The organism is Pseudomonas moorei, from assembly GCF_008801475.1.
GTDB classification, from domain to species: domain Bacteria; phylum Pseudomonadota; class Gammaproteobacteria; order Pseudomonadales; family Pseudomonadaceae; genus Aquipseudomonas; species Aquipseudomonas moorei.
In genome coordinates this window covers 227,230-339,024 of the sequence record NZ_VZPP01000002.1, presented here as the reverse complement: position 1 = coordinate 339,024, position 111,795 = coordinate 227,230, and the positions used below count along the sequence as shown (strand labels likewise).

Genomic DNA, 111,795 nt, shown 5'->3' with positions numbered 1-111,795 from the left:
GCAGCAATGCCGCCGCCGACGCCCAGAACAATGCGTTTCCGATACAGCCGCTGCATAGGCCTGCCTTTCAATTCGTTGATGACTGCTGGGCGATACCCCCTCCCCAGGAGTGAAATCGCCCGCAAAAAAGATGGGCTACGATATCACAGCGACCGCTATGGAACAGCGGCGCCCACAGACAGGGAGGTGCTATGAGTATTCGCAATTGGCCGGCGGCGGAACGGCCGCGGGAGAGATTACTGACGCTGGGAGCGGCGAGTCTTTCAGACGCCGAGTTGCTGGCGATTTTTTTACGAACTGGCGTATCCGGCAAAAGCGCGGTGGATCTGGCGCGGCATCTGCTGAGCCAGTTTGGCAGCTTGCGTGCATTGCTCGAGGCCGATCTGGTCACGTTCAGCCTGCATTTGGGACTTGGGCCCGCGAAATTCGCTCAGTTGCAGGCAGCGCAGGAAATGAGCAGGCGCCATTTGGCCGAGCGTGCGCGGCAAAAACCGGCACTGGAAAGCCCGCACGCCGTTCGCGAATATCTGAAATCGATGTTGCGCCACGAGCCGCACGAGGTGTTCGGCTGCCTGTTTCTGGATTCCAAACATCAGGTGCTGAGTTTCGAAGCGCTGTTTCGCGGTTCCATCGACAATACCAGTGTGCATCCGCGGGAGGTGGTCAAGCGTGCGCTGGCAAACAACGCCGCGGCGTTGATCCTGCACAACCACCCGTCGGGCAATAGCGACCCCAGTCAGGCTGACCGGGTGCTGACCAGGCGCCTGCAAAAGGCGCTGGAGTTGATCGATGTACGAGTGCTTGATCACTTCATCATCGGTGATGGCGATCCACTGTCCATGGCCGAGTACGGTTGGATGTAAATGAGTGCGTAACACTGTAGGAGCGAGCTTGCTCGCGATGAACCCGTGAACGTCGCGGGGGTGTCAGGTTGCCCGCTTTATCCTTGACGATCATCGCGAGCAAGCTTGCTCCTACAATTTGACCTTCGAAAAGTCCTGACGCCCAAACGGGCTGACCGAATAACCCTCAACCTCTTTGCGCGTCAGTGCGAACGCGGTCGGGTGGGCCAGCGGCAGCCAGAGTGCCTGTTGCTGGATCTGCGTCTGGGCCTGTTCATAGAGTTTGCTGCGTACACCTTGCTCGCCGGTGGTTTTGCCGGCACTGATCAGCTTGTCCAGATCCGCATTGCAATAGCGGGAGAAATTGGTGCCGGACTTCACCGCAGCGCAGGAAAACTGAGGTGTGAGGAAGTTGTCCGGGTCGCCGTTGTCGCCAGCCCAACCCATGAACAGCAGGTCGTGCTCACCGGCCTTGGCGCGGCGGATCAGTTCGCCCCATTCGATCACGCGGATCTCGGCCTGAATGCCGATTTCCGCGAGGTCAGATTGCAGCAGCTGAGCGCCGAGGCTCGGGTTCGGGTTCAGCAGGCTGCCGGTAGGGCGGGTCCAGATGGTGGTCTGGAAACCGTCCTTGAGCCCGGCCTTGGCCATCAATGCCTTGGCTTTCTCGACGTCATGCGGGTAGCCCGGCAGGTTTTTCGCGTAGCTCCAGGTATTGGGTGGGTACGGGCCGTTGGCTGCTTCGGCGGTGTCCTCGAACACGGCTTTGACGTAGTTGGCCTTGTCGAACACAAGGTTGATCGCCTGGCGTACTTCCGGCTTGTCCAGCGGTGGATGTTGGCTGTTGATGCCGACGAATGCGGTCATGAACGCGTCAGTCTTTTCCACCTTCAGGGTCGGCTCTTTCAGCGCGGCCTGCACGTCCAGAGGTTTGGGCGACAGGGCGATCTGGCACTCATTGCGTCGCAGCTTCTGCAAGCGCACGTTCGCGTCCGGGGTAATGGCGAAGATCAACGGGTCCACTGACGGCTTGCCGCCAAAGTAGTCCGGGTTGGCTTTGTAGCGAACCGAAGCATCCTTCTGGAAGCGTGTGAAAACGAACGGGCCGGTGCCGATTGGCTGGCTGTTGAGCTTGTCTGTGGTGCCGGCCTTCAACAATTTGTCGGCGTATTCGGCCGAGTAAATCGAGGCGAAACCCATGCTCAGGGTCGCGAGGAACGTCGAGTCCGGATGGTCCAGGGTGAAGCGCACGGTCAGCGGATCGAGGGCATCGATCTTCTTGATCAGTGCTGGCAATTGCATCGATTGCGCATGAGGAAAGCCACTCTGGGCAACCTGGTGCCAAGGGTTGGCCGGGTCGAGCATGCGGTCGAAGCTGAATTTCACGTCTTCGGCGGTCAGCTCGCGGGTCGGGCTGAAATAGTCGGTGCGGTGGAATTTCACCTGTGGGTGCAGCTTGAAGACGTAGATCAGGCCATCGGGGCTGACTTCCCAGCTGTCCGCCAGGCTGGCGACCACTTTGCCGCTGGCGGTATCGAAGTCCACCAGCCGGTTCATCAGTACGTCGGCCGAGGCATTGGTGGTGGTCAGCGAGTTGTATTGCACCACGTCGAACCCTTCCGGGCTGGCCTCGGTGCAGACGCTCAGGGCGGCGGCGAAGGCCTGTGGGCTCAGCAAAAACGGGGCGAGCAACAACGGTAGGGCAGCGAGGCGCATGGTCGGATTCCTTTACAGATCGAAGGCCCATCTGCAAGTGCAGTCTGGAAAAGGCTTACCCTAGTGGGCTCGATTGCAAATGACTATCCCCTTTTTGATTTTGAGGGGACCATAGGCGATTGATTTTGGTGGGCATCGGGCGCCAAACGGCAAGATGGGTGGGTTGGGCGGATTCTCTGCGACGAGTGGTCAAAATCGACGACAGCCTTTATCCAAGGCGGCTGGCGCCGGAAAAATGGGGTTTTTATCAACTCATCGCACACCGAATGTTGTTGCTCTCCAGTCTTTCTGGTATAAAGCAGCGCTCTTTTCTAGGGGCCCGGTTCCTTCGTTTGTAGGTGTAGCCGGTAAGACCCCTAAAGAAACGCGGCGCCTGGCGCCAAATGACTGAGAGATTAAGCGGCCAACCCATGCCGGGTTGGGCATGTGGTTTTAGAGGGCTGAGGCATGTCTAGAGTCTGTCAAGTTACCGGTAAGGGTCCGGTGACTGGGAATAACATTTCCCACGCAAACAACAAAACCCGTCGTCGTTTCCTGCCGAACCTGCAGCATCACCGCTTCTGGGTTGAAGAAGAGAAACGTTTCGTGCGTCTGCGCGTATCTGCCAAAGGCATGCGTATCATCGACAAGCGTGGCATCACTGCCGTGCTGGCCGAAATCCGCAAAGCTGGCAAGATCTAAGGGAGCTAATCATGCGTGAATTGATTCGTTTGATTTCGAGCGCCGGTACTGGTCACTTCTACACTACCGACAAGAACAAGCGTACTACTCCGGACAAAATCGAGATCAAGAAATTTGATCCGGTTGTTCGCAAGCACGTGATCTACAAAGAAGGCAAAATCAAGTAATTGATTTTCTCCTCTTACGAAAAAGGCCCGTATCGCGAGATACGGGCCTTTTTTGTTGCCTGAGTTTTGTGGTGCTTGTCAGGGCCTTCGTACGGAGCAAGTCCGCTTCCACAGGTTCTGCGAATGACGCAGATCTCTGTGGGAGCGTGGCTTGCCCGCGATAAGGTCGGTCCAGACTATGGACGTCTTCAGGCCTTCTGTTCAAACGCCACATAAATCTTGCGGCACGGCTCCAGCACTTCCCAGGTGCCCCGGAACCCGGCCGGGATCACGAAGCGATCACCCGCGCGGACGGTTTTGCTGTTGCCATCGTTATCGCGCAGCACGGAAACGCCCTGAATGATTTCGCAGTATTCATGCTCGGTGAAGTTCACCAGCCACTGGCCGACGGCACCTTCCCACACGCCAGCATTCAATTGACCGCAAGGGCTGTTGTAGTGGTTGTAGACCGTTTGCTCGGGGTCGCCCTTGAGCACTCTGGCCGGGTCTGGTCGATAGCGCTCGGGCTCGGTGGTGGCCTGGCCAAAGTCGACGATGTTCTGGACGCTCATTGTTGTATTCCCCAGTTATTGTTGGTATCGCTAAAGTCTATGTTTATTAAAATGAACATCGCAAGGCCGTTTGCCGGTGTTATGTCAAATATATTGAAACTTCACCTGCCGCTGGTTTAGGGTGGCGGTTGCCTTGGGCCGAAAGCAGGCTGGCCGGGCAGAATTCCTGACAGCGCCCGCGAAGATCGCGGGTGTCGTATTCAATAAGAGGAGGACACTCGCATGACCACCCTGACTCGTGCCGATTGGGAGCAGCGGGCTCGCGATCTGAAGATCGAAGGCCGCGCCTACATCAATGGTGAATACACCGATGCCGTCTCCGGCGAGACCTTCGAGTGCATCAGCCCGGTCGATGGCCGTCTGCTGGGCAAGATTGCCAGCTGTGATGCCGCCGATGCCCAGCGCGCCGTTGAAAACGCCCGTGCCACCTTCAATTCCGGTGTCTGGTCGCGCCTGGCGCCGACCAAACGCAAAGCCACCATGATCCGTTTTGCCGGCCTGCTGAAACAGCACGCCGAAGAGCTGGCCTTGCTTGAAACCCTGGACATGGGCAAGCCGATCAGCGACTCCCTGTACATCGACGTTCCCGGCGCGGCGCAAGCCCTGAGCTGGAGCGGCGAAGCCATCGACAAGATCTACGACGAAGTCGCGGCGACCCCGCACGATCAACTGGGCCTGGTGACTCGCGAGCCTGTCGGTGTTGTCGGCGCCATCGTGCCGTGGAACTTCCCGCTGATGATGGCGTGCTGGAAACTCGGTCCGGCGCTGTCCACCGGTAACTCGGTGATCCTCAAACCGTCGGAAAAATCGCCGCTGACCGCCATCCGCATCGCTGCTTTGGCCGTCGAAGCCGGGATTCCGAAAGGCGTGCTCAACGTCCTGCCGGGTTACGGTCATACCGTCGGCAAGGCCCTGGCCCTGCATAACGACGTAGATACTCTGGTGTTCACCGGTTCGACCAAGATCGCCAAGCAACTGCTGATCTACTCCGGCGAATCGAATATGAAGCGCGTCTGGCTCGAAGCCGGCGGCAAGAGCCCGAACATCGTGTTCGCCGACGCGCCAAACCTGCAGGAGGCTGCTGAAGCCGCTGCGGGTGCTATCGCCTTCAACCAGGGCGAAGTCTGCACCGCCGGTTCGCGCCTGCTGGTGGAGCGTTCGATCAAGGACAAATTCCTGCCACTGGTGATCGAAGCCCTGAAAACCTGGAAGCCGGGCAACCCGCTGGATCCGGCGACCAACGTCGGTGCATTGGTGGATACCCAGCAGATGAACACCGTGTTGTCCTACATCGAGTCCGGTCATACCGACGGCGCCAAACTGGTGGCCGGTGGTAAACGTATCCTCCAGGAAACCGGTGGTACCTACGTTGAGCCGACGATTTTCGACGGCGTGAGCAACGCGATGAAAATCGCCCAGGAAGAAATCTTCGGCCCGGTACTGTCAGTCATCACCTTCGACAGCGCCGAAGAAGCCGTCGCGATCGCCAACGACACCCCGTACGGTCTGGCCGCTGCCGTGTGGACTTCCGACATCTCCAAGGCGCACCTGACCGCCCGTGCACTGCGTGCCGGTAGTGTGTGGGTCAACCAGTACGATGGCGGCGACATGACCGCACCGTTCGGTGGCTTCAAGCAGTCCGGCAACGGTCGCGACAAGTCGCTGCACGCGTTCGACAAGTACACCGAGCTGAAGGCGACCTGGATCAAGTTGTAAGTCGTTACAGGCGGCCTGTTGCAGAGCAGGCCTCCTGAACGAAGCAGATCCCTTGTGGGAGCGAGCCTGCTCGCGATTAGCGGTGTGACAGTCGACGAACAAGTTGAATGTTGCTCCGTCATCGCGAGCAGGCTCGCTCCCACAGTGTTTTGTGCCGTACATAAAAATTATCCACAGGAGCGTGGAACATGCGTTGGGCGACGTATTTCGCCGTGTTGGCGTCTGTCTTGAGTGTCGGTCTGGCCCTGGGGGTCAGCATGCCGCTGGTGTCGTTTCGCCTGGAAAGCTGGGGTTACGGCTCGTTTGCCATTGGTGTGATGGCGGCGATGCCGGCCATCGGTGTACTGGTCGGGGCGAAGATTTCCAGTCGTCTGGCGGCGCGTTTCGGCACCGCCAACCTGATGCGCCTGTGCCTGTGGGCCGGAGCGGTTTCCATCGGCTTGTTGGCACTGTTGCCGAGTTACCCGATCTGGCTGGTGCTGCGGCTGATGATCGGGGTGATCCTGACCCTCGTGTTCATCATCGGTGAAAGCTGGATCAACCAACTGGTGGTCGAGCAATGGCGTGGGCGTTTGGTCGCGCTGTATGGCAGCAGTTATGCGCTGAGTCAGCTGGCCGGACCGGTGTTGTTGGGCTTTATTGGCACCGAGCACGATTATGGTTTTTGGGTTGGCGTCAGTCTGCTGATGGCGGCACCGTTCCTGTTGTTGGGCCGCAGCGGTGCTCCGAGCAGTGAGTCCAGCAGCGTGACTCTGAGAGATTTGCTCGAGTTCTGTCGGGGTCTGCCGGCGATTGCCTGGGCGGTGTCGCTGTTTGCTGCGTTCGAAGCAATGATCCTGACGCTGCTGCCGGTCTACTGCTTGCGCCAGGGCTTCACCACGGAAATCGCCCTGGCGATGGTCAGTACGGTGGTGGTCGGTGATGCCGTGCTGCAATTACCGATTGGCGCATTGGCCGATCGCCTGTCGCGGCGCGCCTTGTTTACCGGGTGCGCGGTGGTGCTGCTGGGGTCGAGTCTGGCCATCCCGTTGCTGATCGACACGTTGCTGATCTGGCCGCTGTGGGTGTTGTTCGGTGCCAGCGCGGGCGGCTTGTTCACCTTGTCGCTGATTCTGATCGGCGAGCGTTATCGCGACGACGCGCTGGTCAGGGCCAATGCGCATATCGCGCAGTTATGGGGGATCGGCTGCCTGATCGGACCATTGTTGGCCGGTGCCGGCAGCCAGTGGATCAGCGGGCACGCCTTGCCGTTGCTGATGGCGGTGGGGGCGTTGGGCGTTTTGATCGTCGTTTCGCGCCAAGGGGCATTTGGCTCGGTTGCCGAGCCGGCCTAAGCCCTGTGGGAGCAAGCTCCCGCAGGGTTACAACATCCGTTCCAGGCCAACCGTATTACTGAGCCAGGCATTGAAGTGTCGCCACCAACTGCCCGGCTCCCTGGTCAGGGTGTGCAGTTTGCCATTGTCTTCGGTGACCCAGACGAGCTGGTTTTTTTCCAGTTCCACTTTGTAGCTCAGGGGCGGCGCCATGCCTTGCAGCGCCAGTTCGCGCGCGTGTGCCGCGAGTTCCGGGCTGTCCACCAGAACGCCGACTTCGGTGTTCCACAGCACCGAGCGCGGATCGAAGTTGAACGAGCCGATGAAGGCTTTCTGCTGGTCGAAAATGATCGCTTTGCTGTGCAGGCTGGAATCGGAGCCGCGATAGGATCGGCTGTAGAATAGTTTGGGGCCGCTGCCGCCTTCGCCCGGCTGGCGGCGCAACTCGAACAATTGCACGCCATGTTCCAGCAACGCCTTGCGATACGGTGCATAACCGCCATGCACCGCCGGTACGTCCGTCGCTTCCAGGGAGTTGGTCAGCAGTCGTACTGAAACCCCGGCATCGGCGCGCCCGGTCAAGTAGACCAGCCCTGGCTGACCTGGCACGAAATAAGCCGAGACCATGATCAACTCTTTGCTGACGCCATTGAGTTCGGGCGCCAATTGCGTGGTCAGCAGCAATTGAGGGTCTGGTTCGCCATCGGCCAGCACCTTGCTTGGTGCATCCCACAACGCCTGGTTCCAGGCCCATACCAACTCTTTGCGCCAAATGTCCAGGCGCGGTTTGGTGGCGTAAGTCATCAGATGTTTATAGAGGGCGTGGTTCTCCTTTCGGGTTGCCTCCAGGGATTCTTCGAGCCGGGTCCGGGTGTTTTCCAGGTCCTTGGCGGTCGGTTTGCTGTATAGAAACCCATCGATCGGCTTGCTCAGGGCGCTGTTCCAGTACTGGTCGAAACTGTGGCCCAACTGCTCGGCGACCGGGCCCACGCCGAGCATGTCGATGTCGGTGAAGTTCAGGTTGGGTTCGGCATCGAAATACTCGTCACCCAGATTGCGGCCACCCACGATGGCCATGCTGTTGTCGGCCAGCCACAGTTTGTTATGCATGCGCCGATGTTGCTGCGACAGGTTGAACAAGCGGCCCATGGTTCGCGTCACGCCAGTGCTGCGGCCCAGATTCAGCGGGTTGAACACGCGAATCTGGATCTGTGGATGCGCCGCCAGCGTGGCGATGGTGAAGTCCAGGCCGTCACTGGTGGTATCGTCGATCAGAATACGCACGCGCACGCCACGGTCAGCGGCCTTGAGCAGTTCATTGGCCAGCATTCGTGTACTGATGCCGTCGTGAACGATGTAGTACTGCAAATCGAGACTGCGTTGCGCGTTGCGGATCAGCTCGGCGCGCGCAGTGAAGGCTTCGGTGCTGTCGGAAAGCAGGCGAAAACCGGACTGCCCTTGATGGGGCGCTGCCTGGGCCAGGACCGAGCGACCGAATGCCGAGTCACTCGCTGGCAGCGCCTGGCTCGGTTCGCGCTGTACGTCGAGGCTGGCGCAACCACCGAGAAACGAGGCCAATACAAGAGCAAGCAGGGGCTTTGTGACTCTCACGTGGGATCGTTCCGATTGGCGGCAGGTCTTGGCATATGGACGTTGGTATCCGCAGAAAGGTCAGTCGTTGAGATTGCTGGTTTCGGCCAGCAATTGGATGGCCGCCGCACCGACCTTGCGTACCGCGTCTTCGATCTGTGCTGTTGGTTTGGCAGCGTAGTTCATCCGCAGGCAATTGCGGTATTTGCCAGAGGCGGAAAAGATGCTGCCGACGGCAATCTGTACGCCCTGGTCGTGTAAGGCGCGATTCAGTTTCAGGGTGTCGAACCCTTCCGGCAGTTCAACCCACAGCATGAAGCTGCCTTGCGGACGACTGGCGCGCGTACCGGCTGGGAAGTAGCGGGTGACCCAGTCGATCATGGCGTCGCGATTGCGCTGGTATTGCGTCCGCATCCTTCGCAAATGCGGTTCGAAATGGCCGCCCTTGAGGAATTCGGCGATGGCAATCTGTGGCTGTGGCGCCGTGGAGCCAGTGCTGATGTATTTCATGTGCAGCACCCGTTCCAGGTAACGACCGGGTGCCACCCAGCCGATGCGCAGGCCAGGTGCCAACGTCTTGGAAAATGAACTGCACAGTAAGACGCGACCGTCCTCGTCGAAGGATTTGATCGTACGCGGACGCGGATAGGTGTAGGACAGTTCGCCATACACATCATCCTCGATGATCGCCACGTCGAAACGCTGTGCGAGCGTCAACAGCCCGCGTTTTCGCGACTCCGGCATGATGTAGCCCAGCGGGTTGTTGCAGTTGGGGGTCAACTGTATGGCCTTGATCGGCCATTGTTCCAATGCCAGTTCCAGCGCTTCCAGGCTGATGCCGGTGAGCGGGTCAGTGGGGATTTCCAGGGCTTTCATGCCCAGGCCCTTGAGGGTCTGCATGGCGCCGTGGAAGCTGGGTGAGTCGACCGCCACGATGTCGCCCGGCTCGCAGATCGCCCGAATGCTGGTAGACAGCGCTTCATGGCAACCGGTTGTGACCACCAGATCGCCCGGGCTCAATTGGCAGCCGGAATCGAGCATCAGGCGTGCAATCTGTTCGCGCAGCTCGATATTGCCGTGGATGTTGTCGTAATACAGGCCGGGCATGTCCTGCCGCCGACTGATCCGCGCCAGATCACGCAACAACGGTTTCATGGTCGGGCTGGTGATGTCCGGCATGCCGCGACCCAGTTGCACCACATCCTTTCGCGGTACCGCGCGGATCAGTTCCAGCACCTGATCCCATTGGGAGATATCCACAGGGCGTTGAGCCGGGCGACCAATCGCCGGCAGTTCCGGCAACTCGCGACTGACCGGCACGAAATACCCGGATTTGGGTTTTGGCGTGGCCAGTCCGTTGTCTTCCAGCATGCGATAGGCCTGCTGCACCGTGCTCAGGCTGACCCCGTGCTCAATGCTCAGTGCCCGCACCGATGGCAGCCGGTCACCCGGGCGATAGAAGCCCTGTTCGATACGCGTGCCGAGCAATTCGGCGAGGTTCACATAAAGGGTCATGGCACTGCCTCGGTGCGGGTGATTCGGTAGACCAGTACAGATGCGGTAAAAATCGACAATTCAGTGCTTCGAACGGCAATTCTGTATGGAAATAATACATCAGTGTTGAATCTGTAATGCTTTTGCTCGCCCACGCATCATGGAATCTCTGGCTACCCAAGTAAACAGGAGCAATGAAAATGAACGGCTTGAGCGATGTGCGGCTGACGTTACACAGTCAGGAACTGGCGGCAGGGCAGAATAACGGTGCGCACAGGTCAGTCATGCGCAATGCACCGATGGGCCTGAGTCGCTGGGCTCTGTTCTGGCAGCGTCTGCACACGCGCCAGGCGCTGCTGAGGCTGACACCCGAGCAGCTCAAGGATGTCGGGCTGACGCGTGAACAGGCGCGGGAGGAGGGGCTCAAGCCTTTCTGGCGGATCTGAGTTTTGCAGCGTTTTCTCCGGGCCTCTTCGCTGGCTTGCCAGCGAAGGCGTCAGAGATGACACCAAAGCCATATCAGACCCACTCTTTGAGCCGATGCCACAACATCCCCAGCGCCAGTAACGGCGAACGCAGATGCTTGCCGCCGGGGAAGGTGATGTGTGGCACCTTGGCGAACAGATCGAACCCACCGCTGTGCTGGCCGCTGATCGCTTCGGCCAGCAACTTGCCCGCCAGGTGCGTGGCATTCACGCCATGGCCGGAATAGGCCTGGGCGTAATACACATTCGGTTGGTCGTTGAGTCGACCGATTTGCGGCAAGCGGTTGGCGCCGATACCGATCATGCCGCCCCATTGGTAATCGATTTTCACGTCGGCCAGCTGCGGGAATACATCCAGCATCTTTGGCCGCATGTAGGCGGCGATGTCTTTCGGGTCTCGACCTGAGTAATGGCAGGCGCCGCCGAACAGCAAGCGTCGATCTGCCGAGAGCCGGTAGTAATCCAGCGCCACTCGCTGATCACAGACCGCCATGTTCTGCGGTAGCAGGGCGTGCGCCTGCTCCTCGCTCAACGGTTCGGTGGCGATGATGTAACTGCCGGCGGGCAGCACTTTGCCGCTGAGGTGCGGGTTTAGTTCATTGAGGTAAGCGTTGCAGCCCAGCACCAATGTCCTGGCGCGGACCGAGCCTTGGGCGGAATGAACCTTGATCTCGGGGCCGTAATCGATTCGGGTAACCGCGGACTGTTCGAATAGTTTGACGCCCAATCGCAGGGCGGCAGCCGCTTCGCCCAGTGCCAGGTTCAACGGGTGCAGGTGCCCGGAACCCATGTCGACAAGACCGCCGACGTAGCGGTCGGAGCCCACCACCGTGTGCATCTCATGGGGTTGCAGCAGGCGGGTTTCGTAGCGATAACCGAGGCTGCGCAGTTCTTCGGCGTCTTCGGCGAAGCCTTCGAGGTCGCGGGGTTTGTTGGCCAGGTCGCAGTAACCCCAGGTCAGGTCGCAGGGGATCTGAAATCGCTCGATGCGCTGTCGGACGATTTCCACCGCTTCCAGGCCCATGAGTTTCATCTGACGCACACCGTCCGCACCGATCACATTGGCGAATTGATCGAGGCCGTGCCCGACGCCGCGAATCAACTGCCCGCCATTGCGTCCGCTGGCGCCCCAGCCGATCTTGTGCGCTTCGAGCAACACCACGCTGAGGCCGCGTTCGGCCAGTTCAAGCGCCGTATTCAATCCCGAGAACCCGCCACCGACCACGCACACGTCGGCCAGCACTTCGCCCTTGAGCAGCGGATACTCCGGCTGCGGCAAGCTGCTGGCGGCATAGTAGGAGGCGGTGTGCTGGTGGTTCGAGACAGGTTGCCGAGCACGAGCAGTCATCTACGTGATCCTGATACTTGTGTTTATAAAATTTGACGGAGCATAAGCCGGACCTTCGCAGACGGGCAACATTGGTCGGTTGCTGCTGTCTGGATCTGGGCTTTTGCGTCAGAATCCCGCTCTATTCCGATATCGGTCACCGCTTCGATGAGCTGCAACAGTCAGAAAATCCGCACCCTTCGCCAGCAGATTCCCTCATTCGAGTGCGTCCCCGGCTGCCATGACTGCTGTGGCCCGGTGACAACCTCCCCGGAAGAAATGTCGCGCCTGCCGCGCAAGACCCGGGCCGAGCAGGACGCGGCGATGGAGGAACTCAACTGTGTGCACCTGGGACCGAACGGTTGCACGGTGTATGACGAGCGGCCACTGATCTGCCGATTGTTCGGCACGACCAAGAGCTTGCCGTGCCCCAACGGGCGAGGGCCGGTGGAGCTGATTCATCCGCGGGTGGAGAAGCAGGTGTTCGAATACATGGCCAGTACACGGCAGGTGTTGGTTTAAACGGCGGTGTACTTCAGCGGAACTGAGCCGACCCTGTCGCGGGCAGACCCGCTTCCACAGGTCAGCGCAACACCTGTGGGAGCGGGCTTGAACAAACTGTAAGTTTCAATCCGGAATTGGCAAACTCAAGCTCTCTTTCACCTCTTCCATCACGATGTAACTCTTGGATTCGCGCACATGGGGCAGCTTGAGCAGGATGTCGCCCAGCAGCTTGCGGTACGAGGCCATCTCGGAAATCCGCGCTTTCACCAGATAGTCGAAGTCCCCTGACACCAGATGGCATTCCAGCACGTGGGGCAGCTTCAGCACTGCGCGTCGGAACTCTTCGAAAGTGTCGCCGGATTTGTAGTCGAGACTGATCTCTACGAACACCAGAAGACTACCCTTGAGGTGTTGCGGATTGAGCCGCGCGTTGTAGCCCATGATGATCCCTTCGCGCTCCAGGCGCCGCACCCGTTCGGTACAGGGCGTGGTCGAGAGCCCGACCTTCTCCCCCAGCTCGGTGAAGGAAATACGTCCGTCCGCTTGCAGGATCCGCAGAATGTTGCGGTCGATCTTATCCAGCTCACGTTTGGTTTGAGTGTTGGTACGCATAGGGGATGCGCCTCCGTGAAAAGGGTTTTTGCCGAGAATTGTCGCCAAATATAGGCGCTTATATAGTGAAAATCACTGGCTATTCTTTTTTACACTGCGCACATCTAAAGCTCTGAACAACAAACGTCAGCGGTTAGCCGCGATGAGGGATATGAAAATGCGCGTTATGGTCTTGGGTAGCGGCGTCATCGGCACCACCAGTGCTTACTATCTGGCCCGTGCCGGGTTTGAAGTGGTGGTCGTCGACCGGCAGCCAGCTGCCGCGATGGAGACCAGTTTCGCCAACGCCGGCCAGGTTTCGCCCGGTTATGCCTCGCCGTGGGCCGCACCGGGCGTGCCGCTCAAAGCCATCAAGTGGCTGTTGCAGCGCCACGCGCCGCTGGCGATCAAAGCCACTGGCGACATCGACCAATACCTGTGGATGGCGCAAATGCTGCGCAACTGCACCGCCAGCCGTTACGCGGTGAACAAGGAGCGCATGGTCCGTCTGTCCGAGTACAGCCGTGACTGCCTCGACGAACTGCGCGCCGAAACCGGCATTGCCTACGAAGGCCGCAGCCTCGGTACGACTCAATTATTCCGCACCCAGGCCCAGCTCGACGGCGCAGCGAAAGACATCGCCGTGTTGAAAGAGTCTGGCGTGCCGTTCGAACTGCTCGACCGCGCAGGCATTGCCCGCGTTGAGCCGGCCCTGGCGAGTGTCACCGACATCCTCGCCGGTGCCTTGCGCCTGCCGAACGACCAGACCGGCGACTGCCAGATGTTCACCACCAAGCTTGCAGAGATGGCCGCGAACCTCGGCGTGCAATTCCGTTTCGGTCAGGACATCCAGCGCCTGGACTTCGCCGGCGATCGCATCAACGGTGTATGGATCGACGGCAAGCTGGAAACCGCTGACCGCTACGTCCTTGCACTCGGCAGCTACTCGCCGCAATTGCTCAAGCCTCTGGGCATCAAGGCCCCGGTGTATCCGCTCAAGGGTTACTCCCTGACCGTGCCGATCACCAACCCGGCCATGGCCCCGACCTCGACCATTCTCGACGAGACCTACAAGGTTGCGATCACCCGTTTCGACAACCGCATCCGCGTCGGCGGCATGGCTGAAATCGCCGGTTTTGACCTGTCGCTGAACCCGCGTCGGCGCGAAACCCTGGAGATGATCGTCAACGACCTCTATCCTCAGGGCGGCAATCTGGCCGAGGCCAGCTTCTGGACCGGCCTGCGTCCGACCACTCCGGATGGCACGCCAATTGTTGGTGCCACGCCGTTCAAGAATCTGTTCCTGAACACCGGTCACGGCACCCTGGGCTGGACCATGGCTTGTGGCTCCGGCCGCTTGCTGGCTGATCTGATGGCGAAGAAAAAGCCACAAATCAGTGCCGAAGGCCTCGATATTTCCCGTTATGGCAACAAAACCCAGGAGTCCGCAAAGCATGTCAATCCAGCGCCAGCTCACCAATGAGCGCATGAGTCAGATCGTCACCCACAACGGCACGGTGTATCTGGCCGGACAGGTTGGCGACGACATGAACGCCGGGATTGAACAGCAGACCCGTGAAGCCCTCGCCAACATCGAGCGTTTGCTCGATCTGGCCGGGACCGACAAAAACCGTCTGCTGTCGGTGACGATTTACCTGAAAGACATCGATGCACACTTCGCCGGCATGAATGCCGTCTGGGACCAGTGGTTGCCCAAAGGCGTCGCACCGGCCCGCGCCACCGTTGAAGCGAAGCTGTGCGAACCGGAAATCCTGGTAGAGCTGTCGGTTGTAGCCGCTCTGCCATAAGCAACTCAGAAAGATCCCTCTCCCGGCGCGACTGGCGGCTAACGTCATCAGCCTGCGCCGGTTTTTCTTCCAAACGACCGACCAGAAGTCTGCCGCCATGCGCCCTGCCCGTGCCCTGATCGACCTTCAAGCCCTGCGTCACAACTACCAAATCGCCCGTGAAGTCACGGGTGCCAAGGCCCTCGCGGTCATCAAGGCCGATGCTTACGGCCATGGCGCGGTGCGTTGCGCCCAGGCGCTGGAAGCCGAGGCAGATGGTTTTGCCGTGGCCTGCATTGAAGAAGCCCTGGAGCTTCGGGCCGCAGGCATTCGTGCGCCGGTGTTGTTGCTGGAAGGTTTTTTTGAGGCGGATGAGCTTTCGCTGATCGTCGAGCATGATTTCTGGTGCGTGGTGCATTCGCTGTGGCAACTCGAGGCGATCGAGAAGGCCGCTTTGAGCAAACCGATTGTGGTCTGGCTCAAACTCGATTCGGGCATGCATCGGGTGGGCCTGCATCCGAAGGATTACCAAGCGGCCTACCAGCGTCTGCTGGCCACTGGCAAGGTCGCGAAGATCGTGCTGATGAGCCACTTCGCCCGAGCCGATGAGTTGCACAGTCAAGCGAGCGTCGAGCAAGTCGCTGTGTTTGAAGCGGCGCGTCAGGGACTGTCGGCCGAGGTCAGCCTTCGCAACTCGCCGGCGGTGCTCGGCTGGCCGCAGGTACCGAGTGACTGGGTGCGTCCAGGCATCATGCTCTACGGTGCCACACCGTTTGAAGAAGCCAATGCCGTGGCTGCACGCCTGCAGCCGGTGATGACCCTTGAATCGAAAGTGATCAGCGTGCGTGAACTGCCGGCCGGCGAGCCGATTGGTTATGGCGCCAAATTCATTACCCAGAAACCGATGCGCGTGGGCGTGGTGGCCATGGGGTACGCCGACGGCTACCCGCGCCTGGCACCGACCGGCACCCCAGTGTTGGTCGCGGGGCAGCGTAGCCAGTTGATCGGCCGTGTGTCGATGGACATGCTGTGCATCGACCTGACCGATGTGCCGCAAGCGGGACTGGGTTCGACCGTGGAGTTGTGGGGCAAGAACATCCTGGCCAGCGACGTGGCCATCGCAGCAGGCACGATTCCTTACCAGATCTTCTGCAACCTGCGCCGGGTGCCACTGCTCTATTCCGGGAGCTAGGGCCAGACAGGCCGGACCGGAAGTTGTCTCGCCGAACAGGATTCAGGTCAAAGTGTTGTAAATACTGAACGCTGTCGCCATGATAACGCTCATTATTCCAACAACCTGAATTCCTGGAGGCTCCAGCATTGGACGTCGGTGAGCGACTGCAATCAATCCGTAAGCTCAAAGGACTTTCCCAGCGTGAGCTCGCCAAACGTGCGGGCGTCACCAACAGCACCATTTCGATGATCGAGAAGAACAGTGTCAGCCCCTCGATCAGCTCGCTGCGCAAAGTGTTGGGCGGGATTCCCATGTCCATGGTCGAGTTCTTTTCCGAAGAAATCCTGCAGGAAAAACCGGCTCAGATCGTATACAAAGCTAACGAACTGATCGATATTTCCGATGGTGCAGTGACCATGAAACTGGTTGGCCGGGCACACCCGAGTCGGGCTATCACGTTCCTCACTGAAATCTACCCGCCCGGCGCCGATACCGGTGAAGAGATGCTCACCCATGAGGGCGAGGAAACCGGCATTTTGGTGGAAGGGCGTCTGGAACTGGTGGTCGGACTCGAAACATTTGTGCTCGAAGCGGGCGATAGCTACTACTTTGAAAGTACCAAGCCGCATCGTTTCCGTAATCCGTTCGATGCGCCGGCGCGACTAATCAGCGCAGCTACACCGGCGAATTTTTAAGCAAAGAGGCGCCCTGCCAGCACGGCCGAGGCACCCGAGCTGTTTTACCGTTGCGCAACAAGACCCCTTCGACTTTGGGGTTGTTTCAGTGTCGCGGGCTTACCGCTATACTTGCGCCCGCCTGCGAACCGTGGCCGTAGGCGTGACTAGCCACCATTGAGGGTGAACGCGTGAATCTAATTATGAAAATGCTGGCCGTACCAGCAACCGTATTGGCCCTCTGGGCTGTCAGCGCTCAAGCTGCGACCAACGACGAAATTGCCAAGCGCCTTGAGCCAGTCGGCCAGGTTTGCGTACAGGGTAAAGAGTGCAAGGGCATGGAAGTCGCCGCCTCTGCCGGCGGCGGTGGCGGTGCCAAGACGCCTGATGAAGTGATTGCAAAACATTGCAACGCTTGCCACGGTACCGGCCTGCTGGGCTCACCAAAAATCGGTGATACCGCCGCCTGGAAAGACCGTGCCGATCACCAGGGCGGCCTGGACGGCATCCTGGCCAAAGCCATTACCGGTATCAACTCGATGCCGCCTAAAGGCACCTGCGCCGATTGCTCCGACGCCGAGCTCAAAGGCGCGATCCAGAAGATGTCCGGCCTGAAATAAGGCGCCGCATCTTTCGCAAAAAACCGTCTCAGGACGGTTTTTTTGTGCCTGCTGATCGCCGCCACCCCCTGTAGGAGCGAGCTTGCTCGCGATGGTTTCGAAGGCGCCGAGGCGTGTCAGGTTCACCAGGTTATCGTTGACGACCATCGCGAGCTCGCTCCTACAGGGTTTTGTGTTTCTAGCGGGCTGTTCTTTGCAGCCAAGACCCGGCAAGCTCAGTCCAACCCCACGTCATGGAATGTAAGGGAGGTTCGGATGGTTCAGCTGTGTTCTATCGAGCAAGCGGTTGATGACGTGTTGGCGCGGTTGCCGGCGCATATTCACATGGGCCTGCCTTTGGGCCTGGGCAAGCCCAATCACTTCGTTAACGCGTTGTACCAACGTGTCGCGCAAATGCCGGAGCGGCGACTGACGATCTACACCGCGCTGTGCCTGGGACGCCCTGCGTTGGGCGATGGATTGCAAAAGCGCTTCCTCGAACCTTTCACCGAACGGGTTTTCGGCGACTATCCGGAACTGGATTTTCTTGCCGATCTGCGTCGCGACAGCCTGCCGGGAAACATCCATATCCAGCAGTTCTTCATGCAGCCCGGCAGCCTGCTACACAGTGCGTGCGCGCAACAGGACTATGTCAGCAGCAACTACAGCCATGCCGCGCGGGACATCAACGCCGCCGGGTTGAACCTGGTTGCACAGTTGGTGGCCAGTCATGCCGAGCACCCGGACCGTTTGAGCCTGAGCTGCAACCCGGACATCACCCTCGACCTGTTGCCGATGATCGCCAAGCGCCGGGCTGCCGGGGAAACGATCCTGATGCTCGGCCAGGTGCACAACGATTTGCCCTACATGCCCGGTGATGCCGAAGTCGCCATCGATACGTTTGACCTGTTGATCGACGCGAAGGACAGCACCACGCTGTTCTCCACGCCGAACATGCCAGTGGGGTTCCAGGATCACTTCATCGGTTTGCACGCCAGCACGCTGGTCCGCGATGGCGGCACCTTGCAGATCGGCATCGGCGCCATGGGCGATGCGCTGACCGCTGCGTTGCTGGCGCGGCAGGCCGATAACAGCGGCTACAAGGCGCTGTTGGCGGATCTGAATCTGAGCCAGTGGGCACAATTGATCGAGCGCGAAGGCGGCACCGAGCCGTTCGCCAAAGGCCTTTACGGTTGCAGCGAAATGTTCGTCAACGGCCTGCTGGTGCTGGCGGATGCCGGGATCGTGCGGCGCAAGGTCTACCCGGATGTGCCGACTCAGCAACAGGCGAATGCCGGCACTCTGGACGAAGCGACACAGACTGACGGCATTTCGGTGCATGGCGGCTTCTTTCTCGGGCCGCGCAGTTTCTATGAGCGCTTGCGTGAATTGCCACAAGGCAAGCGACTCGAATTCAACATGACCCGCATCAGCTACATCAACGAACTCTACGGCCAGGAAGAATTGAAGCGCTTGCAGCGCCTCGATGCACGGTTCATCAACACCGCATTCACCATGACCTTGCTTGGTGCAGGCGTGGCGGATCAACTGGAGGACGGACGTGTGCTCAGCGGAGTGGGCGGGCAATACAACTTCGTTGCCCAGGGTCATGCGCTGCAGGGTGCGCGCTCGATACTGTTGCTGCGCAGCTGGCGCGAGTCGGGTGGCGAGGTCAGTTCCAACATGGTTTGGGAGTATGGTCACTGCACGATTCCACGGCATTTGCGCGACATCGTCGTCACCGAGTACGGCATCGCCGATCTGCGGGGCAAGACCGATGCGGCAGTGATTGAAGCGTTGTTGAATATCAGCGACTCACGTTTCCAGCCGGGGCTGATCGAGCAAGCGCAGAAGGTCGGCAAATTACCGAAGGATTTCCGCCTTGATCCGCGTTTCACCGACAACCGTCCGCAACGTTTGCAGGCGATTCAGGCGCGGCATCCGCATTTGTTTCCGGAGTATCCGTTGGGCTGTGATTTCACTGGCGTGGAGCGGGATGTGTTGCGGGCGCTGAATTGGCTCAAGAGCAAATTCAAACTGAGCGAGATTCTGGAACTGGGCAAGGCTGCGCTGGATGCGCCGGAGCCAGCGGCGTTTCCTGAGCATCTGGAGCGCATGCAGCTGACCAAACCTGAAGGATTGAAAGAGGATTTGTATCAGCGGTTGTTGCTTGCGGGCCTCAAGGCCACCGCTCCCTGACGGATAGCCGAAAACCACTGTGGGAGTAAGCTCGCTCCCACAGGTATTGCAGTGTTCGGACGTTACTCGATGAAGGTCACGACGCCGCCGGCGAGGGATTTCACGCGAGCCAGGGACTCGACGCGATAACCCTGTGCATCCAGTTCTGCACGACCGCCCTGGAACGATTTCTCGATCACGATCCCCAGGCCTGCGACGGTGGCGCCGGCCTGCTTGATGATCGAAATCAGCGCCTGGGACGCCTTACCGTTGGCCAGGAAGTCGTCGATGATCAGTACGCGGTCGCTGCTGGTCAGGTGGCGCGGGGAGATCGCCACGGTGCTTTCGGTCTGCTTGGTGAACGAGTACACGGTCGCCGACAGCAGGTTTTCGGTCAGGGTCAGGGACTGGTGCTTGCGGGCGAAAATCACCGGTACGCCAAGGTTCAGGCCCGTCATGATCGCCGGGGCGATGCCCGAGGCTTCGATGGTGACGATCTTGGTAATGCCCGAGTCCTTGAACAGCGTGGCGAATTCGTCGCCGATCAGCTTCATCAGGGCGGGGTCGATCTGGTGGTTCAGAAAGGCGTCGACCTTCAGAACCTGGTCGGAAAGCACGATGCCTTGTTCGCGAATTTTCTGGTGCAGTGCTTCCATGAAGCTGTCCTCTATTGGCGTCTTTTGCGCCGAAGGTCTAATTAAAGGGGTCAATTCTAGCGCTTTAACATGGCGCGTATATCCGCCAGTGCGCTATTGCCGCGAACGGCTTTGACTTCGGTCGGGGTGTCGTCGTTGCCTTCCCAGGCCAGGTCGTCCGGCGGCAGTTCATCGAGGAAGCGGCTCGGTGCGCAGTCGATGATCTCGCCGTATTGCTTGCGCTTGGCGGCGAAAGTGAAGGCCAGGGTCTGACGTGCGCGGGTAATCCCCACGTAGGCCAGGCGACGTTCTTCTTCGATGGTGTCGGCTTCGATGCTGGAGCGGTGCGGGAGGATTTCCTCTTCCATACCCATGATGAACACGTAGGGGAATTCCAGGCCCTTGGAGGCGTGCAGGGTCATCATCTGAACACCTTCGGCACCGTCTTCCTCTTCCTGCTGACGCTCCAGCATGTCGCGCAGCACCAGCTTGCCGATGGCGTCTTCGACGGTCATTTCGCCGTCTTCGTCTTTTTCCAGGGTGTTCTTCAGCGCCTCGATCAGGAACCAGACGTTACCCATGCGGTAATCAGCGGCCTTGTCGCTGGAGCTGTTGGTGCGCAGCCAGTTCTCGTAGTCGATGTCCATGACCATGCTGCGCAGGGCCGAGATCGGGTCTTCGCCGGCGCATTGCTCGCGCACCTTGTCCATGAAGCGCTTGAAGCGCGACAGGCGATCGGTGAAGCGCGAATCCAGGTGCTCGCCCAGGCCGATTTCGTCGGTGGCGGCGTACATCGAGATTTTTCGCTCGGTGGCGTAGTTGCCCAGCTTCTCCAACGTCGTCGAACCGATTTCCCGACGTGGAACGTTGATCACCCGCAGGAAGGCGTTGTCGTCGTCCGGGTTCACGATCAGGCGGAAGTAGGCCATCAGGTCTTTCACTTCCTGGCGTCCGAAAAAACTGTTGCCGCCAGACAGGCGATACGGCACCTGGTGGTGCTGCAACTTCAGCTCGATCAGCTTGGCCTGGTAGTTACCGCGATACAGGATGGCGAAATCGCTGTAAGGGCGGTCGGTGCGCAAGTGCAGGCTGAGGATTTCCACGGCCACGCGCTCGGCTTCGGCGTCTTCGTTGCGGCAGCGGATCACGCGGATCTCGTCGCCGTGGCCCATTTCACTCCACAGCTGCTTTTCGAATTCGTGGGGGTTGTTGGAAATCAGCACGTTGGCGCAGCGCAAGATGCGGCTGGTGGAGCGATAGTTCTGCTCCAGCATCACCACTTTCAACGATGGGTAGTCGTCCTTGAGCAGCATCAGGTTTTCCGGGCGCGCGCCGCGCCAGGCATAGATCGACTGGTCGTCGTCACCTACCACGGTGAACTGGTTGCGCTTGCCGATGAGCATTTTCACCAGCAGGTACTGGCTGGCGTTGGTGTCCTGGTATTCGTCCACCAGTAGGTAGCGCACCTTGTTCTGCCACTTTTCCAGGATGTCGGCGTGTTCTTCGAACAGCTTCACCGGCAGCAGGATCAAATCGTCGAAATCCACCGCGTTGAACGCCTTGAGCGTGCGCTGGTAGTGGGTGTAGACGATAGCGGCGGTCTGTTCCTTGGGGTTGCGCGCGTTTTCCAGGGCCTGGGGCGGCAGGATCAGGTCGTTCTTCCAGGCACCGATCATGTTCTTGATCTCGTCGACGCCGTCGTCGCCCGAGTATTCCTTCTGCATGATGTCGGTCATCAGGGCCTTGACGTCGGCCTCGTCGAAGATCGAGAAGCCCGGTTTATAGCCCAGCCGCACGTGTTCCTTGCGGATGATGTTCAGGCCCAGGTTGTGGAAGGTACAGACCGTCAGGCCGCGGCCTTCACCAGCGCGCAGCAGCGTGCCGACCCGTTCCTTCATCTCGCGCGCCGCCTTGTTGGTAAAGGTCATGGCGACGATGTACTGGGCGCGGATGCCACAGTTCTGGATCAAGTGTGCGATCTTGCGCGTGATCACACTGGTCTTGCCGGACCCAGCGCCGGCGAGCACCAAAAGAGGGCCGCCGACGTAGCTCACGGCTTCTTGCTGCCGGGGATTGAGTCGGGACATACGTAAATTCAGGAGTCAGGACGAAATGGGCCGGCATTTTAACAGGCTCAGCGATTTGTGCTGCTCTCTCCGACTTGTGACGTATAACGCGATCTCTATTTGCCGGTTTTGTTACTTTCACGCAGGATGCGCGAGGAAATTGCGTCTAATGTTCGTAATTCCGGATACAAAGGCCTCGTTTTGATAACTGATGTCATTGGTCATTAGTTATCGGCACGGCATAATGCCCATCGCCTACATCTTTGCAGAGTCTAGGGAGCTAGCTTGTCTACGCCTGTCGAACCCTTGCGTTTGCTGCTACTGGCCGAAGAGCCGGCGTGGGCAGCGTTGTTGCGCGAGTGTCTGGCTCCGATGGGGAGCTCGGCCGTGCTCATCAGCGCGCCGAGTTGGGAGTCGGTCAGCAGTCTGTTCGACGACAACCGCAGCGCGGTGTTGTTGACGATCCCGGCTCTTCAGCCGGCGCCTGGCCGTTGCTGTCTGCCGACGGTTTTGCTGCTTGAGCATGAACCGCTGACGCCACCCGACGGTGTGAGTGACTGGCTGGTACGCGACCATCTCGACCCGGGCATGCTGCGCCGGTGCCTGCGGCATGTGCGCGAGCGCGGGGTACTGGAAAACACCCTGCAGCGTCTCGCCGAACAAGACCCTTTGACCGGCATTGCCAATCGTCAGGGCTTCCAGACATTGTTGACGGCCCGATTGGCCGAAAACGAAGGGCGTGGCCTGGCGCTGGGCCACCTCGATCTCGACAACTTCCGTCACGCCAATGATGCCCTTGGCCACCAGGCCGGTGACCGGTTGATTCTGCAAGTGGTCGCGCGGCTCAAAAGCCAGCTTGAGGCCGGCGATCAACTGGCACGGCTGGGCAGTGATGAATTCGCCTTGCTGATCGACACCCGCCGCGCCCCTCAGCGCGCCGAGTGGATGGCCGAGCGCATCACCGAAGCGCTGGCCGAGCCGTATTGGGTCGATGGCGAAAGCCTGTTGATCGGCTCCAGCCTGGGTATCGCCCACGCTCGGGCCCAGGCCGGTGCCGACCCGTTGATGTGGCACGCACACATCGCCATGCAGCAGGCCAAGAGCACACAGGGCTGTACCTTTCATATCTTCAACGAGCGCATCAACCGCAATGCCCGCAGCATCGCCGACCTCGAAAGCGAACTGCGCCGGGCATTGCGCCGCGATGAGCTGGAACTGCATTACCAGCCACGCCTGAACCTTGAGGACGGGCAGATCGTCGGCCTCGAGGCATTGGTGCGCTGGCGTCATGGCGAGCGTGGCTTGCTGCCGCCGAGTGAATTCGTGCCGCTGGCCGAGCAAAGCGGCTTGATCGTGCCACTGGGCTACTGGGTGATTTCCCGGGCCTTGCGCGACATGCAGGCCCTGCGTGAGCGCGGCTTGCCGCCGTTGCACATGGCGATCAATCTGTCGTTCAGGCAGTTTCAGGACAGCCAGTTGCTCTCGACCCTTAGCCGGCTGATTGCCGAACGTGGCGTCGAGGCGCAGTGGCTGGAGTTCGAATTGACCGAAACCGCGGTCATGCGCCGCAGTGATCTGGTCAAGCAGACCATGGACGCCCTGGGGCGCCTGGGGGTGCGTTTCTCCCTCGACGATTTCGGTACCGGGTTCTCGTCGTTCGTACACCTCAACAGCCTGCCGATTACCTTGCTCAAGATCGACAAGAGCTTCGTCGGCGGCATGGAGCAGCGGGAAGAGAATCGCAAACTGGTCCACGCCATGATCAACCTGGCGCACAACCTCAACCTCGAAGTCGTCGCCGAAGGGGTGGAAACCCCGGAGCAACTGGAGCTGTTGCGCGGGTTTGATTGCGATCAGGTGCAGGGTTATCTGATCAGCAAGCCGTTGGCCCTGGCGGATCTGGTGGACTACCTGACGTTTGATTCCAGCCAGCAGGCGATGCTGGAAGTGGTGAGCTGACCGCGAATAATAGGCTGCCACGGAGCCCTGCAGGAGCGAGCTTGCTCGCGATGAACGACAACGATAATGCCGGTTGGCAGGTGCCCCGCGGCGTTTTCAGGTTTATCGCGAGCAAGCTCACTCCTACAAGGGATCTCAGTCAGTCTGAGCAAACCCGAAGCGCTGCTCTGATGTCGTGTCCTGCCGAATCATTCGCTTCATCTTCCACTCGAACGCCAGCGTCAAACTCACCGCCGAGCACGCCAGGCCCAGCGCCAGGCCCCACCAGACGCCCGTCGGCCCCCATTGCAAGTCGAACGCCATCCACCACGCCGCAGGCGCGCCGATCAGCCAATAGCAAGCCAGACCGACCAGGAATGTGGTCTTGGCGTCCTTGAGTCCACGAATGCAGCCCATGGCGATGGTTTGCGTACCGTCGAACAGTTCGAACCACGCTGCGACCGCCAACAGGCTCACCGCCAAGTGGATGACGTCGCGAAACGCCGGGTCGTTGTGGTCAAGAAACAGGCCCACCAACTGGTTCGGCAACAGCCAGAACACCATCGCGAAACACAGCATCGCCGCGGCACCGAAAGCGAGGCCGACCCGGCCAGCCAGTCGTGCATCGAGCAGTTGCCCGGCACCGTAGTGCTGGCCGATGCGCATGGTGATCGCGTAGGAAATCCCCGCCGGTACCATGAACGCCACCGAGACGATCTGCAGGGCGATCTGGTGTGCGCCCAATTGCGTGCTGCCCATGGTGCCCATGCACAGCGCCGCGAAGGCAAACAGCCCGACCTCCACCGCGTAAGTGCCGCCAATCGGCAGGCCCAGGCGCCATAGCTCTTTCAGGTACTGTCGGTTGAGCCGCAGCAGGCCCTGACGCAGCGGATAGGCGTCGTAAGCCGGGTGCCGGCGAATATGCAGCGCCAATACCAGGGCCATGAGGTTGGCGACAATCGCCGTGACCAGGCCAATACCCATCAGCCCCAGTTTAGGCAGGCCAAACATGCCGGTAATCAAGGCGTAGTTGAGCAGGAAGTTCGCCACCGTACCGCCCAGGCTGATCACCATCACTGGCGTCGCACGGCCGATGGCGCTGGTGAAGCCACGCAGGGCCATGAAGCTCAGATAGCCGGGGAGGGCGAACGGCAGAAAGATCAGGAACTGCCCGGCCGACTGGACGTTGCTTTCAGTCTGGCCGAACAGCAGCAGCACCGGTTTCAGATTCCACAACAGCAGTCCGGCGACCAGCGCCATCAGCCACGCCAGCCACAACCCGGCCTGGGTCAACCGGGTCGCGCCGAGGATGTCGCCGGCACCCTGACGGATCGCCACCAGGGTGCCGACTGCCGCAATGACGCCAATGCAGAAAATGGACACGAACGAATAGGTCGCCGCGCCGAGCCCGCCGCCGGCCAGTGCCTCGGGGCTCAGGCGCGCCATCATCAAGGTGTCGGTGAGGACCATCAACATGTGCGCCAACTGCGAGGCAATCAACGGCCCCGCCAGCCGCAGGATGGCCCAGAGTTCAATACGCGCTGGATGCTGCATGGTCATCACGCTCGTTTATCAAAGAGGACAGGAAAGCGTCGATTCTCGGCGCTCTGGACGGAATGCACAAAGGGATAAAAAGGATGGGTGGCATGATTCAAACTCATGCTAGAGAGTTTCTGCTAGGGTGGCCAAATCCCGCTGTAGGAGCTTTCCCAATGTCACGTCGTCTCCCTCCCTTGTATGCCTTGCGCGCATTCGAAGCTGCGGCGCGGCACAGTTCGTTCACACGAGCGGCCGAAGAACTGTCGATCACGCAGAGTGCGGTCAGCCGGCACATTCGTACGCTCGAAGAGCACTTTGCCTGTCGCCTGTTTCATCGCAGTGGCCGTCATCTGCAACTGACCGAGTCGGCGCGCTTGCTATTACCGGGCATCCGCGAGGGCTTCACCGCCCTGGAGCGCGCCTGTAACACCCTGCGCGCCGAAGACGACATCCTGCGCATGAAAGCCCCGTCGACCCTGACCATGCGCTGGTTGCTGGCGCGCCTGAGTCGCTTCCGCCATTTGCAACCGGGCAACGAGGTGCAATTGACCAGCGCCTGGATGGATGTCGATTCTGTGGATTTCAACGAGGAGCCGTTCGACTGCGCGGTATTGCTGAGCAACGGGCACTTCCCGCCGGATTGGGAGGCGAGTTACCTGTTTCCCGAGGAACTGATTCCAGTGGGCGCGCCCAACCTGCCGAATGATCAGCCTTGGGATGCGGCGCGGCTGGCAAACACCGAGTTGCTGCACCCGACACCGGACCGCCGCGACTGGCGTAACTGGCTGGAGCGCATGGGCCTGGCCGATCAAGTGTCGCTCAAGGGTGGCCAGGTGTTCGATACGCTGGAACTGGGCATGATCGCGGCCGCCCGCGGCTACGGCGTGTCCATGGGCGATCTGCTGATGGTGGCGGAAGATGTGGCACAGGGACGCTTGAGCCTGCCATGGCCAACCGCTGTCGCAAGCGGCGAGCGTTATTACCTGGTCTGGCCGAAAACCCGCCCCGGTGGCGAGCGCATGCGTCGGCTCAGCGACTTCTTGCAAAGTGAGGTCCGGGCGATGGAGTTGCCGGATGTCGAGCACTTGAGCTGAATCGATAGAGCCTCAACGGCGACGGGCTTGAGCTATATCCGGGTCAAACGCTCAAGTATTCCCGTTCACCGCCGAATAGCTGCACATGGGACCTTCGTGCAGGTTCGACGCTTTCCCATCATCAGAAACTTTTGCTGAGTGCGCCGTGATCAGGATGATCCGCTCGCTCGGCCAGGAGCCGTCATGCCTCAACCTCGTGCCCGGATCGCCTCACAGCTGGGTCTTGCGCTCGCCTTGATTCTGGTGACAGTCATCAGCGCAAGCACCTTGTTCGCCCTGCGTTCGCTAGATGCCGCCAACCTGGCCACCCGCGAAGAGCACCTGACCAGCGAGGCCCGGTTGCTGGCCGATCAGTTGAGCACCTTCCACGGCACGTTGCGTGAAAGCACCCAGCGCCTGGCGGGTTTGTTCGAGAAGCGTTTCAGTGCCGGCTTGAGCGTGCACCCGGATGAGCCGGTGACGGTGGCGGGCACGCAGACCCCAGGCCTGCACCTGGGCAGCGAAGTGCTGAACAACGACTTCAAGGAAGTGGACGAGTTCAAGCAGATGACTGCCGGTGCGGCCACGGTGTTCGTGCGCAGCGGCGAAGACTTTATCCGGGTCAGTACGTCCCTGAGCAAACAGGACGGCAGCCGGGCCATCGGCACGATGCTTGATCACGCCCACCCGGCCTACGCACGCCTGATGGCGGGGCAGAGCTATGTCGGGCGTGCCTTGCTGTTCGAACGCTCCTACATGACGCAATACACCCCGGTACGGGACAGCAGCGGCAAGGTGATTGCCGTGTTGTTCGTGGGCTTCGATTACACCGACGCGCAAAATGCTCAGTTCGAAAACCTCAAGCGTTTCCGCATCGGCCAGACCGGTTCCCTGGCACTGCTGGACGAGCAGAATAAATGGCTGGTGCCGATTGCCGGTGTGCAAGCGCTGGATCAGGCCGTCCCGGCGGTCATGGCGCTGGTCAAGACGCCAGGCAAAGGCCAGTTCTGGAGCGACAAGTCCGAAGACTTCTACAGCATTGCCGTACCGTTTGAAGGCGGGCCGTGGTCGGTGGTGGCAAGCATGCCGAAAACCGAAATCAGCGCTGTGACCTGGAGCGTCGGTATCCAGTTGGCCATCGGCAGTCTGTTGGCGATGTTGCTGGCGGTCGGCGCAGCGGTCTGGCTGTTGCGCAGCAAACTGGCGCCGCTGGGTGATCTGGTGCGTCAGGCCGAAGCCTTGGGTGCCGGTGATTTGAGCGTGCGTCTGAGCGTGTCGAGCAACGATGAAATCGGCCAGTTGGCTTGCGCCTTCAACCAGATGAGTCAGGCGTTGTCGACCATGGTCGAGCACATCCGCAACGCCTCGATGGAGGTCAACAGCCGCGCCCAGGCCTTGTCCGGGTTGTCCGGCGGTGCCTATGAAGGGATGGAGCAGCAATCGGGCGAGATCACCAGCATGGCCGGGGCCGTGGAAGAGTTCAGTGCCACCTCCCTGAACATTGCCGACAACATGGGCAGCACCCAGCGTCTGGCACAGGAAAACGCTCGGCAAACGCAAATCGGTCGTACGTCGATGGACGAAGCGTCCTCGTCGCTTGAGCAAATTGCCGGCGCATTGAACAGCACGGCGACGGTGATCAATACCTTGGGACAGCGCTCCCAGGAAATCGGCGGCATCGTTGGCGTCATCACCTCGATTGCCGAACAAACCAACTTATTGGCGCTCAACGCCGCGATCGAAGCGGCGCGTGCCGGTGAGCAGGGGCGTGGCTTTGCCGTGGTGGCCGACGAAGTGCGTAACCTCGCCTCGCGCACCCGTCAGGCCACGGACGAAATTTCCGTGATGATCCAGAGCATTCAGCAGGAAACCGGCAACGCCATCAGCACCATGGAGCAGGGTAATGTGCTGATGCAGGAAGGCTTGTCGCGCAACGCCAACGTGGCTTCTGCACTTGCACATATCGATGAGCAAAGCCGTTCAGCCGGCCAGCAATTCGCCGCGATTACCACGGCGACCCAGGAACAGAGCAGTACGGCGACGTTGCTCAGCAGTAACTTGCAAAGCATTGCGCTGGCCAACAGCGAGCAGCGGGAAGTGGTGTCGAACCTGGCGGTCACTGCTAAAGAGCTGGAGAAGCTGGCGGCGGATTTGCGGTCGGAGGTCGACCGGTTTCGCTGATGTGCCTTTGAAATAGTCATCGCGAGCAGGCACTCATTGCGTTGCAGGCCGATACTGCAATGCCTCCGCCAGATGCTCCCGCTTGATCCCGTCGACCTGTTCCAGATCCGCCAGGGTTCGCGCCACCTTCAGCAACCGATGCGCCGAGCGAAGCGACAGGGTCAGCCGTTCACAGGCCGTTTCCAGCCAGTTCTCATCGACTGTGGATAACTTGCAGTGCCGGCGCAGCCCCGGCAAATCGAGAAAGGCGTTGGCGCACCCCTGACGCTTTTGCTGGCGTTCGCGGGCATCAGCGACCAGCACCGCCGCGCTGGCGCTGTCCTCTCCGGGTTTCACCGTCGGATTCAACGCCGTGGCCTCCCGCGCCACCGTCAGGTGCAAATCGATCCGATCCAGCAAGGGCCCGGACAGTTTGTTGCGATAGCGCTGAACCATGTCCGGCGTGCAGGAGCAGCGGCCAGTGGGTTCGCCAAGATATCCACAAGGGCATGGATTCATTGCCGCCACCAACTGAAAACGTGCCGGAAACCGCACGCGATCCTTGGCCCGGGAAATCACGATATGGCCTGACTCCAGTGGCTCTCTCAAAACCTCGAGCACTTTGCGGTCGAACTCTGGAAGCTCATCGAGAAACAAAACACCGTGGTGGGCGAGGGTGATTTCACCGGGCTGTGGTTTCGAGCCGCCACCGACCAGCGCCGGGCCAGAAGCCGAGTGGTGCGGTTGTCTGAAGGGGCGCTGCGGCCAATGGCTCAACGGGACGCAACTGGTGACGGACTGAATGGCGGCCACTTCCAGTGCTTCGCACTCTGCCAGTGGGGGCAGCAGCCCTGGCAGGCGACTCGCCAGAAGCGTCTTGCCCGTTCCGGGAGGTCCGCTGAAGAGGAGGTTATGCGCACCCGCCGCTGCAATCAGCAACGCCCGTTTGGCTGCTTGCTGACCCTGCACTTCGTTCAGGTCGGGGTAGGGTTTGCTGGCGTGGATCAATCCATCGGACACATAGGGCTCCACCGGCGTGTGCCCGTTGAAATGCGCCACGGCCTGCAGCAGATGATCCACCGCAATCACCTTCAACCCCGACGCCAGGCACGCTTCTTCGGCATTCGCACGCGGCACCATCAACGAGCGTCCGGCCTTGCGCGCGGCCAACGCCGCCGGCAACACGCCCCGCACCGCACGCACTGCGCCTGACAGGGCCAACTCGCCCAGACACTCCACATCATCGAGCGTCAATGTCGGCACCTGCACACTGGCCGAAAGAATCCCCAAGGCAATCGCCAGATCGAACCGTCCGCCATCCTTGGGCAAATCCGCCGGGGCCAGATTCAAGGTGATCCGTCGCGCCGGAAACTGGAGCCCCGAATTGATGATCGCGCTACGTACTCGATCTTTGCTCTCTTTCACCGCCGCCTCGGGCAGGCCGACCATGGTCAGCGACGGCAAGCCATTGGCCAGATGAACTTCGACAGTGACGGAGGGGGCATCCACGCCAATCTGGGCGCGGCTGTGGACGATGGAGAGGGACATGGTCGTTCCTTGAGTTGTACGGGGGCCGCTTCCTGCGGGTTTTTGCAAGGGTAGACGGCAGTGCTGTTTCCGCGGTGCATGGCAGGCAAGGAATTTTCGCAAGATGTTGCGCGGCTTCACGGGCAGCGCATTGATTCTGTGGCGAGGGGGAGGGCTCCCCCGCCGCAAACGATTCCAGTCTTTAATCTCTTTGAAGAGCGATTAAAGTGCGATGCGCCAGTGTTAGTGGAAAGTGATCAGTTATTGCATTACTGCGTGTGGAAAAATATGGGTGGCCAACTAAGTTGGCTCAGGATCGCTCGCTCGGTTGAGGCGGCTTAGAGGAAGACTGTTCGTAGTCAGGCAGGTTGCTATCACTATTTGGAATTTTTAGTATAAAGCTTTCTATGTCGACCTTCTCTTTGCCTTCTGCGACATGCGTCAAATAGTTAAAATCTAAAGCTATCAATTCATTAAGTCTGGATTCGTAGTTGCTCGGGTAATCTGCTTGTTCTATTCGAGGTAAGCCTTTGTAGTGGTCAAGGACGCTTTGGAAGAATTTGGTCAGTTTTCCTGTGGTGTTGTATTCATGCTCTGCCTCGGCAACGACTTTTTGCCTCCATGCGAATTCTTGTTTATCTGACTCTTCCAGCGCTGCCCGTCTTTCATTAACGGTAAACGTGCCGCTGTCATCGTATGTAATTAAGGCCAGTTGATCCGCCGACATTCCAGAAAATGGATTGCTGGCCAGTCCTCTCGTATATAAAGTTGCTTTTTCGGCGCGTGCTAATAACGTGGGATCGTCTGTGTCAGGAACTTCAGTGTCGTGCTTCAATTTGTTTGCAGTGTAGTATGGGCTCAGTAGCTCATTAACTGTTTTTCTAGCCAGCGACTCCAGCTCCACTCTGGTCAGGCTCGCATCTCGGGCCTGTGCACGTAATGAGGCTTCGCTTAATTGATTTGCCATCGTGGAAACTGTAGTGCTGCCAAATGAGCCAGTCGGGGCTTGGGGCGGGCTCTGGCTGATGCCTGTATTTCCACCAGGATTGGTTGTCATCGTTTTTGATCCAGTCAGAGCCAGACCGCTTTCAACTACAGGATTGCTTGTTGAATTAATCATCATTGCTGCTCCCTTTGTTTTTATAAGTTAGATAGGATCTGCCGCTTTATCTCATCGTGATTTCTACCGACCAAGCATAGGTAGTAGGGTTTGTTCTGGTTGCTCTTATAGTGCAGGTAGCACCACCACTGGGAGTGGCTGTATGACTCCACTTGGGGATTTTGCTGCCGCCTGAGCCGGAGGTAGTCACAAACGTAGATAGATATACACAGTTTTTTGTGCCGATTTTATATCGTAAATTAGCATGGTTGTAGTCAGGGGATGTCTGGCTTTGTATCGTGTAAGTCTCCGAGCTATTTGCATTTATGGTGGTTTTTGGAGTGGGCTCTGCGTTTGTTTTTGTAATGAATTCGTTATTGGTTGTGGGTGTATACGTAGCGGTCTGTGTTCCAAGATTTTTGAATGTAACTGTAACGGGTGGTCCGGCGAGAGCTGGGTTTATGTGAAGTGCCGTCAATGTAAAAACAGTAATTAAAGACATGTATGTTTTCATAGGCGTTACTCCTTGTGATGTTAGGAATATTCCATTGGTATCAATAACTAATATTCACTGCGAGCTAGATTTTTTTCGTGCTGATGCAGTGCTCGCGTTCAAATGACTCATTTGAGAGGAGAGCTTAGAAAGGGGGGATTTGCGGCGCAATCAGACGGCGGATGAGAGTTTCGTAGGATGTTGCCGGGACTCTTGCGGGCTTGAAGTCCGCAGTCTCGGCAATTCCTACAGATAAATCTGACAGTCGTTACGACCTTGTCGCGAGCAGGCTCGCGTACACGGTGGTATGGGGCTAACCATTAGGGATTGGGGCGTTATTCTGCAGGCGGATTGAGCCTCGCTTCCATCTCCGCGACCTTCGTTTCAAGTGCTTCCAACCGTGCTCGCGTCCGCGCCAGCACGACCATCTGGCTATCAAACTCTTCCCGGCTCACCAGATCCAGCTTGCTGAAGCCACTCTGCAGCAGGGCCTTGAACTGGCTTTCGATTTCGCTTTTCGGCAATGGGGTGTCGCCGCTGAAGAGACGGGAGGCGGTGCCAGTCAGGGCGTCGAGGAAGTCTTTGGGCGCGAGCATGGGAAAGGTCCTGATAACAATGGAAGGCAGTGTATCACGCAGTGTCTATAGTCATTTCGCGGGCAGTCGATGCACGCTTTTCGCGCATGGGGACGGACGGCATCGCACCGTTGTTGTGCGTAACGCATGGAGTGTTGTTGCGAAGTTGCTGGCATCTACTGGTAAAGGCTTGAAAACAGTAGGTTTTGTGGAGATGGCAAGCTTTCTGCTTAGTCCATGGTGACCCATGCACTGATGCAGTCGCTGTGACGAATGCAGTGCGCCAAGCGAAACGCGGGGAGTGTTTCGTGAGGAGCGGGTAGCTGGCGTCGGACGGGCAGGTAAGGCCGACGATGCGTTACAAAGCCAGGCACTGCGCTTAGACTTGAGACGGGTTTGTTTTCCTGGGGCAAGTCCACCAATTCGGGAGAGAGTTTTCATGAAGCTAGTCACTGCCATCATCAAGCCGTTCAAGTTGGACGACGTGCGCGAATCGTTGTCCGAGATCGGCGTGCAGGGCATTACCGTCACCGAAGTCAAAGGCTTCGGTCGGCAGAAGGGGCACACCGAGCTGTATCGCGGCGCGGAATACGTGGTCGATTTCCTGCCAAAGGTGAAGATTGATGTCGCCATTGACGACAAGGATCTCGACCGGGTTATCGAGGCGATAACCAAGGCCGCCAACACCGGCAAGATCGGTGATGGCAAGATCTTCGTGGTCAATCTGGAACAGGCGATTCGCATCCGTACCGGCGAAACCGATACCGACGCAATCTAAGCCGCCACAAACCCAACGCCCCAGGAGAAAACAATATGACTCTGCGTAAATTCGCAGGGCTAGGAGCCCTGCTGTCCATCGTAATGCCCGGCCTGGCCATGGCGGCAGATCCGGTGGCGACTCCAGTCCTCAACTCCGGCGATACCGCCTGGATGTTGACCTCGACTGCCCTCGTGCTGTTCATGACCATTCCCGGTCTCGCGCTGTTCTACGGCGGCATGGTTCGTTCGAAAAACATTCTTTCCGTGATGATGCAGTGCTTCGCCATTACGGGGCTGGTTACCATCCTGTGGTTCATTTATGGCTACAGCATGGCGTTTGACACGACGGGCATGGAAGCAGGCGTGGTCAACTACAATTCCTTTGTTGGCAGCCTTGCCAAGGCCTTCCTCGCCGGCATCACACCGGCCAGCATTACCGGCCCTGCGGCGCTGTTCCCTGAAGCGGTATTTGTTACCTATCAGATGACTTTCGCCATCATTACTCCAGCGCTGATCGTCGGTGCGTTCGCTGAGCGGATGAAGTTCTCTGCAATGCTGGTCTTCATGGGCGTGTGGTTCACTCTGGTATATGCGCCGATTGCGCACATGGTCTGGAGCGGTCCGGGTTCTCTGTTGGGCGACTGGGGCGTACTGGATTTCGCCGGTGGCACCGTGGTGCACATCAACGCCGGTATTGCAGGTCTTGTAGCCTGCCTGGTGCTGGGCAAGCGAAAAGGCTTCCCTACGACTCCAATGGCTCCGCATAACCTTGGTTACACCCTGGTAGGCGCGGCCATGCTGTGGGTCGGCTGGTTTGGTTTCAACGCCGGTTCCGCAGCTGCGGCCAACGGTACTGCCGGCATGGCGATGCTGGTGACCCAGATCGCAACCGCCGCCGCCGCGCTGGGCTGGATGTTCGCCGAGTGGATCACCCACGGCAAACCTAGCGCACTGGGTATCGCATCGGGTGTGGTTGCCGGCCTGGTCGCCATTACCCCGGCCGCCGGTACTGTAGGCCCAATGGGCTCACTGATAATCGGCCTGGCCGCGGGCGTCGTGTGCTTCTTCTGCGCCACCACCCTGAAACGCAAGCTCGGCTATGACGACTCCCTGGATGCCTTCGGCGTGCACGGTATCGGCGGTATCCTCGGCGCGATCCTGACCGGTGTATTCGCTGCACCTTCCCTGGGTGGTTTCGGCACCGTCACCGACATCGCCGCGCAAGTCTGGATTCAGTGCAAAGGCGTGGGCTTCACGGTGATCTACACCGCGATCGTCACCTTCATCATTCTCAAGGTGCTGGACGCCATCATGGGTCTGCGTATCACCGAAGAAGAAGAAGCCGTCGGTATCGACCTGGCGCTTCACAACGAACGCGGCTACAACTTGTAAGCACGCGCATGAGAAAACTTGCCCGGCTCGCCGGGCATTTTTTTGTCCGGAATTTGTCATCGGGGGCTGCGCTGAAAGGTTTTTTCTTACAGCTTTTGCGACGTTTACGACGCGGGTTTTTGTGCCGCTGATGGCTTACAGGAATGAAGGAATATTAGGGCCTTTGTTTTTTCCCAGAGCGCGCTAGAATGCGCCCCGAACGTGCGGAGAACTGTATGTGGCAGCAGACTCTGATTACCCTGCGGGCGAGGCCCCGGGGCTTTCATCTGGTAACGGACGAGTTACTCGCCGGCTTGCCTGAACTCAGGGCGTGTCGGGTTGGTCTGCTGCATTTGTGGCTACAGCATACCTCGGCGTCGTTGACCATCAACGAGAACGCCGATCCGGCGGTACGACGCGACTTCGAACGATTTTTCAATCGTCTGATCCCACAAGGAACAGACGGCTATGAGCATAACGACGAAGGCCTGGACGACCTCCCGGCGCACTTCAAGGCCAGCGTGCTTGGCTGTCAGCTCAGTTTGCCGGTTACGGCGGGCCGACTGGCGCTAGGGACCTGGCAAGGCGTTTATCTGGGCGAGCACCGTGATCATGGCGGTGCCCGTAAAGTCCTCGCCACCTTGCACGGTGAAGGGGCATAACCGCTGGTCAGCAGCGGCTGTTGATTTTTTTCCGGCAGCCTTCGACAGAGGGCAAAGCTGGGCTATAACTAATCTGCTTTTCGCAAGTCATGAGGTAGAACATGAGCGACGATGATCTGGAAAACGACGACCTCGAAGTAGGCGACGACGACGAAACCGAAGAAGGTCTGGAAGCAGCGGCGGAAGACGTCGCTGAAGATGACGGCGGTGATGCGCCGGTTCCGACCGCCAAAGGCAAAGCCAAGGCAGCGGTATCAATCGATGAGCTGCCGAGTGTCGAAGCCAAGAACAAGGAGCGCGACGCCCTGGCCAAGGCCATGGAAGAGTTCCTGGCTCGTGGCGGCAAGGTGCAGGAAGTGGAGGCCAATGTGGTCGCCGATCCGCCCAAGAAGCCTGATAACAAGTACGGCAGCCGGCCTATCTAAGCCTGTTTCCTTGCTTGCTGAAAAAGCCCGCCGTCGCTGCGGGCTTTTTCATGCCTGAAACAAAAATATGAAAACTGTGGTGATCTCTGTGGGAGCGAGCTTGTCAGTTCGAGGCCTTGTTCCAACTCGCCAACAACGCCGGCAACTCGGTCAGGCTACGGATCTCGGCATCCGGCAATCGCTCGGCTTCCCAGTCCTTGCCGGCCGGGTTGAACCAGATCGCCCGCAGTCCCGCTTGCTGGGCGCCGGCAATGTCGTCGCCCGGGTGATCACCGATGTGCACCGCTGTCTCGGCCGTGGCACCGCCACGCTGCAGCGCCTCATGGAACAATCGAGAATCAGGTTTGGCGATGCCGATGTCTTCGGCGCATAACGCAAACTTGAAGTAGTCCGCGAGCCCCAGGCGTCGTACGTCGGCATTGCCGTTGGTCACCACGCCGAGGGTGTAATGGTTGGCCAGCACTTCCAGGGTCGGTTGTACTTCAGGGAAGATTTCCAGCTGATGCCGGGCATGCAGAAACACTTCGAAGCTCTGATCGGCCAGGTCGGACGCTTCTGTATGGGCGTAACCGGCTTCTTCCAGCGCCTGGAACAGCACCCGGCGGCGCAGGGCGCTGATGCGGTGCTTGAGGTTCGGCTCGATGCTCAGGATGCGCTCTCGAATGGCCCACAAGTGCTCCACCGGCACCGCGCCCAGATTCGGTGCGTGTTCAGCCAGCCATTCACGGAGGATGGCTTCGGCGCTGACGATCACCGGAGCGGTGTCCCACAGAGTGTCGTCGAGGTCGAAGGTGATCAGTTGGAGAGTCATGAATCATCGCCTTTAATGCGTTTGGCCCGTGGATGAGCACTGTCATAGACCGTGGCCAGGTGCTGGAAGTCCAGGTGGGTATAAATCTGCGTGGTCTTGATGTCCGAATGGCCGAGCAGCTCCTGCACCGCCCGCAGGTCCTGGGAGGACTCCAGCAAGTGGCTGGCGAAGGAGTGGCGCAACATGTGCGGGTGCAGATTTTGCCCGAGCTCACGTTCGCCAGCGGCTTTTACCCGTAGCTGAATCGCCCGTGGGCCGAGCCGCCGGCCTTGCTGGCTGACAAATACCGCGTCGTCCGCCGGATTGGCCAATGCCCGCAATGGCAACCAGAGTTCCAAGGCTTCGCGCGCCATTTTGCCCACCGGCAGCAGACGGGTTTTGCTGCCCTTGCCGAGCACCTGGACCATGCCATCCGCCAAATCAAGCTGATCAAGATTCAGTCCGGTCAGCTCCGACAGGCGCAGCCCGGAAGAGTAGAACAGCTCAAGTATCGCCTGATCGCGACGTGCCAGAAAATCATCCTCCACACCGCCTTCAAGCAGTTGCAGCGCGCGGTCAGTGTCGAGGGTTTTCGGCAGGCGGCGTTCGCCCTTGGGTGGCGCCAGGCCGTTGGCCGGATCGTGGTCGCACAGGCCTTCACGGTTCAGGTAGTGATAGAGCCCGCGCACCGCCGACAAGAGTCGCGCCAGGCTGCGGGAGGACTGGCCTTGTGCATGCAGGCGAGCGATCAGGCTGCGCAGGCGCTGGATGTCCAGCGCTGCCCAACTGCCGATGTTCTGTTTGACGCACCAGCCCAGCACCTTGTCGAGGTCGCGACGATAGGCCGAAAGCGTGTGCGGTGACACCTGCCGCTCACTGCGCAGGTGTTCGCAGTAAGCGTCCAGTTGCCGTTCCATGTTCAGCGTACCGAGCGCAGGGAGTTGTTGACCCGTGGCAGCACGCGGCCCATGACTTCGGCGATGTAGCTCAGGAACAAGGTGCCCACCGAGCTTTTGTAGTGCTGCGGATCACGGCTGGCGATGGCCAGGATGCCGTGGATGCCCTGGTGGCTGATGGCGACGACGGCGGTGGAACCGATCTGCTTGCGCTGCTCTTCGCCGAACAGGAAGTCCAGCTCGTGCTCGCGCAGGCTGCCGCTGACGCTTTTGTCTTCCTGCAACAAGCCGCCTATGGCCACTTGTGCCTCGGCGTGGGTCACCCAGCGGCCGACCGGCATGGCGTTGTCGCCAAGCAGAATGAGGCTGACAAAAGGCACCTGGAAGTCCTGGCGCAGGCTGTCTTCGACAGACATCACCACGTCTTCCAGGCTGGCGGCGTCCATCAGCGCGAGGATCAGGCGGCGGGTCTTGTCGAACAACCGGTCGTTGTCGCGGGCCACGTCCATCAAGTGCGAGAGACGGTGCCGCAACTCGATGTTGCGATCACGCAGGATGGTCATCTGGCGTTCCACCAGCGACACGGTGTCGCCACGCCGGTGGGGAATGCGCAAGGCCGGCAGCAATTCTTCGTGCTGGGCGAAGAAGTCCGGATGAGCCTCCAGGTACGCGGCAATTGCCGCCGCCTCCAGGCTCTCGGACGGGGATTCGTCGGACTGTCGGGCGGGTACCTGAGGCTTATCGGTCATGGCTTTGGCTCACTCAAAGACGCACTTGTCCTTCATATACACGGACTGCCGGGCCGGTCATCAATACCGGGTGGCCAGGGCCTGCCCATTCAATGGACAGACGCCCGCCAGGCAGGTCGATCAATAGCGGCGAGTCCATCCACCCCTGGCTGATCGCGGCCACTGCGGCGGCACAGGCGCCGGTACCGCAAGCCTGGGTTTCCCCGGCCCCGCGTTCCCAGACGCGCAATTGTGCGCGGCCCCGGTCGATGACCTGGAGAAAACCGACATTGACCCGTGCCGGGAAGCGCGGGTGATGTTCGATTTTCGGCCCCAGTTCATGTACCGGCGCATTGTTGATATCGCTGACCCGCAGAACCGCATGGGGATTGCCCATGGACACGGCGGCCAGTTCCACGGGTGTGCCATCGACGTCGACCTGATAGCTCAGGGCCTGCTCGGGTGCCAGGAACGGGATGTCGGCCGGTACCAGGCGCGGGGCGCCCATGTTTACGCCGATCTGCCCGTCGCTGCGCACGTCCAGCTCGATGATGCCACTTTTGGTTTCGACGCGGATCTGCCGTTTTGCGGTCAGGCGCTTGTCGAGCACGAAGCGGGCGAAACAGCGCGCACCATTGCCGCACTGTTCCACTTCAGAGCCGTCGGAGTTGAAGATCCGATAACGGAAGTCCACGTCCGGGTTGCTGGGCGCTTCGACGATCAGCAGCTGGTCGAAACCGATGCCGGTGTGCCGGTCACCCCAAAGCTTGGCGTGCTTGGGCAGAATATGCGCGTGCTGGCTGACCAGGTCGAGGACCATGAAGTCGTTGCCCAGGCCGTGCATTTTGGTAAAACGCAGCAGCATGGTTTTACTCCGGCAGCAGGCTTTCGCCAGCAAACAACTCGGCTACCGTTTCACGGCGACGCACTTCAAATGCCTGATCACCGTCCACCAACACTTCAGCGGCGCGGCCACGGGTGTTGTAGTTGGAGCTCATGACAAACCCATAGGCGCCAGCCGAATGCACGGCCAGCAGATCGCCTTCTTCCAGGGCCAATTCACGATCCTTGGCCAGGAAGTCGCCGGTCTCGCAGATCGGGCCGACGATGTCGTAGGCGCGACCGGCCGTGTTGCGCGGGCGCACGGCAGTGACGTCCATCCAGGCTTGGTACAGCGCCGGGCGGATCAGGTCGTTCATGGCCGCGTCGACGATGGCGAAATCCTTGTGTTCGGTGTGCTTGAGGTACTCGACCTGAGTCAGCAGCACGCCGGCATTGGCCACGATGAAGCGGCCCGGCTCGAACACCAGCGCCAGGTCGCGACCGTCAAGACGTTCGCGCACGGCCTTGATGTAGTCGGCAGCCAATGGCGGCTCTTCGTCGCGATAACGCACGCCCAGGCCGCCACCGAGATCGATGTGGCGCAGGTAAATGCCGCAATCGCCGAGACGGTCGACCAGGCCCAGCAGGCGGTCGAGGGCGTCGATGAAGGGCGGCAGGGTGGTCAGTTGCGAGCCGATATGGCAGTCGACGCCGACCACTTCCAGGTTCGGCAGCTGCGCGGCGCGCACGTACACGTCCTCGGCGTCGGCAATGGCGATGCCGAACTTGTTCTCTTTGAGACCGGTGGAAATGTACGGGTGAGTGCCGGCATCGACATCCGGATTCACGCGCAGCGAGATCGGCGCGCGAACACCCAGTTCGGCGGCAACCACTTGCAGGCGCTCCAGCTCGTCGGTGGATTCGACGTTGAAGCAGTGCACGCCGACTTCCAGGGCGCGACGCATGTCGTCACGGGTCTTGCCGACACCGGAGAACACGATCTTGTCGGCGCTGCCGCCGGCGGCGAGTACGCGTTCCAGCTCGCCACGGGAGACGATGTCGAAACCGGCGCCCAGGCGCGCCAGGACATTCAGTACACCCAGGTTGGAGTTGGCCTTGACCGCGAAGCAGACCAGATGTGGCATGCCCGCCAGTGCATCGGCGTAAGCCAGGTATTGGGCTTCGATGTGGGCACGGGAGTAAACGTAAGTCGGTGTACCAAAGCGATCGGCGATGGCAGACAGGGCAACACCTTCCGCGAACAGTTCACCGTCACGGTAGTTAAAAGCGTCCATGAGGTTCCCTTATTGGTAGACGTCGTGCTTGTGTGCCTTGGAGGCAGGCTTTTGCGAGGACTGGGCTTGCGCCGCAGGATCCTGGTTGTCGTCAGGCAGGTACAGCGGGCCTTTTTGACCGCAGGCCGACACAAGGCAGGCAACCGCGAGGAGCGCAGCAAGGGAGGAGATCAGGCGCTTCATGGCGAAATCCTTGAAAATGCATTAATTGCGCCGGAGTATACCGGCCACCCGGCAGCTTGCCTATGCGACGGGGCTCCCGTCTGGCGGGCCTTGGACCGATGCCGGTCGGTATCATGCAATCCTTGTGGGAGCGAGACTGCTCGCGATAGCGGTGTTTCCGTTGACCATAATGTTAAATGTGCCGGCGTCATCGCGAGCAGGCTCGCACACAGATTGGGGTTGCTGGGCGTTATCCTTTGCAATCGGGAGGCCTCGGTCGTATCTTGCGGCGCTTGAGCCTGATCAGACACTTTTTGAGGTTGCCGTAATGAGTTTGTCCGAAGCGCGTTTCCATGACCTGGTCGATGCCACCCAGCAGACGTTGGAGGACATCTTTGACGACAGCGACCTGGATATCGATCTGGAAAGCTCGGCCGGTGTGCTCACCGTCAAGTTCGAAAACGGAACCCAGTTGATTTTCAGTCGGCAAGAGCCATTGCGTCAGTTGTGGCTGGCGGCAGTGTCCGGTGGCTTCCACTTCGATTACGACGAAGAGAGCGAGCGCTGGATGTGCGACAAGAGCGAAGAGCAACTGGGCGAGATGCTTGAGCGCATCGTCAAGGCGCAAGCTGACGTCGAACTCGATTTCGAAGGTCTGTAACGCCGTGACACAGTCAGCGCCCGTGCGTCCGCCCAAGCCGCTCTACAGCAACGTCAGCCCGGCAGTGCCATCGCCGTGCAGCGGCGTGTGTCGGCTGGACGCGCAAAAAGTCTGCCTGGGCTGTTTTCGCCACGTCGAAGACATCCGCGAATGGCGCTCGGCGGATGACGAACGTCGCCGGGTGATTTGCGAGCAGGCTCTGCAACGCCGATCCCTGTAGGGAGGGCGATGACCGCCGGGTGGCGACTTGTATATTTTTTGAGCTGTGTTAGTGTCCGGATACGCCTCAACTCATCGAGGCTCGTGAAAACCCCGCCTTTTTCTGGCGGGGTTTTGCTTTTTTCGTGCAGAAGAAAGGAGTCTGCCCTGATCATGACCGCACCTTCCATCACCCTTACCCGTCTGGACGTACAGCGTCTGGAGCGTCTGATCGACAGCCTGGATGAAACGCTGCCGGGCGTTATCGCGTTGCAAACCGAACTGGACCGCGCCGATACATTGGTCAGTCACGAAGACGTGCCGGCCGATGTCGTGACCATGAATTCGCGCGTGCACTGCCGTGAAGAGAGCAGTGGCAAGGATTACCACCTGACCCTGGTTTATCCAAAGGATGCCAATGCCGACGAAGGTCGGATCTCCATCCTGGCCCCCGTGGGCAGCGCGTTGCTCGGCCTGAAGGTTGGCCAGCACATCGACTGGCCGGCGCCGGGTGGCAAGACGCTGAAACTGACCCTGCTGGAAGTCGAATCGCAGCCTGCCAATGGCGGCGCCTTCCCCGAGTGACAACCTGTCAGACCTGTTCGAGCGCCTCGTTCAGTGCGTGCTCCAGGTCGGCCTTGTAGCGCAGGTACAAATTGCTTGAACTCTGCCCATCACCGAGCAGGCCTGTCAGGTCAAGGTCGGTGATGTAGCAGCGATAGCGCTCGGTTTCCCGGCGCTGTTCGATGATTTCCCGGGCGACCACGCTGAATAGTTGGTCGCCATGCTCCAGCTCTGAAAACTCCCGCTGATTGCAATACAGGGTGACCTGTACCTTGCCCGGTGCCGCTTTGCCGATGATCGCCTGCACGTCATAGAACGGTTTGTTGGTCGGTGTTTGCGGTGCCGGCCGGGCTTCGACGTGACGCGCGCGCCCCGCCCCCGAGGGCAGAAGCTGATAAAACAACGTGTCCAGGCTCAGGGGGTGGGCCGCGTCCATGGGCAGCAAGGCGTCGCGCCGGTACTGGATCGACTGCAGGAACCGTTGCAGCGGCACCAGCAGGCTTTGCTCGTCATGCCACGGCAAGCGCTGCTGCCACAAGGCATTGAATTCATCGAGTACGTACAGCTCGGCCTGGTCTTCCTTGACCCGGTAAAACACCTGAAGGCAGTCGGGCTGCCCCATGGGCAGGAGCAGTGCCAGGTCGTGGTTTTCCAGTGCCTTGTGATCAAGGTGCAGCGGGCTGTAACGGGTCAGGTCTTCGCTCAGGTAATCGAACAGCGCAGGCAGTGTGGTCAGGACGATGTGATTGACCCGGCCGGGTACCAGTTCAAGTACGTGGTAATGCTGCTGGACCTGAATCAGGTAGCGGTAATTGAGTTTGCTCAGCAGCAGGTTCTGCGCCGTGTCGAGGATCTCTTCGACGCGCTGGGCAATGAATTGCGCACGGTTGTGGCAGAAGCACCGCACCCGCAGCCTGGGCTGCTGCGGTCCGTTGGGCAGATTGTTGAGGTAGTCGCGCAGGCAGTCGAGCAGGGCGTGGGGGCCGTCGAAGCGATTGACCAATACTTCGTTCCAGCTATTGAGCGTGACTTGATCCAGGGTCAGCACCAGGTTTTCCCTGACGCCGGCATAGCTCAGGGAGTCGGTGCGCTCGGTGGTCATCAGGATGTTCAGGTCGCGATGGTGCTTGAGCGGGTCGATGCCGACGTTCACCAGGATCAGCACTTCGCTGGGCACGCTGGCGCGCAACAACGGTTCTTCGGCGACGGTCTGCAGCGGCAGGCGAATGCTCTGTTGCAGACTGCCCAGCAAGTTGAACAGTTCGAATTCGCTCAGGTCGCTGCTTCCGGGGTGCAGGGCCAGGCGGGTGCTGCTGTCGATCACGCCGTTGCGGTGGCACCAGGTCAGCAGTTCAAGCAACTGACGGCTGCGCTTGATCGGGGCGAAGTGCTCCCACTCAAGGGCGGTCAGGCTGCCGTTGTACAAAGCCCACTGGCTCGGTTCCGATTCCTTTTTGCTCGAAGCATGTACCAGTGTCAGGGTGTCTTCGGCCAGGTCCGGCGCGATGCCCGGGTTGATGAATTCGACCTTGTCCGCCTTGCGCTCGAAGGCGGCATACAGGCGTCGGCCCAGCACACTCAGGTCGCGTTTGTTGATCAGACTGGCAGTTTGGTCGTTACGGGCAAATTGGGTCAGGAAGCGGTAGCTGTAGTTCAGCTCGTTAACCAGGGCTCGGCGCTCCGAGCTGACCTGGCGGACTTTCCACTGACTGCGGCTGTCGAGCAGCGCCAATTGCCGTGGGTCCCATTGCCATTCGTGGGCCAGCCGTTCCAGTAACGAACGTTGCCAGCCCTGGGTTCGAGCGCTGCTGCCGGTGAGCTTGCGATTGACCTTCAGGTACAGCGCGCGACGCACCAGTTCCAGGCGCTCTGGCTCGTTGCGAGCAATGAGGTATTCCTCGATGCGCCGGTAGACCACGACGTACGGGTCCAGCTCATCGAGGTCGAGACGGTTGGCGAACACGGCTTGCTTGAAACGCAGGCTCAGGCACTGGACCTTGGGGTGCTCGCTGGCATAAACCTCGGTCAGTAGCAGTTTGAGCACCGATTTGTAAGGCGACTCGATGCCTTTGAACAGTTGCCAGAGCCCAGCACCGATAAATTCACCGGGTGGAATGTAGGCCAGGTGTCCCAGGTCGAGGGTTTCGTCAGCGCGGATGAAACGCTTGGAAATCAGCGTGTGGGTGTAGCGGTCGTAACTCGCTTCTTCATAGACGGGCACCAGCCACCAGATCGGCGTGCGCCCGGCCAGCCAGATCGCGGTACGGTAAAACTCGTCCAGCAGCAAGTAGTGCTGGGTGGTACCGCAGTCTTCCGAACTCAATTGGCTATCGCGCTCGCCGCGCACGAAGCGAACCGGGTCGATCAGGAAAAAGTGCGCTTCGGCTCCCTGGCTGTCGGCCCAGGCTTCGAGCAATTGGCATTTCTTGCGCAGTTCGGCGAGTTCCTGCTCGGTCAAATCCGGGCTGTGGCAGACCCACACGTCCATATCGCTCTGATCGGCCTGGGCCAGCGTGCCGAGGCTGCCCATCAGGAACAGGCCGTGAATCGGCCGCGGCGGATTGCTGCCGTGGCGCGGCTTATAGGAAAACGAGCGGGTCAGGCGTTGAGCTTCGGCCAAGGCGTTGGCATCCGGCTCGAAATTCGACAGCCCGGCCGGTGTGCTGCCGGAAACGTAACCCGGCAACAGCGGATGATTGACGTGAAAAAACAATGGCAGAAGGTTCAGCACCCCTTGCTGGCGGGTCGACAAACCCTCCATGGCGCGAGCCATGCGGCCCTCATTGAGCTTCAGAAAGCGTGCGCGCAGTTGGCTGAGAACCTTGCGGTCGATTCCCTCGTCCAGATCGGGGCGGATTTCATGGGTGCGGGTCATGTCAGCTCAAACCGGCTCACAGGGCTCGGATGTGGGGCTCTCGGTTGAGGGGCAGTTTAGCGCCTTGGCGCGGAGGCATTTAAGCTGATTTTGTTTTTCTGACGTCAGATTTTTATCGCGTGGCGATTACAGGTCGCAGAGTTTGCCCGCGGAAATCCCGTGGTGGAGGTTTCCGTGGGCAATGCGATGGAATTCAGGCTGTTTCTTTTACGCTCAGAATGGTCAGCAGGGTTTGCACATTTTGCGCGGCGTCACGACCCAGGCTGGTCAGGTAGCCGCCATCGGGTTGGTCAATCAGTTCTTTTTCATACAGGCGACGGGCAGCGGCAATGGCTTTGGGGGCAGCGGTCTGATGAATTTTCAAACCTTCCTGGGAACTGTCCAGGTTGAAGAGTGCGAGGATTTCCAGTTCGGCAACCAACTCAGGGGTAAGCGACATAGGGACTCCAGACTTTCTAGGAATTAGACGACAGCGCCCCTAAGGTGATCCCACTCGTGCGGCATGTCCAGCCCTCGCGACAGGGTTTTTTCATCATGGTGAGCTTTCCCCGTTTCCGGGGCTCGCAGGAGCGGGCTCGCTCCTGCAGGGGGAAGGGGTTATTTCTTTTCCGGGGGCAACTCGGGCAGCGCGCGCAATGCCGCTTCGTACCATTCGGTGTCGAACGCGCGGTCTTCTTCGAGGATTGCGTCGATTTCTACGGCCAAAACATGGGCCATCAGGTTGAGGATTTCTTCCTTCTCGTAGCCCACCAGTGTCAGCTTGTTGAAGGTCGCCTTGGCGGCCGGCGGATTTTCGCTTTCGATCTGGTTTTCGATGGCTTCGATCAGGGTGTTTTCAGTGAATTCTTCTTCGTCGCTATCGATGTCTGTAGGCTCGCTCATGGCAGGCTCCTCAAGTTAAGGCGGCCAGTTTACCCGCATTCAGCAGCGTGATGCTGCTGGCAAGAAAGCCTCGAGCGATCTATAAACAGGCACTGCCCACCCCGCACGGCCTGGAGGCTCTGTGATGATCAAGCTTTATGGATTTTCCGTCAGCAACTACTACAACATGGTCAAACTGGCGTTGCTGGAAAAAGGCCTGGCCTTCGAGGAAGTGCCGTTTTACGGCGGCACCAGCGCCGAGGCGCTGGCCATCAGTCCGCGCGGCAAGGTGCCGGTGTTGCAGGTCGAGCAGGGCTTCATCAACGAAACCAGCGTGATTCTCGAGTACATCGAGCAGAGCCAGCAAGGCAGGCCCCTGCTGCCAAGCGATCCATTCCAGCGCGCGCAAGTGTTGGCGCTGGCCAGGGAAATCGAGTTGTACATCGAACTGCCGGCGCGCGCCTGTTACGGCGAAGCGTTTTTCGGCATGAAGGTGCCCGATGCGATCAAGGAAAAGACCAGGGCCGAGTTGCTTCTGGGAGTGGCGGCCCTGGGCCGGCACGGCAAGTTCGCCCCCTATGTAGCGGGCGACAGCTTGAGCGTGGCGGATCTGTATTTCCTGTACAGCGTGCCGCTGGCGTGTGGCGTGGCGCACAAACTGTTCGGGATGGATCTGTTGGCTGAAGTGCCGCAGGCCAAGGCGCTGCTGGAACGATTGGGAGAAACCCCGAACGTGCAGCGAGTGGCGGCGGATCGGGAAGCGGCGATGCCGGCGTTTATGGCAATGGTTGCGGCGAAGAAGTAGGAATCTTCAGCGCTCTTGCGAATGCCATCGCGGGCAAGCCCGCTCCCACAGGTTTTGTGTCGTGCCGCCATCGGGCGAACGCCACAAAACCTGTGACAGCAAGCGGGTGACGTGCCGCCTGCTCGCGAAGCTCTTTAGCGACTGGCGAGCAACGCCTGACCGCGAACCACGGCGGCCTTCACCTGCGCCGGCGCTGTGCCGCCGATGTGATTACGGGCGTTGACCGAGCCTTCCAGGGTCAGTACTGCGAAAACGTCCTGATCGATCTGGTCGCTGAACTTGCGCAGTTCTTCCAGGCTCATCTCCGCCAGGTCCTTGCCGCTTTCCACGCCGTACTTCACCGCATGGCCAACGATTTCATGGCAGTCACGGAACGGCAGACCACGGCGGACCAGGTAGTCAGCCAGGTCAGTGGCGGTAGAGAAGCCGCGCAGGGCCGCTTCGCGCATCATCGCGTGCTTGGGCTTGATCGCCGGGATCATGTCGGCGAAGGCCCGTAGCGAGTCGCGCAGGGTATCGGCGGCGTCGAACAGCGGTTCCTTGTCTTCCTGGTTGTCCTTGTTGTAAGCCAGAGGCTGGCCTTTCATCAGGGTCAGCAGGCCCATCAAGGCGCCGAACACGCGGCCGCTCTTGCCGCGCACCAGTTCCGGCACGTCCGGGTTTTTCTTTTGCGGCATGATCGAACTGCCGGTGCAGAAACGGTCTGGCAGATCGATGAACTGGAATTGCGCACTGGTCCACAGCACCAGTTCTTCGGAGAAGCGTGACAGGTGCATCATCGCGATGCTGGCGGCCGAGCAAAATTCGATAGCGAAGTCACGATCGGACACGTTGTCCAGCGAGTTGCCACCCACTGCGTCGAAACCCAGCAATTGGGCGGTGTATTCACGGTCGATCGGGTACGTGGTCCCGGCCAGGGCGGCGCTGCCCAGAGGCATACGGTTGGTGCGCTTGCGGCAGTCGACAAGACGCTCGTAGTCGCGGCTGAGCATTTCGAACCAGGCCAGCATGTGGTGCCCGAAGGTGACGGGCTGTGCGGTCTGCAGGTGGGTGAAGCCTGGCATGATGCTGCCCGCTTCGCGTTCGGCCTGTTCCAGCAAGCCTTTTTGCAGGCGGGTGATTTCGCCCAGAATCAGGTCGATTTCGTCACGCAGCCACAGGCGGATATCGGTAGCGACCTGGTCGTTACGACTGCGTCCGGTGTGCAACTTCTTGCCGGTCACGCCGATGCGGTCGGTCAGGCGCGCCTCGATGTTCATGTGTACGTCTTCGAGGTCGATGCGCCAGTCGAACTGGCCGGCCTCGATTTCACCCTGGATGGTCTTCAGGCCATCGATGATGCTGTCGCGCTCGGCATCGGTGAGCACGCCGACCTTGGCCAGCATGGTGGCGTGGGCGATCGAGCCCATGATGTCGTGGCGATACAGGCGCTGGTCGAAGGTGACGGAGGCGGTGAAGCGGGCGACGAAGGCGTCGACGGGTTCACTGAAGCGGCCGCCCCAGGACTGATTGGTCTTGTCAGTGCTCATGAATTCGCTCGTATCGGCTGAAGAAAGATGGCGTTGAAAGCTGCCGCGGATAATAACAGGGTTGCCATTGCTGTCGCTGACACTGGTCGCCTGGTTTTTTCGTGGCCAGCGCCTGTCCCAGGCAAGTCCTGTGCAATTGGCTCAACGATATTTTTCATTTGAGCAATATCGTCCCGGCAACCGTCTACAGTTGGACAGTAGGATCAGTGCACTTCTCGGTGCGCAAGCGGACTATAAGAAGAGGGGGTGTTCAGATTGCGTATCAGCAAACCCTGTGGCGCTGTGTCGCCAATGCGAGCCTGGGCCGCCAATTGCCCGGCGGATGAAAATTTAGCCGTCGGTCTCGCGGCACTTTTTGACGCTCGCGCTAGTCTTAGCGTGGATCGCGGTGACGGACGTCACTTACCCTGTCTACGCTATCCTTGTGCGAGACTCACGCAGGAATCCAGCGCAATATGAATGTCCTGATCGTTGATGACGACCCCCTAGCCCGCGAGCGCCTGAGCCGAATGGTTGGCGAACTCGAGGGATACAGTGTCCTGGAGCCCAGCGCCACGAACGGCGAAGAAGCGTTGGCACTGATCGACAGCCACAAGCCGGATATCGTGCTACTCGATATCCGCATGCCAGGCCTTGATGGCCTGCAAGTGGCCGCGCGATTGTGCGAACGCGAAACCCCGCCCGCCGTGGTGTTCTGCACAGGGCCCGATGAATTTGCCGTGGAAGCCTTACAGGCCAGCGCCGTAGGCTATCTGGTGAAACCTGTGCGAACCGAACATTTACATGACGCATTAAAGAAAGCCGAGCGACCCAATCGTGTTCAACTCTCGGCCCTGACCCGCCCGGCCGCCGAAAGCGGCAATGGCCCACGCAGCCACATCAGCGCCCGAACCCGAAAGGGAATCGAGCTGATCCCGCTGGATCAGGTGGTCTACTTCATTGCCGATCACAAATACGTGACCTTGCGCCACGAGAGCGGCGAAGTGCTTCTGGATGAGCCGCTCAAGGCCCTCGAGGACGAGTTTGGTGACCGCTTTGTGCGGATCCACCGCAACGCACTGGTCGCTCGTGATCGCATCGAACGGCTGCAACGAACGCCACTCGGGCACTTCCAGCTGTTCCTCAAAGGCCTGAACGGTGACGCCTTGATCGTCAGTCGACGCCACGTGGCGGGCGTTAGGAAAATGATGCAACAGCTTTAATTCGCCGGTTACAGGCGTATTTCACACCCGAATGCCGGAAATCCGGGGCCAGGGAGGCCGAGTAGTATCTGATACAAGTCAAAGTGGATTTGGCTGAGCTGTTATTATCCGCCGTATCTATTCAGTACGGATTGATCCATGTCCTCTCGCGAAATCCGCATCGCCACGCGTAAAAGTGCTCTCGCCCTGTGGCAGGCCGAATATGTCAAAGCCCGTCTTGAAGAGGCCCATCCCGGTCTGCTCGTGACGCTGGTCCCGATGGTCAGTCGTGGCGACAAGCTGCTTGACTCGCCGCTGTCGAAAATCGGTGGCAAGGGGCTGTTCGTCAAAGAGCTGGAAACCGCGTTGCTGGAAAACGAAGCCGACATCGCCGTGCATTCCATGAAAGACGTGCCGATGGACTTCCCCGAAGGCCTGGGGCTGTTCTGTATCTGCGAGCGCGAAGACCCGCGCGATGCATTCGTCTCCAATACCTATGCCAGCCTGGATGAGTTGCCCGAAGGTAGCATCGTCGGCACGTCGAGCCTGCGTCGCCAGGCCCAATTGCTGACCCGTCGTCCGGACCTGGAAATCCGCTTCCTGCGCGGCAACGTCAATACTCGTCTGGCCAAGCTCGATGCCGGTGAATACGACGCCATCATCCTTGCATCCGCCGGTTTGATTCGCCTGGGCTTCGAAGATCGCATTACATCGGCCATCAGTGTTGACGACAGCCTGCCCGCCGGTGGCCAGGGTGCCGTCGGCATCGAATGCCGCAGTGCAGACAGTGAAATTCACGCGCTGCTGGCGCCGCTGCATCACCGGGACACCGCCACCCGCGTGACGGCCGAACGTTCCCTCAATAAACACCTCAATGGAGGCTGCCAGGTGCCGATTGCCTGCTATGCCGTGCTTGAAGGCGAGCAGATCTGGTTGCGTGGCCTGGTGGGGGATCCGAGCGGCGGTCTGCTGCTGAATGCCGAAGCTCGCGCGCCGCGTGATCAGGCCGAGGCCTTGGGTGTGCAAGTGGCCGAAGACCTTTTGAGCCAGGGCGCCAACGAGATTCTCAAAGCGGTCTATGGCGAGGCAGGTCACGAGTGACGGGCTGGCGCCTGCTGCTGACGCGTCCGGCGGATGAGTCGGCGGCGCTGAGCGATCTGCTGGCCGAACAGGGGATTTTCAGCAGTAGCTTGCCGCTTTTGGACATAGCGCCGATCCCTGCCTCTGACACAATGCGCCAGGTGATGCAGGAACTGGATCGTTACAGCGCCGTGATCGTGGTCAGCAAGCCAGCCGCCCGGATTGCCCTTGAGTTGCTTGACCGGTTTTGTTCGTCAGCGCCCCGTGTGCAGTGGTTCAGTGTCGGCGCGGCGACGGCGCAGATCCTTGCCGATCATGGCCTGGACGTGAGCTTTCCGGCGCAGGGCGACGACAGCGAAGCCTTGCTTGAACTCGCGTCGTTGCGCGAGGCTATCGCCGGGCCTGATCCGCGCGTGCTGATCCTGCGTGGAGAGGGCGGTCGCGAGTTGCTGGCAGAGCGCCTGCGCGAGCGAGGTGCTAGTGTCGAGTATCTGGAGCTGTACCGTCGTGAACTGCCGCACTACCTGCCGGCAGCGTTGCCACGGCAGATCGAAGCGGAACGCCTGAACGGGCTGGTGGTCAGCAGTGGGCAGGGTTTTGAGCACCTGCATCAATTGGCCGCAGATGCCTGGCCACGGTTGGCGCAGTTGCCGTTGTTTGTACCAAGTCCCAGGGTCGCCGAGCTGGCACGTGCCGCCGGGGCCCTGACAGTTGTGGATTGCCGCGGCGCCAGTGCCGCGGCTTTGCTGACGGCGTTACGGGAGCACCCCGTGCCCGTTCTCTAATGCAAAGGATGGATACGTGAGCGAAACAGCCTTGCCTAAAGAAGACGTCCGGCCAGTGCTCGATGCACCGGTTGAAAATCCACCACCCGCTGCAGAGCAGCGTCGAGGCAATGGGCTGGCAATCGTCGCGCTGCTGTTGGGCGCTGCCGGTGTCGCGGTGGGGGGCTGGGGAGTCTGGCAGGTGCGTCACCTGCAAGCGACTAACCAGCAACAGCTGAGTCAGGTGCAGGCGTTGAGTGATGAGTCGCAAAGCCTGAAGCTCAATGAGCAGCGCCTGAGTGCACGCCTTGAGCAACTTCCCGGCGCCGATGTGCTGGAAGAGCGCAGCCGCCTGGTGATTCAGTTGCAGGGCGATCAGCAACGCCTGAACCAGCGTCTGGAAACCGTTCTCGGCGCCAGCCGCAAGGACTGGCGTCTGGCCGAGGCCGAGCACCTGCTGCGTCTGGCCAGCCTGCGTCTTTCCGCCTTGCAGGACATCAGCAGTGCCCAGGCCCTGGTGCAGGGCGCCGATGAAATTCTGCGCGAACAAAATGATCCCGGTGCCTTCGCCGCTCGCGAGCAAGTGGCCAAAACCCTGGTGGCCTTGCGCAGCACCGAGCAACCGGATCGCACCGGACTGTTCCTGCGATTGGGGGCATTGCGTGAGCAGGTGATCGGCCTGACCGAGCTGGCGCCCGAGTACAAGGATCGTGGCGAATCGTTGCTCGGCCTGACCGCTGATGGTGATGGCGCCAGCCGTTGGTCTCAGTGGTGGGATCAGATTTCGCGCTACATCCGCATCGATTTCAATGCCGATAAAAATGTTCGCCCGTTACTGGCCGGGCAGAGCCTGAGCCAGGTGCGACTGGCCCTGAGCCTGACGCTCGAGCAAGCGCAATGGGCCGCGCTCAATGGGCAGGCCGCAGTGTACTCCCAGGCACTGGACGAAGCGCGCGATGTGCTCAAGGGCAATTTCAACCCGGACAATCCGCAGAGCAAAGTGATGCTTGAACAGGTGGCCGAGTTGGGCAAGCAGCCTGTCACCGTGGTCACTCCGGATCTGACCGGCACGCTGAGTGCGGTTCAGGCTTATCTGGAGCGGCGTAACGTGAATGCGGAAGACTCGGTCAAGCCCATGGCCAAACCTGCCGCGAACACGGCGCAGGAGGCCACGCCATGAAGCGCCTGTATGTGATCGTGTTCCTGGTCATCGCCGCGACCGCCGCGCTGGGCTTGGCGATAGCGGAGCACTCCGGCTACGTGCTGATCGCCTACAAGACCTTTCGCTACGAATCGAGCCTGTGGGCAACGTTGGCCCTGGTGGCTGTCCTTTGGCTGATGCTCTGGGGAATCAAGGCGTTGGTCGAGTTGGTGACGACTTCCAGTGGCGTGGTCAACCCATGGTCACGGCGCAATCGCAGTCGTCGGGTGCAGGTTGCCATCGAGCATGGTCAGCTGGATCTGGCTGAAGGTCGCTGGGCCAGTGCGCAGCGTCATCTGGCCCGGGCGGCGGAAGCCGAACGCCAGCCGCTGCTGTATTACCTCGGTGCTGCCCGTGCCGCGAACGAACAAGGCCATTACGAGGAAAGCGACAACTTGCTGGAGCGTGCGTTGGAGCGTCAGCCCCAGGCTGAGCTGGCAATCGCCTTGAGCCACGCGCAATTGCAGACCGATCGCGGTGACACCGATGGCGCCCTCGCGACCCTGCAAGCAATGCACGAGCGCCACCCTCATAACGTCCAGGCCCTTCGCCAGTTGCAGCGCCTGCATCAGCAGCGGGGCGACTGGCCGGCGTTGATCCGGTTGCTGCCGGAGTTGCGCAAGGACAAGGTTTTGCCCGCGTCTGAACTGGCCGAGCTGGAGAGCCGTGCCTGGGGAGAGAACTTGTCCCTGGCGGCACATCAGGAAGCAGGCGGAACCGTCGGCTTGCAGACGCTCAATCGTGCCTGGCAGCAGCTGAGTTCGGCCCAGCGTCAGGAGCCTCAACTGGTGCTCGCCTATGCCGAACAACTGCGCCAGCTGGGGGCTCAGGTCGAGGCCGAAGAAGTCTTGAGGACAGCGCTCAAGCGCAGCTACGACAGTCACCTGGCGCGGCTCTACGGTTTGGTTCGTGGCAGTGATCCGGCGCGTCAGCTGCAACTGGCTGAAGGTTGGCTCAAGGAGCATCCAGCCGACCCGAGCCTGCTTTTGACCCTGGGGCGCCTTTGCCTGCAAAGCAGCCTGTGGGGCAAGGCGCGGGATTATCTGGAAAGCAGTCTGCGCGTGCAGCGCAACCCGGAAGCCTGTGCCGAACTGGCTCGGTTGCTGGCGCAGATGGGGGACACCGAGCGCAGTAATCAGCTGTTCCAGGAAGGTCTGGGCTTGCTGGACGAGCGTTTGTTGGCAGCACCACTGCCGGTGCCGGCTCACGCTTGAGAGTGAGTGAAGGGTCGCCCGAAGGGGCGATCCGATGGTGCAAATTTTTGTCGGAATTTTCCTTTCGTGATGGGGCTTCAGCAGAATCCTACAAGCGACTACATCTGATCCTCTGTTTTCTGTCGGGAATTCCCTACACTCTTGCTGAAGTGTCCCTGCCAACCTGCCTTGAAAGGCTGTCGCGCTTTCCTCTACCGTAGCCGTCGGTCCTCACTGTTACGGAAAAGCCATGCCTATGGCCTGCTCACGTTCTCTGTTTTTCATGGTCTTCATTGCGGGCAGCCTGGGCCTGTCCTATTACCTTGAATACGTCGTCGGCCTAAAGCCATGTGGCTTGTGCTTGTTGCAACGGTTTTGCTTGGCGCTGCTGACAGGCTTCTGCCTGATGGCTTCAGTGCATGGTCCCGGTCGCTTCGGTTCTTTCCTGTATTGGCTGCTCGGACTGATCAGTAGCCTGGTCGGCACTGTCCTGGCATGGCGACAGGTGTTGCTGCAAAGTGATCCGGCGCAGCAATTGTCGACCTGTGCGCCCAATTTGAGTGACCTGTTCGCCAGCGCGCCCTGGACGTGCATCTTGCAGCAGATGTTCAAAGGCACCATCGATTGCGCACAAATCTCCTGGACGCTGTTTGACTTGAGCATCCCGGAGTGGAGTCTGCTGTTCTTCGTCGCGATGATGATTCTGGCGGGTTATCAACTGCTGCATCATGTCTGGACCGCCGTTCGGCGACCGCTCAGCGACGAGTCGTCGCACCAGGCCCTGGTGGGTGATTAAACACTTGTATGAACTTTATCGCCTGCGTACCTTGAAGCCACAGTCGTGCGGGCATAATCTGGCCCGCACGTGTCATTGGAATTATGTTGCTCGATGACGCTCTGCCTGGCCGATTCTTGACCTTCAAGAGTATGACGGGTGTAGGGCAGCATGACCCACAAGGGAAGAGAGATCGCCATGCTCGAAAGTTGTCAGAATGCTCAGGAACGTTGGGGTGGAGTACATCTGCTGATCGATCGTTGGTTGCAGGAACGTCACGAACTGGTTCGTGCCTATGATGCGCTCGGTGCCAGGCCCGAGGCTCTGGGGGAAAACCGCAAACCTTTGCAGGAATTCTGCGGTGTGCTGGTTGATTACGTGTCCGCCGGGCATTTCGAGATCTATGAACAGCTGACCGGTGAAGCCAAGGCTTTCAATGACAAGCGTGGTTTGGAACTGGCTGAGACCCTCTACCCGCGCATCGACGTCATCACCGAGAAACTGCTCGCGTTCAACGACCTGTGCGATGCAGGCAAGTGCGTGGCAGAGAAATTCAAGGAGCTGGGTGGTCTGTTGCATGAGCGCTTCGAACTGGAAGATTGCCTGATCGAAGTTCTGCACACCGCTCACAAGGCAGAAGACTCGGTTCAAGCCTGAAGTCTCTCCTCGCAATACCAAAAACGGTGCGCCTTGCGCACCGTTTTTCGTTTCCGCCATTCAGCCAGTGGCACCACGCAGTTCGACTTCGAACACCAGCGGTGTAAACGGCGCGATCAAGTCGCCGGCACCATCGGCGCCATAGGCTTGCGCCGATGGAATCACCAGGCGCCATTTCGCACCGACCGGCATTTGCTGCAGCGCACTGCGCCATCCGCTGATCACGCTATCGAGACTGAACCATTGTGGCTGGCTGTTCTGGTCGAACACCGTGCCGTCGGGAAGGCGACCGATATACAGCACCTGCACCTTGCCGTTCGGCCCGGCCTTGGCGCCAGTGCCTGGCGTCAGTTCTGTCAGCAGTATTCCATCTGCCAGTTCACGAACACCGGGCTTGGCTTTTTCCTCGGCGAGAAAGCGCTGCTCTTTTTCCAGGGCCACTTCGCTTCGGGGCGCAGGCGTTTGCATGGCGACCCGGGCTTCGTGCTCATTCAGGATCTGTTCGATCTGCTCGTCTTTCAAAGCCAGAGGCTTGCCTTGATAGGCTTGCTGCAAACCTTCGACGAGCGCCTGCAGTTGCAGATCGGGGACCTCCTGGCGCAGGCGTTCGCCGAGGCTCGCACCCAGACTGTAAGCCAGATCGTGAGCGTCATTTTCCTGGGTTTTTTCGGCCGCGTGGGCAGTGGAAAAAATCACGCACAGCGATAAAAAAAAGTAGCGCGACATGGGCACCCTCCAACCTGAGATGCGGGCGATTATGCCAGTGCGAATGCATTCAACGGTGAACTGCTTTTTCGCAAGAGCAGAACATTTTCGATCTGTTGCAACGCAACGCTCTGGATACTGTCAAGATGCCCTAGCGGCGGTAGCAGCAGAGGTCTAGTATGAGCCGCACCCACGTCAGCCAGGAGGTAAACCATGTCGGCCACCAAGAAGCCTGTAAATACCCCGTTGCACTTACTTCAACAACTCTCGGGCAGCTTGCTCGAGCATCTGGAAACCGCTTGTTCCGAAGCACTGGCTGATGCTGAAAAACTGCTCGCCAAGCTGGAAAAGCAGCGCGGAAAAGCGCAGGAAAAATTGCACAACGCCCGCACCAAATTGCAGGACGCTGCATCGGCCGGCAAGGCCAAGGCACAAGCCAAAGCGAAGGACGCCGTGAAGGAACTCGAGGACCTGCTTGATGCCCTCAAGGAGCGTCAGTCGGACACTCGCGGCTACATCCTGCAACTCAAGCGCGACGCTCAAGAAAGCCTGAAACTGGCCCAGGGCGTTGGTCGCGTTCAAGAGGCTGTCGGCAAGGCATTGTCCCTGCGTGCGGCCAAGTCTGCTGCGGCCCCTGCGAAGAAAGCCGCTGCCAAACCGGTTGCTGCAAAAGCACCGGCCAAGCCTGCCGCCAAACCGGTTGCCAAGGCACCGGTGAAAGCCGTAGCCAAGCCTGCCGCAAAACCTGCGGCGAAAAAAACCGTCGCGGCCAGCGCTGCCAAACCGGCAGCTAAAACAACCGCCGCCAAACCGGCTGCGGCCAAACCGGCTGCTGCAAAAACAGCTGCTGCCAAACCAGCCGTAGCGAAAACTGCTGCAGCGAAACCAGCAGCAAAACCAGCGGCAAAAACCGCCGCTAAACCTGCAGCCAAAACCGCAGCGGCGAAACCTGCTGCCAAGCCAGCCGCTAAACCTGTCGCAGCTAAACCCGCTGCCAAGCCAGCGGCAAAACCTGCTGCAAAAACGACGGCTAAACCAGCTGCCAAACCTGCTGCGGCGAAACCTGCCGCTGCCGCCAAAACTGCCACGGCCAGTGCAGCAAAACCCGCCGCAGCAAAACCCGCTGCCAAGCCTGCCGCTAAGCCAGCCGCCAAACCTGCTGCCAGACCAGCCGTGAAAAAACCGGTTGCCGCCAAGCCGGCCGCCGCGCCAGTTGCCAAGCCAGCCGTCCCGGCTGCAGCCGCCACACCTGCTCCGGCAGCCACCCCCTCGACAGTCGCGCCAGCGCCAACGCCGGCCGCTGCTCCGAGCGCAACCACCTCCAACCCAACCAGCGCTTCCTAAGTGCCGGATGCCGCGACGCGCAGCTGATGCAGCGCGTCGCGGTCCAGGTGAGCGGCGCCCGCCGCGACACCTTCGAGCCAGAGCGACAGATCGGTCGCTTCTGCTTGCGGCCAACCTTGTGCCGATCGCTCCAGTCGTAGCAACAGATGTCGCTCGGCTTCCAGCTCCAGGGTCTTCACCTGTTCGCGCAGTGCATTCAGTTCAGTGTCATTCATGGCGATGGCTTTCCATTGCATGCGCAATGCCCGCAGCGGTTGCACGACATCGCTGTCCCACGGCTCAACCACGCTGCGAAGTTGCTGCAGGCGTTGCCCATTGCAGGCGACCCCTCGCTGTCCCAGCCAGGCCGCGCAGAGCAGCAGGCACACGTTGACACCCGCCGACTGCAATTGCAGGCACGCCTGTTCAACGCCCGGACGGGCATAAGTGCTAAGGGAAAAGCTCCACAGGTCAGAGGACATAGTGCTACTCGCGCCAGTTGCGAGCGAAGCTGGTAGACTCCGCCGCCATTATGATTCGACTTCAGAACCTGACTTTACAGCGTGGCCCGCAACGTCTGCTAGAAGACGCCGAGTTGACGCTGCACGCCGGCCAGAAAGCCGGCCTCATCGGTGCCAACGGCGCCGGCAAATCGAGCCTGTTCGCCTTGCTTCGGGGTGAGCTGCACCCGGACTCGGGTGATTGCTTCCTGCCGGCCGACTGGCGTATCGCCCACATGCGCCAGGAAGTCGATACGCTCGAACGCCTGGCGGTTGACTATGTGCTCGATGGCGACCTGCGCCTGCGTCAGGTGCAACGCGACCTCGCTGCAGCCGAAGCGGCCCATGACGGTGCCGCTCAGGCCCGTCTGCACTCGGAACTCGACAGTGCCGACGGCTACACCGCCGATGCCCGTGCCCGCAAGCTGCTGGCGGGCCTTGGATTCACCAACGAGCAAATGGACCGGCAAGTCGGTGATTTCTCCGGCGGCTGGCGGATGCGTCTGAACCTGGCGCAGGCCTTGATGTGCCCCTCGGACCTGTTGCTGCTCGACGAACCGACCAACCACTTGGACCTCGACGCCATCATCTGGCTGGAAGAGTGGCTCAAAAGCTATCCCGGCACCTTGATGCTGATTTCCCACGACCGGGATTTCCTCGATGCCGTGGTCGATCACGTGGCTCACGTCGATCAGCGCAAGATCACCCTGTATCGCGGTGGCTACAGCGCCTTCGAACGCGCCCGCGCCGAACGCCTGGCCCAGCAACAACAGGCTTACGAGAAGCAGCAGGCGCAACGTGCGCACATGGAAAGCTACATCGCCCGTTTCAAGGCCCAGGCCACCAAGGCCCGCCAGGCCCAGAGCCGGATCAAGGCGCTGGAACGGATGGAAGAGCTGACCGCGGCCCACGTCGACTCGCCGTTCGACTTCGTCTTCCGCGAATCGCAGAAAATCTCCAGCCCGCTGATCGACCTGTCCGATGCCCGACTGGGTTATGGCGAGAAGGCGGTGTTGGAGAAGGTCAAGCTGCAACTGACGCCTGGCGCACGGATCGGCCTGCTTGGCCCCAACGGCGCCGGCAAATCGACCCTGATCAAGAACCTTGCGGGTGAGCTCACGCCGCTGGCCGGTCGCTTGACCCGTGGCGAGAACACGGTTGTCGGTTACTTCGCACAGCATCAGTTGGATTCCCTGGACTCGAAGGCCAGCCCGTTGCTGCACTTGCAGCGCCTGGCACCGACCGAGCGCGAGCAGACCCTGCGTGACTTCCTCGGCGGCTTCGACTTCCGTGGTGCGCGGATCGATGAGCCCGTGCTGAATTTCTCCGGTGGCGAGAAGGCGCGTCTGGCGTTGGCGCTGATCGCCTGGGACCGACCGAACCTGTTGCTGCTCGACGAACCAACCAACCACCTGGATCTGGAAATGCGCCTGGCGCTGACCATGGCCCTGCAGGAGTTCAGTGGCGCGGTACTGGTGGTTTCCCACGACCGTCATTTGCTCAAAAGCACCACCGACAATTTCTATCTGGTCGCCGATGGCAAGGTCGAAGAATTCGACGGTGATCTGGAGGACTACACCCGTTGGCTGGTGGAGTACCGTCAGCGCAATGCCCCGGTCAGCAACACGCCGGTCAATCCGGACAAGACCGACAAGAAAGCCCAGCGTCAGGCTGCGGCGGCGTTGCGTCAGCAACTGGCACCGCACAAGCGCGAGGCCGACAAGCTCGAAGCCGAACTGGGCAAGCTCCACGAGAAACTGGCGAAGATCGATGCCAGTCTCGGTGACAGCGATATCTACGAACCGGCGCGCAAGAACGAATTGCGTGATCTGTTGGCCGAGCAGGCCAAGTTGAAGGTGCGTGAGGCCGAGCTGGAAGAAGCCTGGATGGAAGCCCTGGAACTGTTGGAAAGCATGCAGGCGGAGCTGGAGGCGCTGTCCTGATGGACGCCCTCAAGTTACCGTTGCCGGCAGTGTGGGTCGAGCCGATCTGGCTCGGTGCGCAAATCCTGTTGATCCTGCTGGCCGGTTACTTCACCCAGCGCTTCGTCGCGAAATGCCTGAACCGTCTCGGTGAGCGCTACCCGTTTCCGCCACAATTGCTGATGCCGCTGCGCGGCGGCCTGCGCTGGCTGATCATGGGCAGCGCGCTGATTTTCGTGCTGGAGCGTCTCGGGGTTTCGGCCACGGTGCTCTGGACCGCGTTGTCCGGATTCGTCGCGGTGGCAGCGGTGGCGTTTTTCGCCATGTGGAGCGTGCTCTCCAACCTGCTCTGCGCGATTCTGATCTTCACGGTCGGCCCCTTCCGCCTCGGCGATGTGGTCGAGCTGGTGGACACCACCGACAAGCCCGGGGTCAAAGGCCGGGTAGTAGCGATCAATTTGCTTTACACCACATTGATTGAGGCCGAAGAGCTCGGAACCGGCAGTGCCATGGTGCAAGTGCCCAACAGCCTGTTTTTCCAGCGTTCGGTTCGACGCTGGCGCGGCAGTGATGTCTTTCCTTCGAGCGGTTTCGAAAAGTAGCCGAGACACCGGCCGCGCTGGTCGGCAGTCGTCATGTCCTACAAAAAATCGGTGGTCATCGGGCCAAAGCCGCATTAGCTTAGACGTCTGTTACGAGTCTGAGTCGAGGTGTGCGATGGAGCTTCAAACATGGTTGGCGTTTTTCGCCGCCTGCTGGGTGATCAGCCTGTCTCCTGGTGCGGGCGCCATTGCGTCGATGTCCAGCGGCCTGCAATACGGTTTCTGGCGCGGGTACTGGAATGCCCTTGGCCTGCAATTGGGGCTGGCGCTGCAGATCGCGATTGTCGGCGCCGGTGTGGGCGCGATTCTCACGGCATCGGCGACCGCGTTCTACGCAATCAAATGGTTCGGTGTGGCGTATCTGGTCTATCTCGCGATCAAACAATGGCGTGCGTTGCCCAGCGACATGAGCGATAACGCCGCCGTGCGCCCGATCGGCAAACCGCTGGTGCTGATATTCCGTGGGTTCCTGGTCAACATCAGCAACCCCAAGGCGTTGGTGTTCATGTTGGCGGTGTTGCCGCAGTTCATCGACCCCCACGCGCCGCTGCTGGCGCAGTACCTGATCATTGGTGTAACCATGATCTGCGTCGACCTGATCGTCATGGCCGGTTACACCGGGTTGGCATCCAGGGTGCTGCGCCTGTTGCGTACGCCCAAGCAGCAGAAACGCATGAACAGGACCTTTGCCGGGTTGTTCATTGGAGCGGCGGCCTTCATGGCGACCTTGCGCAAAGCCGTCGTTTAACCCCACGCTGACTAAAAAGGCGACCTTTGCAGGTCGCCTTTTTTATTGCCGCAAGGGTTGGATTAACGCGCCCGTTTGGCCTGACGACCCATGGCTGCGGGTCGGCGAACGGTCGATGGGGGCGCCGGCTCCTTGTTTCGCTCTGACGCCAGCAGAGCAGACAACACTTGAGTGAAAGTCATTGAGAGTGAACAATATATTACTTCGTATTTCCAACTGAGACTCATTCATGATTGCCCCGTCCCGTTTCCTGGCCTGGCTGTTTGTGCCGTTGCTGGCCTTATGCAGCTCCCATCTGCTGGCCGACACGGTGGAAGCCGCGCCGAAAGCGCTGCACCTGCTCGACTACATCGGTGCGGATTACCCGGCAACGGTTCAGGCAGGCAAGGTCACTGACGAGTCTGAATACCGCGAGCAGCTCGAATTCACCCGGGTGCTGCAAGGGCTGGTCGCCGCCATGCCGGACAAGCCGGAAAAAGCCGGGCTGGAGCAGGGCATCAGTGCGCTGCATGCGGCGATCACGGCGCGTCAGGACGGCGCGGATGTCGCCCGTCAGGCCCGGCAACTGGGCGCGAAACTGGCCGTGGCCTACGAGGTCAGCCAGGCCCCTGTCATAACCCCGGACCCAACTCGTGGCGCACCGCTGTACGCCCAGCATTGTTCGGTGTGCCACGGCGATGCGGGCGCTGGCGACGGCCCTGCGGGTGTCGGCCTGACCCCGCCACCGGCCAATCTGCGGGATGCCGCGCGCCTGGATCACCTGAGCCTCTACGGGATCTACAGCACCCTGGGACTTGGCGTCGAAGGCACCGACATGCCGGCCTTCGCCGATCAGCTGGACGATCGTCAGCGCTGGGATCTGGCCACTTACGTCGCCAGCTTCAGTGCCGATCCGACGGCGGCCAGTAGCGACAAGCTTTACAACATTGCCGATCTGGCCCGTCAGACGCCATCCGAAGTTCAGGTGGCGGAAGGCCCGCAAGCGGCTGCGACCTTCCGTGCCCAGCGGGCTCAACCACCGCAAGTCAAGCGCGGCCCGGCGCAGTTGCTCGACTACACCGCCGCCACGCTGGACAAGAGCATCGCGGCCTATCGCGCCGGTGAACACGATCAGGCCTATGACTTGTCGGTTGCGGCGTATCTGGAAGGCTTCGAACTGGTCGAAAGCTCGCTGGATAACGTCGATGCCAGCGTGCGCAAAGACACTGAAAAATCGCTGATGGCCTACCGTCAGTCGTTGCAAGATGGCTTGCCGGTAGAGCAGGTAGAACAGCGTCTGGAGGCCGCCAAGGCCAAGTTGAAAGTGTCCGCCGGCTTGTTGGGCAGTGATGGTTTGAGCTGGTCCCTGAGCTTTATTTCCGGCTTGTTGATTCTGCTGCGCGAAGGTCTGGAAGCCATCCTGGTGCTGGCGGCAATCCTCGCCTTCTTGCGTAACACCGGTCAGCAATCGGCGGTGCGCAGTGTCAACGTCGGTTGGGGGCTGGCGCTGTTGGCCGGTCTGGGGACATGGGCGCTGGCGGCGTATGTGATCGATGTCAGCGGGTCCCAGCGGGAACTGTTGGAAGGCGCGACGGCACTGTTTGCCAGCGTCATGGTGCTGTGGCTCGGCGTGTGGATGCACGACCGTCGTCATGCCGCAGCCTGGCAGGATTACATCAAGAGCAGCCTGGTGGGCGGTGGCGGGCGTTTCGGCTTTGCGATCCTGGCGTTTTTCTCGGTTTATCGGGAGCTGTTCGAAGTGATCCTGTTTTACGAAACCCTGTGGCTGCAGGCCGGCCCTGCCGGTCACGATGCGGTACTGGCCGGTGGGGCGACGGCGCTGGTGCTGTTGGTCGGCCTGGCATGGGTCATCCTGCGTGGTTCAGCGAAACTGCCGCTGGCGCTGTTCTTCAGCATCAACGCTGCTCTGCTGTGCGCGCTGTCGGTGGTGTTCGCCGGGCATGGTGTGAAGGCGCTGCAGGAAGCCGGGATCTTCGGTACGCGGCCGGTGCCGTTCTTTGAATTCGACTGGCTGGGAATTCATGCCGATGCGTATTCGCTGAGTGCTCAGGCGGTGGCGATAGTTGCGATTGTTGTGTTGTACGGTCGGAGCTGGATGGCTGAGAAGCGTCGGGTAGCTGTTTCTTAACGCATTCGCTTCGCTCACATTCGCGAGCAGGCTCGTTCCCACAGGATTAGCGCTAACCTTGTGGGAGCGAGCCTGCTCGCGATGCTTTTTGGAAGAGGAAAAACTGATGCGTGTCTGGATCGATGCCGACGCCTGCCCCAGGGCGGCCAAGGACCTGGTGGTGAAGTTCGCCCTCAAGCGCCGCTTCGAAGTGGTGCTGGTGGCCGGGCAGCCGCAGATCAAGCCGGGCCTGGCGCTGGTTAAGCTGATCGTGGTGCCGAGCGGCCCGGACGCGGCCGACGATTACCTGGTTGAGCACGCGGTGCCTGGGGAGTTGGTGATCTGCAGCGATGTGCCGCTGGCCGACCGTCTGGTGAAAAAGGGCGTTGCCGCGCTGGACCCGCGAGGCAAGGAGTTCGATGCGCAGAACATGGGTGATCGGCTGGCAGTGCGTAACCTGTTCACCGATTTGCGAGAGCAGGGGCAGATGGGTGGTGGCCCGGCGCCGTTTGGCGAGCGGGAAAAGCAGGCGTTTGCCAATGCACTGGATCGGATATTGACCCGGTTATCGCGTAACGCCTGAGCGTATGCCGCCCTTGTGGCGAGGGAGCAAGCTCCCTCGCCACAGAAATCAGTCACTGCGATGTGTCAGGCGTCGTTTTCGTGGGTCAGCTCAAGCACTCGGTCGACCAGCTTGTTGATGCCGGACGCCGCTTCGCTGATCGACTGCGCCAACATGTACGCCGGGGTGGTCACCAGTTTGCGTGCCTTGTCTTCGACGATTTCGCTGACTGCGCATTCCTTGTGGGTTGCGCCCATCTTGTTCAGGGCGGCTGCGGTGTCGGCGTCGTTGCCGATGGTGCAGGTCACGCCCGGCCCATAGATCTTCGCTGCCAGTGCCGGCGAGATGCAGATCAGGCCGACCGGCTTGCCGGCCTCGGCAAAGGCTTCGGTCAGGGCCAGTACGTCCGGTTGCACAGTGCAGCCGGTGCCTTCGACGGCAAAGTTGGAGAGGTTCTTGGCCGAACCGAAACCGCCGGGAACGATCAAGGCATCGAAATCCTCGACGCTGGCTTCGCGGATGTCCTTGACCTCGCCACGGGCGATGCGCGCCGACTCCACCAGCACATTGCGCGACTCGGGCATTTCTTCGCCGGTCAGGTGGTTGATCACATGCAACTGCGCGATGTCCGGGGCAAAACACTGCACCTGGGCGCCGCGCTGGTCCAGGCGCAGCAAGGTAATCACGCTTTCGTAGATCTCTGCGCCGTCGTACACGCCACAACCGGAAAGGATCACTGCAACTTTTTTGCTCATGGGCTTTTCTCCATATTCATGGCGTTAAATGTCCACTAATTTGTCACTCGTTGCCATAGGGTTAAATCGCGGCTACACATAGCATCTGTCCCCAGGATTCCGATCAGGGCGCGTCATGGACTTCATTTTGTATGCGGTGCCGTTTTTCTTTGTGCTGATTGCCGTCGAGCTGTTGGCCGACCGTTGGCGCGGGGTGAGCAACTATCGGGTGGCGGACGCGATCAACAGCATCAGCACCGGCGTGCTGTCGACCACCACCGGCCTGCTGACCAAGGGCGTGGGGCTGGTCACTTATGCCTTTGCCCTCAAGCATCTGGCGCTGTCCGAGCTTTCGGCCGACAGCGTTTGGGTCTGGGTTTTCGCCTTCGTCTTCTACGACTTCTGCTACTACTGGCTGCATCGCATGGGCCACGAACGCAACATTCTCTGGGCCGCGCATTCGGTGCACCACCAGAGCGAGGACTACAACCTCTCCACCGCCCTGCGTCAGACCAGCACCGGATTTCTGCTGAGCTGGATCTTCTACTTGCCCTTGGCGGTGGTTGGCGTGCCGCTGCTGGTATTCGTCAGCGTCGGCGCGCTGAACCTGCTGTACCAGTTCTGGGTTCATACCCGGCACATTCCCAAGCTCGGCTGGTTCGAGTGGTTCTTTGTCACGCCGTCCAATCATCGGGCTCACCATGCACAGAACGCTCTTTACATGGATCGCAACTACGGCGGGGTGTTCATTATTTGGGATCGCCTGTTCGGCTCGTTCCAGGAAGAAGACGAGACCGAACCGGTGATCTTCGGCGTGACCACGCCGCTGGCGAGCTGGAATCCGATATGGGCGAACGTGCAGTTCTATGCGCAGTTGTGGGCGGATGCCCGGCGTGCGCAAAGCACCTGGGACAAGTTGCGGATCTGGTTCATGCGCACCGGTTGGCGGCCGGCGGACGTAGCGGCCAAATACCCGATGAGCAAACCGGACCTGACCCAGTTCCGCAAGTTCGAGGTGCCGCTGGACGGGCGGCAGCAGCTCTACGTCTTGCTGCAGTTCTGCGTTTACATCGCGTTGGGCAGTTACTTGATGAATCTGGAGCCGAGCCTGTCGACCGCCGCTCTGGTCTTGGGCTGGAGTGCAATGGCGTTGGGACTGTTCGTGCTGGGCGTGGCCCTGGAGAATCGCCCGTGGGCGTTGAAGCTGGAGTTATTGCGACTGGCGTCGAACGTGCCGCTGGTATGGCTGGCGCCGCTGGTGGGGTTGTGGACGGCCAACGCGGTGGGCTGGGTCGGCCTGCTCAGTTACAGCTTGCTCAGCGGCATCGGTCTCTACTGCTGCAGAAACCGCTTCACTCGGCTGGCGTCTTAGGACTTTCGGTTTTGGCTCGTTCGGCCTTCAGGGCTTGCTCGTCGGCATAGATCTGTTTGGCCAGGCGGGCATTCTTGAAGCGTCGGCGCAGCCACAGGATCAGGCCCAGGATGAGCAGGGCGCCCAGCACCCATAGCTCGTATTTCTTGATGCTGCCGAGCATGCCTTCCAGCACCGCGCCGAAGTGATAGGCGGCGGCAGCCAGCGCGGCAGCCCAGACCGCGGCCCCAATGCCGTTGAGCAGCAAGTAGCGGCCCGGTGGGTAGCCCGACAGGCCGATGGCGACGGGCATCACGGTGCGCAACCCATAGACGAAGCGGAAGCTCAGCACCCAGATGTCCGGGTGTTTGCGGATATGTTCCAGCGCCCGGTCACCCATCAGTTGCCAGCGTGGTTTGCGCGCAAGCAACTTGCGCCCGTGCTTTCGTCCCAGGAAGTACCACAGCTGATCGCCGGCATAACTGCCGAAGAACGCCACGACCACCACCAGGTTGATATCCATGTATCCACGGAACGCGAGGAAGCCTGCGAGCACCAGAATGGTTTCGCCTTCGAAGAACGTGCCGAGAAACAGGGCAAAGTAGCCGAAGTCATGCAGAAATTGTTGGAGCATTGTCTGGGTGCTGGCGAAATGAACGCGCAGCCTAACCCTTCGTACACATTCAGGAAAGTGTCCAAATGTGTCTCGACGTGAACATTTCCTACAAGGACAATGGAATGCGGCTACCTGTCGCAGCGTGCACATAACTGTCACACGTTGGTCATAATGGCCGCTTATAACTGTCACGCTCGCCCGTCAGCGCGGGCTCAGGAGTCTGCCGTGAGCTTTACCCCCGCCAACCGTTTGTTCCCTGCAACCCGCCTGCGCCGCAACCGCCGTGATGATTTTTCGCGTCGTCTGGTCCGTGAAAACGTATTGACCGTCGATGATCTGATCCTGCCGGTGTTCGTGCTGGACGGTGAGAACCGTCGCGAAGCGGTCGCCTCGATGCCGGGCGTCGAACGCCTGACCATCGATTTGTTGCTGGAAGAGGCGGCCAAATGGGTCGAGCTAGGGATTCCGGCGCTGGCGCTGTTCCCGGTCACTCCGCCTGAACTCAAGTCGCTGGACGCCGCCGAAGCCTGGAACCCCGAGGGTATTGCCCAGCGTGCCACCCGGGCCTTGCGCGCGCGGTTCCCTGAGCTGGGCGTGATCACCGATGTCGCGCTGGACCCGTTCACTACCCACGGTCAGGACGGCATTCTCGACGAAGAAGGCTATGTGCAAAACGACATCACCGTCGACGCACTGGTCAAGCAGGCCTTGTCCCATGCCGAAGCCGGCGCTCAGGTCGTTGCTCCGTCGGACATGATGGACGGTCGCATCCAGGCCATACGCGAGGCACTGGAACTGGCCGATCACGTCAATGTGCGGATCATGGCCTACTCGGCCAAGTACGCCAGCGCCTATTACGGCCCGTTCCGCGATGCGGTGGGCTCGGCGCTGAATCTGGGCAAGGCCAACAAGGCCTCCTATCAGATGGACCCGGCCAACAGCAACGAAGCCCTGCACGAAGTGGCGGCTGACTTGTCAGAAGGCGCAGACATGGTCATGGTCAAGCCAGGCATGCCCTATCTGGACATCCTCTGCCGGGTCAAAGAAGAATTCAAAGTGCCGACTTTTGTTTATCAGGTCAGCGGCGAGTACGCCATGCACATGGCAGCGATCCAGAATGGCTGGTTGAGCGAAGGGGTGATCCTCGAATCCCTGACCGCCTTTAAACGTGCAGGCGCTGATGGCATCCTGACGTACTTTGCCGTTCGCGCAGCTCAATTGTTACGAGAGCAAAAATAGCCCTCCCAGGAACATTCGATGAATACCGAAGTACTCACTGAAGTTGCCGTAAAAGACGCTCAGCCTGTGGTGGAGCAAATCGACGAAACCCCGCCGGAACTGGAGCCCGCTCCGCAAGCGGTCGCCGAAACCGCCGCGGCAGCGCCAGCGATTGCGATTCCGGGCCTGGATGACAGCAGCCTCTATATCCACCGCGAGCTGTCGCAACTGCAGTTCAACATCCGCGTACTGGAACAGGCGCTGGATGAGTCCTACCCCTTGCTGGAGCGGTTGAAGTTTCTGCTGATCTTCTCCAGCAACCTGGACGAGTTCTTCGAAATTCGAGTGGCCGGCCTGAAGAAACAGATCACCTTCGCCCGTGAACAGGCCGGTGCCGATGGCCTGCAACCGCACCAGGCCCTGGCCCGCATCAGCGAGCTGGTGCATGGTCACGTTGACCGTCAGTACGCGATTCTCAACGATATCCTGCTGCCGGAGCTGGAGAAGCATCAGGTCCGCTTCATTCGTCGCCGGCACTGGACGACCAAGCTCAAGACCTGGGTTCGTCGTTACTTCCGCGATGAAATCGCCCCGATCATCACCCCGATCGGCCTCGATCCGACGCACCCGTTCCCGTTGCTGGTCAACAAGAGCCTGAACTTCATCGTCGAGCTCGAAGGTATCGACGCCTTCGGTCGCGATTCCGGCCTGGCGATCATTCCGGCCCCGCGCCTGTTGCCACGGATCATCAAGGTGCCGGAAGAAGTCGGCGGCTCTGGCGACAACTATGTGTTCCTGTCATCGATGATCCACGCTCACGCCGATGACCTGTTCCAGGGCATGAAGGTCAAGGGCTGCTATCAGTTCCGCCTGACCCGTAACGCCGACCTGGCGCTGGACTCCGAGGATGTCGAGGACCTGGCCCGCGCGTTGCGCGGTGAACTGTTCTCCCGTCGCTACGGTGACGCGGTGCGTCTGGAAGTGGCTGATACCTGCCCGAAACACCTGTCCGACTACCTGCTCAAGCAATTCAACCTGAGCGAGACCGAGCTGTATCAGGTCAATGGCCCGGTGAACCTGACGCGACTGTTCAGCATTACCGGCCTGGACAGCCAGCGCGAGCTGCAATACGTGCCGTTCACGCCGCAGATCCCCAAACTGCTGCAGAACAGCGAAAACATCTTCAGCGTGATCAGCAAGCAGGACATCCTGTTGCTGCACCCGTTTGAGTCATTCACCCCGGTGGTCGACCTGCTGCGTCAGGCGGCAAAGGACCCGCACGTTCTGGCTGTACGCCAGACCCTGTACCGCTCCGGCGCCAACTCGGAAATCGTCGATGCGCTGGTCGATGCCGCGCGTAACGGCAAGGAAGTCACCGCCGTCATCGAATTGCGCGCGCGGTTCGACGAAGAATCCAACCTGCAACTGGCCAGCCGCCTGCAAGCGGCGGGTGCGGTGGTGATTTATGGCGTGGTCGGCTTCAAGACCCACGCCAAGATGATGCTGATCCTGCGTCGCGAGGCCGGTGAAATCGTGCGTTATGCGCACCTGGGCACCGGTAACTACCACGCCGGCAACGCCCGCCTGTACACCGACTACAGCCTGCTGACCTCCGACGACGCCTTGTGCGAAGACGTTGGCAAGCTGTTCAGCCAGTTGATTGGCATGGGCAAGACGCTGCGCATGAAGAAGTTGCTGCATGCGCCGTTCACCCTGAAGAAGGGCATGCTCGACATGATTGCCCGCGAAACCCAGTTCGCCCTCGACGGCAAACCGGCGCACATCATCGCCAAGTTCAACTCGCTGACCGATCCGAAGATCATCCGTGCGCTGTACAAGGCCAGCCAGTCGGGCGTGCGCATCGATCTGGTGGTGCGTGGCATGTGCTGCCTGCGGCCGGGCATCGCCGGGGTTTCGCACAACATCCATGTGCGCTCGATCATCGGTCGCTTCCTCGAGCACACCCGGGTCTTCTACTTCCTCAACGGCGGCGACGAGCAGATGTTCCTGTCCAGTGCCGACTGGATGGAGCGCAACCTCGACAAACGCGTCGAAACTTGCTTCCCGGTCGAGGGCAAGAAGCTGATCATGCGGGTCAAGAAGGAGCTGGAGTTGTATCTCACTGATAACACCCACAGCTGGAGCTTGCAGTCGGACGGCCGTTACATCCGCAATACGCCGACCGGCAACCAGAACCCGCGCAGTGCACAGGCGACGTTGCTGGAGCGCCTGGGCAGCCCGATCCTGACGGTTCGTTAACGCACAAAACCTGTGGGAGCGAGCAAGCTCGCTCCCACAGGGGTGGGTTACTTGCTGAATCGCGGGCACAAAAAAGGGCGATCCATTGGATCGCCCTTTTTGCTTTTGCTGGTTTTCAGCGAGCGTTCAGGACGATGTCGACCCGGGTGAGCCATTCCGCTTCGATGGCGAAGTCGGCCTGGGTCAGCTGGTTGTCGTCCAGCCAGTTTTCCGGGAATACCACTTCCAGGCTGTTTCCATTGGCATTGAGTTCGACCTGAGGCATGGCTTGAGTGCCGCGGATGTGATGGAACAGGATCGCGAAGCGCAGCAGCACGCACAGGCGAATCAGTTTGATGCCGTCATCGCCGAACTCGGCGAATTTGTCCTTGGGAATATTGCGACGGTGGCCGCGCACCAGCAGTGCGAGCATCAATTGGTCTTCGCGGGAGAACCCGGCCAGGTCCGAGTGTTCGATCAGGTAGGCGCCGTGCTTGTGGTACTGGTAGTGGGCGATGTCCAGGCCCACTTCGTGGACCTTGGCGGCCCAGCCGAGCAGTTCACGCCAGACACCGTCCTCCAGATCCCAGTCCTTGGCCACCTGATCGAACGCATGCAGGGCCTTGCGTTCGACCCGCGCCGCCTGTTCAAGGTCGACGTGATAACGCTCCATCAGCGAGGTGAGGGTGCGTTCGCGCACGTCCTCATGGTGATGGCGACCCAGCAGGTCGTAGAGCACGCCTTCACGCAGGGCGCCTTCACAATGGTCCATGCGTTGCAGTTCGAGGGCGTCGAAAATGGCTTCGAGAATCGCCAGGCCGGCCGGGAAAATCGCGCGCCGGTCGGGCTTGATGCCTTCGAAGTCGATTTTCTCGACATCACCGAGCTTGATCAGCTTGCGCTTGAGCCAGGCCAGCCCCTCGGCGTTGACTTCGCCCGCACCATGACCGCCGGCCTTCAATGCCAAACCGATGGCGCGGATGGTTCCCGAGGAGCCGATGGCTTCATCCCAGGTCAGGCGGTGCAGGGCGTGTTCAATGCTCATGATCTCCAGCCGTGCCGCCGTGTACGCCTGGGCGTAGCGGGCCGGGGTGATCTTGCCGTCCTTGAAATAGCGCTGGGTGAAGCTGACACAGCCCATTTGCAGGCTTTCGCGCAGCAAGGGTTCGAAACGCTGGCCGATGATGAATTCAGTACTGCCGCCACCGATGTCGGCCACCAGGCGCTTGCCCGGGGTGTCGGCGAGGGTGTGGGACACGCCGAGATAGATCAGGCGCGCCTCTTCACGGCCGGAGATGACCTCCACCGGGTGCCCCAGGATTTCTTCGGCGCGACGGATGAATTCGGCGCGGTTGCGGGCTTCGCGCAGGGCATTGGTGCCGACGATGCGCACGGCGCCCGTGGGCATACCGTTGATCAGTTGGGCAAATCGTTTGAGGCAGTCGAGCCCGCGCTGCATGGATTCTTCGCTGAGCTGGCGCTCTTCGTCGATGCCGGCGGCCAGCTGAACCTTTTCCCCGAGACGTTCGAGAATGCGGATTTCGCCGTTCTGGGCCTTGGCCACGACCATGTGAAAGCTGTTGGAGCCCAGGTCGATTGCGGCGATCAGGGACAGATTCTTGGCTTGGGATTGCGGCATGGTCAGGGTCTCGGTCGATAACCCTGACATCGTGCCACGATCAAAGGCTGCCGCCAACGCGCAGTGTTCAAAGCCTTGATCCTGCGCAGGTTCTGTGGCGAGGAAGCAAGCTCCCTCGCCACAGAGGATTTAACCAGTTGCTTCTACGGTGCCAATGAAATTCGCCAGCTCCGCCGTCTGCGGATTGGCGAACAGCACTTTCGGATCCCCCACTTCATGCACCTTGCCCAGATGCATGAACACCAACTTGTCCCCAACCTCCCGGGCAAAGCGCATTTCGTGGGTGACCATGATCAGTGTCATGCCTTCCCTGGCCAGTTGCCGGACCACGCTCAACACTTCATTGACCAGCTCCGGGTCCAGTGCCGAGGTGATTTCATCGCACAACAGCACTTTTGGCGACATCGCCAGGGCACGGGCAATCGCCACCCGTTGTTGCTGCCCACCGGACAGTCGATCGGGGAAAGCATCGAATTTCTCGCCCAGTCCTACGCGCTCCAGCATCTGCCGCGCCAGTTCGGCGGCCTTGGCTTTCGGCACTTTCTGCACCACTTGCGGCGCGAGCATCACGTTCTCGCCCACCGTCAGGTGCGGAAACAGGTTGAACTGCTGGAACACCATGCCGACTTTTTGCCGCAGGCTACGCAGGTCCGCGCGGGCGGCATCAAGGTATTCGCCGTCGACCTCGATGACGCCATCGTTGATCGACTCCAGACCGTTGAGGGTGCGCAGCAGGGTCGATTTACCCGAGCCGCTGCGCCCGATGATTGCCACCACCTGACCTTCCTCGACACTCAGGTCGATGCCTTTGAGCACATGGTGATCGCCATAATATTTATGCAGGGCGGAAATTCTAAGCAGAGGCATGCAGTCTCCTTTCCAGGTAGCGCGCACTGAGGGACAAGGGGTAGCAGAGCAAGAAGTAGCCGAGGGCGACGAGGCCGTAGACCATGAAGGGTTCAAACGTCGCGTTGGCGAGCATGCCGCCGGTTTTGGTCAGCTCGGTGAAGCCGATGATCGAGGTCACGGCGGTGCCTTTGACCACCTGCACCGAGAAGCCCACGGTCGGCGCCACGGCGATGCGCAGCGCCTGGGGCAGGATCACATAGCGCAACTGTTCCAGAGGGCTCAGCGCCAGGCTCGACGAGGCTTCCCACTGGCCGTTGGGAATCGAATCGACGCAACCGCGCCAGATCTCTGCCAGGTAAGCGCTGGTGAACAGGGTCAACGCCAGCGCTGCCGCCGCCCACGGCGAAATTTCCACCCCGGCCAACGCTACGCCGAAGAACACCAGAAACAGCTGCATCAACAGTGGCGTGCCCTGGAACAGTTCGATGTAGGTGCGGGCGAAGTTGCGTGGCAGGGGATTGTCCGAGATACGCATCACCATGATCAGCAGCCCGATCAAGCCGCCACCGATGAACGCCACCAGCGACAGGGCCAGGGTCCATTGCAGGCCCGTGAGCAGGTTGCGCACGATGTCCAGGAAGGTGAAATCGCTCATCGGCTGCTCCTTGCTACGAATCGATGACCGATCCAGTTGAGCAACTGGCGGATCAACAGGGCCATGCACAGGTAGATCAGCGTGGTCAGGGCGTAGGTTTCAAAGGCGCGGAAGTTGCGCGATTGAATGAAGTTGGCGGCGAAGCTCAGCTCTTCCGTGGCGATTTGCGAACACACCGCCGAGCCGAGCATGACGATGATGATCTGGCTGCTCAGGGCCGGCCAGACCTTGTTCAGGGCCGGCAACAGCACTACGTGACGGAACGCTTCGAAGCGCGTCATCGCCAACGCCGCCGCGGCTTCCAGTTGACCGCGGGGGATCGCCTGGATGCCGGCGCGGATGATCTCGGTGGAGTACGCGCCCAGATTGATCACCATCGCCAGCACGGCGGCCTGCCATTCGGAAATCTGCAGGCCCAGCGAGGGCAGGCCGAAGAAGATGAAAAACAACTGCACCAGGAATGGCGTGTTGCGGATCAACTCGACATAGACGCCGAAAATCCCGGCGAACGGACGGATGTTCCACGCCCGCACCAAGGCTCCCACGATGCCGACACTCACGCCGAGCACCGCGCCAATGGCCGTCAGCTCAAGGGTGAACAAGGCCCCGCGCAGCAGCAGATCGGTGTTTTGCACCACCGGCAGGAAATCGAACTGATAAGCCATAAAGGGGCTCCTGCACGCAGAGTCAGAGGTCGGCCGGCAGTGGTTCTTTGAGCCAGGTCAGGGCGTTCTTCTCAAGAGAGCCGTCGCCCTTGGCGGTGACGAGGATCTGGTTGACCTTGTCCAGCAGCGCCGGCTCGTTCTTGTTGATGCCCACGTAGACCGGCGAATCTTTGAGCTTCACTTTCAGCGCCGGCACGCGTTTCGGGCTCTTCTCGCTGATCGCCACCATCACCACGTTGCCGCTGGCGATCAGGTCGACCTGACCGGCCAGGTAGGCGGCGATGGTCGAGTTGTTGTCTTCGAAACGCTTGATGGTCACGCCTTCGGGGGCGACCTTGGTCAGTTCGATGTCTTCGATGGCGCCACGGGTGACGCTGATGGTTTTGCCCTTGAGGTCGTCCAGGCTCTTGACGTTGGCGTCTGGCGGACCGAACACGGCGAGGTAGAACGGCGCGTAGGCACGGGAGAAGTCGATGACTTTTTCACGCTCGGGGTTCTTGCCGAGGCTGGAGATCACCAGATCCACCTTGCCGGTGGTCAGGAACGGAATGCGATTGGTGCTGTTGACCGGCGTCAGCTCAAGTCTGACCTTGAGCTGGTCGGCCAGCAATTTGGCGGTATCGATATCCAGGCCGCGCGGCTTCATGTCCGGGCCGACCGAGCCGAAGGGCGGAAAGTCCTGAGGCACGGCGACTTTAAGGACGCCGCGCTTGAGCACATCCTCCAGGCCGTCGGCGTGGGCGGGTGCCTGGCTCAGCATCAGACTGGCAAACAGGGCAGCGAGGAGGGCGCTGTATCGCTGGATCATGGCAAATCTCCGAATCGGCGAGGAGTAAATTCTGCGATTCGACAGAGCACGGGGCATGCCAACATGGGGTTTCTCGGGTCCAAGGCCGCGGTTTTGCTGGCTTCGCAAGGTCTTACTGGTCTGAACAGTCAGGTGTTGTTTCGCACCTCCATAGCGCACCTGAGAAAATCGCCGAACCCCCATGGGGCACGACTTGCCGGGCGCCGCGAATAGCTTTACAACTAGCCGCTTATTGGCCTGGTTCGTCTGGAAAACCATGAATTCGATCTCCCGCGCCGTACCCGAAGTGGCGCTGCAAGCCATCCGCAAACTGATCACCGAACAGGGTTTCGGTCCGGGCGGTGCCTTGCCCTCGCAAAGGGACCTGGCGCTGCAATTGGGGGTCAGTCGAGCGTCGCTGCGCGAGGCCTTGTCATCGCTCAGTGCGCTGGGGGTTATCAGCATCCAGCCCGGTAAAGGCGTGTTCGTGCAGTCGCCCGTGGAGCTGCCGCGAGGCGAGGGCGCACCGGGCTGGCCGTTCGCGGCGCAGGCTTCGCCGCTGGATATCTTTCAATTGCGCTATGCACTGGAGGGTTTTGCGGCGGGGCTCGCCGCCGTGACCTTGAGCACCGATGAGCTCGATGCGCTGGAAGACAATGTCGCCGCCATGCGCATTGAGCTGAAGTCCGGCGACTTCGAGGCGGCTGCGCGCCTGGACTTCGACTTCCACCGGCGCATTCTGCTCGCCAGTGGCAATCAGGCGATGCTGAGCATTCTGACCGCCAGCGCCGACATCTTCCTGGAAAGCCAGAAACTACCGTTCATCCGGGCCGAGCGGGCCATGGAAACCTGGCAGGAGCACCGTAAAGTCCTGCGGGCGCTGGCCCGGCGTGCCTCTGGGGCCGCGCAGAAAGCCATGCATGAGCATGTGCGCAATGCCGCCCTGCGCACCGGAATCGCTTTCGTCGCTCCCGCCGCGACCTGACTTGGGCTATACCCAAACTCATGCACCACCATAGCGAGACTCAATCAACTGCGGCTTCCTGAACGTGGGAAGGGCAGCTATGATGGGCCACGTTTTTTTGCTTACAACCCTGGAGAATTCCATGAGCAGCGATCTTATCAAACACGTTAGCGACGCTAGCTTCGAGGCCGACGTACTCAAGGCTGAAGGCGCTGTACTGGTCGATTACTGGGCTGAATGGTGCGGCCCTTGCAAAATGATCGCTCCTGTTCTGGACGAAATTGCCGAGACCTACAAAGGCAAGCTGACCGTTGCCAAACTGAACATCGACGAAAACCAGGAAACCCCGGCCAAGCATGGCGTGCGTGGTATCCCGACCCTGATGCTGTTCAAGAACGGCAACGTCGAAGCGACCAAGGTCGGTGCGCTGTCGAAGTCGCAGCTGGCGGCCTTCCTCGACGCCAACATCTAAGCGTCGTTGTAGCGTGCCATGAAAAAGCCCCGCAAATAGCGGGGCTTTTTCGTTATAAGGGGCTAGACGCTCCGAAACTCAGGTGTTACATTCGGCCCCGCACTGGTTTCTCCAGTGCCCCCTGCTAGCCGTCGCCGACGCTCTCCTTTTCGAATAAGTACGCGATCCTGTCGCCTTCTCCGCGGCGCGGCCTCATTAAGCCAAAAGCTTAATTTCCCCCCTCCATAAATGATTACGTCATTCCTATATGAATCTGACTGAACTCAAGCAAAAGCCGATTACCGAACTGCTCGAATTGGCCGAACAGATGGGCATAGAAAATATGGCCCGTTCGCGCAAGCAGGACGTGATTTTCTCCCTGCTGAAAAAGCACGCGAAAAGCGGCGAGGAAATCTCCGGTGATGGCGTGCTGGAGATTCTCCAGGACGGCTTCGGCTTCCTCCGCTCTGCAGACGCCTCCTATCTCGCCGGCCCTGACGATATCTACGTCTCGCCGAGCCAGATCCGTCGCTTCAACTTGCGCACCGGTGACACCATCGTTGGCAAGATCCGTCCTCCGAAGGAAGGCGAGCGTTATTTCGCGCTGCTCAAGGTCGACACGATCAACTTCGACCGTCCGGAAAACGCGAAAAACAAGATTCTCTTCGAGAACCTGACCCCGCTGTTCCCGACCGTGCGCATGAAGATGGAAGCCGGCAACGGTTCCACCGAAGACTTGACCGGTCGTGTCATCGACCTGTGCGCCCCGATCGGCAAAGGCCAGCGCGGTCTGATCGTTGCACCGCCGAAAGCCGGTAAAACGATCATGCTGCAAAACATCGCGGCCAACATCGCCCGTAACAACCCTGAAGTTCATCTGATCGTGTTGCTGATCGATGAACGTCCGGAAGAAGTAACCGAAATGCAGCGTACCGTGCGCGGCGAAGTGGTTGCCTCGACGTTTGACGAGCCGCCAACCCGCCACGTGCAGGTTGCCGAAATGGTGATCGAGAAGGCCAAGCGCCTGGTCGAACACAAGAAAGACGTGGTGATCCTGCTCGACTCCATCACCCGTCTGGCCCGTGCCTACAACACCGTGATCCCGAGCTCCGGCAAGGTATTGACCGGTGGTGTCGATGCCCACGCCCTGGAGAAACCGAAACGTTTCTTCGGTGCTGCGCGGAACATCGAAGAAGGCGGCTCGCTGACCATCATCGCCACCGCACTGGTTGAAACCGGTTCGAAGATGGACGAAGTGATTTACGAAGAATTCAAAGGCACCGGCAACATGGAACTGCCTCTGGATCGTCGTATCGCTGAAAAACGCGTCTTCCCGGCGATCAACATCAACCGTTCCGGCACCCGCCGCGAAGAGTTGCTGACCGCTGATGACGAGTTGCAGCGCATGTGGATCCTGCGCAAGCTGCTGCATCCGATGGATGAAGTGGCTGCCATCGAGTTCCTGGTCGACAAGCTGAAAACGACCAAGACCAACGATGAGTTCTTCTTGTCGATGAAGCGCAAGTAACAAGAAAGCTGTTTAAAAAGAAGCGCCCTGAAAGGGCGCTTTTTTTGTGCCGGTCTATTTGTATCTGGATTGAAATCTGTGCTGTTGATAACGTGCGCCCTTTCCTTGGACTATGTATCCAAAAATGAGAAAGGGCTTTTATGCACACGTTTGGCAATCGCCGTGATATCGACGGATTACGGGCATTGGCGGTTATTCCCGTCGTACTTTTTCATTTCGGATTCAATACATTCAGTGGCGGCTTTGTCGGCGTCGACGTATTTTTCGTCATTTCCGGCTTCCTGATCACCACCATCCTGTTCCGTGAAATCAGTGCACAGCGTTTCAGCTTCATTGATTTCTGGGCGCGTCGTGCCCGTCGTATCATTCCTGCCCTGACCATGGTCATGTTGGTCACGCTGGCGCTGGGCTGGCTGCTGCTGACGGCCAAGGACTTTTCCGAGCTGGGACGAACAGTGCGCTATCAGTCGCTGTTCATCTCCAACATTCTGTTCATGCGTGAGGACGGCTACTTCCAGCCTGCCTCCGAGCTGAAGCCGCTGCTGCATACCTGGTCGCTGGCCGTGGAAGAGCAGTACTACATTTTCTTCCCGTTGCTGATGACAGCCCTGATCCGTTATGTCCGCCACTGGCGCTGGATGTTGCTCGCCGTACTGCTGATCTCGTTCGGCTTGAATATTCATTACATCGAGCAAAAGCCGGAATTCACGTTCTTTTCGCTGCCGACCCGGGCCTGGGAGTTGCTCTGCGGAGCCATGCTGGCTGTGATGCCGGCGCCCAAGCAGGCGGTGCGTGCGTGGGTGTATCAGGTTGTCGGCCTCGCCGGGCTGGTCGCGGTGCTGGTTGCGGTATTCACTTTTGACAAATCCACCGTATTTCCGGGCTGGGCCGCCCTGTTGCCGGTGTTGGGCACGACTGCGCTGATCTGGTCAGGTGCGCAAGGCGCGAGCTGGACCGCGCGGTTGTTGAGCCTGCGTGCGCTGGTCTGGGTGGGCCTGCTCTCTTACTCGCTGTACCTGTGGCACTGGCCGGTCTATGTCTACGCCAACGCCATTTCCATCGACGGCATTCAACCGCTGGAGGCGATCGGCTGGATCACCCTGTCGCTGGGGCTGGCGTGGTTGAGCCTGCGCTATGTCGAGTTGCCGTTCCGGGAGAAGCGTCTGCTCGCCACTCGTAACGCGGTGTTGGCCGGGGCTGTTGCTGTCATCGTGGTGCTGGCGACGACGGGGACGGCGATCAATTCAGCTGACGGCCTTCCCCAGCGCTTGACCGGCAAGGCGCTGGAATTTGCCCAGGCCCAGGAATGGCGGGCCGGACAGTTGAATTGCATGCTGGTCACCCAGGACAAGTCGCTGGACAAGGCTTGTCTGGTCGGTAACAACAAGGATATCCCGGCCACACAAATGTTTTGGGGCGACAGCCACGCCGCGGCATTGCTGCCGGCCATCGAACGCAACGCCCGTCGCGAAGGGCGCCCGATCTGGCTGTTCAGCATGAGCGCCTGCTCGCCGGTACTCAGTAATGATCAGCGCCAGCGTTGTATAGACTTCAACGAACAGACCATGGAAAAAGTGCGCAGTCTCGGGATAAAGGAGGTGGTGCTGGCGTCCAATTGGAGCCTGAACGTATATGGTCGTGAAGACGGCGACAAAAAAGTATTGCTCAACTCCAATGACACTACCGCTCAGGCCGAGCAACGTATGGCTGCTGCGCTGAAGGCGCGCGTGGCCGCGTTGCGAGAGGCAGGGGTGCAAGTCTGGCTGTTCAAGGACGTACCACTGCAAAGCAAAGGCAGTGTCAACCGCCTCACTAGCCTGGCTCGGATCGGGCGTTCGGCCGAGGGGCTCGGTCGTCCGCTCGAAGAACATCTGACACGACAGCATTTCATCAATGCCTTGTTCGATTCCATGAGTGCTGCCGATCCAGGGGTGCACGTGATCGACCCTACGCCAATGATGTGCACCAGTAGAATTTGCAGCATCGAGGTCGACGGCCGCTCGCAATACCGGGACGAGGATCACTTGTCAGATGTGGGAGGCGCCAGGTTGAGTCCGTTGTTTGTGCCGCTGCTGCTGGGTGCGAGCCACAATTGAGCGATGCCGGGCACTGACGGGCTGCTGTTTGACCGTCAGAGCAGGTAGGATGTACGCCTATTTTAGGGGTGCCATCTTCAATGAAATTCAAGGATCTTCGGGATTTCGTGCAGCAGCTTGAGCAGCGCGGAGAGTTGAAACGCATCCAGATCCCCGTCTCTCCTGTGCTGGAGATGACCGAGGTCTGTGACCGTACGCTGCGTGCCAAAGGCCCGGCACTATTGTTCGAAAAGCCAACCGGTTACGACATTCCGGTGCTCGGCAACCTGTTCGGTACGCCTGAGCGGGTAGCCATGGGCATGGGCGCCGAATCGGTCAGCGAACTGCGCGAGATTGGCAAGCTGTTGGCGTTCCTCAAGGAGCCCGAGCCGCCGAAGGGGCTGAAAGATGCCTGGTCCAAGTTGCCGATCTTCCGCAAGATCATCTCGATGGCGCCCAAGGTCGTCAAAGATGCGATCTGCCAGGAAGTGGTCATAGAAGGTGACGACGTCGACCTTGCCATGTTGCCGGTGCAGACCTGCTGGCCTGGGGATGTCGCCCCGCTGATCACCTGGGGCCTGACCGTCACCAAGGGCCCGAACAAGGATCGGCAGAATCTCGGTATCTACCGCCAGCAAGTGATTGGCCGCAACAAGGTCATCATGCGCTGGCTGAGCCATCGCGGCGGCGCCCTGGATTACCGTGAGTGGTGCGAGAAGCATCCGGGCCAACCGTTCCCGGTGGCCGTGGCGCTGGGCGCCGATCCCGCGACCATCCTCGGCGCCGTGACCCCGGTGCCCGATACCCTCTCCGAATACGCCTTTGCCGGCCTGCTGCGCGGTAACCGCACCGAACTGGTGAAGTGCCGTGGCAATGACCTGCAAGTGCCGGCCACGGCCGAAATCATCCTTGAAGGCGTGATCCATCCCGGCGAGATGGCGGACGAAGGTCCGTATGGCGACCACACCGGTTACTACAACGAAGTCGACAGCTTCCCGGTGTTTACGGTCGAGCGCATTACCCACCGCATCAAGCCGATTTACCACAGCACCTACACCGGGCGTCCACCGGATGAACCGGCGATTCTCGGGGTGGCGCTGAACGAAGTGTTCGTGCCGATCCTGCAGAAGCAGTTCCCGGAGATCACCGATTTCTACCTGCCGCCCGAAGGTTGCTCGTATCGCATGGCCGTCGTGACCATGAAGAAGTCGTATCCGGGGCATGCCAAGCGGGTAATGCTCGGCGTCTGGTCGTTTTTGCGACAGTTCATGTACACCAAGTTCGTTATCGTCACTGACGACGATATCAACGCACGGGACTGGAACGACGTGATCTGGGCCATCACCACGCGCATGGACCCCAAGCGCGACACGGTGATGATCGAAAACACGCCGATCGACTACCTCGACTTCGCCTCTCCGGTGTCCGGTCTGGGTTCGAAGATGGGGCTCGATGCCACGCATAAATGGCCGGGCGAAACCACGCGGGAGTGGGGTCGGGTCATCGTCAAGGACGAAGCCGTGACCAAGCGGATCGATGCCATCTGGAATCAGTTAGGAATAGATTGATGCGTGTAACTTTGCAGCCCTCCGGAGCGGTGCTGGATATCCTGCCCGGCGAGCGGATTCTCGATGGCGCACGCCGTCTGGGCTATGAATGCCCGCAAAGCTGTCGTAACGGTAATTGCCACGTGTGTGCCGCGCTGCTGGTGGAGGGGCGTGTCGAACAGGCCGGCGGTGTGCGCGACCATGGTGAGTTCTACACTTGCATAGCAGAGCCGCTGGAAGACTGCATTGTGCTGTGGGATGGCGTGCTCGCGCTGGGAGAGTTGCCGGTGCGCAGTCTGTCGTGTCAGGTCACCAGTTGCACCGACGTCGGCGGTGATACCTGGCGGGTACGGCTGCGGGCGCCGGCCGGCAAACCGCCGCGTTATCACGCGGGGCAGTATCTGATGATTCACCGGGACAACGGCGAAAAGTCGTCGTTTTCCCTGGCCTCGGCTCCATCAGGCGGGCGCGATCTGGAAATCCACGTGCTGGCGCGCGAAGCCAGTGCGCTGAACCTGATCAAACAATTGCAACGCGAAACGATGGTGCGGATCGACATGCCGTTCGGCGACACGCACCTGGCCGAGTTGCCAGACGGTCCACTGGTGCTGATCGCTGCGGGTACCGGCATGGGGCAGGTCCACGGCCTGATCGAACATTGCCGTGCCACGGGCTTCAAACATCCCGTACACCTGTATTGGGGCGTGCGTCGGCCCGAAGATTTTTATCAAATCGAACATTGGGACGAGTGGCTGAAATTGCCCAATCTGTTCCTGCATAAAGTCGTCAGCGATCAGTGCGGATGGCAGGGGCGTTGCGGCATGTTGCATGAAGCCGTTCGCGAGGACTTCCCGGATCTCAAGGCACTGCACGTGTATGCCAGTGGTTCGCCGGCGATGGTCTACGGCACGCTGGATGCGCTGGTCGAGGCGGGGATGGACGCCCACCAGATGCGAGCCGACGTATTTGCGTACGCGCCGCGATCTTGATCCGCGATCTTGATCCCCGCTCTTGATCCGCGCTCTTGATTGCCGCCCGGCAGGCCCTTTCTAGAAGCGAATGCCCGTCGTCACCATGGCCGCGTTGGCGCCGAGGAACACCAACTCGGCGGCCAGCGGGCCGTAGTGCGCGCCAACGGATGGAATGATCACCGGCGCAATGCCGAAGTGGTTGAGTGGAATCTTGTCCTTGTACCGGCCGCTGTAGCCCTCGAGCAGCCCGCCGGTCAATTTCAGATACACCGGATACTCGGCACTCTCATAGCGTTTACCGGCATAGGCATAGTTGGAGCGCTGGCTGAACGAGTTGCGAAAAGTTGCTCCACCAAATACCCAGCCAGACGCGTCATTGCGTTCAATGCCAATCAGATCCTGATTGTTATTGTGGTCGGGATCAGGTGAGTAATGTCGGGTGTAGATGCTGGTCTGTGCATACCAGAAGCCTTTGTCCTGTTGTGCATCATCCGCCGCCAGAACATGGCCAGCCTGGACCATCAACAACATGGCAAAAAGCCCCGGTTTTCTCATCATCCAGCCTCTGTTAAGCGGTATGGCTTACGCCTGAGGGGGCGTTATACGTGTACGCCCGGCAACGGGGAAGGCAGAAAATCCGAGAGTTTAGTAGGAAACTTCCTGCGCATTATGAACCTGCCCTGAACAGGCCGAATGCTTATGCATATGTCATTCAGGTATTTAAGCCATTTCGCAAATGGTATTAGGCTATATAAAACGAGGTGGCTGCAGTGATAACCGGTATTTAGGGGCATCACGAGTGTCATACATCCCTTAGCACTTTTCGTTTTACAGTTACTGCTATATGTTCTATGTAACGAAATTTGCTGCATCTTGTAATACTTGTGGGGCCGAACACTTCCGCCATGACAGCCATTGAATCGACTTTTCTGAATCTGGCTTACCCTCCGCGGCTCGATCTGGGGCCGCAGCTCACTCACGAACAATTGCTCAGCTCGATGCAGTCGACCATGGCACGCCACAAGGGCGGCCCGGTCTGGTTGTTCGCGTATGGGTCACTGATCTGGCGCCCCGAATGCACGGCGGTTGAGCGGGTTCGCGGGCGGGTGCATGGCTACCATCGCGGTTTGTACCTGTGGTCCCACGAACATCGCGGCACGCCGGAAATGCCCGGCCTGGTGTTTGGTCTGGATCGCGGCGGCTCTTGCAGTGGATTTGCCTACCGATTGCCGGAAGAGCGACTGGAGGCTTCGCTGTACGCGCTCTGGAAACGGGAAATGCCCTTTCCGTCCTATCGCCCGCACTGGCTTAATTGCCGACTTGAAGACGGTAGCCAGGTACAGGCGTTGGGATTCGTTCTGGAGCGGCACCTGCCCAGCTATGCCGGTAACTTGCCGGATCACGTGCTCAGTCATGTTTTTGAAAACGCTTGCGGGCGCTACGGCACCACGCGCGATTATGTCGAACAGACCGCTCGTGCCTTGCGTAGCCATGCAATGCCGGACCGAAATCTGGAAGCGCGGCTCAAGCGCTGCAAGTCAAAGTCCGATCAGACGGATGCTCCGCCGATGTGAAAGGGTGCAGGAAACATTACCTGCGCGCCCGCTTCGTGGCTTTAGAGCTACAAATGAAAAGGCCAGAACAACCTCGTCAGTTGTTCCGGCCTTTTTTGGTCTCTGGCGAAGGCTCAGCGAACCTGCACCACGACTTTCCCGACGGCCTTGCGCTGGCCGAGGTCATTGATGGCCTGTGCGGCGTTGCTCAACGGGTAGACCTGCGATACCAGTGGCTTCAACTTGCCTTCGGCAAACCAGCCGAACAATTGCTGGAAGTTTGCCGCGTTGTCCTGAGGCTGGCGCTGGGCGAACGAGCCCCAGAACACACCAAGCACCGCTGCGCCCTTGAGCAAGGCCAGGTTCACCGGCAGTTCAGGGATACGCCCACTGGCAAAGCCAACCACCAGCAGGCGGCCGTTCCAGGCGATGGCGCGGACGGCCTGGTCGAACAGGTCGCCGCCCACCGGGTCGTAGATCACGTCGGCGCCCTGGCCATCGGTCAGGCGTTTGATTTCGTCCTTGAGGCTGGTTTCGCTGTAGTTGATCAGTTCATCGGCACCGGCGGCCTTGGCCACGGCGAGTTTTTCCGCGCTGCTGGCGGCGGCGATGACCCGAGCGCCCATGGCTTTGCCGATTTCCACGGCGGCCAGGCCGACACCGCCGGAAGCGCCGAGAACCAGCAGGGTTTCACCCGGTTGCAGGTTGCCCCGTTGCTTGAGCGCATGCATCGAGGTGCCGTAGGTCATGCTGAAGGCGGCGGCAGTATTGAAGTCCATGGAAGGCGGAATCGGCAGCACGTTGTAGCCCGGCACCGCGACCTGTTCGGCGAAACTGCCCCAACCGGTCAGGGCCATGACCCGGTCACCGACTTTCAGGTGGCTGACCTTTTCGCCTACCGCGCTCACCACGCCGGCGGCCTCGCCACCCGGAGAAAACGGGAAGGGCGGTTTGAACTGGTATTTGCCCTCGATGATCAGCGTGTCCGGGAAATTCACCCCGGCGGCGTGCACGTCCAGCAGGATTTCGTTCTTCTTCGCGACAGGACTGGCGACGTCTTCCAGCACCAGCGATTCGGCGGGGCCGAAGGCTTTGCACAGCACGGCTTTCATCAGGGCTATTCCTTTGGGAGTGATGGCCGATAAGTGTAGGTGTGTGAGTCGATGGGTCAACGAGCATGCCCGGCCCTGATAGTCAGCCATAAGCTTGTGCTTGAGCGGCGGGTCGTTATGCTAGGCCGCAAACCGGATAAGGAGCGAATTGTGAAAGCGTGGATCGTGTTGATGCTGGCCCTGTCTCTGCCTGTGGCAGCGGTGGCCGAAGAGGCAAAAGAAGGTGAGGCTCCGAAGGTCAACTACATCACCCTCAGCCCGCCGTTCGTGGGCAACTATGGGTTGGACGGCACGCCGAAGCTCAAGGTCTACAAGGCCGACGTGGCGTTGCGCGTGACCGGTGACGAGGCCACCAAAGCGGTGAAAGCCAATGAACCGCTGATCCGCAATCAACTGGTGGCGCTGTTTGCCCAGCAGACCACCGAGACGATGAACAACGTCGAAGCCAAGGAAAAACTACGTCAGGAAGCCCTGAAGCAAACCCAGCAAGTCATGAATGACGAAACCGGCAAGCCGGTGGTCGAGGATCTGTTGTTCAACAATCTGATCATCCAGTAACGCTGGATCTACAGGCATTGGCTTGAGCAGCGCTTCAGGACGCCAGGCTCTTGCGAAACCGCATCAGCGCGATCGCAAAGAACAGCAGGCCGATGCCGGCGAGCTCGAGCAAGTCCGGCCACACCACGCTCAGCCCGGCGTCGCGAAACAGGATCGCGGCGCCAAGGCTGACGAAATGTGTCGATGGCGACCCCTGCATCACCCATTGCAACCATTGCGGCATGCTGTCGAGCGGCGTGCTGCCACCGGACAGCAGCAGCATCGGAATGATGACCGGAATGGCCAGCAGGCCGAACTGCGGTGTCGACCGGGCCAGGGTCGCGAGGAAAATCCCCAGCGCCGTACTGGCGAACAGATAAACCGCGGTCACCATCAAAAACAGACCCATGGAGCCGGCCAGCGGCACGCCGAGTGCGCCTTTGACGATCACTTCCAGTGAGATCCAGGTGCACACCACGACGACGAGCATGTTGCTCCAGATTTTCGCCAGCATGATCTCCAGTGCCGTCAGCGGCAGCACCAGCAAATGGTCGAGGGTGCCGTGTTCGCGCTCACGCAGCAGCGCCGTGCCGGTGAGGATGATGGCGAGGATGGTGATGTTGTTGACGATCTGAATCACGGCCAGGAACCAGCCACCTTCCAGGTTGGTGTTGAACAGCGAGCGGGTGGTCAGCAGGATCGGCGCCTGGCTGGCGGGATCGCTTTGACCACTGTAGGTCAGCAATTCGCGCTGGAATATCCGCCCGATGTAGCCGGCCCCCATGAATGCCTGGCTCATGGCCGTGGCATCGACGTTCACCTGCACCGCAGGCTGGCGACCGGCCAACAAATCCGTCTGAAAATTCGCCGGCACATTGATCACAAAGGTGTACCGGCCACTGTCCAGGACCTGGTCGAGTTGTCCGTAAGGCAGCGGCACAGGGCGCTGAAACTCCGGCGGTTGCAGGGCCTGGGCCAGTTGTCGTGACAAGTGACTGTGATCCTCGTCCACCATCGCCACGCTGGCGTTGTGCACGCCGATCACCGAACCGGCGGCCGGCATGTAGATCGCCACGGTGAAGGCGTAGAACAGAAACACCAGCAATACGCTGTCGTGCCGCAAGCTGGTCAGTTCCTTGATGCCCAGACGCAAGATGTGAGCAAGCTTGTGCATCAGGCCTCCTGCTTTTTCAGCATGATCAGGCTCAGCCCGGTAAACCCGAGAAAAAACCCGAACAGCGCCAGGCATTGCGGCCACAACTGCCGCAGGTCCAGCGCTTTGGTGAAAGTGCCGACGGTGATATCGAGGAAATAGCCCGCCGGAAACAACATCCCCATCACCGCCGCCGCACCCTCAAGAGAAGAGCGCGGCACGATCAGCCCGGAAAACTGGATGGTTGGCAGACTGGTGATGATCATGGTGCCGAGGATGGCGGCGATCTGGGTCCGGGTGAACGCCGAGATCAACAGCCCCATGCTGGTCGTGGCCAATACGTAGAGCAGTCCGCCGAAGGCCAGGGTGAGGCCGCTGCCCTTGAAGGGCACGCCGAACAGCCAGCGGTTCATCGCCGTCAGCACGGCCAGATTGATCAGGCTGATCGCCAGATACGGCGCCTGTTTGCCCAGCAGGAATTCCAGGCGGGTGAGCGGCGTGGCGTAGAAGTTGGTGATCGACCCCAGTTCTTTCTCCCGCACGATCCCCAGGGCCGTCAACATGGCCGGGATGAACGCGAGGATCAGCGCCATCACCCCGGGGCCGATGGCGTTGACGCTGACCACGTCCTGGTTGTAGCGGAATCGGGTTTCGAGTTTGGCTGCTGCGGGGGTATTCAGTGCGGGGCTGCTCTGTTCGGCCAGTCGCTCCAGATCTGACTGGTGCACCGCTTCCACATAGTTGCGACTGGTCTCGGCACGAAACGGCATGCCCCCATCCAGCCAGGCCGCCACAGTGGGTTGGCGTCCGGCGTACAGGTCGCGACCAAAGCCAGGCGGGATCTCCAACGCGAGTTTGATTTCCGAACGCTGAAGGCGTCGATGCAGTTCTTTCGTGTCGCGGATGGGGAATTGTTCGGCGAAGTAGCGAGAGCTGCGAAAGGCCTCCAGGTAGGTGCGGCTTTGCGGCGTCTGGTCTTGATCGAACACGGCGAAAGCGAGGTTTTCCACATCCAGCGAAATGCCATAGCCGAAGATCACCATCATGAAAATGGCTCCCAGCATGGCAAATGCCATTCGCACTTTGTCGCGCAGCAACTCCTTGCCTTCGCGGGTGGCCACTGCCACCAGTCGCCCGACACTGAAACCGCGCTCTTTCATTGGCTTGGCCGCTGTGACAGGTGCGTCGACCGGGGCTGGCGGAGTCGGTGTCTCGGCCGTTCCTTGAGCCTGTTCCAGACAGGTGACAAACGCAGCCTCCAGGGTTTCGCCGTTGAACTGTCGTTGCAGTGCTGCCGGGGTGTCACAAGCCAGCACCTTGCCGGCGTGCATCAGTGAAATGCGGTCGCAGCGCTGGGCTTCGTTCATGAAGTGGGTGGAGAGGAAAATCGTCACGCCTTGCTCGCGCGACAGTTCGATCAGCAGTCGCCAAAAGTCGTCTCGCGCCGCCGGGTCGACACCGGACGTGGGTTCGTCGAGGATCAGGACTTCCGGTCGATGCAACACCGCGACGGCCAGTGACAGCCGTTGGCGCAAGCCCAACGGCAAGGCGCCGGACTGTTGGTCGGCCACACCGCCCAGGTTGAAGCGCTGGATCAGTTCGTCGATGCGCCGGACGCTATCGGCCTTGGGCAAATCGAACAGGCGTGCATGCAAATCCAGGTTTTGCCGCACGCTGAGCTCGCCATACAGCGAGAAGCTCTGGGACATGAAACCGACCCGTTTTCGCGTGGCCAGGTCCTTGGCGTTCACCGGATTACCCAGCAACGTGGCGCTGCCTTCGCTGGCCGGCATCAGCCCGGTGAGGACTTTCATGGTGGTGGTTTTGCCGCAGCCATTGGAGCCGAGGAAGCCGAAAATTTCGCCGCGACCGATGGCGAAGCTGACCTTGTCCACGGCGGTAAAATCGCCAAAGCGCAGGGTCAGGTCGTGGGCCTCGATGGCAATGTCAGTAGTGGAGCCGGTCCGGGGAGGAATCACCAGCGGCTGGTTGTCGTGGCCACTGTCGCCCTGGAAATGTGTGAACGCCTCGTCGAGTTTGCCGCCGGGCGTGACGGCGGCCAATTCGCTGCTCAGGCCCGTGGCAATCAACCGACCGCCGTCGAGCATCAGGCAATGTTCGAATTGCTCGGCCTCTTCCATGTACGCGGTAGCGACCAGCAGTGTCAGTTGCGGGCGTTGACGCCGCACATCGTCCACCAGTTCCCAGAAGCGCCGCCGGGACAAGGGATCGACGCCTGTGGTCGGTTCGTCGAGGATCAGCAGGTCCGGCTCGTGGATCAGCGCACAGCAGAGCCCGAGCTTCTGCTTCATGCCGCCAGACAGTTTGCCGGCCGGGCGATCGGCAAAGTGCAACAGGTCGGTGGCCAGCAGCAAGCTGTGCCTGCGCTGGTCGCATTCGGCTTTTGAAAGGCCGAACAGCGTGGCGAAAAACTGGATGTTCTCGCTGATCGACAATTCAGGATAAAGGTTGCCGCCCAGGCCCTGAGGCATGAAGGCGATACGCGAGTAGAGGCTATTGCGATGGCGACGGTCCTGAATCGAGCCGTCAAGCACGTTCAATTGACCTTGTTGCAGGGTTTTCACGCCTGCGATCAAACCCAGCAAACTCGACTTGCCGGCACCGTCCGGGCCGATCAGGCCGCAGCGTGTGCCGGTGGGCAGGCTGAAACTGATGTCGGTCAGGGCCTGCTGTTTGCCGTAAAGGTGGTTGATGCCAGTGGCTTGCAGCGCCAGGGCAGTCATTGCAGGTTGGCCGGCCAATTGACCGGCGCGGTACGTACATAACCGGCTCCGGGCATTCCCGGCTTGGCCTGGGGCAGGGCGCCTGGATCGGTCAGGCGCAGTTTGACCCGGAACACCAGTTTTTGCCGTTCGTCGCGGGTTTCGACTTCCTTGGGGGTGAATTGCGACTTGGCGGCGACGAAGCTGATTTTGGCGGGTTGCGGGTGGTCGGGCAGGGCGTCGAGCAGGATCCGAGCATCATCGCCAACCGCCAGGCGTCCGGTAATGGAAGCTGGAAGGTAGAGGTTCATGTACTGGTCGCTGGGGTCTATCAGCAATAGCACCCGTCCGCCGGCACCCAGCACCTCGCCGGGTTCGGCCATGCGCAACTGGATGACCCCGTCGATGGGGGCTCGCAGGCTGCTGTCATCGATTTCGCTGGTCAACATCGCCACTTGGGCCTGGGCTGCGCCAATCGTCGCGCTGACCGCCGATACCTGGGCTCTGGAAGCGGCGACTGCGGCAACGCCTGTGTCCAGGCGCGCCTGTTGTTGATCGACGACCTGGCTGCTGACGAAACCGTGCTTTATCAGTTCCTGGGAGCGCTTGAGCTCCTGTTGAGCCAGCAGTTGTTCGCTCTGGCGCAGTTGCACGTTGGCCTGGGCGGCGGACAGGTTTTCCCGCGCACGCAGCACCTCGGCTTCAGCCTGGTTGCGCTGGGCTTCGAGGGTGCGGGTATCCATGCGGGCCAGCAGTTGGCCCTTGGTGACCTTGTCGCCTTCATCGACGAACACCTCTGCCAGGCGTCCGGGTGTCTTGCTGGCGATCTGCACTTCGGTGGCTTCAAGGCGGCCATTGCCGACGTACAAGCCTTCGGGCAGCCGGTCATGCATTGACTTCCAGTAACCGAAACCACCGGCGGCCAACAGCAAAACCATCAACGAACTGGCGAAGAAAATCGAAGAGCGACTGTGGGTAGACATGCGGGCATCCTGCGGCTGTTGCGTCCTAGTCTGGTTGATCGAGCGCCGGGGCGATTTGATACCAGTCAACTGAGGGGCAAGCCTAACCTGATTGGTCAGGCAAAGGAGGACGATCGGCGCCTTCTGTTTTATTTAGCGTAAATCGAGGACGGCTGCCCATTGTTCGGCGGTCACCGGCATTACCGACAATCGACTGCCTTTCTGCACCAGTGGCATTTGCGCCAGTGCGGGCTGCTGTTTCAGGTAATCGAGCTTCAAGACCCTGGGAAACGTCTCGACGTGCGCGACATCAATCGCGCTCCAGGCGTTTTTCTCCGGTGAGGCTTTTGGGTCGAAGTAGTGGCTTTCTGGTTCCAGCGCCGTCGGGTCCGGATAAGCGGATTCAACGATCTTGCCAATCCCGGCAATCCCCGGCTCGGGGCAGCTGGAATGGTAGAAGAAGAACTCGTCGCCGACCGCCATGGCCCTTAGGAAATTGCGCGCCTGATAGTTGCGAACCCCGTCCCAGCGCGCTTTGCCGAGCTTCTCCAGACCTTTGATCGAGAGTTCGTCGGGCTCGGATTTCATCAGCCAATAGGCCATGGTTTTAGCTCCTTGCGAGGTCATTGGGCGGCTTGTCCGGCCATTTTATGACAAACCGACAGTCGGTTGACGCCAGCATTTGCGTGCCGGTTCACGTTGTCGCAAAATGCCGGCCTTTAGAGCTTGACGCTGCTGCACGGCCTACAAACGGAAACCGCTGCTGTCATCGTGTTGATATGCCTTTGGGGGGCAATCGATGAAACGCAAACCGGATTTACTATGGATTTTGGTTATTTTGTTCGGCCTTGGGGTCGTGACTACCGGCTATGCCCAAAGCCTGTGGACCAACAAGACCGATGCCCCGGTCGAAGTCGCACAGTTACAACAACAGTCGACCGCTTTCAAACGCTGAACCCGTCTCTCGACGCCGCTGATTCCGGTGGCGTCTAGCCTGCGTAATACCAAGCCTTGTCTGTCACCGTGCCCTGCAACGGTACATCCCAGCTCGCCTGAGCCAGGCGCTCTACCTTCTGGCATTCATGGGCCAGCCCCAGCAGCGTCGGTTTGCGCCAGTCATGACGGCGCGATAGATAGGCCAGACTGCGATCATAGAAGCCGCCGCCCATGCCCAGGCGTCCGCCGACATCGTCAAATCCCACCAATGGCAGCAGCACTAGGTCCAGCGCCCAGACTTTGCGTTGTCGGGCGAGGTTGTGCCTGGGTTCGAGAATCCGGAAGCGATTGGGTTTGAGTTTTTCGCCGAGGCGAATGCGCTGGAACACCATTTTGGTGCGCGGCCAGGCGCTGAGCACCGGCAGATAGGTGGCCTTGCCCCGACGCTGGGCGGCACGCAGCAGCAGGCGCGGATCGATTTCACCGTCGGTGGGCAGATAAAGAGAGATGTGTCTGGCGCGGCGAAACAGCGGTTGCTGGGCCAATTGCCTGTACAGCCCGCGAGCGGCCTGGCGCTGCTGACTGGCGGTCAGTGCACGGCGGGCCTTGCGCAGCATGCGTCGAAGTTGCGGGCGGGGAAGCAGCGCAGGTTCGGTCATGGATTCGGGCTTCAGCAGATCGGGTACGTGAAGCGTACCCGTAAAAACGCCGATGCCGGTATTAAAACCGGCATCGGACTGGAATCAGGCTCCCCGGATGAACCGCTGTCGACTTAGCCCTTGAACCCGAAAGTTCAAGGTGGAAGATGCAGTAGGCTTTAAGGCTTTCCGTCTAGCGGACATGCACACCAGCCCAACGTGCAACCTCCAGGGTATAGCAAATCGGCTCAGGGACATCGCCAACTGGCAAGCACCCCAGGGAGTGTTGGGAGTATACCGCAAGCGTCGGCGCGAATCAGCCTTTGGTGACATCCGGATCGGTAGACAGCACCAGATCGACACGATCGAGCAGGTCCCGTACCTGTTCGCGGGTCGAGCTGCTGGCCTGAACATCCGGGCGCTCTTCCTTGTGCAGCAGGTCGTGCGTGATGTTCAACGCGGCCATGACAGCGATGCGATCGGCGCCGATGACTTTGCCGCTGCTGCGGATTTCACGCATTTTGCCGTCCAGGTAGCGAGCAGCGCTCACCAGGTTGCTGCGTTCTTCCTGGGGACAGATGATCGAATATTCTTTGTCGAGGATCTGCACGGTGACGCTATTGCTTGAACTCATGAGTCTTGCTCCAGGGCCTTGAGGCGCGAAATCATCGATTCGACCTTACGCCGGGCGATTTCGTTTTTTTCAATGAGGTGAGCGCGTTCCTCGCGCCAGGTCTTTTCCTGAGCTAGTAAGAGTCCGTTTTGGCTCTTAAGTTGCTCGACTCGGGTAATCAGCAGCTCGAGTCTGGCCATCAGCGCTTGCAGGTCGGTGTCTTCCATTGTCTTCACTGTCTGATGGGGGCGAACTGTAGGCGCGAGCCTGCTCGCGATGGTCGCCAACGTTACCGCTGGGGCTCTGACACCCCATGGCGTTCTCGGGTTCATCGCGAGCAAGCTCGCTCCTACAGAGGAGTCGATGTAGGATACAAGGCCTTCATTCTAGACATAGCGCCGTCTGGCGCCTAGCTACCCATGCCCATTCAGAATTCCCCGTACCAAGCCTTCGCCACCCTGCTGACTTCCAGCGGTCATCCTGTCTCGCCCGCCGAACTGCACGGCCTGCTGCTCGGCCGCAGCTGCGCCGGTGCTGGTTTTGATGCCGAAGGCTGGCTGATCGATGCCGCCGAGCTGCTGGAAACCGAGCCGCAGGAAAACGTCCGCAATGCCTTGATCGGCCTGCAGGAAATGGTCAAGGGCGAACTCACTGGCGACGACGTGACCGTCGTTCTGCTGCTGCCAACCGATGACGCCCCCCTTGCCGAACGTGCCGCGGCACTGGGTCAATGGTGTCAGGGCTTCCTCAGCGGTTTCGGCCTGAACTGCCGCGATAGCAGCATGCTGAGCACCGAGGCCACCGAAGTGTTACAGGATCTGGCGGCGATTTCCCAGGTCCAGGACGCTCTGGAAGAGTCCGACGACGGCGAAAACGACTATATGGAAGTCATGGAGTACCTGCGCGTTGCGCCGCTGCTGCTGTTCTCCGAAACCCGGAAGGCGGACGCACCTGCTGCCGCCAAGCCGTCGCTGCACTGATCAATGCCAGGGAACGCCATCTGCCCATGATCCATATCCCGAAATCGGAATACAGCCGTCGCCGCAAGGCCTTGATGGCGCAGATGGAACCCAACAGCATCGCGATCCTGCCCGCTGCCGCGGTGGCCATTCGCAACCGCGACGTCGAGCACGTTTACCGCCAGGACAGCGACTTCCAGTACCTCAGCGGTTTTCCCGAGCCTCAGGCCGTGCTGGTGTTGATACCGGGACGCTTGCACGGTGAGTACATCCTGTTCTGCCGCGAACGCAATGCCGAGCGAGAGTTGTGGGACGGCTTGCGTGCCGGGCAGGAAGGCGCGATCCGCGACTTCGGCGCCGACGACGCGTTCCCGATCACCGACATCGACGACATCCTGCCGGGCCTGATCGAGGGCCGTGACCGGGTGTATTCAGCCATGGGCAGCAACCCGGAATTCGACCGGCATCTGATGGAGTGGATCAACGTGATCCGCTCCAAAGCCAATCTTGGCGCCCAGCCACCGAACGAATATGTTGCCCTGGATCATTTGCTTCACGACATGCGCCTGTATAAATCGGCGGCAGAAGTGAAAGTGATGCGCGAAGCTGCAAGGATTTCCGCCCAGGCCCATGTGCGTGCCATGCAGGCCAGCCGTGCCGGGTTGCACGAATTCAGCCTGGAAGCCGAGCTTGATTACGAGTTCCGCAAGGGCGGGGCGAAGATGCCGGCCTACGGGTCGATCGTCGCGGCGGGGCGCAACAGTTGCATCCTGCATTACCAGCAGAATGACGCGGTGCTCAAGGACGGCGATCTGGTGTTGATCGACGCCGGGTGCGAAATCGACTGTTACGCCAGCGATATCACGCGCACCTGGCCGGTCAACGGCAAGTATTCTGCGGAACAGAAGGCCATCTACGAATTGGTGCTGGCGGCGCAGGAAGCGGCGTTTGCCGAGATCGCCCCGAACAAGCATTGGAATCAGGCCCACGAAGCCACGGTCCGGGTAATCACTGCGGGGCTGGTCGAGTTGGGTTTGCTGCAGGGCGATGTCGATGAGCTGATCGCCAGCGAAGCCTACAAGGCGTTTTACATGCACCGTGCCGGGCACTGGCTGGGCATGGATGTGCATGACGTCGGCGAATACAAGGTCGGCGGCGAATGGCGCGTGCTGGAAGTCGGCATGGCGCTGACCGTGGAGCCGGGGATCTACATCGCCCCGGATAACCAGAGCGTGGCGAAGAAATGGCGCGGCATTGGCGTGCGCATCGAGGACGACGTGGTGGTGACCAGAACCGGCTGTGAAATCCTGACCAAAGGCGTGCCGAAAACGGTCGCCGAGATCGAGGCCCTGATGGCCGAAGCACGGACACAAGCGGCATGAGTCGAGTCAATCTGGCGATTATCGGTGGTGGCCTGGTTGGCGCCAGTCTGGCGTTGGCCTTGCAGGCCGGGGCCAAGGCCCGCGGCTGGAAGATCGTGCTGATCGAGCCTTTCGCTCCCGGCCATACCTGGCAACCGAGCTACGACGCGCGCTCCACGGCGTTGTCCTTTGGTGCCCGGCAGATTTATCAGCGCCTGGGCGTGTGGCAGGAAATTTCCCGCCGCGCCGAGCCGATCAAGCAGATTCACGTCTCCGACCGTGGGCGTTTTTCCACGGCGCGGCTGTCGGCGATGGAAGAAGGCGTTCCAGCGCTGGGTTACGTGGTGGAAAACGCCTGGCTCGGGCAATGCCTGTGGCAAGGCCTGGACAAGGACGTGATCAGTTGGCGCTGCCCGGCTGAAGTCACGCGCATGGAGCCGCTGACTGACGGCTATCGCTTGACCCTCAATGATGAAACCACCCTGGAATGCGACCTGGCTGTGCTCGCTGACGGCGGCCGTTCCGGCTTGCGCGAGCAGTTGGGCATCGGCATCAAGAAACGCCCGTACAACCAGAGCGCGCTGATCGCCAATATTACGCCGAGCGAAGCCCATAACGGCATGGCTTTCGAGCGCTTCACCGACGATGGTCCGATGGCCTTGCTGCCACTGCCGGACAACCGTTGTGCACTGGTCTGGACTCGCCAGGGCATGGATGCGCAGCGGCTGGCGGCCCTTGATGAACGCAGCTTCCTCAGTGAATTGCAGGGTGTATTCGGCTATCGCCTCGGCACCTTGAAGCAGGTCGGCGCCCGCCATTTGTATCCGCTGGCACTGGTGGAGGCCGAAGAGCAGGTTCGGCCGCATCTGGCTGTGCTCGGCAACGCGGCACACAGCCTGCACCCGATCGCCGGTCAGGGTTTCAACCTGTCCCTGCGTGATGCCCAGGCATTGGCCGATGCGCTGCTTGCAAGCGACGGAACGCCGGGCGATTTTGCGACCTTGCAGGCTTACCGCGAACGTCAGCGCCTGGATCAGAACCTCACGGTGGGCTTCTCCGACCAGGTCACGCGTTTGTTCGGCAGCACTCAGCCATTGGTTTCCATGGGGCGCAACCTGGGTCTGCTGGGCCTCGACCTGCTGCCGCCGGCCAAGCGCTGGTTCGCCAGGCAGGCAATGGGCCTGGGTACTCGCCCCGATGCTTGAATGGCTAACCAAAAAGATCGGCAAGGCGCGGCTGATGCGCTGGTTTATGGGTCTCTACCCGCCGTACCTAGGTGCCGGGGTTCGGGTGCGGCACATCAGCGATGATTTTCGCGACATCCAGGTGTCCATGGGCTTGAGCTGGTACAACCGCAATTACGTGGGCACGCAGTTCGGTGGCAGCCTGTATTCCATGGTCGACCCGTTCTTCATGTTGATGCTCATGGAAAACCTCGGGCGTCATTACATCGTCTGGGACAAAGCCGCCGACATCGACTTCATCGCGCCGGGCAAAGGCACGGTGTATGCCCGTTTCAACATCGATGACACCCTGCTCGACGAGATCCGTCGGCAGACTGCGGGTGGCGACAAGTACCTGCCGCAATTGCAGGTCGATATTCACGACGGCGCCGGCCACCTGGTGGCGCGAGTCGGAAAAACCCTTTACGTGCGGCTCAAGCCGCAAGCGAGACAGGCTTAAAGCATGGAAATGCGCGCAGATCTGCTGATTGTCGGGGCTGGAATGGTCGGCAGCGCCCTCGCGCTGGCGTTGCAGGACAGCGGGCTGGAAGTCCTGCTGCTGGACGGCAGCCCTTTGAGCGTCAAACCCTTTGACGCCCAGGCGCCATTCGAGCCGCGAGTGAGCGCCTTGTCTGCCGCCAGTCAGCGGATTCTTGAGCGCTTGGGTGTCTGGGATGGCATCGTCAGCCGCCGCAGCAGTCCTTACCGCGACATGCATGTCTGGGACGGCAGCGGCACTGGAGAAATCCACTTCTCGGCCGCCAGTGTGCATGCCGATGCACTGGGCCATATCATCGAGAATCGCGTGGTTCAGGACGCCTTGCTTGATCGCTTGCACGACTGCGACCTGGGCATGCTGGCCAATGCGCGCCTGGAACAAATGCGCCGCTCTGGTGACGACTGGCTGCTCACCCTGGCCGACGGCCGTACCCTGCGCGCGCCTCTGGTGATCGCGGCAGATGGTGCCAATTCGGCGGTGCGGCGCCTGACCGGTGTCGCGACCCGTGAGTGGGATTACATGCACCATGCAATCGTCACCAGCGTGCGCAGCTCAAAACCTCATCAAATGACCGCCTGGCAGCGCTTTACCGATAACGGCCCGTTGGCGTTCCTGCCGCTGGAACGGGACGGTCAGCAGGATTGGTGCTCGATCGTCTGGTCGACCACCCCCGGTGAAGCCGAACAGCTGATGGCCATGGATGACGAAGGCTTCTGTCGCGCGCTGGAGCGGGCCTTTGAAGGCCGGCTCGGTACTGTGCTCAGCGCCGACCCTCGCCTGTGTGTACCGCTGCGTCAGCGACATGCCAAGCGTTACGTCGCTGAAGGCCTGGCCCTGATCGGTGATGCGGCGCACACCATTCACCCGTTGGCCGGCCAAGGCGTAAACCTCGGGTTCCTCGATGCCGCCGTGCTGGCCGAAGTGCTGCTGCAAGCGTCAAGCCGGGGTGAACGTCTGGCGGATGTGAAAGTGCTCAGTCGCTACGAGCGCCGGCGCATGCCCCATAACCTGGCGTTGATGGCGGCGATGGAGGGTTTCGAGCGCTTGTTCCAGGCCGATCCGTTGCCGGTGCGCTGGTTGCGAAATGCCGGGTTGAAAATGGTCGAGCAAATGCCCGAGGCCAAGGCGTTGTTCGTGCGTGAGGCCCTTGGGTTGACCGGGGACTTACCGGCGCTGGCCAAGGCCTGAGATTTTTACCGAGGCTAATGACCCCATCGAGAGCTTGCTCGCGATGGGGCCAGAACATCCGCCGTGGATTTCCTGCGGTGCAACATCTGGTAACTCCTCCGCAAACTGTTCGATTGAGAAGCTAAATGTGAGTCCTTATCATTTGCCCTCACTTTTTCAATCGAGAGACCGCTCCCATGTTGGCACCAAAGCGTCTATTGACCGCACTGGCCCTGACCCTGATCGGCAGCACCGTCGCCCAGGCTGCCGACGAGGTGGTGGTCTACTCCTCGCGTATCGATGAGCTGATCAAACCGGTCTTCGATGCCTACACCGCGAAAACCGGGGTGAAGGTGAAGTTCATCACCGACAAGGAAGCCCCGCTGATGCAGCGGATCAAGGCCGAGGGCGAGAACGCTACCGCCGACCTGTTGCTGACCGTCGACGCCGGCAACCTCTGGCAAGCCGAGCAGATGGGTATCCTCCAGCCGTTCCCCTCGAAAACCATCGACGCCAACATCCCGCCTCAGTACCGCGCATCCTCACACGCCTGGACCGGCCTGAGCCTGCGGGCGCGGACCATCGCCTATTCCACCGAACGGGTGAAACCGGGTGAATTGACCACCTACGAAGCCCTGGCCGACAAGAACTGGGAAGGCCGCCTGTGCCTGCGCACGGCGAAGAAGGTCTACAACCAGTCTCTGACCGCCACCATGATCGAAGTCCACGGCGCCGAGAAAACCGAGAAGGTCCTCAAGGGCTGGGTCAACAACCTGTCCACCGACGTGTTCTCCGACGATGTCGCGGTGCTGGAAGCCATCAAGGCCGGCCAATGCGACGTCGGCATCGTCAACACCTACTACTACGGCCGTCTGCACAAGCAGAAACCTGACCTTCCAGTGAAGCTGTTCTGGCCAAACCAGGCGGATCGAGGCGTGCACGTCAATCTGTCCGGCATCGGTCTGACCAGGCACGCGCCGCATCCGGAAGCCGCCAAGGCGCTGGTGGAGTGGATGACCACGCCTGAGGCGCAGAAAATCTTCGCTGACGTCAACCAGGAGTTTCCGGCCAACCCTGCCGTGCATCCATCGGCTGAAGTCGCTGCCTGGGGGCAGTTCGTGGCCGACACCTTGCCGGTGGAAGTCGCCGGCAAGCGTCAGGCCGAGGCGATTCGCATGATGGATCGCGCTGGCTGGAACTGAGTTGCTTAGTAGACTGCGCCCGCCAATGCGGGGCGTTTTGTCTATGGGCCAAGCGCCTTGGCCCTGTAGGAGCCGGCTTGCCAGCGAAGGCGGTGTACCTGACAACCGTGCTGACCGGTTCACTGGATAGCCAGCTCCAGCAGGGGAGCTGCTGTTGTATCTATCTCATCCGTTAGAGAGTTTTTCCTTGGCCCACCCCGCCCAACGCCGCTGGTACCCGCTGGTCTTCGCCATTGCTGCGCTGGTCCTACTGCCCCTGAGCGTTTTGCTGCTTTCCTGGCAAACCATCGATCAGCCAATCTGGTCCCATCTGTGGGACACGCAGATGTCACGCTTGCTGGGCAACACGCTGATGCTGGTGCTCGGCGTCGGTGTTGGCGTCACGTTGCTGGGCGTGAGCCTGGCCTGGCTCACCAGCCTGTGCGAATTCCCCGGCCGGCGTTGGCTGGACTGGGCATTGATGCTGCCGTTTGCGATACCGGCCTATGTGCTGGCCTTCGTTTTCGTCGGCTTGCTGGATTTCGCCGGCCCTGTGCAAACCCTGCTGCGCGAATGGTTCGGAACGGGCATGCGCTTGCCTCGGGTGCGTTCCACGGGCGGGGTGATTCTGGTTCTGGTGCTGGTCTTTTATCCCTACGTTTATCTGCTGGCACGTACCGCGTTCCTGGTTCAGGGCAAGGGTTTGATGGAAGCGGCGCGCGTCCTCGGGCAATCGCCATGGCAGGCTTTCTGGCGGGTGGCCTTGCCCATGGCGCGACCGGCCATCGGCGCGGGCGTGGCATTGGCGTTGATGGAAACCCTGGCGGATTTCGGCGCGGTGTCGGTGTTCAACTTCGACACCTTTACTACCGCGATCTACAAGACCTGGTACGGGTTTTTCAGTCTCTCCACCGCCACGCAACTGGCCAGCCTGTTGCTGTTGGTGGTGATGGTGGTGCTGTACGGCGAGCGTCGCGCACGGGGTGCCAACCGGGCGAGTAATGAGCGGCCAAGGGTCAAGGCCTTGTATCACCTGCGGGGGTTCAAAGCGCTGCTGGCCATGAGCTGGTGCGGCCTGGTCTTTGCCTGTGCCTTTGTCATTCCGATGCTGCAATTGCTGGTGTGGTTCTGGCAGCGTGGACGCTTCGATCTGGATGAGCGGTACGCCGGACTGATCGTCCACACCCTGTACCTGGGCGCGATGGCCGCGCTGATCACGGTCAGTGTCGCTCTGGTGTTGGCATTCGCCAGGCGCCTGGCACCCACGCCAGGGATCCGTGCCGGAGTCAGTCTGGCCAATCTGGGCTACGCCTTGCCCGGCTCGGTGCTGGCGGTGTCGATCATGCTGGCGTTCAGTTACCTGGATCGCGAGCTGGTGATTCCGCTCTCCGGTTGGCTCGGTGGGGCCGGCAGACCTTTTTTGTTGGGCAGTCTGTCGGCGTTGTTGCTGGCATATCTGGTGCGCTTCATTGCCGTGGCCTATGGGCCCCTGGAAAGCAGTCTGGCGCGTATACGGCCTTCTTTGCCCGAAGCGGCCCGTAGCCTTGGCGTCAGTGGCCCACGACTGTTTTTCAAAGTGTATCTGCCGTTGCTGTTGCCCGGCTCGTTGAGCGCCGCACTGCTGGTCTTTGTCGACGTGCTCAAGGAAATGCCCGCGACCCTGCTGATGCGTCCGTTTGGCTGGGATACGCTGGCGGTTCGGATCTTTGAAATGACCAGCGAGGGTGAGTGGGCGAGGGCCTCTTTGCCGGCGTTGACCCTGGTATTGGTCGGGCTGCTACCGGTCATCGGATTGATCCGACGTTCAGCACATCGAAACAGCTAGGTGTCAGTCCTCCACCTTGCAGCTACAATGCGCGGCATTCGGTGCGGTCCGTCTGACAGACACGGTAGTGAAAATCGGCTGGAGGCCCTTTATTTCAAGGCTTTCACCCGAATAGACATTCAACCGCACCTTCGCCACGCCCGGAAGGAGAAACCCATGGGACAGCGTACGCCTCTGTATGACCTTCATCTCGCCCTCGGCGCGAAGATGGTCGATTTTGGCGGTTGGGATATGCCTTTGCATTACGGATCGCAGGTCGAGGAACACCATCAGGTGCGCCGCGATTGCGGTGTGTTCGATGTATCCCACATGACCGTGATCGATGTCGGCGGGTCCCAGGCCAAGGCCTGGCTTCAGCATCTGCTGACCAATGACGTCGAACGTTTGCACAGCTCTGGCCGTGCCTTGTACAGCGCCATGCTCAACGAGCAAGGTGGCATCGTCGACGACATGATCGTTTATCGCCTCGACGACGGTTATCGCCTGGTAGTCAACGCCTCGACCCGCAATCAGGATCTGGCGTGGATGCAGGCTCATCTCGACGGCTTTGACGTGCAGCTCAATGAGCGCTCGGAGCTGGCGATGCTGGCCATCCAAGGCCCCCACGCCAGGCAAAAAGTAGGCGAACTGGTCACCCAGTCCCGTGGCAATCTCATCCAGCTCCTCAAGCCTTTCGAAGGCCAACCCGATGGGGACTGGTTCATCGCGCGCACAGGCTACACAGGTGAAGACGGCCTGGAAATCATTCTGCCAGCCAATCAGGCACCGGGATTCTTCAACGATCTGGTCGGGGCGGGCATTTCCCCGATCGGCCTTGGCGCACGGGATACCTTGCGGGTTGAGGCCGGCATGAATCTGTACGGGCAGGACATCGGCCAGGATGTTTCACCGCTGGTCTCCAACATGGCCTGGAGCATTGCCTGGGAACCGGCCACCCGCCAGTTCATCGGTCGTGCGGCCCTGGAGGCTGAACAGGCCGGCGGTATACAGCATCGGCTGGTCGGGCTGGTCCTCGAGGAGCGTGGGGTATTACGCGCTCATCAAGTGGTCCGCATCGCTGATGTTGGCGAAGGGGAGATCACCAGTGGTAGTTTCTCTCCTACGCTTAGCAAGTCGATTGCACTGGCGCGCGTGCCAATGGCAACTGCCGACCGCGCAGAAGTGGAAATCCGTGGCAAGTGGTACCCGGTCCGAGTGGTCAAACCGACCTTCGTACGCCATGGCAAAACCTTGATTTAACCTATTCTGGCGGCATTGACCGCCGACAATTCCCGAGGATACAGAACATGAGCGATATCCCTGCCGACCTGCGTTTTGCCGAAAGTCACGAATGGGCACGCCTGGAAGCCGATGGCACCGTCACCGTGGGCATCAGCGATCACGCGCAGGAAGCGCTGGGTGATGTGGTGTTTGTCGAGCTGACCGAAGTCGGAAAAACCTTTGCAGCCGGTGATCAATCCGGTGTGGTGGAATCGGTAAAAGCAGCGTCCGACATCTACTCCCCGGTTGCCGGTGAAGTGATCGCGATCAACGAAGAGCTGAGCGGCTCGCCAGAGCTGTTGAACTCCGACCCGTACGGCGCGTGGATCTTCAAACTCAAGCCAAGCAACGCCGCTGACCTGGACAAGCTGCTCGACGCGGCGGGTTACAAGGCCGCCATCGGCGAGTAAGACCCGCCCCGCAGGAGCCGGCAAGCCGGCTCCTGCAAGGTTGGACTCAAGGCTTCAGTACGGCTTTGACCGCTGCCACCGAACGCTCGACGTCCGCTTTGGTCATCGCGGTAAACATCGGCAGCGAAACAATCAAGCGTCCCACCCGTTCGGCTGTCGGGAACATCCCCTCCTTGAAACCGCGCTCGCGGTAAAGACTCAGCAAGTGAATCGGCGGGTAGTGATAGCCGATACCGATACCCAATGCCTGCATCTGTTCCATGAAGGTGGCTCGGGCCGGTTTGCCATCCTGACGCTCAGGCAATACCAGCTGGAACAAATGCCAGTTGCTGTTTTCGAAGTCCGCCGGGGGGAGTTGCGCCCCGTATTGCGCTTCAAAATCTTCGCCAAAGCAGGCGAAGTAGTGTTTGGCCAGTTCACGCCGATGAGCGGTGATCGCTTCGAGATGAGCAAATTGCCCCAGGCCGATGGCCGCGGCGACATCGGTCATGTTGAACTTGCCGCCCAGCACATCGACGTCCAGGCCATCAAAGCCGCTGCGCGTAACGCCTTGCAGACGGTACTTTTCCGCCAGCTTCACTTCTTCGGCATTGTTCAGCACCAGGCAGCCGCCCTCCGACGAGGTGACGTTCTTGTTTGCCTGAAAGCTGAAGGAAACGAAATCGCCGGTCGAGCCAATGCGCTGGCCGTTCCAGCTTGAGCCCAACGCTTGTGCCGCGTCTTCGATGATCCGCAGGCCATGCTTGTGAGCCAGTGCGTACAAGCGAGTCATGTCCACGGGCAGCCCGGCCAGATACACCGGGATGATGGCTTTGGTGCGCGGGGTGATCGCGGCTTCCAGCTGATCCAGATCGATGTTGCGGGTCACCGGGTCGATGTCGGCAAACACCGGTGTGGCGCCAACTTCCAGAATAACGTTGGCGGTGGCGACCCAGGAAATCGGAGTGGTGATCACTTCGTCACCCGGTCCGATGCCGGCGATGCGCAAGGCGATTTCCATGGTGCAGGTGCCGGAATTGAACGTGCGCACCGGGCGTCCGCCAAAATATTCCGACAGTTGCGCTTCAAAGGCCTGAACCTTGGGGCCGCTGGTAATCCAGCCCGAACGCAGGACCTCGCCGACGGCGGCGATGGTGGCTTCGTCGATAGTGGGTTTGGAGAAGGGCAGGAAAGGCAGTTGGCTCATAAATGAAGGCACCTCATCAGCAAGTATTGGGTAAGCGACGGACATGATGATCCGTAATGCCCGGCAGCGCCATGCTCTCGGTGTCGGCAGCGGCTGCTATGCTGGTTTGACCGTGTTGCATCGACGCTGAGCGCCAGTCCAGAGAGAGCCCGTCATGTCCCAGTTGCCGTCCCTGAGCCAGTTACGCGATCCCAATGCCTTCCTTCGCCGTCACCTGGGGCCCGATGCCGCCGAGCAACAGGCGATGCTCGACAGCCTCGGTCTCGGCAGCCGGGTCGAGTTGATCGAGCAAACGGTGCCGCCGGGCATTCGTCTGAACCGGGCGCTTGACCTGCCGCCGGCCCTCGATGAAGAAGCCGCCTTGGCCAAGTTGCGGGGCTACGCCGAGCAGAACCAGGTCTGGACCAGCCTGATCGGCATGGGCTATCACGGCACGCTCACACCCGCTGTCATTCTGCGCAACGTGCTGGAAAATCCCGGCTGGTACACCGCGTACACACCCTATCAGCCGGAAATTGCCCAGGGACGTCTCGAAGCGTTGTTGAATTTCCAGCAACTGACCATCGACCTCACGGGCCTTGAGCTGGCCAATGCCTCGTTGCTCGACGAAGCCACAGCGGCGGCGGAAGCCATGGCCTTGGCCAAGCGGGTGGCCAAATCCAAAAGCAATATTTTCTTCGTCGACGAAAATTGCCATCCGCAGACGATATCCGTGGTGCAGACCCGTGCCGAAGGCTTTGGGTTCGAGCTGGTCATCGGCCCTGTGGATAACCTGAAACAGCACCAGGTGTTCGGTGCACTGCTGCAATATCCCGACACTCACGGCGAGATTCGCGATCTGCGGCCCTTGATCGATCACCTGCATGCCCAGCAGGCATTGGCGTGTGTCGCCGCCGATCTGTTGAGTCTGTTGTTACTGACCCCTCCGGGGGAGTTGGGCGCGGACGTGGTGTTCGGCTCCTCCCAGCGTTTCGGCGTACCGATGGGCTACGGCGGGCCTCACGCAGCGTTTTTTGCCAGCCGCGACGAATACAAACGTGCGATACCCGGGCGGATCATCGGCGTGTCGAAAGACGCGCGTGGCAATGTGGCCCTGCGCATGGCGCTGCAGACCCGTGAGCAACATATCCGCCGGGAGAAGGCCAACTCGAACATCTGCACGGCCCAGGTACTGCTGGCCAATATCGCCAGTTTCTACGCGGTCTATCATGGCCCTGAAGGGTTGAAGCGGATCGCCCAGCGCGTGCATCGCCTGACCTGCATCCTCGCCGCCGGCCTTGAGCGCAAGGGCCTGATCCGCGTCAATGAACACTTCTTCGACACCCTGACCCTGGACGTCGGCGGCACCCAGACCGCGATCATTGAAAGCGCCCAGGCTGCGCAGATCAATGTGCGCATTCTGGGGCGCGGGCGATTGGGTGTGAGCCTGGACGAAACCTGTGGCGAAGCCACGGTGGCGAAACTGTTCGATGTGTTCCTGGGCGCCGATCATGGGCTCAAGGTTGAAGAACTGGACGCCGAAACCCTGAGCCCCGGCATTCCCGGGGCCCTGGCGCGTACCTCGCCTTATCTGCGCCATCCGGTATTCAACGCCCATCACAGCGAAACCGAGATGCTGCGTTACCTCAAGCAGCTGGAAAACAAGGACCTGGCGCTCAATCAATCGATGATCCCGTTGGGCTCCTGCACCATGAAGCTCAATGCCACCAGCGAGATGATCCCGATTACCTGGCCGCAATTCGCCAATCTGCATCCGTTCGCACCGAAAGAGCAGGCTGCCGGTTATGCGCTGATGATCGAAGAGCTGGAGCGTTGGCTGTGCGCGATCACCGGTTTCGATGCGATCTGCATGCAACCCAACTCCGGTGCCCAGGGCGAGTACGCCGGGTTGCTGGCCATTCGCAAATACCACGAGAGCCGGCATCAGGGTACCCGGGACATCTGCCTGATCCCGTCCTCCGCCCACGGCACCAACCCGGCTTCAGCGCAGATGGCCGGGATGCGCGTGGTGATTGTCGAATGCGATGAGGCGGGCAACGTCGATCTGGAGGACTTGAAAGACAAGGCTGCGCAGGCCGGGGACAAACTCGCCTGCCTGATGGCGACTTATCCTTCGACCCATGGGGTGTACGAGGAAGGCATCAGCGAGATCTGTGAGGTGATCCACAGCCATGGCGGTCAGGTCTACATGGACGGTGCCAACCTCAATGCCCAGGTCGGGCTTGCGCGTCCGGCGGACATTGGTGCGGATGTATCGCACATGAACCTGCACAAAACCTTCTGCATCCCCCACGGCGGCGGCGGTCCGGGCATGGGTCCGATTGGCGTGCGCGCACACCTGGCACCCTTCGTTGCCAATCACCCGGTGGTGCCGATCGACGGGCCGCTGGCGCAGAATGGTGCCGTCAGTGCTGCCCCCTGGGGCAGCGCGAGCATTCTGCCGATCAGCTGGATGTACATCGCCATGATGGGGCCGCAACTGGCGGACGCCAGTGAAGTGGCGATCCTTGCCGCGAATTACCTGGCGCAACACCTGTCCGGGGCGTTCCCGGTGCTCTACACCGGGCGCAACGAGCGGGTAGCCCACGAGTGCATTCTCGACCTGCGCCCCCTCAAGGCGCTGACCGGTATCAGCGAAGAGGATGTGGCCAAGCGCCTGATGGACTATGGCTTCCATGCGCCAACCATGTCGTTCCCGGTGCCTGGGACCTTGATGGTCGAACCCACCGAAAGTGAATCGAAGGCAGAACTGGACCGCTTTATCGGCGCGATGCTGAGCATTCGCGCGGAAATTACCGAGGTGCAGAACGGCAACTGGCCGGGCGAGGACAACCCGCTGAAACGTGCGCCGCATACCCTGGCCGATATCACCGGTGTCTGGGAGCGGCCTTACAGCATCGAGCAGGCCGTTACGCCGGACGCTCACACCAAGGCCCACAAGTATTGGCCGGTGGTGAATCGGGTGGACAATGTCTACGGCGACCGAAATCTGTTTTGTGCGTGTGTGCCGGTGGATGAGTACCGCTGATAAACACGCATCCCATGTAGGAGCTGGCTTGCCAGCGATGGAGTGTCAGTCGACATCAATTTGGCTGACCCACCATCGATGGCAAGCCAGCTCCTACAAGGGGATTTGTGTTGGCCATAAAAATGCCGCTCCATTTGAGCGGCATTTTTATTCAACTTGAAGGCTTATTCCGACGCCACGGCATTCTTCGCCAGGATCGCATTCGCCAGTTCCATGTCTGTCGCCTGCAGGCCCGGGTTGTCGGCGCGGACTTTCTGCATGGCGGCTTCCAGGTATGGGCCGCGGATGCCGCCGTCGCTGGCGACGAAGCTGCCGGCATCGTCCTGGGCGGCGACGATCAGCTTGTGATCCTTGAACGTCAGGTAGGTCGAACCGGTGGTGGCACCGGAGGAAATGACGTTACGCCAAAAGCTATCGGCCATCGCCGAACCGACAGGCAGGGACAGCAGGGCGATGGTTGCGACAGCAAGTTTCAGACGCATAAAAGTGACTCCACAGGGTTAACTCCGGTGTTTGATAGCGATTCCCCCAATCGAGTTCCACTGCGGCCAATCTACTTTTGCTCACTCTGTGGCGTCACTCGCAGCACCTCCTCGATGGTCGTCACACCGGCCGCCACTTTCTGCGCACCGGACAATCGCAGACTGCGCATGCCTTCCTTAAAGGCCTGACGCCGCACGGCGAGCAAGTCCGTGTCCGGGTTGATCAGCGCCTTGAGACCATCAGTCAGTTGCATGATTTCGTAGACCCCGGCGCGGCCGTGATAGCCGGTGTCGCGGCATTCCAGGCAGCCGATGGCGCGTTGCGCATGGGTGGGGAGCGGCGCTTGCCAGGGGCGGGTCAGGGTCTGCCAATCCTCTTCACTCAGGTCTTGCGGAGCCTTGCAGTGCGGGCACAAGGTGCGCACCAGTCGCTGGGCCATGACCCCCAGTAGCGTGGCCTTGATCAAATAATGCGGTACGCCAAGTTCCAGCAGGCGACTGATGGCGCCGGGCGCGTCATTGGTGTGCAGGGTCGACAGCACAAGGTGCCCGGTGAGGGCCGCCTGAATGGCCATTTCCGCGGTTTCGAGGTCGCGAATCTCGCCGATCATGATGATGTCCGGGTCTTGTCGCATCAGTGCGCGCACGCCGGCGGCGAAGCTCAGGTCGATGTTGTGCTGGACCTGCATCTGATTGAACGCCGGCTCGACCATTTCGATCGGGTCCTCGATGGTGCAGAGGTTGACCTGCGGCGTCGCCAGTTTTTTCAGCGTGGTGTAGAGCGTGGTGGTCTTGCCGGACCCCGTTGGCCCGGTGACCAGAATGATGCCGTTGGGCTGGCGCGTCATGTCGTGCCAGCGCCGCAGATCGTCGGCTGAAAACCCGAGCTGATCGAAGTCCTTGAGCAGCACCTCCGGGTCGAAGATCCGCATGACCATTTTTTCGCCGAAGGCTGTCGGCAGTGTCGATAGCCGCAACTCGACTTCGCCACCCTCCGGGGTCTTGGTCTTCACCCGGCCGTCCTGGGGTTTGCGTTTCTCCGCAACGTTCATCCGGCCCAGGCTTTTCAGGCGGCTGACGATGGCCATGGTGACCTGTGGCGGGAATTGGTAGACGTTGTGCAGCACGCCGTCGATGCGAAAACGCACCGTGCCCTGTTCGCGTCGGGGCTCGATGTGGATATCGCTGGCACGTTGCTGGAAAGCGTACTGGAACAGCCAGTCGACAATGTTGACGATGTGCGCGTCGTTGGCGTCCGGCTCCTGGTCGCTGGCGCCGAGATTGAGCAGCTGTTCGAAATTGCCCAGGGTGTTGAATGGCTGATCGGCGTTATTCGCGCCGCTGACCGACTTGGCCAGGCGAAAGAACTCCACGCTGAAGCGCTGGATATCCACCGGATTGGCCACCACACGTTTAATGGGCAGCTTCAGCACATGGGTCAGGTCGGCTTCCCAGCCTTTGACGTAGGGTTGTGCGCTGGCCACGGTCACAGCGTCGCGATCGATGGACACCGCCAGAATCTTGTGGCGTTGGGCGAAGGCGTAGGACATCAAGGGCGTGATGGCGGCGACGTTGATCTTCAGCGGATCGATGCGCAAGTAAGGCTGGCCAGCCTGCTGCGACAGCCACAGCGTCAGGCTTTCGAGGTCGAGGTGTTTGCCGGGTCGGCTGAGGTCCTCCAGCTGTTGGCTGGCGATGAACTCCAGGGGGTGCATCTGGCCATTGGCGACATGGCGGCGGCGGGCGTTGAGCGCGTGTTCGGCCGAATCCTGGTTGATAAAGCCCTGGGCGACCAGTTCACGCAGCAAATCACTGAGATCCAGCCAGCGGTCCTGAAGGGCGAGTTGAACGGACATGCGGGCTCCTTGTGAACGACAGTTCGCAAAGGATAGTCGTGACCCTGCCGACCGCTGGGCCACTACCCGACCAAGCCGTATCGACTTCTTTCAGCCTGTCGCCTGAGCCGTTTCGCCCCAGGCAGAATCCGCCGATTGCAGATCGACCGAGCAGATGCTGATCAGGTTACGCAGTTTTTCCGCAATCACCTGGGCACGGTGCCAGGTCAACCCGTCGACGATTACATGGATGTCCATCAGGTCGTCCTGGCGCTGCACGTTCACCTGTTCCGGCGTCAGAAACTGCAGGGCGAACAGGTTCAATGCGCGGCAAAGCAGGTCCGGCTCGGCTTCGGCCAGCAACTGATAGCGAACGCGGCAGAGCGTGTTGCTGACGTTCCAGACATCGGCGCGGGTGGGCGGGGTGTTCACGGCTTCCAGATACGGCATGGTCGATCTCCAAATCACTGGAGAAATTTTTACATTCGTGGCCGGGTATTTCTTATCTATGATGGGGCGTATGGCGGCTAAGCCGAATCGTTTAATTCATAAATTCGCTAATCAAGGGTTTTTTTATGCAGAGCGAACTGGATAGCTACGACCGCAGGATTCTCGCGTTGCTGCAAGAGGACGCTTCGCTCTCCAGTGCGCAGATTGCCGAACAGGTGGGGCTGTCGCAGTCACCGTGCTGGCGGCGGATTCAGCGGATGAAAGAGGAGGGGATCATTCGGGGTCAGGTGACGTTGCTCGACCGCAAGAAAATCGGGCTCAACACGCAGATTTTCGCGCAGGTCAAACTCAACGCCCACGGACGCTCGAATTTCACCGAGTTCACCGAAGCCATTCGCGGCTTTCCCGAAGTGCTGGAGTGTTATGTATTGATGGGAGCGGTGGATTTCATGCTGCGGATCGTCGCGGCAGACATCGAGGCGTATGAGCGATTTTTCTTCGAGAAACTATCGCTGGTGCCGGGGATTCAGGAGGTCAATTCGGTTGTGGCGTTGTCGGAGATCAAGTCGACCACCAGTTTACCGGTCTGAAGTGTTGTGGTGACTGTGCTGGCCTTATCGCGAGCAGGCTCGCTCCCACAGGTATTGCACTGAACCTGTGGGAGCGGGCTTGCCCGCGATGGCGGTATTACAGGCGCAGAAGCATCTTCCAGGCACGATTCTGATAAACCGCAATCGCCTGCTGCTTGCGCGCATCCAGGGTTTCGTCGGTGATCGGTTCGTTGGCCAGTTGCGCCAGCTTGTTCAGCTCGCCATACAGGCGATCCATTTCCGGGATGTCCAGCACGTGACGCGCGTGGTGTAGCCAGGCCTGGATGCGTTCAATACGCGGCAGTTGCTCGGCCAGGTCTTCCGGTTGCTGCTGGTAACGCTGCAATTGCAGCGAGTTGGCTTCTTCGCCCAGCAGGCGTGGCAACCAGCTGCCCAGTTGCGCGGCGCCCTGGCGATTGCCGCGGGTATTGCGGTCGGCGGCCCAGGTGCGAGCGAGCAACCAGCGCGAGGTGTTCAGGGAGAACAGGCCCCAGCGCGGGTCTTCGAGTTCTTCAAGGAACTGCTCCGGCGCGGCTTTGCGTACATCTTCGTCATCCAGGCCGGCCTGGACCAGCGGACGCCAGTCTTCGAGCAGGGCATCAAGCGCGACGCGCAGGTCGTGGGTCGATTGACGCGGCGCAGCCTGGCCGAGGCTGCTGACCAGCGCGCGCAATTCGGCGAGGTTTTCCACCCAGTCCTGCAGCAGGCGCCAGTGGCCATTGAAGCGATATTGTTCGGCCAGACGCTGGCTGCTGCCCAGCAAGTGCCAGCTCAGGGCGGCGAAGGCGTCGTCCAGCGGCGTTTCGGCGGTGATCTGCGGTGCCGGCAGGCTCAACGAATAACTGTTGGCGTCGTACAGGCGATAGCCGCGTTCGGCCTTGCTGATGTCGCAGGGCATCAGGGCCAGGGTCGCGGCCAGCTCGGCGGCCAGTTCCAGCAACGCGGCCGGTTCGCCTTCGCGCAATTCCAGTTCCAGCTCGCAGATTTCTTCTTTCTGTTTGCCCACCACCACGTGGCCCAGGTCCAGCGCGGCTTCGATGACCACTTTGGTCTTGCCGCGGCCCCAGGCGATTTCGGCGCGTTCGCGGACAAAATCAGTGGTGAAAATCGGCTTCAGGGTTTTCTTGTCCAATTCAGCCAGGGCTTCGGGCCAGCATTCACCGTCGAGCTTCTTCACGTCGAGCTTGGCTTTGGGCAGGTGCCAGTCGTACTCATTGCGCTCGGACAGACCGGCGACGCTCTGGCCACGGGTCTTGAGCGTTTGAATGACTTCTTCGCCATCCTTGCGCAGGCGCAGGGCGACCTTGGCGCGGGCCAGATCGCGCTCGGGCGTGTCGAAGTACTGGTTCATCAACTCACGGCGGTCCCAGCCACTTTTGTTGCGTTTTTTCAGTAGCGGGTGCTCGCGCAGAGCAGCGAGGGTTTCGCGGCTGACGCGGAGTTTGATTTCGGTTTCTTTCTGCATGGCCGGAAAATCCAGGATCGGGAGCGCAGCCGGGGGAATGTGTGGCTGCCAAGGTCGTGCAGTGTACAGGAGTCGTCCTTGCTCCGCCCTGCGACGGTTTATTCCTGTCGCCGGATGGTTCTATGATGGACTTCAATCCGCGAGTGGGAGCCAGCGATGCCTTTGCCGTCCATGAAAGATCAGTTCGCTGCATTGATCGCTGCACCGTCGGTCAGTTGCACCCAGGCGAATCTCGATCAATCCAATCGCCCGGTGATCGACCTGCTGGCCGCCTGGCTCGGCGACCTGGGTTTCGCCTGCGACATCCAGCAGGTCAGTCCCGGTAAATTCAACCTGTTGGCCAGTTTCGGCTCCGGTCCTGGCGGTCTGGTGCTGGCCGGCCACAGTGACACCGTGCCGTTCGATGGCGCGCTGTGGCAGACCGACCCGCTGAAGCTGACCGAAGTCGACGGTCGCTGGGTCGGCCTGGGCAGTTGTGACATGAAGGGCTTTTTCGCCCTGGCCATCGAGGCGGTCAAACCGCTGCTCGATCAGCCGTTCAAGCAGCCGCTGCTGATCCTGGCCACCTGCGATGAAGAGAGTTCGATGTCTGGCGCACGCGCCCTCGCACAAGCCGGACGGCTGTTGGGGCGAGCGGCGGTGATCGGCGAGCCGACCGGGCTCAAGCCGATTCGCATGCACAAAGGCGTCATGATGGAGCGCATCGACATTCTCGGGCAGAGCGGCCACTCCTCCGACCCACGCCTGGGGCACAGCGCCCTCGAAGCCATGCACGATGCCATTGGCGAACTGCGGGGACTGCGTCTGTTGTGGCAGCGTGAATTTCGCAATCCACAATTCAGCGTGCCGATGCCGACGATGAATTTCGGCTGTATTCATGGTGGCGATAACCCCAACCGTATTTGCGGGCAATGTTCGCTGGAGTTCGACCTGCGGCCATTGCCGGGCATGGACCCCAAAGCCCTGCGCGCGGCGATTTTGCAGAAGCTCAACCCGATTGCCGAACGGCATCAGGTCAAGATCGATTACGCACCACTGTTCCCCGAAGTGCCGCCGTTCGAACAGGCCGAAGACGCGGAACTGGTGCGGATCGCCGAAAAGCTCACCGGTCATACGGCCGAAGCAGTGGCGTTCGGCACCGA

At 60.3% G+C, this 111,795-nt stretch carries 107 protein-coding genes and 1 other RNA gene (2 of these 108 cut by a window edge); 61 read left to right on the top strand and 47 right to left on the bottom strand.

All coding sequences use genetic code 11. The features are described 5' to 3' along the window. Positions 1–56 carry the beginning of a bifunctional phosphopantothenoylcysteine decarboxylase/phosphopantothenate--cysteine ligase CoaBC gene (gene coaBC / locus F7R06_RS04535; protein ID WP_090326620.1) on the bottom strand. The gene continues 1,153 nt to the left of window position 1, outside the view, so 56 of the gene's 1,209 nt are visible here — the first part of the coding sequence; the start codon lies at positions 54–56; its stop codon lies beyond the left edge, outside the window. Positions 57–191: 135 nt separating this feature from the next. On the opposite strand from coaBC, the gene radC reads away from it, so the two are divergent. Further along, positions 192–863 (top strand): RadC family protein, encoded by a 672-nt coding sequence (radC, locus tag F7R06_RS04530; RefSeq protein ID WP_090326618.1) that lies wholly within the window; start codon positions 192–194, stop codon positions 861–863. Positions 864–974: 111 nt separating this feature from the next. Here the strand turns inward: radC and F7R06_RS04525 are convergent, their stop codons facing one another. Continuing rightward, complete coding sequence (locus F7R06_RS04525) at positions 975–2,558, bottom strand: ABC transporter substrate-binding protein (RefSeq protein WP_090326615.1); 1,584 nt, start codon at positions 2,556–2,558, stop codon at positions 975–977. A gap of 447 nt (positions 2,559–3,005) precedes the next feature. On the opposite strand from F7R06_RS04525, the gene rpmB reads away from it, so the two are divergent. Continuing rightward, positions 3,006–3,239, top strand: a complete 234-nt coding sequence (gene rpmB, locus F7R06_RS04520; protein ID WP_034147715.1) for a 50S ribosomal protein L28 — start codon at positions 3,006–3,008, stop codon at positions 3,237–3,239. Between the two features lie 11 nt (positions 3,240–3,250). Continuing rightward, positions 3,251–3,406, top strand: coding sequence for a 50S ribosomal protein L33 (rpmG, locus tag F7R06_RS04515; protein WP_007894709.1), 156 nt, complete (start codon positions 3,251–3,253; stop codon positions 3,404–3,406). Positions 3,407–3,594: 188 nt separating this feature from the next. Here rpmG and F7R06_RS04510 read toward each other — a convergent pair whose 3' ends face one another. Then, on the bottom strand, positions 3,595–3,957 hold the full coding sequence (locus F7R06_RS04510) for a cupin domain-containing protein (RefSeq protein ID WP_090326611.1): 363 nt from the start codon (positions 3,955–3,957) through the stop codon (positions 3,595–3,597). Between the two features lie 222 nt (positions 3,958–4,179). On the opposite strand from F7R06_RS04510, the gene F7R06_RS04505 reads away from it, so the two are divergent. Together F7R06_RS04505 and F7R06_RS04500 are read left to right on the top strand one after the other, a co-directional pair. Then, positions 4,180–5,673 carry an aldehyde dehydrogenase gene (locus F7R06_RS04505; protein WP_090326607.1) on the top strand — a complete coding sequence of 498 codons (1,494 nt, stop codon included), beginning with the start codon at positions 4,180–4,182 and terminating at the stop codon, positions 5,671–5,673. A gap of 188 nt (positions 5,674–5,861) precedes the next feature. Next, entirely contained in the window at positions 5,862–7,007 is a 1,146-nt protein-coding gene (locus tag F7R06_RS04500; RefSeq protein WP_090326604.1) for an MFS transporter, read from the top strand. A gap of 27 nt (positions 7,008–7,034) precedes the next feature. Here F7R06_RS04500 and F7R06_RS04495 read toward each other — a convergent pair whose 3' ends face one another. Both F7R06_RS04495 and F7R06_RS04490 read right to left on the bottom strand, forming a co-directional pair. After that, positions 7,035–8,597, bottom strand: a complete 1,563-nt coding sequence (locus F7R06_RS04495; protein WP_090326601.1) for a phospholipase D family protein — start codon at positions 8,595–8,597, stop codon at positions 7,035–7,037. Positions 8,598–8,657: 60 nt separating this feature from the next. Further along, positions 8,658–10,091 (bottom strand): aminotransferase-like domain-containing protein, encoded by a 1,434-nt coding sequence (locus tag F7R06_RS04490; RefSeq protein ID WP_090326599.1) that lies wholly within the window; start codon positions 10,089–10,091, stop codon positions 8,658–8,660. 179 nt (positions 10,092–10,270) lie between these two features. Here F7R06_RS04490 and F7R06_RS04485 point away from each other — a divergent pair, with 179 nt between their 5' ends. Beyond that, on the top strand, positions 10,271–10,516 hold the full coding sequence (locus F7R06_RS04485) for a DUF1127 domain-containing protein (RefSeq protein ID WP_090326597.1): 246 nt from the start codon (positions 10,271–10,273) through the stop codon (positions 10,514–10,516). A 73-nt stretch (positions 10,517–10,589) separates the two neighbouring features. Here the strand turns inward: F7R06_RS04485 and F7R06_RS04480 are convergent, their stop codons facing one another. Then, positions 10,590–11,903 (bottom strand): NAD(P)/FAD-dependent oxidoreductase, encoded by a 1,314-nt coding sequence (locus tag F7R06_RS04480; RefSeq protein ID WP_090326594.1) that lies wholly within the window; start codon positions 11,901–11,903, stop codon positions 10,590–10,592. Positions 11,904–12,050: 147 nt separating this feature from the next. On the opposite strand from F7R06_RS04480, the gene F7R06_RS04475 reads away from it, so the two are divergent. Next, positions 12,051–12,404, top strand: coding sequence for a YkgJ family cysteine cluster protein (locus F7R06_RS04475; RefSeq protein WP_090326591.1), 354 nt, complete (start codon positions 12,051–12,053; stop codon positions 12,402–12,404). Between the two features lie 105 nt (positions 12,405–12,509). Here the strand turns inward: F7R06_RS04475 and F7R06_RS04470 are convergent, their stop codons facing one another. After that, positions 12,510–12,998 (bottom strand): Lrp/AsnC ligand binding domain-containing protein, encoded by a 489-nt coding sequence (locus tag F7R06_RS04470; protein ID WP_003177284.1) that lies wholly within the window; start codon positions 12,996–12,998, stop codon positions 12,510–12,512. A 157-nt stretch (positions 12,999–13,155) separates the two neighbouring features. Here F7R06_RS04470 and dadA point away from each other — a divergent pair, with 157 nt between their 5' ends. The 6 genes from dadA to F7R06_RS04440 all read left to right on the top strand — a co-directional run bounded on the left by dadA (position 13,156) and on the right by F7R06_RS04440 (position 19,410). Beyond that, positions 13,156–14,460, top strand: coding sequence for a D-amino acid dehydrogenase (dadA, locus tag F7R06_RS04465; protein ID WP_090327608.1), 1,305 nt, complete (start codon positions 13,156–13,158; stop codon positions 14,458–14,460). Continuing rightward, positions 14,432–14,785: a RidA family protein gene (locus tag F7R06_RS04460; protein ID WP_090326589.1), complete on the top strand. Its 354-nt coding sequence runs from the start codon at positions 14,432–14,434 to the stop codon at positions 14,783–14,785. Before dadA ends, F7R06_RS04460 begins: the two co-directional genes overlap by 29 nt. A gap of 97 nt (positions 14,786–14,882) precedes the next feature. Further along, entirely contained in the window at positions 14,883–15,956 is a 1,074-nt protein-coding gene (gene alr / locus F7R06_RS04455) for an alanine racemase (RefSeq protein WP_090326587.1), read from the top strand. Between the two features lie 128 nt (positions 15,957–16,084). Then, on the top strand, positions 16,085–16,633 hold the full coding sequence (locus F7R06_RS04450) for a cupin domain-containing protein (protein WP_090326586.1): 549 nt from the start codon (positions 16,085–16,087) through the stop codon (positions 16,631–16,633). A 182-nt stretch (positions 16,634–16,815) separates the two neighbouring features. After that, positions 16,816–17,232, top strand: coding sequence for a c-type cytochrome (locus F7R06_RS04445; protein ID WP_090326582.1), 417 nt, complete (start codon positions 16,816–16,818; stop codon positions 17,230–17,232). Between the two features lie 255 nt (positions 17,233–17,487). Further along, the gene (locus F7R06_RS04440) at positions 17,488–19,410 is read left to right on the top strand and encodes an acetyl-CoA hydrolase/transferase C-terminal domain-containing protein (RefSeq protein ID WP_090326580.1); all 1,923 of its coding nucleotides are present in this window, start codon (positions 17,488–17,490) and stop codon (positions 19,408–19,410) included. A 62-nt stretch (positions 19,411–19,472) separates the two neighbouring features. On the opposite strand, the gene F7R06_RS04435 is transcribed toward F7R06_RS04440, so the two are convergent. Both F7R06_RS04435 and rep read right to left on the bottom strand, forming a co-directional pair. Continuing rightward, positions 19,473–20,045: a xanthine phosphoribosyltransferase gene (locus F7R06_RS04435; RefSeq protein WP_090326577.1), complete on the bottom strand. Its 573-nt coding sequence runs from the start codon at positions 20,043–20,045 to the stop codon at positions 19,473–19,475. 56 nt (positions 20,046–20,101) lie between these two features. Next, entirely contained in the window at positions 20,102–22,111 is a 2,010-nt protein-coding gene (gene rep / locus F7R06_RS04430; RefSeq protein ID WP_090326575.1) for a DNA helicase Rep, read from the bottom strand. Between the two features lie 264 nt (positions 22,112–22,375). On the opposite strand from rep, the gene F7R06_RS04425 reads away from it, so the two are divergent. Next, positions 22,376–24,049, top strand: coding sequence for a putative bifunctional diguanylate cyclase/phosphodiesterase (locus F7R06_RS04425; protein WP_090326572.1), 1,674 nt, complete (start codon positions 22,376–22,378; stop codon positions 24,047–24,049). A 135-nt stretch (positions 24,050–24,184) separates the two neighbouring features. On the opposite strand, the gene F7R06_RS04420 is transcribed toward F7R06_RS04425, so the two are convergent. Further along, complete coding sequence (locus F7R06_RS04420) at positions 24,185–25,582, bottom strand: NorM family multidrug efflux MATE transporter (RefSeq protein WP_090327604.1); 1,398 nt, start codon at positions 25,580–25,582, stop codon at positions 24,185–24,187. A gap of 158 nt (positions 25,583–25,740) precedes the next feature. On the opposite strand from F7R06_RS04420, the gene F7R06_RS04415 reads away from it, so the two are divergent. Both F7R06_RS04415 and F7R06_RS04405 read left to right on the top strand, forming a co-directional pair. Beyond that, positions 25,741–26,661, top strand: a complete 921-nt coding sequence (locus F7R06_RS04415; RefSeq protein ID WP_090326571.1) for a LysR substrate-binding domain-containing protein — start codon at positions 25,741–25,743, stop codon at positions 26,659–26,661. A 183-nt stretch (positions 26,662–26,844) separates the two neighbouring features. Next, positions 26,845–28,821 carry a methyl-accepting chemotaxis protein gene (locus tag F7R06_RS04405; RefSeq protein ID WP_090326569.1) on the top strand — a complete coding sequence of 659 codons (1,977 nt, stop codon included), beginning with the start codon at positions 26,845–26,847 and terminating at the stop codon, positions 28,819–28,821. 33 nt (positions 28,822–28,854) lie between these two features. Here the strand turns inward: F7R06_RS04405 and F7R06_RS04400 are convergent, their stop codons facing one another. The 3 genes from F7R06_RS04400 to F7R06_RS04385 form a co-directional block, all read right to left on the bottom strand. Further along, positions 28,855–30,348, bottom strand: a complete 1,494-nt coding sequence (locus F7R06_RS04400) for a YifB family Mg chelatase-like AAA ATPase (RefSeq protein ID WP_090326566.1) — start codon at positions 30,346–30,348, stop codon at positions 28,855–28,857. A 289-nt stretch (positions 30,349–30,637) separates the two neighbouring features. After that, entirely contained in the window at positions 30,638–31,450 is an 813-nt protein-coding gene (locus tag F7R06_RS04395; protein WP_170288741.1) for a hypothetical protein, read from the bottom strand. Between the two features lie 804 nt (positions 31,451–32,254). Further along, positions 32,255–32,515, bottom strand: coding sequence for an accessory factor UbiK family protein (locus F7R06_RS04385; RefSeq protein WP_090326561.1), 261 nt, complete (start codon positions 32,513–32,515; stop codon positions 32,255–32,257). 418 nt (positions 32,516–32,933) lie between these two features. Here F7R06_RS04385 and glnK point away from each other — a divergent pair, with 418 nt between their 5' ends. The 4 genes from glnK (at position 32,934) to sutA (ending at position 35,711) form a co-directional block, all read left to right on the top strand. Next, a complete protein-coding gene (gene glnK / locus F7R06_RS04380) occupies positions 32,934–33,272 on the top strand; it encodes a P-II family nitrogen regulator (RefSeq protein ID WP_002555808.1) in 339 nt (112 codons plus the stop codon). A 35-nt stretch (positions 33,273–33,307) separates the two neighbouring features. Continuing rightward, positions 33,308–34,645, top strand: coding sequence for an ammonium transporter (locus tag F7R06_RS04375; protein WP_090326559.1), 1,338 nt, complete (start codon positions 33,308–33,310; stop codon positions 34,643–34,645). 215 nt (positions 34,646–34,860) lie between these two features. Further along, positions 34,861–35,286 carry a secondary thiamine-phosphate synthase enzyme YjbQ gene (locus F7R06_RS04370; RefSeq protein WP_090326554.1) on the top strand — a complete coding sequence of 142 codons (426 nt, stop codon included), beginning with the start codon at positions 34,861–34,863 and terminating at the stop codon, positions 35,284–35,286. Between the two features lie 101 nt (positions 35,287–35,387). Further along, positions 35,388–35,711, top strand: a complete 324-nt coding sequence (gene sutA, locus F7R06_RS04365; RefSeq protein WP_090326552.1) for a transcriptional regulator SutA — start codon at positions 35,388–35,390, stop codon at positions 35,709–35,711. A gap of 103 nt (positions 35,712–35,814) precedes the next feature. Here sutA and F7R06_RS04360 read toward each other — a convergent pair whose 3' ends face one another. Genes F7R06_RS04360 through lptM form a run of 6 tightly spaced genes read right to left on the bottom strand, consistent with a single transcriptional unit; the run spans position 35,815 to position 40,425 of the window. After that, a complete protein-coding gene (locus F7R06_RS04360) occupies positions 35,815–36,522 on the bottom strand; it encodes an HAD family hydrolase (protein WP_090326549.1) in 708 nt (235 codons plus the stop codon). Beyond that, positions 36,519–37,418: a tyrosine recombinase XerC gene (xerC, locus tag F7R06_RS04355; RefSeq protein ID WP_090326547.1), complete on the bottom strand. Its 900-nt coding sequence runs from the start codon at positions 37,416–37,418 to the stop codon at positions 36,519–36,521. The genes F7R06_RS04360 and xerC overlap by 4 nt, the downstream gene beginning before the upstream one ends. A 2-nt stretch (positions 37,419–37,420) precedes the next feature. Further along, the gene (locus tag F7R06_RS04350) at positions 37,421–38,146 is read right to left on the bottom strand and encodes a DUF484 family protein (protein ID WP_090326544.1); all 726 of its coding nucleotides are present in this window, start codon (positions 38,144–38,146) and stop codon (positions 37,421–37,423) included. Positions 38,147–38,159: 13 nt separating this feature from the next. Next, positions 38,160–38,990, bottom strand: a complete 831-nt coding sequence (gene dapF / locus F7R06_RS04345) for a diaminopimelate epimerase (RefSeq protein WP_090326541.1) — start codon at positions 38,988–38,990, stop codon at positions 38,160–38,162. Positions 38,991–38,994: 4 nt separating this feature from the next. Further along, positions 38,995–40,242, bottom strand: a complete 1,248-nt coding sequence (gene lysA, locus F7R06_RS04340) for a diaminopimelate decarboxylase (protein ID WP_090326539.1) — start codon at positions 40,240–40,242, stop codon at positions 38,995–38,997. Between the two features lie 9 nt (positions 40,243–40,251). After that, entirely contained in the window at positions 40,252–40,425 is a 174-nt protein-coding gene (gene lptM, locus F7R06_RS04335; protein ID WP_090326537.1) for an LPS translocon maturation chaperone LptM, read from the bottom strand. Between the two features lie 307 nt (positions 40,426–40,732). Here lptM and cyaY point away from each other — a divergent pair, with 307 nt between their 5' ends. The 3 genes from cyaY (at position 40,733) to rnk (ending at position 41,848) form a co-directional block, all read left to right on the top strand. Next, entirely contained in the window at positions 40,733–41,065 is a 333-nt protein-coding gene (gene cyaY / locus F7R06_RS04330; protein WP_090326534.1) for an iron donor protein CyaY, read from the top strand. 4 nt (positions 41,066–41,069) lie between these two features. Next, complete coding sequence (locus F7R06_RS04325) at positions 41,070–41,285, top strand: DUF1289 domain-containing protein (protein WP_090326532.1); 216 nt, start codon at positions 41,070–41,072, stop codon at positions 41,283–41,285. Between the two features lie 152 nt (positions 41,286–41,437). Then, on the top strand, positions 41,438–41,848 hold the full coding sequence (gene rnk / locus F7R06_RS04320; protein WP_090326529.1) for a nucleoside diphosphate kinase regulator: 411 nt from the start codon (positions 41,438–41,440) through the stop codon (positions 41,846–41,848). Between the two features lie 7 nt (positions 41,849–41,855). On the opposite strand, the gene F7R06_RS04315 is transcribed toward rnk, so the two are convergent. From F7R06_RS04315 to F7R06_RS04305, 3 genes are all read right to left on the bottom strand, one after another. Continuing rightward, on the bottom strand, positions 41,856–44,702 hold the full coding sequence (locus F7R06_RS04315; RefSeq protein WP_090326527.1) for a class I adenylate cyclase: 2,847 nt from the start codon (positions 44,700–44,702) through the stop codon (positions 41,856–41,858). A gap of 193 nt (positions 44,703–44,895) precedes the next feature. Beyond that, on the bottom strand, positions 44,896–45,141 hold the full coding sequence (locus F7R06_RS04310) for a TIGR02647 family protein (RefSeq protein WP_090326523.1): 246 nt from the start codon (positions 45,139–45,141) through the stop codon (positions 44,896–44,898). 158 nt (positions 45,142–45,299) lie between these two features. Further along, positions 45,300–45,584 carry a hypothetical protein gene (locus F7R06_RS04305; protein WP_090326520.1) on the bottom strand — a complete coding sequence of 95 codons (285 nt, stop codon included), beginning with the start codon at positions 45,582–45,584 and terminating at the stop codon, positions 45,300–45,302. Positions 45,585–45,708: 124 nt separating this feature from the next. On the opposite strand from F7R06_RS04305, the gene F7R06_RS04300 reads away from it, so the two are divergent. Then, the gene (locus tag F7R06_RS04300; RefSeq protein WP_090326518.1) at positions 45,709–46,368 is read left to right on the top strand and encodes a glutathione S-transferase family protein; all 660 of its coding nucleotides are present in this window, start codon (positions 45,709–45,711) and stop codon (positions 46,366–46,368) included. A gap of 134 nt (positions 46,369–46,502) precedes the next feature. On the opposite strand, the gene argH is transcribed toward F7R06_RS04300, so the two are convergent. Next, the gene (gene argH, locus F7R06_RS04295; protein WP_047534921.1) at positions 46,503–47,897 is read right to left on the bottom strand and encodes an argininosuccinate lyase; all 1,395 of its coding nucleotides are present in this window, start codon (positions 47,895–47,897) and stop codon (positions 46,503–46,505) included. A gap of 455 nt (positions 47,898–48,352) precedes the next feature. On the opposite strand from argH, the gene F7R06_RS04290 reads away from it, so the two are divergent. The 7 genes from F7R06_RS04290 (at position 48,353) to rsd (ending at position 54,748) form a co-directional block, all read left to right on the top strand. Continuing rightward, positions 48,353–49,099 carry a LytR/AlgR family response regulator transcription factor gene (locus tag F7R06_RS04290; RefSeq protein ID WP_090326516.1) on the top strand — a complete coding sequence of 249 codons (747 nt, stop codon included), beginning with the start codon at positions 48,353–48,355 and terminating at the stop codon, positions 49,097–49,099. A gap of 138 nt (positions 49,100–49,237) precedes the next feature. After that, positions 49,238–50,179 carry a hydroxymethylbilane synthase gene (gene hemC / locus F7R06_RS04285; RefSeq protein WP_090326513.1) on the top strand — a complete coding sequence of 314 codons (942 nt, stop codon included), beginning with the start codon at positions 49,238–49,240 and terminating at the stop codon, positions 50,177–50,179. Further along, complete coding sequence (locus F7R06_RS04280) at positions 50,176–50,943, top strand: uroporphyrinogen-III synthase (protein WP_090326510.1); 768 nt, start codon at positions 50,176–50,178, stop codon at positions 50,941–50,943. Before hemC ends, F7R06_RS04280 begins: the two co-directional genes overlap by 4 nt. A gap of 16 nt (positions 50,944–50,959) precedes the next feature. After that, positions 50,960–52,102 carry a uroporphyrinogen-III C-methyltransferase gene (locus F7R06_RS04275; RefSeq protein WP_090326506.1) on the top strand — a complete coding sequence of 381 codons (1,143 nt, stop codon included), beginning with the start codon at positions 50,960–50,962 and terminating at the stop codon, positions 52,100–52,102. Then, positions 52,099–53,337 (top strand): heme biosynthesis protein HemY, encoded by a 1,239-nt coding sequence (locus F7R06_RS04270; RefSeq protein WP_090326504.1) that lies wholly within the window; start codon positions 52,099–52,101, stop codon positions 53,335–53,337. Before F7R06_RS04275 ends, F7R06_RS04270 begins: the two co-directional genes overlap by 4 nt. Positions 53,338–53,566: 229 nt before the next feature. Then, positions 53,567–54,112, top strand: coding sequence for a disulfide bond formation protein B (locus F7R06_RS04265; RefSeq protein ID WP_090326501.1), 546 nt, complete (start codon positions 53,567–53,569; stop codon positions 54,110–54,112). Between the two features lie 177 nt (positions 54,113–54,289). Continuing rightward, positions 54,290–54,748, top strand: a complete 459-nt coding sequence (gene rsd, locus F7R06_RS04260) for a sigma D regulator (RefSeq protein WP_090326498.1) — start codon at positions 54,290–54,292, stop codon at positions 54,746–54,748. A gap of 60 nt (positions 54,749–54,808) precedes the next feature. Here the strand turns inward: rsd and F7R06_RS04255 are convergent, their stop codons facing one another. After that, positions 54,809–55,474 (bottom strand): FKBP-type peptidyl-prolyl cis-trans isomerase, encoded by a 666-nt coding sequence (locus F7R06_RS04255; protein ID WP_090326496.1) that lies wholly within the window; start codon positions 55,472–55,474, stop codon positions 54,809–54,811. Between the two features lie 192 nt (positions 55,475–55,666). Here F7R06_RS04255 and F7R06_RS04250 point away from each other — a divergent pair, with 192 nt between their 5' ends. After that, positions 55,667–56,797 carry an AlgP family protein gene (locus F7R06_RS04250; RefSeq protein ID WP_090326494.1) on the top strand — a complete coding sequence of 377 codons (1,131 nt, stop codon included), beginning with the start codon at positions 55,667–55,669 and terminating at the stop codon, positions 56,795–56,797. Here F7R06_RS04250 and F7R06_RS04245 read toward each other — a convergent pair. Continuing rightward, a complete protein-coding gene (locus F7R06_RS04245; protein WP_090326491.1) occupies positions 56,794–57,258 on the bottom strand; it encodes a TIGR02444 family protein in 465 nt (154 codons plus the stop codon). The genes F7R06_RS04250 and F7R06_RS04245 overlap by 4 nt on opposite strands. A gap of 50 nt (positions 57,259–57,308) precedes the next feature. Here F7R06_RS04245 and F7R06_RS04240 point away from each other — a divergent pair, with 50 nt between their 5' ends. The 5 genes from F7R06_RS04240 to F7R06_RS04220 all read left to right on the top strand — a co-directional run bounded on the left by F7R06_RS04240 (position 57,309) and on the right by F7R06_RS04220 (position 63,238). Next, positions 57,309–59,219 carry an ATP-binding cassette domain-containing protein gene (locus F7R06_RS04240; RefSeq protein ID WP_090326489.1) on the top strand — a complete coding sequence of 637 codons (1,911 nt, stop codon included), beginning with the start codon at positions 57,309–57,311 and terminating at the stop codon, positions 59,217–59,219. Further along, positions 59,219–59,800 carry a mechanosensitive ion channel family protein gene (locus tag F7R06_RS04235; RefSeq protein ID WP_090326486.1) on the top strand — a complete coding sequence of 194 codons (582 nt, stop codon included), beginning with the start codon at positions 59,219–59,221 and terminating at the stop codon, positions 59,798–59,800. The genes F7R06_RS04240 and F7R06_RS04235 overlap by 1 nt, the downstream gene beginning before the upstream one ends. 115 nt (positions 59,801–59,915) lie before the next feature. Further along, positions 59,916–60,548 (top strand): homoserine/homoserine lactone efflux protein, encoded by a 633-nt coding sequence (rhtB, locus tag F7R06_RS04230; RefSeq protein ID WP_090326484.1) that lies wholly within the window; start codon positions 59,916–59,918, stop codon positions 60,546–60,548. Positions 60,549–60,777: 229 nt separating this feature from the next. Continuing rightward, positions 60,778–62,676, top strand: coding sequence for an FTR1 family protein (locus tag F7R06_RS04225; RefSeq protein ID WP_090326481.1), 1,899 nt, complete (start codon positions 60,778–60,780; stop codon positions 62,674–62,676). 106 nt (positions 62,677–62,782) lie between these two features. Beyond that, entirely contained in the window at positions 62,783–63,238 is a 456-nt protein-coding gene (locus F7R06_RS04220) for a YaiI/YqxD family protein (RefSeq protein ID WP_090326478.1), read from the top strand. Between the two features lie 65 nt (positions 63,239–63,303). Here F7R06_RS04220 and elbB read toward each other — a convergent pair whose 3' ends face one another. After that, entirely contained in the window at positions 63,304–63,972 is a 669-nt protein-coding gene (gene elbB, locus F7R06_RS04215; RefSeq protein WP_090326476.1) for an isoprenoid biosynthesis glyoxalase ElbB, read from the bottom strand. A gap of 115 nt (positions 63,973–64,087) precedes the next feature. Between elbB and F7R06_RS04210 the strand changes: the two genes are divergently transcribed. Further along, entirely contained in the window at positions 64,088–65,323 is a 1,236-nt protein-coding gene (locus tag F7R06_RS04210; protein WP_090326474.1) for a sterol desaturase family protein, read from the top strand. Here F7R06_RS04210 and F7R06_RS04205 read toward each other — a convergent pair. Beyond that, positions 65,304–65,936 carry a DedA family protein gene (locus tag F7R06_RS04205; RefSeq protein ID WP_090326472.1) on the bottom strand — a complete coding sequence of 211 codons (633 nt, stop codon included), beginning with the start codon at positions 65,934–65,936 and terminating at the stop codon, positions 65,304–65,306. The two genes, F7R06_RS04210 and F7R06_RS04205, sit on opposite strands and share 20 nt — an antisense overlap. 207 nt (positions 65,937–66,143) lie before the next feature. Between F7R06_RS04205 and hemB the strand changes: the two genes are divergently transcribed. Together hemB and ppk1 are read left to right on the top strand one after the other, a co-directional pair. After that, on the top strand, positions 66,144–67,157 hold the full coding sequence (hemB, locus tag F7R06_RS04200; protein WP_090326469.1) for a porphobilinogen synthase: 1,014 nt from the start codon (positions 66,144–66,146) through the stop codon (positions 67,155–67,157). 18 nt (positions 67,158–67,175) lie between these two features. Next, positions 67,176–69,395: a polyphosphate kinase 1 gene (gene ppk1, locus F7R06_RS04195; RefSeq protein WP_090326467.1), complete on the top strand. Its 2,220-nt coding sequence runs from the start codon at positions 67,176–67,178 to the stop codon at positions 69,393–69,395. A 115-nt stretch (positions 69,396–69,510) separates the two neighbouring features. Here the strand turns inward: ppk1 and ppx are convergent, their stop codons facing one another. From ppx to F7R06_RS04170, 5 genes are all read right to left on the bottom strand, one after another. Next, positions 69,511–71,013 (bottom strand): exopolyphosphatase, encoded by a 1,503-nt coding sequence (gene ppx, locus F7R06_RS04190; protein WP_090326463.1) that lies wholly within the window; start codon positions 71,011–71,013, stop codon positions 69,511–69,513. A gap of 129 nt (positions 71,014–71,142) precedes the next feature. After that, a complete protein-coding gene (locus F7R06_RS04185) occupies positions 71,143–71,880 on the bottom strand; it encodes an amino acid ABC transporter ATP-binding protein (RefSeq protein WP_090326459.1) in 738 nt (245 codons plus the stop codon). Beyond that, positions 71,867–72,517: an amino acid ABC transporter permease gene (locus F7R06_RS04180; protein ID WP_090326456.1), complete on the bottom strand. Its 651-nt coding sequence runs from the start codon at positions 72,515–72,517 to the stop codon at positions 71,867–71,869. Before F7R06_RS04180 ends, F7R06_RS04185 begins: the two co-directional genes overlap by 14 nt. Beyond that, positions 72,514–73,182 (bottom strand): amino acid ABC transporter permease, encoded by a 669-nt coding sequence (locus F7R06_RS04175; protein ID WP_090326453.1) that lies wholly within the window; start codon positions 73,180–73,182, stop codon positions 72,514–72,516. Before F7R06_RS04175 ends, F7R06_RS04180 begins: the two co-directional genes overlap by 4 nt. 22 nt (positions 73,183–73,204) lie before the next feature. Next, complete coding sequence (locus F7R06_RS04170; RefSeq protein WP_090326451.1) at positions 73,205–73,990, bottom strand: transporter substrate-binding domain-containing protein; 786 nt, start codon at positions 73,988–73,990, stop codon at positions 73,205–73,207. 256 nt (positions 73,991–74,246) lie between these two features. On the opposite strand from F7R06_RS04170, the gene F7R06_RS04165 reads away from it, so the two are divergent. The 6 genes from F7R06_RS04165 to F7R06_RS04140 all read left to right on the top strand — a co-directional run bounded on the left by F7R06_RS04165 (position 74,247) and on the right by F7R06_RS04140 (position 81,523). Beyond that, the gene (locus F7R06_RS04165) at positions 74,247–74,954 is read left to right on the top strand and encodes a FadR/GntR family transcriptional regulator (RefSeq protein ID WP_090326448.1); all 708 of its coding nucleotides are present in this window, start codon (positions 74,247–74,249) and stop codon (positions 74,952–74,954) included. A gap of 121 nt (positions 74,955–75,075) precedes the next feature. Beyond that, the gene (gene trxA, locus F7R06_RS04160) at positions 75,076–75,405 is read left to right on the top strand and encodes a thioredoxin TrxA (RefSeq protein ID WP_003206727.1); all 330 of its coding nucleotides are present in this window, start codon (positions 75,076–75,078) and stop codon (positions 75,403–75,405) included. A gap of 247 nt (positions 75,406–75,652) precedes the next feature. Beyond that, positions 75,653–76,912, top strand: coding sequence for a transcription termination factor Rho (rho, locus tag F7R06_RS04155; protein WP_003206716.1), 1,260 nt, complete (start codon positions 75,653–75,655; stop codon positions 76,910–76,912). Between the two features lie 140 nt (positions 76,913–77,052). Next, the gene (locus F7R06_RS04150; protein ID WP_090326446.1) at positions 77,053–79,008 is read left to right on the top strand and encodes an acyltransferase family protein; all 1,956 of its coding nucleotides are present in this window, start codon (positions 77,053–77,055) and stop codon (positions 79,006–79,008) included. Positions 79,009–79,088: 80 nt separating this feature from the next. After that, positions 79,089–80,555, top strand: coding sequence for a 4-hydroxy-3-polyprenylbenzoate decarboxylase (gene ubiD / locus F7R06_RS04145; RefSeq protein ID WP_090326443.1), 1,467 nt, complete (start codon positions 79,089–79,091; stop codon positions 80,553–80,555). Beyond that, positions 80,555–81,523: a CDP-6-deoxy-delta-3,4-glucoseen reductase gene (locus tag F7R06_RS04140; RefSeq protein WP_090326441.1), complete on the top strand. Its 969-nt coding sequence runs from the start codon at positions 80,555–80,557 to the stop codon at positions 81,521–81,523. Before ubiD ends, F7R06_RS04140 begins: the two co-directional genes overlap by 1 nt. Before the next feature lie 60 nt (positions 81,524–81,583). Here the strand turns inward: F7R06_RS04140 and F7R06_RS04135 are convergent, their stop codons facing one another. Further along, complete coding sequence (locus F7R06_RS04135; RefSeq protein WP_090326438.1) at positions 81,584–82,060, bottom strand: sn-glycerol-3-phosphate transporter; 477 nt, start codon at positions 82,058–82,060, stop codon at positions 81,584–81,586. A 350-nt stretch (positions 82,061–82,410) separates the two neighbouring features. Between F7R06_RS04135 and F7R06_RS04130 the strand changes: the two genes are divergently transcribed. Next, on the top strand, positions 82,411–83,079 hold the full coding sequence (locus F7R06_RS04130; protein WP_090326435.1) for a gamma-glutamylcyclotransferase: 669 nt from the start codon (positions 82,411–82,413) through the stop codon (positions 83,077–83,079). Between the two features lie 113 nt (positions 83,080–83,192). On the opposite strand, the gene F7R06_RS04125 is transcribed toward F7R06_RS04130, so the two are convergent. Further along, positions 83,193–84,170, bottom strand: coding sequence for an NADPH:quinone oxidoreductase family protein (locus F7R06_RS04125; RefSeq protein WP_090326433.1), 978 nt, complete (start codon positions 84,168–84,170; stop codon positions 83,193–83,195). A 150-nt stretch (positions 84,171–84,320) separates the two neighbouring features. Between F7R06_RS04125 and F7R06_RS04120 the strand changes: the two genes are divergently transcribed. Beyond that, complete coding sequence (locus tag F7R06_RS04120; protein WP_090326430.1) at positions 84,321–84,728, top strand: flagellar basal body-associated protein FliL; 408 nt, start codon at positions 84,321–84,323, stop codon at positions 84,726–84,728. A gap of 34 nt (positions 84,729–84,762) precedes the next feature. On the opposite strand, the gene F7R06_RS04115 is transcribed toward F7R06_RS04120, so the two are convergent. The 4 genes from F7R06_RS04115 to F7R06_RS04100 all read right to left on the bottom strand — a co-directional run bounded on the left by F7R06_RS04115 (position 84,763) and on the right by F7R06_RS04100 (position 90,148). Further along, positions 84,763–85,881: an ABC transporter permease gene (locus F7R06_RS04115; RefSeq protein WP_090326428.1), complete on the bottom strand. Its 1,119-nt coding sequence runs from the start codon at positions 85,879–85,881 to the stop codon at positions 84,763–84,765. Further along, the gene (rbbA, locus tag F7R06_RS04110) at positions 85,881–88,604 is read right to left on the bottom strand and encodes a ribosome-associated ATPase/putative transporter RbbA (protein WP_090326425.1); all 2,724 of its coding nucleotides are present in this window, start codon (positions 88,602–88,604) and stop codon (positions 85,881–85,883) included. Before rbbA ends, F7R06_RS04115 begins: the two co-directional genes overlap by 1 nt. Continuing rightward, entirely contained in the window at positions 88,601–89,566 is a 966-nt protein-coding gene (locus tag F7R06_RS04105) for an HlyD family secretion protein (RefSeq protein WP_090326422.1), read from the bottom strand. The genes rbbA and F7R06_RS04105 overlap by 4 nt, the downstream gene beginning before the upstream one ends. A gap of 132 nt (positions 89,567–89,698) precedes the next feature. After that, the gene (locus F7R06_RS04100; RefSeq protein WP_090326419.1) at positions 89,699–90,148 is read right to left on the bottom strand and encodes an EVE domain-containing protein; all 450 of its coding nucleotides are present in this window, start codon (positions 90,146–90,148) and stop codon (positions 89,699–89,701) included. A gap of 196 nt (positions 90,149–90,344) precedes the next feature. Here F7R06_RS04100 and F7R06_RS30705 point away from each other — a divergent pair, with 196 nt between their 5' ends. Next, the gene (locus tag F7R06_RS30705; protein ID WP_090326416.1) at positions 90,345–90,500 is read left to right on the top strand and encodes a hypothetical protein; all 156 of its coding nucleotides are present in this window, start codon (positions 90,345–90,347) and stop codon (positions 90,498–90,500) included. A 34-nt stretch (positions 90,501–90,534) separates the two neighbouring features. On the opposite strand, the gene F7R06_RS04095 is transcribed toward F7R06_RS30705, so the two are convergent. From F7R06_RS04095 to F7R06_RS04080, 4 genes are all read right to left on the bottom strand, one after another. After that, positions 90,535–91,140 carry a 5-formyltetrahydrofolate cyclo-ligase gene (locus F7R06_RS04095; RefSeq protein WP_090326414.1) on the bottom strand — a complete coding sequence of 202 codons (606 nt, stop codon included), beginning with the start codon at positions 91,138–91,140 and terminating at the stop codon, positions 90,535–90,537. Positions 91,141–91,226: 86 nt separating this feature from the next. Further along, positions 91,227–91,405, bottom strand: a non-coding RNA gene (gene ssrS / locus F7R06_RS04090) — 6S RNA. A 30-nt stretch (positions 91,406–91,435) separates the two neighbouring features. Then, the gene (locus tag F7R06_RS04085) at positions 91,436–91,753 is read right to left on the bottom strand and encodes a cell division protein ZapA (protein WP_090326411.1); all 318 of its coding nucleotides are present in this window, start codon (positions 91,751–91,753) and stop codon (positions 91,436–91,438) included. Continuing rightward, positions 91,750–91,959: a TIGR02449 family protein gene (locus F7R06_RS04080; protein WP_007982902.1), complete on the bottom strand. Its 210-nt coding sequence runs from the start codon at positions 91,957–91,959 to the stop codon at positions 91,750–91,752. The genes F7R06_RS04085 and F7R06_RS04080 overlap by 4 nt, the downstream gene beginning before the upstream one ends. A gap of 192 nt (positions 91,960–92,151) precedes the next feature. Between F7R06_RS04080 and F7R06_RS04075 the strand changes: the two genes are divergently transcribed. The 9 genes from F7R06_RS04075 to gcvH all read left to right on the top strand — a co-directional run bounded on the left by F7R06_RS04075 (position 92,152) and on the right by gcvH (position 101,617). Then, positions 92,152–92,712 carry a YecA/YgfB family protein gene (locus F7R06_RS04075; protein WP_090326407.1) on the top strand — a complete coding sequence of 187 codons (561 nt, stop codon included), beginning with the start codon at positions 92,152–92,154 and terminating at the stop codon, positions 92,710–92,712. 26 nt (positions 92,713–92,738) lie between these two features. Then, positions 92,739–94,073: a Xaa-Pro aminopeptidase gene (gene pepP / locus F7R06_RS04070; protein WP_090326405.1), complete on the top strand. Its 1,335-nt coding sequence runs from the start codon at positions 92,739–92,741 to the stop codon at positions 94,071–94,073. Next, positions 94,070–95,257, top strand: coding sequence for a 2-octaprenyl-6-methoxyphenyl hydroxylase (gene ubiH, locus F7R06_RS04065; protein WP_090326402.1), 1,188 nt, complete (start codon positions 94,070–94,072; stop codon positions 95,255–95,257). Before pepP ends, ubiH begins: the two co-directional genes overlap by 4 nt. Next, positions 95,250–95,735, top strand: coding sequence for a DUF4442 domain-containing protein (locus F7R06_RS04060; RefSeq protein ID WP_090326400.1), 486 nt, complete (start codon positions 95,250–95,252; stop codon positions 95,733–95,735). The genes ubiH and F7R06_RS04060 overlap by 8 nt, the downstream gene beginning before the upstream one ends. A 9-nt stretch (positions 95,736–95,744) precedes the next feature. After that, the gene (locus F7R06_RS04055) at positions 95,745–96,962 is read left to right on the top strand and encodes a 2-octaprenyl-3-methyl-6-methoxy-1,4-benzoquinol hydroxylase (protein WP_162842400.1); all 1,218 of its coding nucleotides are present in this window, start codon (positions 95,745–95,747) and stop codon (positions 96,960–96,962) included. Positions 96,963–97,138: 176 nt separating this feature from the next. Next, on the top strand, positions 97,139–98,143 hold the full coding sequence (locus F7R06_RS04050; RefSeq protein WP_090326393.1) for an extracellular solute-binding protein: 1,005 nt from the start codon (positions 97,139–97,141) through the stop codon (positions 98,141–98,143). A gap of 187 nt (positions 98,144–98,330) precedes the next feature. Continuing rightward, the gene (locus tag F7R06_RS04045) at positions 98,331–99,947 is read left to right on the top strand and encodes an ABC transporter permease (protein ID WP_090326391.1); all 1,617 of its coding nucleotides are present in this window, start codon (positions 98,331–98,333) and stop codon (positions 99,945–99,947) included. A gap of 156 nt (positions 99,948–100,103) precedes the next feature. Next, on the top strand, positions 100,104–101,186 hold the full coding sequence (gene gcvT / locus F7R06_RS04040) for a glycine cleavage system aminomethyltransferase GcvT (RefSeq protein WP_090326388.1): 1,083 nt from the start codon (positions 100,104–100,106) through the stop codon (positions 101,184–101,186). A 47-nt stretch (positions 101,187–101,233) separates the two neighbouring features. Further along, on the top strand, positions 101,234–101,617 hold the full coding sequence (gcvH, locus tag F7R06_RS04035; RefSeq protein WP_090326385.1) for a glycine cleavage system protein GcvH: 384 nt from the start codon (positions 101,234–101,236) through the stop codon (positions 101,615–101,617). 46 nt (positions 101,618–101,663) lie between these two features. On the opposite strand, the gene F7R06_RS04030 is transcribed toward gcvH, so the two are convergent. Continuing rightward, a complete protein-coding gene (locus tag F7R06_RS04030; RefSeq protein WP_090326383.1) occupies positions 101,664–102,803 on the bottom strand; it encodes a DegT/DnrJ/EryC1/StrS family aminotransferase in 1,140 nt (379 codons plus the stop codon). Positions 102,804–102,957: 154 nt separating this feature from the next. Between F7R06_RS04030 and gcvP the strand changes: the two genes are divergently transcribed. Continuing rightward, complete coding sequence (gcvP, locus tag F7R06_RS04025) at positions 102,958–105,831, top strand: aminomethyl-transferring glycine dehydrogenase (protein WP_090326380.1); 2,874 nt, start codon at positions 102,958–102,960, stop codon at positions 105,829–105,831. Between the two features lie 164 nt (positions 105,832–105,995). On the opposite strand, the gene F7R06_RS04020 is transcribed toward gcvP, so the two are convergent. From F7R06_RS04020 to F7R06_RS04010, 3 genes are all read right to left on the bottom strand, one after another. Then, positions 105,996–106,313, bottom strand: a complete 318-nt coding sequence (locus F7R06_RS04020) for a DUF2388 domain-containing protein (protein ID WP_010466645.1) — start codon at positions 106,311–106,313, stop codon at positions 105,996–105,998. 71 nt (positions 106,314–106,384) lie between these two features. Continuing rightward, on the bottom strand, positions 106,385–108,169 hold the full coding sequence (gene tfpB, locus F7R06_RS04015) for a type IV pilus assembly ATPase TfpB (RefSeq protein ID WP_090326376.1): 1,785 nt from the start codon (positions 108,167–108,169) through the stop codon (positions 106,385–106,387). A gap of 90 nt (positions 108,170–108,259) precedes the next feature. Further along, positions 108,260–108,598, bottom strand: a complete 339-nt coding sequence (locus F7R06_RS04010; protein ID WP_090326373.1) for a hypothetical protein — start codon at positions 108,596–108,598, stop codon at positions 108,260–108,262. Positions 108,599–108,723: 125 nt separating this feature from the next. Here F7R06_RS04010 and F7R06_RS04005 point away from each other — a divergent pair, with 125 nt between their 5' ends. Then, positions 108,724–109,188: an Lrp/AsnC family transcriptional regulator gene (locus F7R06_RS04005; protein WP_090326370.1), complete on the top strand. Its 465-nt coding sequence runs from the start codon at positions 108,724–108,726 to the stop codon at positions 109,186–109,188. A gap of 97 nt (positions 109,189–109,285) precedes the next feature. Here the strand turns inward: F7R06_RS04005 and F7R06_RS04000 are convergent, their stop codons facing one another. Beyond that, positions 109,286–110,653, bottom strand: a complete 1,368-nt coding sequence (locus F7R06_RS04000; RefSeq protein ID WP_090326367.1) for a CYTH domain-containing protein — start codon at positions 110,651–110,653, stop codon at positions 109,286–109,288. A 156-nt stretch (positions 110,654–110,809) separates the two neighbouring features. On the opposite strand from F7R06_RS04000, the gene argE reads away from it, so the two are divergent. Then, a protein-coding gene (argE, locus tag F7R06_RS03995; protein WP_090326366.1) for an acetylornithine deacetylase crosses the window boundary here: on the top strand, positions 110,810–111,795 show its 5' portion. Its footprint extends 175 nt past the window's final position; only the first 986 of its 1,161 coding nucleotides appear in the window; it begins with the start codon at positions 110,810–110,812; its stop codon lies beyond the right edge, outside the window.

Bases quoted from the DNA above. Each gene is read 5' to 3' on its own strand.
- radC (WP_090326618.1), top strand. From the start codon at position 192: ATGAGTATTCGCAATTGGCCGGCGGCGGAACGGCCGCGGGAGAGATTA.
- F7R06_RS04525 (WP_090326615.1), bottom strand. From the start codon at position 2,558: ATGCGCCTCGCTGCCCTACCGTTGTTGCTCGCCCCGTTTTTGCTGAGC.
- rpmB (WP_034147715.1), top strand. From the start codon at position 3,006: ATGTCTAGAGTCTGTCAAGTTACCGGTAAGGGTCCGGTGACTGGGAAT.
- rpmG (WP_007894709.1), top strand. From the start codon at position 3,251: ATGCGTGAATTGATTCGTTTGATTTCGAGCGCCGGTACTGGTCACTTC.
- F7R06_RS04510 (WP_090326611.1), bottom strand. From the start codon at position 3,957: ATGAGCGTCCAGAACATCGTCGACTTTGGCCAGGCCACCACCGAGCCC.
- F7R06_RS04505 (WP_090326607.1), top strand. From the start codon at position 4,180: ATGACCACCCTGACTCGTGCCGATTGGGAGCAGCGGGCTCGCGATCTG.
- F7R06_RS04500 (WP_090326604.1), top strand. From the start codon at position 5,862: ATGCGTTGGGCGACGTATTTCGCCGTGTTGGCGTCTGTCTTGAGTGTC.
- F7R06_RS04490 (WP_090326599.1), bottom strand. From the start codon at position 10,091: ATGACCCTTTATGTGAACCTCGCCGAATTGCTCGGCACGCGTATCGAA.
- F7R06_RS04485 (WP_090326597.1), top strand. From the start codon at position 10,271: ATGAACGGCTTGAGCGATGTGCGGCTGACGTTACACAGTCAGGAACTG.
- F7R06_RS04480 (WP_090326594.1), bottom strand. From the start codon at position 11,903: ATGACTGCTCGTGCTCGGCAACCTGTCTCGAACCACCAGCACACCGCC.
- F7R06_RS04475 (WP_090326591.1), top strand. From the start codon at position 12,051: ATGAGCTGCAACAGTCAGAAAATCCGCACCCTTCGCCAGCAGATTCCC.
- F7R06_RS04470 (WP_003177284.1), bottom strand. From the start codon at position 12,998: ATGCGTACCAACACTCAAACCAAACGTGAGCTGGATAAGATCGACCGC.
- dadA (WP_090327608.1), top strand. From the start codon at position 13,156: ATGCGCGTTATGGTCTTGGGTAGCGGCGTCATCGGCACCACCAGTGCT.
- F7R06_RS04460 (WP_090326589.1), top strand. From the start codon at position 14,432: ATGTCAATCCAGCGCCAGCTCACCAATGAGCGCATGAGTCAGATCGTC.
- alr (WP_090326587.1), top strand. From the start codon at position 14,883: ATGCGCCCTGCCCGTGCCCTGATCGACCTTCAAGCCCTGCGTCACAAC.
- F7R06_RS04445 (WP_090326582.1), top strand. From the start codon at position 16,816: ATGAAAATGCTGGCCGTACCAGCAACCGTATTGGCCCTCTGGGCTGTC.
- F7R06_RS04440 (WP_090326580.1), top strand. From the start codon at position 17,488: ATGGTTCAGCTGTGTTCTATCGAGCAAGCGGTTGATGACGTGTTGGCG.
- F7R06_RS04435 (WP_090326577.1), bottom strand. From the start codon at position 20,045: ATGGAAGCACTGCACCAGAAAATTCGCGAACAAGGCATCGTGCTTTCC.
- rep (WP_090326575.1), bottom strand. From the start codon at position 22,111: ATGTCCCGACTCAATCCCCGGCAGCAAGAAGCCGTGAGCTACGTCGGC.
- F7R06_RS04420 (WP_090327604.1), bottom strand. From the start codon at position 25,582: ATGCAGCATCCAGCGCGTATTGAACTCTGGGCCATCCTGCGGCTGGCG.
- F7R06_RS04415 (WP_090326571.1), top strand. From the start codon at position 25,741: ATGTCACGTCGTCTCCCTCCCTTGTATGCCTTGCGCGCATTCGAAGCT.
- F7R06_RS04405 (WP_090326569.1), top strand. From the start codon at position 26,845: ATGCCTCAACCTCGTGCCCGGATCGCCTCACAGCTGGGTCTTGCGCTC.
- F7R06_RS04400 (WP_090326566.1), bottom strand. From the start codon at position 30,348: ATGTCCCTCTCCATCGTCCACAGCCGCGCCCAGATTGGCGTGGATGCC.
- F7R06_RS04395 (WP_170288741.1), bottom strand. From the start codon at position 31,450: ATGATGATTAATTCAACAAGCAATCCTGTAGTTGAAAGCGGTCTGGCT.
- F7R06_RS04385 (WP_090326561.1), bottom strand. From the start codon at position 32,515: ATGCTCGCGCCCAAAGACTTCCTCGACGCCCTGACTGGCACCGCCTCC.
- glnK (WP_002555808.1), top strand. From the start codon at position 32,934: ATGAAGCTAGTCACTGCCATCATCAAGCCGTTCAAGTTGGACGACGTG.
- F7R06_RS04375 (WP_090326559.1), top strand. From the start codon at position 33,308: ATGACTCTGCGTAAATTCGCAGGGCTAGGAGCCCTGCTGTCCATCGTA.
- F7R06_RS04370 (WP_090326554.1), top strand. From the start codon at position 34,861: ATGTGGCAGCAGACTCTGATTACCCTGCGGGCGAGGCCCCGGGGCTTT.
- sutA (WP_090326552.1), top strand. From the start codon at position 35,388: ATGAGCGACGATGATCTGGAAAACGACGACCTCGAAGTAGGCGACGAC.
- F7R06_RS04360 (WP_090326549.1), bottom strand. From the start codon at position 36,522: ATGACTCTCCAACTGATCACCTTCGACCTCGACGACACTCTGTGGGAC.
- xerC (WP_090326547.1), bottom strand. From the start codon at position 37,418: ATGGAACGGCAACTGGACGCTTACTGCGAACACCTGCGCAGTGAGCGG.
- F7R06_RS04350 (WP_090326544.1), bottom strand. From the start codon at position 38,146: ATGACCGATAAGCCTCAGGTACCCGCCCGACAGTCCGACGAATCCCCG.
- dapF (WP_090326541.1), bottom strand. From the start codon at position 38,990: ATGCTGCTGCGTTTTACCAAAATGCACGGCCTGGGCAACGACTTCATG.
- lysA (WP_090326539.1), bottom strand. From the start codon at position 40,242: ATGGACGCTTTTAACTACCGTGACGGTGAACTGTTCGCGGAAGGTGTT.
- lptM (WP_090326537.1), bottom strand. From the start codon at position 40,425: ATGAAGCGCCTGATCTCCTCCCTTGCTGCGCTCCTCGCGGTTGCCTGC.
- cyaY (WP_090326534.1), top strand. From the start codon at position 40,733: ATGAGTTTGTCCGAAGCGCGTTTCCATGACCTGGTCGATGCCACCCAG.
- rnk (WP_090326529.1), top strand. From the start codon at position 41,438: ATGACCGCACCTTCCATCACCCTTACCCGTCTGGACGTACAGCGTCTG.
- F7R06_RS04315 (WP_090326527.1), bottom strand. From the start codon at position 44,702: ATGACCCGCACCCATGAAATCCGCCCCGATCTGGACGAGGGAATCGAC.
- F7R06_RS04310 (WP_090326523.1), bottom strand. From the start codon at position 45,141: ATGTCGCTTACCCCTGAGTTGGTTGCCGAACTGGAAATCCTCGCACTC.
- F7R06_RS04305 (WP_090326520.1), bottom strand. From the start codon at position 45,584: ATGAGCGAGCCTACAGACATCGATAGCGACGAAGAAGAATTCACTGAA.
- F7R06_RS04300 (WP_090326518.1), top strand. From the start codon at position 45,709: ATGATCAAGCTTTATGGATTTTCCGTCAGCAACTACTACAACATGGTC.
- argH (WP_047534921.1), bottom strand. From the start codon at position 47,897: ATGAGCACTGACAAGACCAATCAGTCCTGGGGCGGCCGCTTCAGTGAA.
- F7R06_RS04290 (WP_090326516.1), top strand. From the start codon at position 48,353: ATGAATGTCCTGATCGTTGATGACGACCCCCTAGCCCGCGAGCGCCTG.
- hemC (WP_090326513.1), top strand. From the start codon at position 49,238: ATGTCCTCTCGCGAAATCCGCATCGCCACGCGTAAAAGTGCTCTCGCC.
- F7R06_RS04270 (WP_090326504.1), top strand. From the start codon at position 52,099: ATGAAGCGCCTGTATGTGATCGTGTTCCTGGTCATCGCCGCGACCGCC.
- F7R06_RS04265 (WP_090326501.1), top strand. From the start codon at position 53,567: ATGCCTATGGCCTGCTCACGTTCTCTGTTTTTCATGGTCTTCATTGCG.
- rsd (WP_090326498.1), top strand. From the start codon at position 54,290: ATGCTCGAAAGTTGTCAGAATGCTCAGGAACGTTGGGGTGGAGTACAT.
- F7R06_RS04255 (WP_090326496.1), bottom strand. From the start codon at position 55,474: ATGTCGCGCTACTTTTTTTTATCGCTGTGCGTGATTTTTTCCACTGCC.
- F7R06_RS04250 (WP_090326494.1), top strand. From the start codon at position 55,667: ATGTCGGCCACCAAGAAGCCTGTAAATACCCCGTTGCACTTACTTCAA.
- F7R06_RS04245 (WP_090326491.1), bottom strand. From the start codon at position 57,258: ATGTCCTCTGACCTGTGGAGCTTTTCCCTTAGCACTTATGCCCGTCCG.
- F7R06_RS04240 (WP_090326489.1), top strand. From the start codon at position 57,309: ATGATTCGACTTCAGAACCTGACTTTACAGCGTGGCCCGCAACGTCTG.
- F7R06_RS04235 (WP_090326486.1), top strand. From the start codon at position 59,219: ATGGACGCCCTCAAGTTACCGTTGCCGGCAGTGTGGGTCGAGCCGATC.
- rhtB (WP_090326484.1), top strand. From the start codon at position 59,916: ATGGAGCTTCAAACATGGTTGGCGTTTTTCGCCGCCTGCTGGGTGATC.
- F7R06_RS04225 (WP_090326481.1), top strand. From the start codon at position 60,778: ATGATTGCCCCGTCCCGTTTCCTGGCCTGGCTGTTTGTGCCGTTGCTG.
- F7R06_RS04220 (WP_090326478.1), top strand. From the start codon at position 62,783: ATGCGTGTCTGGATCGATGCCGACGCCTGCCCCAGGGCGGCCAAGGAC.
- elbB (WP_090326476.1), bottom strand. From the start codon at position 63,972: ATGAGCAAAAAAGTTGCAGTGATCCTTTCCGGTTGTGGCGTGTACGAC.
- F7R06_RS04210 (WP_090326474.1), top strand. From the start codon at position 64,088: ATGGACTTCATTTTGTATGCGGTGCCGTTTTTCTTTGTGCTGATTGCC.
- F7R06_RS04205 (WP_090326472.1), bottom strand. From the start codon at position 65,936: ATGCTCCAACAATTTCTGCATGACTTCGGCTACTTTGCCCTGTTTCTC.
- ppk1 (WP_090326467.1), top strand. From the start codon at position 67,176: ATGAATACCGAAGTACTCACTGAAGTTGCCGTAAAAGACGCTCAGCCT.
- ppx (WP_090326463.1), bottom strand. From the start codon at position 71,013: ATGCCGCAATCCCAAGCCAAGAATCTGTCCCTGATCGCCGCAATCGAC.
- F7R06_RS04185 (WP_090326459.1), bottom strand. From the start codon at position 71,880: ATGCCTCTGCTTAGAATTTCCGCCCTGCATAAATATTATGGCGATCAC.
- F7R06_RS04180 (WP_090326456.1), bottom strand. From the start codon at position 72,517: ATGAGCGATTTCACCTTCCTGGACATCGTGCGCAACCTGCTCACGGGC.
- F7R06_RS04175 (WP_090326453.1), bottom strand. From the start codon at position 73,182: ATGGCTTATCAGTTCGATTTCCTGCCGGTGGTGCAAAACACCGATCTG.
- F7R06_RS04170 (WP_090326451.1), bottom strand. From the start codon at position 73,990: ATGATCCAGCGATACAGCGCCCTCCTCGCTGCCCTGTTTGCCAGTCTG.
- F7R06_RS04165 (WP_090326448.1), top strand. From the start codon at position 74,247: ATGAATTCGATCTCCCGCGCCGTACCCGAAGTGGCGCTGCAAGCCATC.
- trxA (WP_003206727.1), top strand. From the start codon at position 75,076: ATGAGCAGCGATCTTATCAAACACGTTAGCGACGCTAGCTTCGAGGCC.
- rho (WP_003206716.1), top strand. From the start codon at position 75,653: ATGAATCTGACTGAACTCAAGCAAAAGCCGATTACCGAACTGCTCGAA.
- F7R06_RS04150 (WP_090326446.1), top strand. From the start codon at position 77,053: ATGCACACGTTTGGCAATCGCCGTGATATCGACGGATTACGGGCATTG.
- ubiD (WP_090326443.1), top strand. From the start codon at position 79,089: ATGAAATTCAAGGATCTTCGGGATTTCGTGCAGCAGCTTGAGCAGCGC.
- F7R06_RS04140 (WP_090326441.1), top strand. From the start codon at position 80,555: ATGCGTGTAACTTTGCAGCCCTCCGGAGCGGTGCTGGATATCCTGCCC.
- F7R06_RS04135 (WP_090326438.1), bottom strand. From the start codon at position 82,060: ATGAGAAAACCGGGGCTTTTTGCCATGTTGTTGATGGTCCAGGCTGGC.
- F7R06_RS04130 (WP_090326435.1), top strand. From the start codon at position 82,411: ATGACAGCCATTGAATCGACTTTTCTGAATCTGGCTTACCCTCCGCGG.
- F7R06_RS04125 (WP_090326433.1), bottom strand. From the start codon at position 84,170: ATGAAAGCCGTGCTGTGCAAAGCCTTCGGCCCCGCCGAATCGCTGGTG.
- F7R06_RS04115 (WP_090326428.1), bottom strand. From the start codon at position 85,881: ATGCACAAGCTTGCTCACATCTTGCGTCTGGGCATCAAGGAACTGACC.
- rbbA (WP_090326425.1), bottom strand. From the start codon at position 88,604: ATGACTGCCCTGGCGCTGCAAGCCACTGGCATCAACCACCTTTACGGC.
- F7R06_RS04105 (WP_090326422.1), bottom strand. From the start codon at position 89,566: ATGTCTACCCACAGTCGCTCTTCGATTTTCTTCGCCAGTTCGTTGATG.
- F7R06_RS04100 (WP_090326419.1), bottom strand. From the start codon at position 90,148: ATGGCCTATTGGCTGATGAAATCCGAGCCCGACGAACTCTCGATCAAA.
- F7R06_RS30705 (WP_090326416.1), top strand. From the start codon at position 90,345: ATGAAACGCAAACCGGATTTACTATGGATTTTGGTTATTTTGTTCGGC.
- F7R06_RS04095 (WP_090326414.1), bottom strand. From the start codon at position 91,140: ATGACCGAACCTGCGCTGCTTCCCCGCCCGCAACTTCGACGCATGCTG.
- F7R06_RS04085 (WP_090326411.1), bottom strand. From the start codon at position 91,753: ATGAGTTCAAGCAATAGCGTCACCGTGCAGATCCTCGACAAAGAATAT.
- F7R06_RS04080 (WP_007982902.1), bottom strand. From the start codon at position 91,959: ATGGAAGACACCGACCTGCAAGCGCTGATGGCCAGACTCGAGCTGCTG.
- F7R06_RS04075 (WP_090326407.1), top strand. From the start codon at position 92,152: ATGCCCATTCAGAATTCCCCGTACCAAGCCTTCGCCACCCTGCTGACT.
- pepP (WP_090326405.1), top strand. From the start codon at position 92,739: ATGATCCATATCCCGAAATCGGAATACAGCCGTCGCCGCAAGGCCTTG.
- ubiH (WP_090326402.1), top strand. From the start codon at position 94,070: ATGAGTCGAGTCAATCTGGCGATTATCGGTGGTGGCCTGGTTGGCGCC.
- F7R06_RS04060 (WP_090326400.1), top strand. From the start codon at position 95,250: ATGCTTGAATGGCTAACCAAAAAGATCGGCAAGGCGCGGCTGATGCGC.
- F7R06_RS04055 (WP_162842400.1), top strand. From the start codon at position 95,745: ATGCGCGCAGATCTGCTGATTGTCGGGGCTGGAATGGTCGGCAGCGCC.
- F7R06_RS04050 (WP_090326393.1), top strand. From the start codon at position 97,139: ATGTTGGCACCAAAGCGTCTATTGACCGCACTGGCCCTGACCCTGATC.
- gcvT (WP_090326388.1), top strand. From the start codon at position 100,104: ATGGGACAGCGTACGCCTCTGTATGACCTTCATCTCGCCCTCGGCGCG.
- gcvH (WP_090326385.1), top strand. From the start codon at position 101,234: ATGAGCGATATCCCTGCCGACCTGCGTTTTGCCGAAAGTCACGAATGG.
- F7R06_RS04030 (WP_090326383.1), bottom strand. From the start codon at position 102,803: ATGAGCCAACTGCCTTTCCTGCCCTTCTCCAAACCCACTATCGACGAA.
- gcvP (WP_090326380.1), top strand. From the start codon at position 102,958: ATGTCCCAGTTGCCGTCCCTGAGCCAGTTACGCGATCCCAATGCCTTC.
- F7R06_RS04020 (WP_010466645.1), bottom strand. From the start codon at position 106,313: ATGCGTCTGAAACTTGCTGTCGCAACCATCGCCCTGCTGTCCCTGCCT.
- tfpB (WP_090326376.1), bottom strand. From the start codon at position 108,169: ATGTCCGTTCAACTCGCCCTTCAGGACCGCTGGCTGGATCTCAGTGAT.
- F7R06_RS04010 (WP_090326373.1), bottom strand. From the start codon at position 108,598: ATGCCGTATCTGGAAGCCGTGAACACCCCGCCCACCCGCGCCGATGTC.
- F7R06_RS04005 (WP_090326370.1), top strand. From the start codon at position 108,724: ATGCAGAGCGAACTGGATAGCTACGACCGCAGGATTCTCGCGTTGCTG.
- F7R06_RS04000 (WP_090326367.1), bottom strand. From the start codon at position 110,653: ATGCAGAAAGAAACCGAAATCAAACTCCGCGTCAGCCGCGAAACCCTC.